At 68.1% G+C, this 111,353-nt stretch carries 104 protein-coding genes and 2 pseudogenes (1 of these 106 running past the window's edge); 51 read left to right on the top strand and 55 right to left on the bottom strand.

Features of this window, described 5'->3' with window-relative positions; all coding sequences use genetic code 11:
• Nucleotides 1-300, top strand: partial view of a M13 family metallopeptidase gene (locus AC1RUS_RS19395; protein ID WP_492918222.1) — the end only. Its footprint begins 1,821 nt before the window's first position; 300 of the gene's 2,121 nt are visible here — the last part of the coding sequence; its start codon lies off the left edge, out of view; its stop codon occupies nt 298-300.
• A 216-nt stretch (nt 301-516) separates the two neighbouring features.
• Complete coding sequence (locus AC1RUS_RS19390; RefSeq protein ID WP_492918221.1) at nt 517-765, top strand: DUF6894 family protein; 249 nt, start codon at nt 517-519, stop codon at nt 763-765.
• A gap of 5 nt (nt 766-770) precedes the next feature.
• Here the strand turns inward: AC1RUS_RS19390 and AC1RUS_RS19385 are convergent, their stop codons facing one another.
• From AC1RUS_RS19385 to hisS, 5 genes are all read right to left on the bottom strand, one after another.
• Nucleotides 771-1,238 (bottom strand): MarR family winged helix-turn-helix transcriptional regulator, encoded by a 468-nt coding sequence (locus AC1RUS_RS19385; RefSeq protein WP_492918220.1) that lies wholly within the window; start codon nt 1,236-1,238, stop codon nt 771-773.
• A 193-nt stretch (nt 1,239-1,431) separates the two neighbouring features.
• Nucleotides 1,432-1,701, bottom strand: coding sequence for a hypothetical protein (locus AC1RUS_RS19380; protein WP_492918219.1), 270 nt, complete (start codon nt 1,699-1,701; stop codon nt 1,432-1,434).
• A 653-nt stretch (nt 1,702-2,354) separates the two neighbouring features.
• Nucleotides 2,355-3,317, bottom strand: coding sequence for an ATP phosphoribosyltransferase (hisG, locus tag AC1RUS_RS19375; RefSeq protein ID WP_492918218.1), 963 nt, complete (start codon nt 3,315-3,317; stop codon nt 2,355-2,357).
• On the bottom strand, nt 3,314-4,441 hold the full coding sequence (locus AC1RUS_RS19370) for an ATP phosphoribosyltransferase regulatory subunit (RefSeq protein ID WP_492918217.1): 1,128 nt from the start codon (nt 4,439-4,441) through the stop codon (nt 3,314-3,316). The genes hisG and AC1RUS_RS19370 overlap by 4 nt, the downstream gene beginning before the upstream one ends.
• Nucleotides 4,438-5,931, bottom strand: coding sequence for a histidine--tRNA ligase (gene hisS / locus AC1RUS_RS19365; RefSeq protein WP_492918216.1), 1,494 nt, complete (start codon nt 5,929-5,931; stop codon nt 4,438-4,440). The genes AC1RUS_RS19370 and hisS overlap by 4 nt, the downstream gene beginning before the upstream one ends.
• A 303-nt stretch (nt 5,932-6,234) precedes the next feature.
• On the opposite strand from hisS, the gene AC1RUS_RS19360 reads away from it, so the two are divergent.
• The 5 genes from AC1RUS_RS19360 to AC1RUS_RS19340 all read left to right on the top strand — a co-directional run bounded on the left by AC1RUS_RS19360 (nt 6,235) and on the right by AC1RUS_RS19340 (nt 12,041).
• The gene (locus tag AC1RUS_RS19360) at nt 6,235-7,353 is read left to right on the top strand and encodes a caspase family protein (RefSeq protein ID WP_492918215.1); all 1,119 of its coding nucleotides are present in this window, start codon (nt 6,235-6,237) and stop codon (nt 7,351-7,353) included.
• A 562-nt stretch (nt 7,354-7,915) separates the two neighbouring features.
• On the top strand, nt 7,916-8,293 hold the full coding sequence (locus AC1RUS_RS19355) for a DUF2188 domain-containing protein (protein ID WP_492918214.1): 378 nt from the start codon (nt 7,916-7,918) through the stop codon (nt 8,291-8,293).
• Nucleotides 8,294-8,349: 56 nt separating this feature from the next.
• The gene (locus tag AC1RUS_RS19350) at nt 8,350-8,877 is read left to right on the top strand and encodes a Fic/DOC family protein (protein ID WP_492918213.1); all 528 of its coding nucleotides are present in this window, start codon (nt 8,350-8,352) and stop codon (nt 8,875-8,877) included.
• Between the two features lie 610 nt (nt 8,878-9,487).
• Nucleotides 9,488-9,739 (top strand): hypothetical protein, encoded by a 252-nt coding sequence (locus AC1RUS_RS19345; protein WP_492918212.1) that lies wholly within the window; start codon nt 9,488-9,490, stop codon nt 9,737-9,739.
• A gap of 259 nt (nt 9,740-9,998) precedes the next feature.
• Nucleotides 9,999-12,041, top strand: coding sequence for a TonB-dependent receptor plug domain-containing protein (locus AC1RUS_RS19340; protein WP_492918211.1), 2,043 nt, complete (start codon nt 9,999-10,001; stop codon nt 12,039-12,041).
• Between the two features lie 136 nt (nt 12,042-12,177).
• On the opposite strand, the gene pgi is transcribed toward AC1RUS_RS19340, so the two are convergent.
• On the bottom strand, nt 12,178-13,797 hold the full coding sequence (gene pgi / locus AC1RUS_RS19335) for a glucose-6-phosphate isomerase (RefSeq protein WP_492918210.1): 1,620 nt from the start codon (nt 13,795-13,797) through the stop codon (nt 12,178-12,180).
• Between the two features lie 113 nt (nt 13,798-13,910).
• On the opposite strand from pgi, the gene AC1RUS_RS19330 reads away from it, so the two are divergent.
• Nucleotides 13,911-14,390 (top strand): hypothetical protein, encoded by a 480-nt coding sequence (locus AC1RUS_RS19330; RefSeq protein ID WP_492918209.1) that lies wholly within the window; start codon nt 13,911-13,913, stop codon nt 14,388-14,390.
• A gap of 118 nt (nt 14,391-14,508) precedes the next feature.
• Here the strand turns inward: AC1RUS_RS19330 and AC1RUS_RS19325 are convergent, their stop codons facing one another.
• Nucleotides 14,509-15,120 (bottom strand): redoxin domain-containing protein, encoded by a 612-nt coding sequence (locus AC1RUS_RS19325; RefSeq protein ID WP_492918208.1) that lies wholly within the window; start codon nt 15,118-15,120, stop codon nt 14,509-14,511.
• A gap of 72 nt (nt 15,121-15,192) precedes the next feature.
• Nucleotides 15,193-17,349: a protein-disulfide reductase DsbD family protein gene (locus tag AC1RUS_RS19320; RefSeq protein ID WP_492918207.1), complete on the bottom strand. Its 2,157-nt coding sequence runs from the start codon at nt 17,347-17,349 to the stop codon at nt 15,193-15,195.
• Between the two features lie 111 nt (nt 17,350-17,460).
• Here AC1RUS_RS19320 and AC1RUS_RS19315 point away from each other — a divergent pair, with 111 nt between their 5' ends.
• On the top strand, nt 17,461-17,853 hold the full coding sequence (locus AC1RUS_RS19315; protein ID WP_492918206.1) for an acyl dehydratase: 393 nt from the start codon (nt 17,461-17,463) through the stop codon (nt 17,851-17,853).
• A gap of 72 nt (nt 17,854-17,925) precedes the next feature.
• On the opposite strand, the gene AC1RUS_RS19310 is transcribed toward AC1RUS_RS19315, so the two are convergent.
• Entirely contained in the window at nt 17,926-18,714 is a 789-nt protein-coding gene (locus tag AC1RUS_RS19310; protein WP_492918205.1) for a SapC family protein, read from the bottom strand.
• Nucleotides 18,715-18,878: 164 nt separating this feature from the next.
• Nucleotides 18,879-20,939 (bottom strand): TonB-dependent receptor, encoded by a 2,061-nt coding sequence (locus tag AC1RUS_RS19305; RefSeq protein WP_492918204.1) that lies wholly within the window; start codon nt 20,937-20,939, stop codon nt 18,879-18,881.
• Nucleotides 20,940-21,080: 141 nt separating this feature from the next.
• On the opposite strand from AC1RUS_RS19305, the gene AC1RUS_RS19300 reads away from it, so the two are divergent.
• A complete protein-coding gene (locus AC1RUS_RS19300; RefSeq protein ID WP_492918203.1) occupies nt 21,081-21,893 on the top strand; it encodes an acid phosphatase in 813 nt (270 codons plus the stop codon).
• A gap of 125 nt (nt 21,894-22,018) precedes the next feature.
• Here the strand turns inward: AC1RUS_RS19300 and aguB are convergent, their stop codons facing one another.
• From aguB to AC1RUS_RS19285, 3 genes are all read right to left on the bottom strand, one after another.
• Nucleotides 22,019-22,897 (bottom strand): N-carbamoylputrescine amidase, encoded by an 879-nt coding sequence (gene aguB, locus AC1RUS_RS19295; protein ID WP_492918202.1) that lies wholly within the window; start codon nt 22,895-22,897, stop codon nt 22,019-22,021.
• 2 nt (nt 22,898-22,899) lie between these two features.
• Nucleotides 22,900-23,901, bottom strand: coding sequence for an agmatine deiminase family protein (locus AC1RUS_RS19290; RefSeq protein WP_492918201.1), 1,002 nt, complete (start codon nt 23,899-23,901; stop codon nt 22,900-22,902).
• A gap of 150 nt (nt 23,902-24,051) precedes the next feature.
• Entirely contained in the window at nt 24,052-27,438 is a 3,387-nt protein-coding gene (locus AC1RUS_RS19285; protein WP_492918200.1) for a TonB-dependent receptor, read from the bottom strand.
• A gap of 190 nt (nt 27,439-27,628) precedes the next feature.
• On the opposite strand from AC1RUS_RS19285, the gene AC1RUS_RS19280 reads away from it, so the two are divergent.
• Nucleotides 27,629-29,197 (top strand): ArnT family glycosyltransferase, encoded by a 1,569-nt coding sequence (locus tag AC1RUS_RS19280; protein WP_492918199.1) that lies wholly within the window; start codon nt 27,629-27,631, stop codon nt 29,195-29,197.
• 118 nt (nt 29,198-29,315) lie between these two features.
• On the opposite strand, the gene AC1RUS_RS19275 is transcribed toward AC1RUS_RS19280, so the two are convergent.
• Both AC1RUS_RS19275 and AC1RUS_RS19270 read right to left on the bottom strand, forming a co-directional pair.
• Nucleotides 29,316-29,957: a 3-oxoacid CoA-transferase subunit B gene (locus tag AC1RUS_RS19275; protein ID WP_492918198.1), complete on the bottom strand. Its 642-nt coding sequence runs from the start codon at nt 29,955-29,957 to the stop codon at nt 29,316-29,318.
• Entirely contained in the window at nt 29,957-30,697 is a 741-nt protein-coding gene (locus AC1RUS_RS19270; protein WP_492918197.1) for a CoA transferase subunit A, read from the bottom strand. Before AC1RUS_RS19270 ends, AC1RUS_RS19275 begins: the two co-directional genes overlap by 1 nt.
• A 111-nt stretch (nt 30,698-30,808) precedes the next feature.
• Between AC1RUS_RS19270 and kefF the strand changes: the two genes are divergently transcribed.
• Both kefF and AC1RUS_RS19260 read left to right on the top strand, forming a co-directional pair.
• A complete protein-coding gene (gene kefF, locus AC1RUS_RS19265; protein WP_492918196.1) occupies nt 30,809-31,393 on the top strand; it encodes a glutathione-regulated potassium-efflux system oxidoreductase KefF in 585 nt (194 codons plus the stop codon).
• A 3-nt stretch (nt 31,394-31,396) separates the two neighbouring features.
• Nucleotides 31,397-33,298, top strand: a complete 1,902-nt coding sequence (locus AC1RUS_RS19260) for a monovalent cation:proton antiporter-2 (CPA2) family protein (protein WP_492918195.1) — start codon at nt 31,397-31,399, stop codon at nt 33,296-33,298.
• Between the two features lie 143 nt (nt 33,299-33,441).
• On the opposite strand, the gene AC1RUS_RS19255 is transcribed toward AC1RUS_RS19260, so the two are convergent.
• Entirely contained in the window at nt 33,442-34,473 is a 1,032-nt protein-coding gene (locus tag AC1RUS_RS19255; RefSeq protein ID WP_492918194.1) for a sterol desaturase family protein, read from the bottom strand.
• An 83-nt stretch (nt 34,474-34,556) separates the two neighbouring features.
• Entirely contained in the window at nt 34,557-35,231 is a 675-nt protein-coding gene (locus tag AC1RUS_RS19250; RefSeq protein WP_492918193.1) for a YiaD family glycine zipper/OmpA-like lipoprotein, read from the bottom strand.
• 178 nt (nt 35,232-35,409) lie between these two features.
• Here AC1RUS_RS19250 and AC1RUS_RS19245 point away from each other — a divergent pair, with 178 nt between their 5' ends.
• Nucleotides 35,410-36,345, top strand: a complete 936-nt coding sequence (locus tag AC1RUS_RS19245; RefSeq protein ID WP_492918192.1) for an isopenicillin N synthase family dioxygenase — start codon at nt 35,410-35,412, stop codon at nt 36,343-36,345.
• A 58-nt stretch (nt 36,346-36,403) separates the two neighbouring features.
• Here the strand turns inward: AC1RUS_RS19245 and AC1RUS_RS19240 are convergent, their stop codons facing one another.
• The gene (locus AC1RUS_RS19240; RefSeq protein WP_492918191.1) at nt 36,404-38,050 is read right to left on the bottom strand and encodes a TadE/TadG family type IV pilus assembly protein; all 1,647 of its coding nucleotides are present in this window, start codon (nt 38,048-38,050) and stop codon (nt 36,404-36,406) included.
• 157 nt (nt 38,051-38,207) lie between these two features.
• Here AC1RUS_RS19240 and trmD point away from each other — a divergent pair, with 157 nt between their 5' ends.
• Nucleotides 38,208-38,945, top strand: coding sequence for a tRNA (guanosine(37)-N1)-methyltransferase TrmD (gene trmD, locus AC1RUS_RS19235; protein WP_492918190.1), 738 nt, complete (start codon nt 38,208-38,210; stop codon nt 38,943-38,945).
• 4 nt (nt 38,946-38,949) lie between these two features.
• Nucleotides 38,950-39,345: a 50S ribosomal protein L19 gene (gene rplS / locus AC1RUS_RS19230; RefSeq protein ID WP_492918189.1), complete on the top strand. Its 396-nt coding sequence runs from the start codon at nt 38,950-38,952 to the stop codon at nt 39,343-39,345.
• A 200-nt stretch (nt 39,346-39,545) separates the two neighbouring features.
• Here the strand turns inward: rplS and AC1RUS_RS19225 are convergent, their stop codons facing one another.
• Nucleotides 39,546-39,677: a hypothetical protein gene (locus tag AC1RUS_RS19225; RefSeq protein WP_492918188.1), complete on the bottom strand. Its 132-nt coding sequence runs from the start codon at nt 39,675-39,677 to the stop codon at nt 39,546-39,548.
• A gap of 93 nt (nt 39,678-39,770) precedes the next feature.
• Here AC1RUS_RS19225 and AC1RUS_RS19220 point away from each other — a divergent pair, with 93 nt between their 5' ends.
• Complete coding sequence (locus AC1RUS_RS19220) at nt 39,771-40,736, top strand: LysR substrate-binding domain-containing protein (RefSeq protein ID WP_492918187.1); 966 nt, start codon at nt 39,771-39,773, stop codon at nt 40,734-40,736.
• 199 nt (nt 40,737-40,935) lie between these two features.
• Here AC1RUS_RS19220 and AC1RUS_RS19215 read toward each other — a convergent pair whose 3' ends face one another.
• The gene (locus AC1RUS_RS19215; protein ID WP_492918186.1) at nt 40,936-42,498 is read right to left on the bottom strand and encodes an MFS transporter; all 1,563 of its coding nucleotides are present in this window, start codon (nt 42,496-42,498) and stop codon (nt 40,936-40,938) included.
• Nucleotides 42,499-42,623: 125 nt separating this feature from the next.
• On the opposite strand from AC1RUS_RS19215, the gene leuC reads away from it, so the two are divergent.
• The 4 genes from leuC to leuB all read left to right on the top strand — a co-directional run bounded on the left by leuC (nt 42,624) and on the right by leuB (nt 46,190).
• Complete coding sequence (gene leuC / locus AC1RUS_RS19210; RefSeq protein ID WP_492918185.1) at nt 42,624-44,066, top strand: 3-isopropylmalate dehydratase large subunit; 1,443 nt, start codon at nt 42,624-42,626, stop codon at nt 44,064-44,066.
• Nucleotides 44,066-44,674: a 3-isopropylmalate dehydratase small subunit gene (gene leuD / locus AC1RUS_RS19205; protein WP_492918184.1), complete on the top strand. Its 609-nt coding sequence runs from the start codon at nt 44,066-44,068 to the stop codon at nt 44,672-44,674. Before leuC ends, leuD begins: the two co-directional genes overlap by 1 nt.
• A gap of 147 nt (nt 44,675-44,821) precedes the next feature.
• Nucleotides 44,822-45,124, top strand: coding sequence for a putative quinol monooxygenase (locus tag AC1RUS_RS19200; protein ID WP_421739663.1), 303 nt, complete (start codon nt 44,822-44,824; stop codon nt 45,122-45,124).
• 13 nt (nt 45,125-45,137) lie between these two features.
• Nucleotides 45,138-46,190: a 3-isopropylmalate dehydrogenase gene (leuB, locus tag AC1RUS_RS19195; protein WP_492918183.1), complete on the top strand. Its 1,053-nt coding sequence runs from the start codon at nt 45,138-45,140 to the stop codon at nt 46,188-46,190.
• A gap of 116 nt (nt 46,191-46,306) precedes the next feature.
• Here the strand turns inward: leuB and AC1RUS_RS19190 are convergent, their stop codons facing one another.
• Complete coding sequence (locus AC1RUS_RS19190) at nt 46,307-46,840, bottom strand: hypothetical protein (protein WP_492918182.1); 534 nt, start codon at nt 46,838-46,840, stop codon at nt 46,307-46,309.
• Nucleotides 46,841-47,621: 781 nt separating this feature from the next.
• On the opposite strand from AC1RUS_RS19190, the gene AC1RUS_RS19185 reads away from it, so the two are divergent.
• A complete protein-coding gene (locus AC1RUS_RS19185) occupies nt 47,622-49,241 on the top strand; it encodes a long-chain fatty acid--CoA ligase (RefSeq protein WP_492918181.1) in 1,620 nt (539 codons plus the stop codon).
• A gap of 26 nt (nt 49,242-49,267) precedes the next feature.
• Here the strand turns inward: AC1RUS_RS19185 and AC1RUS_RS19180 are convergent.
• The 4 genes and pseudogenes from AC1RUS_RS19180 to AC1RUS_RS19165 form a co-directional block, all read right to left on the bottom strand.
• Nucleotides 49,268-49,344, bottom strand: a pseudogene (locus AC1RUS_RS19180) (hypothetical protein); the annotation flags it as partial.
• Nucleotides 49,345-49,350: 6 nt separating this feature from the next.
• Nucleotides 49,351-51,450 carry a catalase gene (locus tag AC1RUS_RS19175; protein WP_492918180.1) on the bottom strand — a complete coding sequence of 700 codons (2,100 nt, stop codon included), beginning with the start codon at nt 51,448-51,450 and terminating at the stop codon, nt 49,351-49,353.
• Nucleotides 51,451-51,533: 83 nt separating this feature from the next.
• Complete coding sequence (locus tag AC1RUS_RS19170; protein ID WP_492918179.1) at nt 51,534-51,932, bottom strand: SRPBCC family protein; 399 nt, start codon at nt 51,930-51,932, stop codon at nt 51,534-51,536.
• 60 nt (nt 51,933-51,992) lie between these two features.
• Nucleotides 51,993-52,988: an aldo/keto reductase gene (locus AC1RUS_RS19165; RefSeq protein WP_492918178.1), complete on the bottom strand. Its 996-nt coding sequence runs from the start codon at nt 52,986-52,988 to the stop codon at nt 51,993-51,995.
• Between the two features lie 95 nt (nt 52,989-53,083).
• Here AC1RUS_RS19165 and AC1RUS_RS19160 point away from each other — a divergent pair, with 95 nt between their 5' ends.
• The 3 genes from AC1RUS_RS19160 (at nt 53,084) to rarD (ending at nt 56,161) form a co-directional block, all read left to right on the top strand.
• Nucleotides 53,084-54,001, top strand: a complete 918-nt coding sequence (locus AC1RUS_RS19160) for a LysR family transcriptional regulator (RefSeq protein WP_492918177.1) — start codon at nt 53,084-53,086, stop codon at nt 53,999-54,001.
• Between the two features lie 126 nt (nt 54,002-54,127).
• Nucleotides 54,128-55,156: an aspartate-semialdehyde dehydrogenase gene (locus AC1RUS_RS19155; protein ID WP_492918176.1), complete on the top strand. Its 1,029-nt coding sequence runs from the start codon at nt 54,128-54,130 to the stop codon at nt 55,154-55,156.
• Nucleotides 55,157-55,264: 108 nt separating this feature from the next.
• The gene (rarD, locus tag AC1RUS_RS19150; protein ID WP_492918352.1) at nt 55,265-56,161 is read left to right on the top strand and encodes an EamA family transporter RarD; all 897 of its coding nucleotides are present in this window, start codon (nt 55,265-55,267) and stop codon (nt 56,159-56,161) included.
• A 161-nt stretch (nt 56,162-56,322) separates the two neighbouring features.
• Here rarD and AC1RUS_RS19145 read toward each other — a convergent pair whose 3' ends face one another.
• The 4 genes from AC1RUS_RS19145 to AC1RUS_RS19130 form a co-directional block, all read right to left on the bottom strand.
• Nucleotides 56,323-57,447 carry a serine hydrolase domain-containing protein gene (locus AC1RUS_RS19145; RefSeq protein ID WP_492918175.1) on the bottom strand — a complete coding sequence of 375 codons (1,125 nt, stop codon included), beginning with the start codon at nt 57,445-57,447 and terminating at the stop codon, nt 56,323-56,325.
• A 155-nt stretch (nt 57,448-57,602) separates the two neighbouring features.
• Nucleotides 57,603-58,451, bottom strand: coding sequence for a pyridoxal kinase (locus AC1RUS_RS19140; RefSeq protein ID WP_492918174.1), 849 nt, complete (start codon nt 58,449-58,451; stop codon nt 57,603-57,605).
• A gap of 155 nt (nt 58,452-58,606) precedes the next feature.
• Complete coding sequence (ahcY, locus tag AC1RUS_RS19135) at nt 58,607-59,998, bottom strand: adenosylhomocysteinase (protein WP_492918173.1); 1,392 nt, start codon at nt 59,996-59,998, stop codon at nt 58,607-58,609.
• A gap of 100 nt (nt 59,999-60,098) precedes the next feature.
• On the bottom strand, nt 60,099-61,607 hold the full coding sequence (locus AC1RUS_RS19130) for a CYTH and CHAD domain-containing protein (protein WP_492918172.1): 1,509 nt from the start codon (nt 61,605-61,607) through the stop codon (nt 60,099-60,101).
• Between the two features lie 90 nt (nt 61,608-61,697).
• Here AC1RUS_RS19130 and bioB point away from each other — a divergent pair, with 90 nt between their 5' ends.
• From bioB to AC1RUS_RS19110, 4 genes are all read left to right on the top strand, one after another.
• On the top strand, nt 61,698-62,714 hold the full coding sequence (gene bioB / locus AC1RUS_RS19125) for a biotin synthase BioB (protein ID WP_492918171.1): 1,017 nt from the start codon (nt 61,698-61,700) through the stop codon (nt 62,712-62,714).
• Between the two features lie 115 nt (nt 62,715-62,829).
• Nucleotides 62,830-65,580: a M16 family metallopeptidase gene (locus AC1RUS_RS19120; protein WP_492918170.1), complete on the top strand. Its 2,751-nt coding sequence runs from the start codon at nt 62,830-62,832 to the stop codon at nt 65,578-65,580.
• 100 nt (nt 65,581-65,680) lie between these two features.
• Nucleotides 65,681-66,025 carry a hypothetical protein gene (locus tag AC1RUS_RS19115; RefSeq protein WP_492918169.1) on the top strand — a complete coding sequence of 115 codons (345 nt, stop codon included), beginning with the start codon at nt 65,681-65,683 and terminating at the stop codon, nt 66,023-66,025.
• A 45-nt stretch (nt 66,026-66,070) separates the two neighbouring features.
• Nucleotides 66,071-66,823, top strand: coding sequence for a hypothetical protein (locus AC1RUS_RS19110; protein WP_492918168.1), 753 nt, complete (start codon nt 66,071-66,073; stop codon nt 66,821-66,823).
• A 161-nt stretch (nt 66,824-66,984) separates the two neighbouring features.
• On the opposite strand, the gene AC1RUS_RS19105 is transcribed toward AC1RUS_RS19110, so the two are convergent.
• The 5 genes from AC1RUS_RS19105 to chvI form a co-directional block, all read right to left on the bottom strand.
• The gene (locus AC1RUS_RS19105; RefSeq protein ID WP_492918167.1) at nt 66,985-67,263 is read right to left on the bottom strand and encodes an HPr family phosphocarrier protein; all 279 of its coding nucleotides are present in this window, start codon (nt 67,261-67,263) and stop codon (nt 66,985-66,987) included.
• Nucleotides 67,260-67,664 carry a PTS sugar transporter subunit IIA gene (locus AC1RUS_RS19100; RefSeq protein WP_035046027.1) on the bottom strand — a complete coding sequence of 135 codons (405 nt, stop codon included), beginning with the start codon at nt 67,662-67,664 and terminating at the stop codon, nt 67,260-67,262. The genes AC1RUS_RS19105 and AC1RUS_RS19100 overlap by 4 nt, the downstream gene beginning before the upstream one ends.
• Nucleotides 67,665-67,739: 75 nt before the next feature.
• Nucleotides 67,740-68,174, bottom strand: a complete 435-nt coding sequence (locus AC1RUS_RS19095; RefSeq protein ID WP_492918166.1) for an HPr kinase/phosphorylase — start codon at nt 68,172-68,174, stop codon at nt 67,740-67,742.
• Nucleotides 68,171-69,787, bottom strand: a complete 1,617-nt coding sequence (gene chvG / locus AC1RUS_RS19090; RefSeq protein WP_492918165.1) for a two-component sensor histidine kinase ChvG — start codon at nt 69,785-69,787, stop codon at nt 68,171-68,173. Before chvG ends, AC1RUS_RS19095 begins: the two co-directional genes overlap by 4 nt.
• Complete coding sequence (chvI, locus tag AC1RUS_RS19085; RefSeq protein ID WP_492918164.1) at nt 69,756-70,469, bottom strand: two-component response regulator ChvI; 714 nt, start codon at nt 70,467-70,469, stop codon at nt 69,756-69,758. The genes chvG and chvI overlap by 32 nt, the downstream gene beginning before the upstream one ends.
• A 227-nt stretch (nt 70,470-70,696) precedes the next feature.
• Here chvI and AC1RUS_RS19080 point away from each other — a divergent pair, with 227 nt between their 5' ends.
• Nucleotides 70,697-72,403, top strand: a complete 1,707-nt coding sequence (locus tag AC1RUS_RS19080) for a hypothetical protein (protein ID WP_492918163.1) — start codon at nt 70,697-70,699, stop codon at nt 72,401-72,403.
• A 70-nt stretch (nt 72,404-72,473) separates the two neighbouring features.
• Nucleotides 72,474-72,785, top strand: a complete 312-nt coding sequence (locus AC1RUS_RS19075; RefSeq protein ID WP_492918162.1) for an EthD family reductase — start codon at nt 72,474-72,476, stop codon at nt 72,783-72,785.
• 156 nt (nt 72,786-72,941) lie between these two features.
• On the opposite strand, the gene pseC is transcribed toward AC1RUS_RS19075, so the two are convergent.
• Both pseC and pseB read right to left on the bottom strand, forming a co-directional pair.
• Nucleotides 72,942-74,102: a UDP-4-amino-4,6-dideoxy-N-acetyl-beta-L-altrosamine transaminase gene (gene pseC, locus AC1RUS_RS19070; protein WP_492918161.1), complete on the bottom strand. Its 1,161-nt coding sequence runs from the start codon at nt 74,100-74,102 to the stop codon at nt 72,942-72,944.
• Entirely contained in the window at nt 74,102-75,139 is a 1,038-nt protein-coding gene (gene pseB, locus AC1RUS_RS19065; RefSeq protein ID WP_492918160.1) for a UDP-N-acetylglucosamine 4,6-dehydratase (inverting), read from the bottom strand. The genes pseC and pseB overlap by 1 nt, the downstream gene beginning before the upstream one ends.
• Nucleotides 75,140-75,258: 119 nt before the next feature.
• Here pseB and AC1RUS_RS19060 point away from each other — a divergent pair, with 119 nt between their 5' ends.
• Nucleotides 75,259-75,669: a hypothetical protein gene (locus AC1RUS_RS19060; RefSeq protein ID WP_492918159.1), complete on the top strand. Its 411-nt coding sequence runs from the start codon at nt 75,259-75,261 to the stop codon at nt 75,667-75,669.
• A 135-nt stretch (nt 75,670-75,804) separates the two neighbouring features.
• Here the strand turns inward: AC1RUS_RS19060 and tadA are convergent, their stop codons facing one another.
• The gene (gene tadA, locus AC1RUS_RS19055; RefSeq protein ID WP_492918158.1) at nt 75,805-76,314 is read right to left on the bottom strand and encodes a tRNA adenosine(34) deaminase TadA; all 510 of its coding nucleotides are present in this window, start codon (nt 76,312-76,314) and stop codon (nt 75,805-75,807) included.
• Nucleotides 76,315-76,364: 50 nt separating this feature from the next.
• Here tadA and AC1RUS_RS19050 point away from each other — a divergent pair, with 50 nt between their 5' ends.
• Nucleotides 76,365-77,780 (top strand): pseudouridine synthase, encoded by a 1,416-nt coding sequence (locus AC1RUS_RS19050; protein WP_492918157.1) that lies wholly within the window; start codon nt 76,365-76,367, stop codon nt 77,778-77,780.
• Nucleotides 77,781-77,896: 116 nt separating this feature from the next.
• On the opposite strand, the gene AC1RUS_RS19045 is transcribed toward AC1RUS_RS19050, so the two are convergent.
• On the bottom strand, nt 77,897-78,565 hold the full coding sequence (locus AC1RUS_RS19045) for a CDP-alcohol phosphatidyltransferase family protein (RefSeq protein WP_492918156.1): 669 nt from the start codon (nt 78,563-78,565) through the stop codon (nt 77,897-77,899).
• A 67-nt stretch (nt 78,566-78,632) separates the two neighbouring features.
• On the opposite strand from AC1RUS_RS19045, the gene AC1RUS_RS19040 reads away from it, so the two are divergent.
• Both AC1RUS_RS19040 and AC1RUS_RS19035 read left to right on the top strand, forming a co-directional pair.
• Nucleotides 78,633-79,607: a phosphatidate cytidylyltransferase gene (locus AC1RUS_RS19040; RefSeq protein WP_492918155.1), complete on the top strand. Its 975-nt coding sequence runs from the start codon at nt 78,633-78,635 to the stop codon at nt 79,605-79,607.
• A gap of 1 nt (nt 79,608) precedes the next feature.
• On the top strand, nt 79,609-80,253 hold the full coding sequence (locus AC1RUS_RS19035; RefSeq protein ID WP_492918154.1) for a lysophospholipid acyltransferase family protein: 645 nt from the start codon (nt 79,609-79,611) through the stop codon (nt 80,251-80,253).
• On the opposite strand, the gene AC1RUS_RS19030 is transcribed toward AC1RUS_RS19035, so the two are convergent.
• Nucleotides 80,250-81,221, bottom strand: a complete 972-nt coding sequence (locus AC1RUS_RS19030; protein WP_492918351.1) for a CPBP family intramembrane glutamic endopeptidase — start codon at nt 81,219-81,221, stop codon at nt 80,250-80,252. The two genes, AC1RUS_RS19035 and AC1RUS_RS19030, sit on opposite strands and share 4 nt — an antisense overlap.
• A gap of 130 nt (nt 81,222-81,351) precedes the next feature.
• Here AC1RUS_RS19030 and AC1RUS_RS19025 point away from each other — a divergent pair, with 130 nt between their 5' ends.
• Nucleotides 81,352-81,981: a TMEM175 family protein gene (locus AC1RUS_RS19025; RefSeq protein WP_492918153.1), complete on the top strand. Its 630-nt coding sequence runs from the start codon at nt 81,352-81,354 to the stop codon at nt 81,979-81,981.
• Nucleotides 81,981-82,547: a 16S rRNA (guanine(966)-N(2))-methyltransferase RsmD gene (gene rsmD, locus AC1RUS_RS19020; protein ID WP_492918152.1), complete on the top strand. Its 567-nt coding sequence runs from the start codon at nt 81,981-81,983 to the stop codon at nt 82,545-82,547. Before AC1RUS_RS19025 ends, rsmD begins: the two co-directional genes overlap by 1 nt.
• On the opposite strand, the gene AC1RUS_RS19015 is transcribed toward rsmD, so the two are convergent.
• The 4 genes from AC1RUS_RS19015 to AC1RUS_RS19000 all read right to left on the bottom strand — a co-directional run bounded on the left by AC1RUS_RS19015 (nt 82,548) and on the right by AC1RUS_RS19000 (nt 85,979).
• Entirely contained in the window at nt 82,548-82,823 is a 276-nt protein-coding gene (locus tag AC1RUS_RS19015; RefSeq protein WP_492918151.1) for a YjhX family toxin, read from the bottom strand.
• Between the two features lie 345 nt (nt 82,824-83,168).
• A complete protein-coding gene (locus AC1RUS_RS19010; protein WP_492918150.1) occupies nt 83,169-85,181 on the bottom strand; it encodes an AsmA family protein in 2,013 nt (670 codons plus the stop codon).
• A gap of 145 nt (nt 85,182-85,326) precedes the next feature.
• Nucleotides 85,327-85,431: a hypothetical protein gene (locus AC1RUS_RS19005; RefSeq protein ID WP_425994404.1), complete on the bottom strand. Its 105-nt coding sequence runs from the start codon at nt 85,429-85,431 to the stop codon at nt 85,327-85,329.
• A gap of 77 nt (nt 85,432-85,508) precedes the next feature.
• On the bottom strand, nt 85,509-85,979 hold the full coding sequence (locus AC1RUS_RS19000; RefSeq protein WP_492918149.1) for a hypothetical protein: 471 nt from the start codon (nt 85,977-85,979) through the stop codon (nt 85,509-85,511).
• 160 nt (nt 85,980-86,139) lie between these two features.
• On the opposite strand from AC1RUS_RS19000, the gene AC1RUS_RS18995 reads away from it, so the two are divergent.
• From AC1RUS_RS18995 to AC1RUS_RS18985, 3 genes are all read left to right on the top strand, one after another.
• Nucleotides 86,140-86,784: an HAD-IA family hydrolase gene (locus AC1RUS_RS18995; protein WP_492918148.1), complete on the top strand. Its 645-nt coding sequence runs from the start codon at nt 86,140-86,142 to the stop codon at nt 86,782-86,784.
• A gap of 27 nt (nt 86,785-86,811) precedes the next feature.
• Complete coding sequence (locus tag AC1RUS_RS18990; protein WP_492918147.1) at nt 86,812-87,102, top strand: 4a-hydroxytetrahydrobiopterin dehydratase; 291 nt, start codon at nt 86,812-86,814, stop codon at nt 87,100-87,102.
• Nucleotides 87,103-87,294: 192 nt separating this feature from the next.
• Nucleotides 87,295-88,080: an SDR family oxidoreductase gene (locus tag AC1RUS_RS18985; protein WP_492918146.1), complete on the top strand. Its 786-nt coding sequence runs from the start codon at nt 87,295-87,297 to the stop codon at nt 88,078-88,080.
• A gap of 142 nt (nt 88,081-88,222) precedes the next feature.
• Here the strand turns inward: AC1RUS_RS18985 and AC1RUS_RS18980 are convergent, their stop codons facing one another.
• Both AC1RUS_RS18980 and AC1RUS_RS18975 read right to left on the bottom strand, forming a co-directional pair.
• Nucleotides 88,223-88,780 (bottom strand): ActR/PrrA/RegA family redox response regulator transcription factor, encoded by a 558-nt coding sequence (locus tag AC1RUS_RS18980; RefSeq protein ID WP_492918145.1) that lies wholly within the window; start codon nt 88,778-88,780, stop codon nt 88,223-88,225.
• 74 nt (nt 88,781-88,854) lie between these two features.
• A complete protein-coding gene (locus tag AC1RUS_RS18975; protein WP_492918144.1) occupies nt 88,855-90,255 on the bottom strand; it encodes an ActS/PrrB/RegB family redox-sensitive histidine kinase in 1,401 nt (466 codons plus the stop codon).
• Nucleotides 90,256-90,310: 55 nt separating this feature from the next.
• Here AC1RUS_RS18975 and AC1RUS_RS18970 point away from each other — a divergent pair, with 55 nt between their 5' ends.
• The 3 genes from AC1RUS_RS18970 to AC1RUS_RS18960 all read left to right on the top strand — a co-directional run bounded on the left by AC1RUS_RS18970 (nt 90,311) and on the right by AC1RUS_RS18960 (nt 93,202).
• Nucleotides 90,311-90,904 carry an SCO family protein gene (locus AC1RUS_RS18970; protein ID WP_492918143.1) on the top strand — a complete coding sequence of 198 codons (594 nt, stop codon included), beginning with the start codon at nt 90,311-90,313 and terminating at the stop codon, nt 90,902-90,904.
• 90 nt (nt 90,905-90,994) lie between these two features.
• Nucleotides 90,995-92,257 (top strand): polyhydroxyalkanoate depolymerase, encoded by a 1,263-nt coding sequence (locus tag AC1RUS_RS18965; RefSeq protein WP_492918142.1) that lies wholly within the window; start codon nt 90,995-90,997, stop codon nt 92,255-92,257.
• A gap of 225 nt (nt 92,258-92,482) precedes the next feature.
• Nucleotides 92,483-93,202, top strand: coding sequence for a M48 family metallopeptidase (locus AC1RUS_RS18960; RefSeq protein WP_492918141.1), 720 nt, complete (start codon nt 92,483-92,485; stop codon nt 93,200-93,202).
• 704 nt (nt 93,203-93,906) lie between these two features.
• Here AC1RUS_RS18960 and AC1RUS_RS18955 read toward each other — a convergent pair.
• Both AC1RUS_RS18955 and AC1RUS_RS18950 read right to left on the bottom strand, forming a co-directional pair.
• A pseudogene (locus AC1RUS_RS18955) lies at nt 93,907-94,010 on the bottom strand (hypothetical protein); the annotation flags it as partial.
• A gap of 58 nt (nt 94,011-94,068) precedes the next feature.
• Nucleotides 94,069-96,030, bottom strand: a complete 1,962-nt coding sequence (locus AC1RUS_RS18950) for a transglycosylase domain-containing protein (RefSeq protein WP_492918140.1) — start codon at nt 96,028-96,030, stop codon at nt 94,069-94,071.
• Between the two features lie 242 nt (nt 96,031-96,272).
• Between AC1RUS_RS18950 and recQ the strand changes: the two genes are divergently transcribed.
• Complete coding sequence (gene recQ, locus AC1RUS_RS18945; RefSeq protein WP_492918139.1) at nt 96,273-98,114, top strand: DNA helicase RecQ; 1,842 nt, start codon at nt 96,273-96,275, stop codon at nt 98,112-98,114.
• Here the strand turns inward: recQ and mmcB are convergent.
• Nucleotides 98,111-98,563, bottom strand: a complete 453-nt coding sequence (mmcB, locus tag AC1RUS_RS18940) for a DNA repair putative endonuclease MmcB (protein WP_492918350.1) — start codon at nt 98,561-98,563, stop codon at nt 98,111-98,113. The genes recQ and mmcB overlap by 4 nt on opposite strands.
• Before the next feature lie 144 nt (nt 98,564-98,707).
• Between mmcB and AC1RUS_RS18935 the strand changes: the two genes are divergently transcribed.
• Complete coding sequence (locus tag AC1RUS_RS18935) at nt 98,708-99,742, top strand: hypothetical protein (RefSeq protein ID WP_492918138.1); 1,035 nt, start codon at nt 98,708-98,710, stop codon at nt 99,740-99,742.
• Here AC1RUS_RS18935 and AC1RUS_RS18930 read toward each other — a convergent pair.
• The 3 genes from AC1RUS_RS18930 to AC1RUS_RS18920 form a co-directional block, all read right to left on the bottom strand.
• Complete coding sequence (locus tag AC1RUS_RS18930; protein ID WP_492918137.1) at nt 99,739-100,278, bottom strand: lipocalin family protein; 540 nt, start codon at nt 100,276-100,278, stop codon at nt 99,739-99,741. The two genes, AC1RUS_RS18935 and AC1RUS_RS18930, sit on opposite strands and share 4 nt — an antisense overlap.
• Nucleotides 100,275-100,805: a lipocalin family protein gene (locus tag AC1RUS_RS18925; RefSeq protein ID WP_492918136.1), complete on the bottom strand. Its 531-nt coding sequence runs from the start codon at nt 100,803-100,805 to the stop codon at nt 100,275-100,277. Before AC1RUS_RS18925 ends, AC1RUS_RS18930 begins: the two co-directional genes overlap by 4 nt.
• 86 nt (nt 100,806-100,891) lie before the next feature.
• Nucleotides 100,892-102,019 (bottom strand): ferritin-like domain-containing protein, encoded by a 1,128-nt coding sequence (locus AC1RUS_RS18920; protein ID WP_492918135.1) that lies wholly within the window; start codon nt 102,017-102,019, stop codon nt 100,892-100,894.
• A 135-nt stretch (nt 102,020-102,154) separates the two neighbouring features.
• On the opposite strand from AC1RUS_RS18920, the gene AC1RUS_RS18915 reads away from it, so the two are divergent.
• The 4 genes from AC1RUS_RS18915 (at nt 102,155) to AC1RUS_RS18900 (ending at nt 104,653) form a co-directional block, all read left to right on the top strand.
• On the top strand, nt 102,155-102,892 hold the full coding sequence (locus tag AC1RUS_RS18915; RefSeq protein WP_492918134.1) for an NAD-dependent deacylase: 738 nt from the start codon (nt 102,155-102,157) through the stop codon (nt 102,890-102,892).
• A gap of 680 nt (nt 102,893-103,572) precedes the next feature.
• A complete protein-coding gene (locus AC1RUS_RS18910) occupies nt 103,573-104,091 on the top strand; it encodes a GFA family protein (protein ID WP_492918133.1) in 519 nt (172 codons plus the stop codon).
• A 2-nt stretch (nt 104,092-104,093) separates the two neighbouring features.
• The gene (locus AC1RUS_RS18905; protein WP_492918349.1) at nt 104,094-104,234 is read left to right on the top strand and encodes a hypothetical protein; all 141 of its coding nucleotides are present in this window, start codon (nt 104,094-104,096) and stop codon (nt 104,232-104,234) included.
• Between the two features lie 89 nt (nt 104,235-104,323).
• The gene (locus tag AC1RUS_RS18900) at nt 104,324-104,653 is read left to right on the top strand and encodes a hypothetical protein (protein WP_492918132.1); all 330 of its coding nucleotides are present in this window, start codon (nt 104,324-104,326) and stop codon (nt 104,651-104,653) included.
• Nucleotides 104,654-104,658: 5 nt separating this feature from the next.
• Here the strand turns inward: AC1RUS_RS18900 and AC1RUS_RS18895 are convergent, their stop codons facing one another.
• Both AC1RUS_RS18895 and AC1RUS_RS18890 read right to left on the bottom strand, forming a co-directional pair.
• Nucleotides 104,659-105,078, bottom strand: coding sequence for an SWIM zinc finger family protein (locus AC1RUS_RS18895; RefSeq protein WP_492918131.1), 420 nt, complete (start codon nt 105,076-105,078; stop codon nt 104,659-104,661).
• On the bottom strand, nt 105,078-105,488 hold the full coding sequence (locus AC1RUS_RS18890; RefSeq protein WP_492918130.1) for a metallopeptidase family protein: 411 nt from the start codon (nt 105,486-105,488) through the stop codon (nt 105,078-105,080). Before AC1RUS_RS18890 ends, AC1RUS_RS18895 begins: the two co-directional genes overlap by 1 nt.
• Before the next feature lie 167 nt (nt 105,489-105,655).
• On the opposite strand from AC1RUS_RS18890, the gene divL reads away from it, so the two are divergent.
• Nucleotides 105,656-107,962, top strand: coding sequence for a cell cycle protein kinase DivL (divL, locus tag AC1RUS_RS18885; RefSeq protein ID WP_492918129.1), 2,307 nt, complete (start codon nt 105,656-105,658; stop codon nt 107,960-107,962).
• 22 nt (nt 107,963-107,984) lie between these two features.
• Here divL and AC1RUS_RS18880 read toward each other — a convergent pair whose 3' ends face one another.
• Complete coding sequence (locus AC1RUS_RS18880) at nt 107,985-108,680, bottom strand: YoaK family protein (protein WP_492918128.1); 696 nt, start codon at nt 108,678-108,680, stop codon at nt 107,985-107,987.
• A 115-nt stretch (nt 108,681-108,795) separates the two neighbouring features.
• Complete coding sequence (locus AC1RUS_RS18875; RefSeq protein WP_492918127.1) at nt 108,796-110,643, bottom strand: amidohydrolase; 1,848 nt, start codon at nt 110,641-110,643, stop codon at nt 108,796-108,798.
• A gap of 341 nt (nt 110,644-110,984) precedes the next feature.
• Between AC1RUS_RS18875 and AC1RUS_RS18870 the strand changes: the two genes are divergently transcribed.
• Nucleotides 110,985-111,311 carry a hypothetical protein gene (locus AC1RUS_RS18870; protein ID WP_492918126.1) on the top strand — a complete coding sequence of 109 codons (327 nt, stop codon included), beginning with the start codon at nt 110,985-110,987 and terminating at the stop codon, nt 111,309-111,311.
• Nucleotides 111,312-111,353 lie beyond the last annotated feature (42 nt).

Raw genomic sequence — 111,353 nt, 5'->3', positions numbered from 1 at the left:
GACATGTCGGGCCTGGGCTTCGGCCTGGACGCCTACCACGTCTCGCTGAAGGGCCAGCCGGCCCCGGTGCTGGACGGCTTCACCGGCGACCAGCGCGTCTATCTGGGCTGGGCCCAGGTGTGGCGCCAGAAGTCGCGCGACGACGCCCTGAAGCAGCAGATCGCCAGCGACCCGCACTCGCCGGCCCTCTATCGCGTCAACGGCACCGTCCGCAATCAGCCGGGCTGGTACAGCGCGTTCGACATCAAGCCGGGCGACAAGCTGTACGTCGCGCCCGCCGATCGCGTGAAGATCTGGTAGCGTAGAGAGATCAGGAGCGGCTCGCCGCTCTTGGAACACGAAGGGCCGGCGCGAGAGCGTCGGCCCTTTTTGTTGGGCGTTTGTCGGTCCTCCGGACCGTCACCCAACCCCAGCGCGAGTTCGCTTGCATCCAAAACGAGAAATCCGACGTTCCTCTCTTCGGGCTGGCGCCGTCTTCGCATCCACGCGGGGGGACGCGGAAACTGGCGAGGGAGGATGCCCCGCTTTCATTTCGAGGTTCGGGGAGCCGACAGCTTTCCCGACGATGAGGGCATGGTCCTGAGGGATCGCTCGGCCGCGCGCCGCGAAGCGGTGCGTCTGTCGGCGGCGCTGAAACGCGACTATCCCGACGTCTTCTGCCCCGGGCGCAGCTTCCGCATGCACATTCTCGACGACGAGGGTGAGACCCTCGAAACCCTCGACATCCCGGTCGATCCGACCGGGTCGCCCCGCCTCGACAGCTGAAGCGCTCAGCGGCCCACCGCGTCTACGGGCCTGGCCGTCTTGCGCCCCCCCGAGGGCAGGGCCGACAGGATCTTCTCCAGACCGGCCGACAGGCAGCCCTGCTCGTCGTCGGTCAGGCCCACCAGCCACTGGCTTTCCAGCGCCTCGAGCTCGGCGCCGATCACCTCGGCCAGCTTGCGGCCCTTGGCGGTGGCCTCGACCATCACCGTGCGGCGATCGCTCGGCGGCGTGTAGCGCGCCACCAGGCCCCTGGGGATCAGGTTATCGACGGTGCGCGTCAGCGAGGTGCGGTCCAGCGCGCTGGCGTTGGCCAGGTCGGTCATGCTGCTGGCGCCGTCCCGCGTCAGCGTGCACAGCGCGATCCATTGCGACAGGGTGAGGTTCTTGTTCGACAGAGCGTCGGCGACCAGCATCCTGCGATGCTGCTCGACGCGGTAGAGCCGCTCGGTGAACTGGGAGGCGGAAGCCTTCACGATCTTGGTCTCGCTCCTTCGTCGGGCCGCAACGTGGTCAAGCTGCGGCGGTTTCGGAAACGCCGCTTCGAAGACCCATGTTCCGTGAACGCCCGGCCCGCCGGAAGGATTCACCTGACACGTGTTGTTTTCGCGCGACGGCTGCCGGCGACGCCCAGATCACATGCAGAGAGCGGCTCAAAAGTGGCCGCGGTCAGGACACCGCGCCGATTCGCGCCGCGTAATGATCGGCCAGCTTGCTGCTGGCCAGGAGGAACAGGTCCTCCATGTCGGTCGCCAGGCGGCGCGCGCCGGCCGCGACATTGGCGATCGACCGGCCGCCGACCACGACCACCTTCAGGATCGCCACTTCCCGAGGCGTCAGCGCCGCCTGGGCGGCGTTCAGCGCGTCCTGGGCCGCCTGGCGACTGGCCGGGCTGCCGCTCCGGGCCGCGGCCTCGACGTCCTGGGCGTAGAGCCTCACGGCTGAAACCTGACGCGGAGAAAGCGTTCGGGCGCTGGTCACTTCAATTCCTCATCTGGACCCACCTTCGCGCGGCGGAGATCGCGCGACAGCTATAGCGTCACCTCGGTCCGGATCGAAGACGTCCTCATCTATTGCGCGAACGCGGTTTCCTCAAGCCGCGCCATCAGGACGCCGCCCACGCCGCATTCTGGGCGGCATGGCCGAAGAGACCGTGCGGATAGCCGGCCGGAAGCCCCCGCGCCCGCCCGGCACCGGACGGTCCTGGGTCCACGGACCGAACTTGGCGGAGGGATGTCGACCGACAATCGGCCGCTGCAGAGCGATGGAACTATTTTTGACAATTCCGTCAAATCTGGGAACCGGGGCCCAGATACACCAAACCCGCCGCGGGGGATAATCGCGACGGGCTGGCTATTTTCTCGATCATTCGATCTAGGCGGGCGTTTCCTCCCCGAAACGCCGAAGGAAGGGAGCTCTCTGTTGGGGCTCTGTTCTTCCTTGCAAGGTGTAGAAACGTCAAAATCGTGACGGCGTCAACGACCAAATCGGCTTTCTGTAACGGGTTCAGCGCTTTTTTGACGAAAAGGCCGTAGTTTGGACGCACGGGTCAAACTTATCACCGTTCTCTCAGCGTATTTTTGACATAACAGTCAAATATTACCTTTCAGGCGAGCAGCCAGCTGGTCCAGCACCTTGGACCGGGACTCGAAAACATAGTCCGGGCGCGAAACGGTGACCGGCTCGACTCCCGCATCCGCCAGGGCGGCGGCGGCGTCGAACAGGTCGGCGGTCGCCAGCAGGGCGCCATTGGCCCGGCGCGAGCCGCCCTTGGCGACGAACGCGGCGACGGCGGCCTGGGCCAGGTCGTCCTGCTCGGTCGGCCAGACCAGGGCGGCCAGCTTGGCCGCGCGGCCCTTGGCCTCGACCACCGACAGCAGCCGGCGCAGGGCGTCCAGCTGGTCCTCCGACCAGTCGGCGATCAGCGAGGCGGTCAGCTGGGCCTGGCTCTTCAGGATCACGCCGTCCGACAGGATTTTCAGGCCGTTGGCCGCCAGGGTCGCGCCGGTGGTGGTGATGTCGACGACCAGCTCCGCCGCGCCGGCGGCCGGGGCCCCCTCGGTGGCGCCGCTGCTCTCGACGATGCGGTAGTCGGCCACGCCGTGGCGGGCGAAGAAGGCCCGGGTCTGAGTGACGTACTTGGTCGCCACCCGCAGGCGGCGGCCGGTGCGGGCCAGATGGGCGTGCCCGACCTCGTCGATGTCGGCCATGGTGTCGACGTCCAGCCAGCTCTTGGGCGCGGTCACCACCAGGTCGGCGCGGCCAAAGCCCAGGGCGCGTAACAGCATCACCCGGCTGTCCATGTCGTCGCCGCGCTCGCGCAGCAGGTCCTCGCCCGTGACGCCCAGGTGCAGCTCGCCGGCGTCCAGGCCCGCGGCGATGTCGCCGGCCGACAGCAGACGCACCGACACACCGGGCAGGCCCGACAGCTCGGCCGAATAGCCGCGCGCGCCGCCGGTCATCTCCAGCTTGAAGCCGCACTCGGCCAGCCAGGCCTCGACCTGCTCCTTCAGGCGGCCCTTCGAGGGAATGGCGAAGATCATAGGGGCGCTCATTCGCCGCCTCCCGCATAGGCTCGGGCGGGACGGACCATGCAGCCCACCGCGCCGGTTTTCGTCTCGGCGCCCAGTCGCGCGGGCAGGCCGTCATAGCGGCCGCCGGCCGCCACGGGCCGCTCGTCGCCGAGGGCGGCGCTGCGCACCTCGAACAGAAAGCCGTCGTAGTAGCCGAAGGCCCGCCCGAAGGCGGCGGCCAGGGTCATGCGATCCTCCGGCGCGCCGCGAGCGACCATGCCGGCCAGGCGCTGGCGCCAGCCGTCGATCGCCGCGTCAAGCGCCGCGCGCTGCGGACCGGCCAGGGCGGCGATGGCGTCCAGGGCCGCGCCCGGACGATCGCTGACCGCCAGGAAGGCCCGGACCGCATCGGCCTGCTCCGGCGACAGACGACCGGCCTTGGCGGCCTCGGCGCGCTCGACCAGGCGATGGGCGATCTCGGCCGGACGACGACCGCCGACCGGCTCGATGCCGGCCAGGGACCACAGCTCCTGCAGCACCGCCGAGGCCTCGCCCTCGGGCAGGCCGGCCAGGAGCGCCGCGATCTTGCTCTGCTCGCCGGTGACCTCGACGCCACCGTCCAGCTCGGCCTTCAGCTGACGGGGCCGGGTGAAGGCGCGCTTCAGCCGCGCCGCCAGGGGACCGGCCAGGTCCAGGCTGTCGACGAAGGCGGCGAACAGCCCGACGTCGCCCAGCAGCAGCGACAGGTCCGAGCGGCCGCCGGCGGCGGACGAGGCCCAGGCCAGGGCGGCGATCTCGGCGTCGGCGGCGATCGGGTCGCCGGCCTCGAAGGCCTCGACGCCCAGCTGCAGGAACTCCTCGGCCCGGTCGCTGCCGCGCGGCGCGACGCGGAAGGCCTTGCCCTCATAGAAGTAGCGACCCGAGGCCGCGCCGGCCTCCAGGTGCTCGCGAGCGATGGCGACGGTGAAGTCGGGGCGCAGGCAGGCCTCCTCGCCCCCGTCGCCGGACACCACGAAGAGCCGCGAGCGCATCGACTCGCCGGCCAGGTCCAGCAGCAGGCCCAGGGGCTGCAGCACCGGCGCGTCGGTCGGCGCGGCGCCGGCGGCGACGAACGGCGCGCGGACGGCGTCCAGCGCCGCCGTCGGGATGGCGCGTTCCAGCCTCACTGATCACCCCCGGCGATGATGCGACGCACGGCGGCCACCAGCTCGCCGCGCGGTATGGTCTGCTGGCCCGGACGCTCGGCCTTCCAGGCGGCGTTGTCGGCCACGCCCGAGGCCAGCTCGCGGCCCAGGTCGAGGTCCTTGATCGTCACCGTGCCAGCGGCGATCTCGTCGCCGCCCAGCATGATGGCGGCCGGGGCCATGCGGCGGTCGGCGTATTTCATCTGCGGCCGCATGCCCGACGAGCCCAGATAGACCTCGGCCGGGATTCCGGCGTTGCGCAGTTCGGTGGCCACCGAGAAGTACTCGCCCATGTGGGCCTGGTCGAAGACGATGACCACGACGGGCCCGCGCGCCTCGCCCGCCGCGTCGCGACCGGCCGCCTTCAGCGCCGAGGCCAGTCGCGAGACGCCGAACGAGAAGCCCGTGGCCGGGGTCTGCTGGCCGGTGAACCGCGCCACCAGGTCGTCATAGCGCCCGCCGCCGCCGATCGAGCCGAACGAGACCTTGTTCCCCTTCTCGTCGGTGGTGGACAGCAGCAGCTCGGCCTCGAACACCGCGCCGGTGTAATACTCAAGCCCCCGCACGATCGAGGGCTCAAACAGCGCCTGGTCGTCGGCGACGCCCAGGCTCTTCAGGGCCGCGTCGATCAGGGCCAGCTCATTGAGCCCCTCGTCGCCCTCGGCCGAACCGCCGATGACATTGGCAATCTTGGCCAGGGTCTCCGACCGGCCACCCGACCCCGCCTGGACAAAGTCCAGCACCGAGTCGATCGCCTTGCCCACCAGGCCCGCGCCCTTGGTGAAGGCGCCGCTCTCGTCCAGCCGCCCCTCGCCCAGCAGCAGGCGCACGCCCTCGACGCCCAGGCGATCCAGCTTGTCGACGGCGCGCAACACGCCCAGCTTCTGGCCGTTGGTCTCGACCCCGGCGGCGGTCAGCAGGCCATTCAACAGCTTGCGATTATTGATCTTCACCACCGCCGAGCCGCGCGGCAGGCCGGCGGCCTCCAGGCCCGACACAGCCATGGCGATGATCTCGGCGTCGGCCTCGGGCCGGGCCGAGCCCACGGTGTCGGCGTCGCACTGGATGAACTCGCGGAAGCGGCCGGGGCCGGGCTTCTCGTTGCGCCACACCGGCCCGTAGGCGTAGCGGCGGAACGGCTTGGCCAGGGTCTCCCAGTTCTGGGCGGCGAAGCGGGCCAGGGGCGCGGTCAGGTCGTAGCGCAGCGCCATCCACTGCTCGTCGTCGTCCTGCAAGGCGAACACGCCCTCATTGGGACGGTCGGCGTCGGGCAGGAACTTGCCCAGCGCGTCGGCATATTCGAAGGCCCCGGTGTCCAGCGCCTCGAAGCCATGCCGCTCATAGACCTTGGACACCGCCTCCAGGATGGCCCGCTCGGCGCGCAGGTCGCGCGCGCGCTTGTCGGCGAAGCCGCGCGGATTGCGGGCCTCGGGGCGGAAGGTCTCTTCGGTCTTGGCGGGGGAGTCGGTCATCGTCGTCCTTAGAACTTCAAGGCTTCGACGGATGGCGCTTGCGCTCAAGCCCCATCCGCTAGGCGGGGCTCAGGCAGGGGGCTTGCTTCTAGAGCGAGCGGACCCGGCCGATCCCGCGAGGCGAGGTCGGATGGTGGTGGCGGCCGTGATGGTGCGGCGTGCGGGTCATCGGGGGGCGCTATAGCCTAGCGGGGGGCGTGGGGGAAGTAATCAAAGATAAGAGCTGTGAGAATCGTAGAACGTGGCCGACCAGGAAACATCGGCACGTATAGGCTGCGCTTTCAGGTAAAGCGGGGGTTGTGTTTGCGCGCCCACGCTCGCAACCTAAGCAGCATGGCAAACCTAGCAATTTTGATCGGAAATAGCAGCTACAAGCATCAAGCTCCGCTGCCTTGCTGTGAAAGCGACGTTGAAGCAATTCGCGAGCTGCTGAGTGCAACTGGGCGATATGATGTAATAAAGACGCTTCTCAACATCTCATCAGATATTCTCAAGGATGAGATACGCGACATTGTCGATAAAAACACGCCTTCAGGCGATATATTTTTGTTTTTTAGCGGCCATGGCCACCAACATGAATCAGAATTCTATTATTGCGCGACCAATTTTGACTCAAAAAGACCGAACGAAACCGGATTATCAAACTCTGACTTACACGATCTATTGCGCCCGGCATCGCCTAATCTATTAGTTAAGGTTATTGATGCCTGTCATTCTGGAACATTACTTATAAAGAGAGATCATGCGCTTCCATCAATCGATAAGTCGGCGTTTCAAAACGTAATTCAAATTTCATCCTGCCTGGATAACCAAGTATCTCTTACTGGCGACCCGCTTAGCGAGTTTACAAAAAATTTCTGCAAGGCAGCTATAAGAAAACAAGACGGTCAAATATTCTATACGGATTTGATAGCGGCACTTCGAGACGCCTATATCGAGAATGACAATCAAACACCGCACTTCGTTTCGCAAAGCGCTGGCCGAGAGTTATTTGCCGAAGATGCGCGGAAATTGGATTCCTTCAGAGGCTCTTTCCCAAGCAAATGGGCAGGTGAGAACGAAGAGGACGAGATCGAGCACGTTGAAGAAACACTTCCCACCAACGAAGCAGCTCCATCACTGCTTGAAGCGCTGCAAGCTGTCGAGAAGAAGCTCGCTGCGCCAGGAGATATGGAAAGCCTCACAGGGAAACTATTCGACGATATAAAATCCCGATTTGAACAAGGCGAGTTTTCTTCCCTGTTCGATATTGAAACAATTGAGCACTCCGGCTTTGAGGAGCCCACCACCCGGTGGCTTTATAATTCGCTCAATGCACAAGGAAGATCGCCCCGACGATTTCGTTACCGCCGATATAGTTCGAAGCAAGAAAAAGCGAAAACCTTGGGATATGGGATATTCTGCCCTATCTGCATTTTATAGTGATGACGATTTTGATGAGACATGGACCCTTCGCCTTAACTGCAAGCTATCTCGAGCACAACTCAAAATAAGCTTTCTGCCAAAATTTAAAGCACTTCAAAAACTGACACTTGTGGTCACTTGCGCACCGAGCCTTGAGAGGTGCTATGTGTTTGAAATTCTCACAAGTCACAAAAGAACGGACTTTGATAGTTTCGAAGAATATGGATCAGAACTAGTTAGAAGATGGTACAAGCAAGATTGGAAACACGACATTTCTTGGCTTGTTGACGGAATCTTCGAACGATTTGAGGAAGCTTTAAATACTCACGTTAGCCGCACAGCTGGAAAGTTGTAGCTTTTCTTACATCTCACGGCGAGACGATCGCTGGTCTGGGCAGGTCACTCCGCCGACACGACGCGCACGCGTCGCCGCGCCGCGGCGGCCCGGAGGGCCGTCCTTGACTGACCTGACCAGACCAGCACGCTGCAGCCTCCAAGAGATGTAAGGATCGCGCCGACCTGGGGCGGTCGGGCTAAAATCTACAGATAGCCACAGCATCTCGTGGTACATTTTGTACCCATGTCTCGCTCGAACACGCCCAAAACCTCGACCACGTCCGTTCAGCGCGTTCATGTCGCGCCCGCTCGGGGCGGCTGGCAGGTCAAGCGCGACGGATCCAGCCGCGCAACCACTGTCCACGAAAGCCAGAACGAGGCTCTGGAAGCCGCCCAATCCACGCTGCGGAAAGCCGGCGGTGAGCTGAAAGTGCACGGCCGTGACGGCCGCATCCACGAAACCCTGACGCTCGGGCGCGACGCCATGGCCCGCATCGCCGCCGTCGAAGGCATCAGCCTGTCGAGCGATCTCGAGCGCCTGCTGGGCGATCTCGACCGCGCGGGTGCGTCCAGCGAGGATCGCCGCCGCGCGGTCGCGCTGCAGTTCGGCAAGAAACGCTGAGCCTCGACTTCTACGACGCGGAGGCCGACCGGTACTGTTACGCCGGCACGACGGTGTTGAAGAACCGGCTGGCCTTACGCCAGCAGGACGACCTGAGCGCCTTTGAGGCTGTCAGCGTGGCGCTGCGGGCCGAAGAGCCGTTGCCCGCTGGGCGCTTCTCACCCGCACACTATCGCGCGATCCACCGGCATCTGTTTCAGGACGTCTATCCGTGGGCAGGGCGCTATCGCACGGTGCGGATGGCCAAGGATCGCAGCCCGTTCTGCTATCCAGAATACATCGCGCCCGAGATGGACACGCTGTTCGCCAGGCTGAGCGCGGCCGATGTGCTGCAGGGCTTGGACGCCGCCGCCTTCGCCGAACAGGCGGCGGGGTTTCTAACGTCTCTGAACGCGATCCATCCGTTCCGGGAAGGCAATGGCCGGACCCAGCTGACCTTCATGACGCTGCTGGCGGCGAGGGCGGACCACCCCCTCGATCTGGCGCGGCTGGAGCCCGAGGGCTTTCTGCAAGCGATGATCGCCGGCTTCTTCGGCGATGAGGCGCCGTTGCGGGCTCATATTCACGATCTCGTTCTGCCGTAGCCGGCCCCTATCCCCGCCCTCGCACGAGCATAACCCCACCCCGACCTCAACAAATTCAACGCCCTGGCGCCCGCACGCACCGTCACGCTTCCAAACTTGTCCAACCCCTCCGAAACCGCCCGCATACTCTTCCTCGCCCCACCACCGGGGAGGACGTCCAGCTGGCGATCCGACGGGTGGCGGGGGCGGTCGAGCGGGTAGCGCCCGTCGGCCGTCGTGGCAGGGCCCGGCGGGGTCTGGCGGAGCCGAACGGCTCCAGGCCAGGCCCGGACCGCCGGGAACTCCCCTCGGCGACGCCCGGACGACGCGCGCCAGGCGCGGGCTGAAATCGCCCGCGCGGTCCGGATCGGGGGTCGCCTCCCGCTCCGCCCGCCGGAGGCCTCTTTCGGGAGCGGGTTAAGACCCCGCGCCCCGAGGGCTTTCGTCCACCGGCCGCGCGGAGCGCCCGTACGTGTCGAAACGGTACTCCCTACCCACAGATCCGGGCGCGCCCGGACGCTCCGCCGCCTCCCCAAGTTTCCGGGGCCAGCCTCGCCGGCGCTTCGCCGGCGGACGGCGCCGGCCCGCGCCCGTCACCCCGCCTTCCCGTCCCTCGATCCGGAGATCCGTCATGAGCAAGTTCAGACCGCCGCAACCGCCGCCGCCTCCCCCGCCGTCCGCCCCGCGCCCCAGCCCCCTGCACAAGAGCCTCGACGAGCTGTCCGACGCCGCTGACCTGGAAGCCTTCAGCCGCGCGGCCGGCGGCGAGATGCTGCGGCGCGCCAAGTACCAGGTGCTGCTGGGCATTCTGGCGGTGATCGACAGCCTGGAGGCCGTGCCCGACGACGACTGGCGCGCCAAGCTGGCCCTGTTCAGCGACTAGACCCAAGCGGCGGCCTCGGCGCGAAGATCTCGCGAGATCTCGCGCCGATGCTTCCTGTGTTTCCCGCGCCGGAAACCTAAGTACAAACACGATAGACAGCGCTATCCTGTGTAAATGTTCAGGCCCGCCGGGTTTCCAGGTGCGTGCGACAAACATGAACGCCCTGTAATGATGACTTGAACTTAATCTACCTTTCCCCCTTGTAACTTGAGATGAACGCCCCGGGTGGCCACAGCTCTCCTCACTGAGGGGAACATTGATGACCAAGACCATTCTTCTGGCCACGGCCGCCACCTTTCTCATCTCCGGCGCCGCCTTGGCCGCCGAGGCCCAGCAGGCGCCGCCCGGGTCGGTGACCGCCGAGGCCGCCCAGACCGGGGTGCTGGTCTTCAATCCCGACTTCTTCGCCGCCCAGCGGCCCAACACCGCCCTGGACATGGTCAACCGCGTGCCGGGCTTCTCGGTCAATGACGGCTCGGGCGCGCGAGGCTTCGAGGGCGCGGTCGGCAACATCCTGATCAACGGCAATCGCCCGGCCTCCAAGAACGACACGGGCAGCAACGTGCTGTCGCGCACCCCGGCCGGCGAGGTGGCCCGCATCGAGCTGATCCGCGGCGGCGCGGCCGGCATCGACATGCAGGGCTATTCGGTGATCGTGAACGTGATCCTGAAGACCACCAGCAGCCGCCAGTCGATCGCGACCTGGAACGCGATGTTCTTCGACGGCGGCCACGACATCTATGGCGGCTCCTACCAGTTCACGGCCCGCGAGGGCGACCACAGCTGGGGCGTGACCCTGTCGGACGGCATGGGCTCCAGCGACTCCAACGGCGAGGGCCGCACGGTCCGCCGCGACGGCGCCGGCAATGTGCTGCGCGACGAGGCCTTCACCAATGACGGCTGGGGCGGCAGCAACAGCATCCGCGGCAACTACACCGGCCCCGTGCTGGGCGGGAAGATCGAGGCCACGGCGCGCTATGGCGTCAGCGACTGGCAGGACTGGCAGCAGAACCAGTCGCCGGTGGCCCTGCGCCGCAGCGCCTATGCCGAGGACGAGACATTCGGCGAACTGGGCCTGACCTACACCCGCCCCCTGGCGCCCCAGTGGACGCTGGAAACCCGGGCGATGCACGAGTTCAACAGCTTCGACAACGTCTCCACCGGCAACGAGACCCTGAGCGGCGCGGTCAAGCCCGAGCAGCGGTTCACCGCGAAGGGCGACTCGTCGGAATCGATCTTCCGCGCCCTGGTCCGCAACGAGCGCTCCAAGGCCCTGACCCTCGAGGCCGGCGGCGAGGTGGCCTACAACATGCTGGACGTGAAGCAGGCCTACAGCGTCGGCGGAACGGCCGTGCCCCTGCCGTCGGCCTCGGTGAAGGTGGAGGAGACCCGGGGCGAGGCCTTCGCCAAGGCCACCTGGCGCGTCGACCCCAAGCTGACCCTGGAGGGCGGCCTGCGGCTGGAGACCTCGACGATCAAGCAGTCGGGCGACGCCGACAACGAAAAGAGCTTCTTCTTCGCCAAGCCGCGCTTCCTGGCCACCTGGACGCCGATGGCCAACAACCAGCTGCGCTTCCGCTTCGAGCGCGAGCTGGGCCAGCTGGACTTCGGCGACTTCGCCGCCTCGTCGGACCTCGACGACAGCAATGTCTATGGCGGCAATGTCGATCTGGAGCCCGAACAGCGCTGGATCTCGGAACTGACCTATGAGCGCCGGTTCTGGGGCGAGGGCATCGTCTCGATCGGCTATCGCCACGACAAGATCGTCGACGCCATCGACCGCCTGCCCCTGCCCGGCGGCCTGTCGGCGACGGGCAATATCGGCAATGGCACGCTGGACCGGCTCTCGGTCAACATCGTGGTGCCGCTGGACAAGGCCCACATCCCGGGCGGCCGCTTCACCTTCAAGAACGACTGGAACGAGACCAGCGTCACCGATCCGACGACGGGCAAGAAGCGTCCGATCTCGGGCGTGCGGGCCAGCCAGGCCAATGTCGGCTTCCAGCAGGACCTGACCCGCTACAAGCTGCAGTGGGGGATCAACTGGCTGCCGCGTCTGGGCCAGCCCACCTATGATCCGGACCAGACCAACATCTGGCGCGGCACGGGCTATTACGAGAGCTTCGTCGAGTACAAGCCCACCCCGACCCTGGCGATCCGCGCCCAGCTGAACATCTGGGACGACTTCACCATCCGCCGCACGGTCTATGCCGACCGCACGACTCGCGCCGTGGCCTTCGTCGAAGACCGCGCCATCGACCCGCGGACGTTCGTCTCGCTGCGCGTGCGGCGGACGTTCTAGGGACTTGAAACGACGTGCGTCCTTCGAGGCTCGCCATAGGCTCGCACCTCAGGATGAGGACATCAGTACGAAGTTCCTCATCCTGAGGCGCCCGCGCAAGCGGGCCTCGAAGGACGCACCGAGCTTAAGGTGAGCGCTACTTCTTCAACCGCTCGACCAGCGCCGTGGTCGACGGATCGTGGCTGCCCGCCGCGCCGCTTTCCAGCTCCGGCAGGATGCGGCCGGCCATCACCTTGCCCAGTTCCACGCCCCACTGGTCGAAGCTGTTGATCCCCCAGATCACGCCCTCGACGAAGGTCTTGTGCTCATAGAGGGCGATCAGGGCGCCGAAGGTCTGGGGCGTCAGGCGCTCCAGCAGCAGCAGGGTCGAGGGGCGGTTGCCGGCGAAGGTGCGTTGCGGGGCCAGGGTGGCGATCTCGGCCTCGGACACGCCCTTGGCGGTCAGCTCGGCGACGACGTCCGCCGTCGTGCGCCCCACCATGAACGCTTCGGCCTGGGCCAGCAGGTTGGACAGCAGCTTCTCGTGCATGCCGGCCGGACCCTCGTCGGATTGGGCGAGACCGATCAGCTCCATGGGCGTGATGTCCGTGCCCTGGTGCATGCACTGGAAATAGGCGTGCTGGACGTTGGTGCCCTCGTCGCCGAACACGACGGTGGCGGTGCCGCGCCGGGCCGGTTGGCCGTCGGGGCCGACCGACTTGCCGTTGCTCTCCATCTCCAACTGCTGGAGGAACGAGGCCAGGCGGCGCAGGCGGTGCGAGTACGGGACCACCGAGCGGGCCCGGCGGTCCAGGCCGTTGCGGTTGAAGATTTGGGCCAGGGCCACCAGCACCGGGGCGTTCTTTTCCAGCGGCGCGCTGGCGAAGTGGGCGTCCATGGCCGCGCCGCCGTCCAGGAAGCCCTGGAAGGCGTCCCAGCCGGCCGCGACAGCCACCGACAGGCTGACCGACGACCACAGCGAATAGCGGCCGCCTACCCAGTCCCAGAAGCCGAACACCCGCTCGTCCGCGACGCCGAAGGCGGCGGTCTTGTCCAGCGCCGTGGAGATGGCGGCCAGGTGCTGGCCCACGCCCGCCTCGCCGACCGCCTCGACCAGCCAGGCCCGCGCCGCGCCGGCGTTGGTCATGGTCTCCTGGGTGGTGAAGGTCTTGGAGACCACCATCACCAGGGTTTCCTCGGGATCCATGTCGGCCGTGGTCAGGGCGAACTCCGCGCCGTCGACATTGGCCACGAAGCGCAGGTCGATCTGCGGCTTGATCGGGCGCAGGGCGTCCCACAGCAGGCGTGGCCCAAGGTCGCTGCCGCCGATGCCGATGTGCAGGATCGACTTGAACGGCTTGCCGGTGGCGCCCTTGATTTCGCCGGACCGCACGGCCTCGGCGAAGGCCTTCATCCGCACGCGGACCGCCTCGACCTCGGCCATGACGGGAACCCCGCCGGCCTTGATGTCGGCGCCGGCCGGAGCGCGCAGTGCCGTGTGCAGCACCGCGCGGCCTTCGGAGGAATTGATCGCCTCGCCGCCCAGCATCCGGGCCCGCGCGCCCTCGACGTCGGCCGCATGGGCGAGATCGAGGGCGGCTTCCAGACCGGCCTCGTCCCAGGCCTGCTTGGACAGATCCAGGTGCAGGCCGGCGACATCCAAGGTGAGCACTTCGAGCCGTCCAGGCTCGCTGTCGAAGAACTCGACGATGCGCTTGTCACCGGCGGCCTTGGCGGCGTCTTCCAGGCGGGTCCAGGCGGCGTCGAGATCGGCCATGCGGGCGGTCCTTGATTTTGAACGTGGTAAATCGGCGTTTACCGAAGCGGGCTTATCAAACGGTTGTCGCCGCGTCATGGCGGACCAATCACGTTTTTTGCGCGAGCCCCCGTATGTCCTGCGATGCCGTCGCTTTTTCCGCCATGCTGTGGTTCGCCTCGGCCAGCCCCGCCTCGATGCCGACCACCGTCCCGGCCGTCAGCGCCCCGGCCTCGGTGGCCGCCGAGCCGCTGTTCGCCGACATCGTCCGCCGCGCCGGCGGGCTGAAGCTGCAGGTCGAGACCTATCGCAAGTCGCTGGGCGCCGACCCTGCCGCCCCGGCTGTCGCCCTGAAGGGCTTCGATGCGTTCAGCGGCAGGATCGGCGAGCTGTCGGCCCTCGACATGAAGGGCCACATCACCCTGAAGGAGCGCGGCGCGGTCGACGACCTCAAGTGCATCCTGCGCGGCATCAGCCAGGACCTGCCCGAGAAGCTCTCGGCCATGAGCGCGGCCAAGACCGTCAAGGACCAGGACCTGGCCCTGCGCGACATGGTCTATCTGCTCAACGACAACGTTGAGGTCATCACCGCCCCACCCCAGCCGGCGGCTTAGGGCGCCCAATCACTGTCATCCCGGCCAAGTGCGAAGCACGCCGAGCCGGGACCGCCACAAGCTCCGAGCCTACCGCGGTCCCGGGTCTTCGCTGCGCTACGCCCGGGATGACAGCCTTTTACGCGTCCTTGTACTTCACCGCGCAGCCGTACGGCTGGCTGTACGCGACAGCCACCTTGCGCCCCGCCTTCACGTCGGCCAGCGCGGCGGCGACCAGGTTCCTGGCGGTCTTGAGGTCCTCGACCTTGGCGCTGGGCGTGTCGTCGATGGCGCCCTCGTAGACCACGGCCCCGCCCTTATCGATGACGAACATGTGCGGCGTGGTCTTGGCCTTGTAGGCCGTGGCGATGACCCCGTCGGAGTCGAGCAGCAAGGTCGTCGGCTTGGCGCCCTTGGCCGCCATCCAGCTCTTGGCCGTCGCGCCGTCGGGGAAGTAGCCCTGCTTGCCAGGCGCCGACGAGGCGATCGACAGCCAGACCACGCCGTCGGCCGTGGCGGCCTGCTGCAGGCCCTGCATGTTCCCCGAATAGTGCTTCTTCACATAGGGGCAGCCCTCGTTGACCCATTCGAGGACGACGGTCCGGCCGCGAAATTCGGACAGCGACCGGATCTTGCCGTCCACGTCCTTGGCCGTGAAGGCCGGGGCCGGGGCGGCGAGGACCAGGCTTGGCGCGGCGACCGCGATCAGCGGCAGGCCGACGGTGACGAGACGACGTGTGACGTTGGACATGGCGAGCTCCAGATGGACAGAGTTCCCCCTCGCCCCGCCAGCCTCTCACATCCTGGCGTTACGCGAAACCGGTCAGGACGCCGCCTTCTCGATCGCCTCGACCACCATACCCTCGGTCAGCAGCTGGGGCAGGATGACCGGCGCGCCGCCCTTGGCCGGATAGACCAGATAGAGCGGCACCCCGGCGCGGCCGTGCTCGGCCAGGGCGGCGGCGATCGTGGCGTCGCGGTTGGTCCAGTCGGCGCGCAGCAGCACGGCGTTCTTGTCCTTGAACACCTTGGTCACCCCCGCGCCGGACATGGCGACCTTCTCGTTGACCTGGCAGGTCACGCACCAGGCGGCGGTGAAGTCGACCAGCACCGGGCGGCCCTCGGCCTGCAGGGCGGCGACCTTTTCCGGCGACCAGGGCTCGGAGGCCAGGCCCTCGCCCGCCGGGGCCGCGACCGCGTCGGCGGAGGCGGTCGTCGCCGGCGGCGCGGCCTTGGCCGTCAGGGCGACCAGGGCGATCGCGCCGGCCAGGGCCAGCAGGGCGACGATCAGGCTGACGGCGTTGGGCTTGCCCTTCGAGCGCAGCTGCTGGGCATGACCCCACAGCCAGCCGGCGAAGGCGACCAGCACCGCCGCGCCCAGCAACTGGCCCAAACCGATCGAGCCGGCCTGCTGGCTGAACACCCAGACCAGCCAGGCGGCGGCGGCGTACATCGGGAAGGCCAGGCCCTTCTTCAGGGTGTCCATCCAGGCGCCGGGGCGCGGCAGGCGGCGCAGCAGGGCCGGAGCGAAGGCCAGCAGCACGAACGGCGCGGCGAAACCCAGGGCCAGGGCCAGGAACACGGCCAGCGAGATCAGCGGCGGTTGGGTCAGGGCGAAGCCGAGGGCACCGGCCATGAACGGCGCGGTGCAGGGGGCGGCCACCACCACGGCCAGGGCTCCGGTGAAGAAGGCGCCGGTCACGCCGCCGCGCGCCGAGACGCTGGAGCCAACGCCTTGCACCGAGGTCCCGAACTCAAAGACGCCCGACATGTTCAGCGCCACCAGCAGCATGACCAGGGCCAGGGAGCCGACCACGACGGGCGACTGCAGCTGGAAGCCCCAGCCCACGGCCGCGCCGCCGGCCCGCACCGCGATCAGAAGCCCGGCCAGCGCCAGGAAGGTGGCGACGACGCCGACTAGGAAGGCCAGGCCCTGCAGGCGGGTCTTGCCCGGATCGTGGGCGTGGCCGGCCAGGCTGGCGGCCTTCATCGACAGCACCGGGAAGACGCACGGCATCAGGTTGAGGATCAGACCGCCCAGGACGGCGAAGACCAGGGCGGCCAGCAGGCTGGTCCCGCCCGCCGGAGCCGCGCCAGTCTTGGCCGAGGCCGGCGGCGCGCCGAGGCCCGAAGCGCCGGCCGGGGCCTCGCCCGCCGTGGCGGTGACCTCGAACGACCCGCTCTTCAGCGCCAGCACGCCCGACAGCTCGGTCGGGGCCGTGCCCGAGACGAAGTCGTAGCCGGGCTTCAGGCCCAGGGTCAGGCCCTCGGGGCCGCGCTCGATCGTCTGGTCGGCGGCGTGCTCGATGACCTTGCCGGAATAGGGATAGAAATAGGCGTCGGCCATGTCGGCGCCCTTCAGCGGGCCGCCGGTGACGGCCAGCTTCAGCACCCCGCCGTCCAGCTTGAAGACAGCCTTCAGGCCGGCGGGCTTGGGCGCCTTGGCCAGGGTTTCGGCGACCGCCTTGCCCCACTTGGCGTCCGGCGACGGCGTTCCGGCGACGATCGGCAGGTCCAGGGTGACCACGGCGTCTTCCGGAACGCAGATCTGCTCGCAGACCAGGAAGGCGGCGGCGGCCTTCAGGGTGACGGTCGAGCCCGGCTTGGCGTCGGCCGGCACGCTGATCGGCACGGGCAGCAGGACCTCGCCGGTATAGGCATAGTCGAGCAGCGGCCCGACCCGGCTCTTCTCGGGCGTCGGCCAGACGATGTCGCCGGCGGTCCATCCCGCAGGCAGGGTCCAGACGATCTTGGTGGAGTCGCCCGCGTCGCCCGGATTGCGCCAATAGGTGTGCCAGCCCGGCTGGATCTTCTGGCGCAGGGCGACATAGATCGTCGATCCCGGCACGGCGGCGGCGTCCTGGGCGACCAGCTCGGCCTGCAGATGTCCGGTGTCGACCGGCGCGGCGGTCGCCTGGCCCGCAAGCAGGCCGGCCAGGAGCACGCCCTGAAGGGCCGCGAGGAGTTTCCGGATCAACATGCGGCACTGCTTCCGTGCAAAGACTTGACCGCACACATGGCCCGCCCGCGCGCTCTCGACAATGGCCAACCGACCGGTGACAGTCCAAAGCGATTCACAGGAAGACCGCCCATGCCCGCCGCCTTCGACGATATCGAGATTGGTCAGGTCGTTTCGCTGGGCACGCGCGCCGTCGACGGCAAGGCGCTGGAGGCCTTCACCACCGCCTTCACGCCGGGCTGGCCGGCCGAGAACGGCGCGCCGGACGCCATGGTGTTCTCGATCTGGGCGCGGCTGGACAGCGAGTCCAGCGCCGCCTGGCCGCAGACCAAGCGCCTGGGTGTCGACGCGCTGCGCTGGATGCGCAACCCGCCGGTGGGCGAGCTGCTACGCGGCCGCATGACGGTGATGGGCAAGGACCCGGTCGGCGAAGGCAAGGGCATCGTCATCGCCCAGCACGACCTGCTCGACGAGGCCGGCCGCCTGGTCTTCTCCTGCCTGACCCGCAGCATCTTCGCGCGGTAGGGCCAAGGCCAAAGAAAAAGGCGGCGGAGCCGAAGCCCCGCCGCCCTTGAATTCCGACTTTCCGAGGAAAGCCTAGATCGCGACGCCCGAGGTCGCGGCCTGGCGAACCATGGCCACGGCGATCAGCTTGTCCCAACCGACCAGCGACACCAGGTGCGCATAGATCTGGGCCAGGGCGCCGTTGGTCTGCAGCTCGCGCAGCTTCTCGATCGGCAGGGCGTTCAGCTTTTCTTCCGACACGCCGTAGTATTCGGCGACCGTCTGGGGCTGGCCGGGTTGGCCGTTCTCGTCGGTCGGGGTGAAGACGGCGGTCTTCAGTTCGAACAGGTCGTTGTCCTTCAGCAGCTGCACGAACGAGTCGGTGCGGCGGCGTTCGGCTTCGAAGTCGTCGCAGAACTTGATGCAGTTCTGGGTGTATTCGGTCGGCTCGCCCTTTTCGTCGAACAGGGCGGTCTGGCCGCTTTCCGACAGCAGGGCCGAGCCCTTGTCGATGCAGACGATCAGACGGTCTTGCGTCTCGTCATTGGCCAGCACGAACGGATAGCGGCGGATATAGGCGGGGATATAGACGCCCGGCTCGATCGAACCGTCGGCGTTGACGAACAGGTTCTCGCCGTTGTTCAGACCCATGACGGCCAGCGGCACGCGGTCCTCGCCGGCGAAGATCACCGGGAACGACAGGGCGGCCGGGGCGAACTCGGTCACGGTCAGCGGCACGGCGCTGCCCTTGGCGGCGAAGCTGTAGGGCTTGTCGTTGTGCACGAGGGCGAGCTTGGCGTGCTGCTCGCGGTTCAGCGGCTCGGGCGAGATGTAGAAGAGAACGTTGCCGGTGATGCCGCCGGCGGACTGGGTCGATTCCATTGATAGCTCTACAAAAAGCTGAAAGGGCGGACCGCGCGAGACGCCCCGCCGGCCGTTAAAGGCTTGGCGCTTCTAGCCGATCCAGAACATCGCGGCAATCGACCCGTCTCCCCTGGGGTTAACGGGTCCGCCCTTTCCACTCACAAGCGAACGGTGATCAACGATCAGAAGCGATAGGCCACGCCCGCGCGGATCGAACGGCCCGGAGACGGGGCCACGTCCTTGAGGAACGAGACGTGTTCGCGGATCTCCTCGTTGGTCAGGTTGCGCCCGTCGACGAAGACGCGCAGGGCCGGATTGGCGAACGGCTTGACCGTGACCATGGCGTCCACCGAGGTGTAGCCGTCGGTCGAGGTCTCGAACTCGGCCACGCGGCTCTGGTCGCCCACGCGGCGGACTTCCAGATGGGCCTCGGCGCGCGGGGCGGTCCAGATCACCCGGCCGGTCAGCGACCACGGCGGGATGCGGGCCGGCACGCCCAGGTCGGTCTCGCCGCGCACCCAGTCATAGACGCCTTCCAGCTTCAGCGAATGGCCCACGGCGCGCCAGGCGGTGTAGCTGGTCTCCAGCTCCGCGCCGTGGAAGTCGGCGCCGGTCTGGAAGTACTGGAAGACCGGCAGGTTGTCTTCCTGGGCGCCCGTCGGAGCCTCCTCGATGAAGCCGTCATAGTGCGCGGCCCACAGGTGCCCCTCGACCCGTAGGTCGTCGCTGGTCCAGCGGCCGGTGGCCTCCAGCGAGGTGACCTTCTCGGACTTGAGACTGGCGTCGCCGACCTCGTAGCCGCCGGTGCCCGGGTGCGGACCGTCGGCGAACAGCTCGAACTCGGTCGGGGCCCGGCCGTTGCGCGACAGGGTCAGGGCGTAGAACTGGTGCTCGGCCGGCTTGATGAACAGGCCCAGCGAGGCCGAGACGTTGGTGAAGTCGCGCTTGGCCACGGCGGTGTCCAGCGTGCGGCGGTCCAGGCGCAGGCCGGCGTCCAGGCCCCAGCTGTCCTTGTCCAGGCGCTGCAGGGCGAAGACGCCCAGTTCCTTGACGGTGGTCGAGGGCACGAAGGCCTCGTCGCCGATGGCCTGGAAGTCGCGCTTCAGGGCCTGGAAGCCGATCGCCCCCTGCCAGCCGTCACGCTCCTTCTGCACCAGCTCCAGCCGGCCCTCGGTGCCGTCCGACAGGAAGCGGGTGCCGACCTCGCCGGTGTCGACCGAAACCTCGGCGTGCTCGTACTTGGCGTGACCGACGGACAGGCGGACCTTCTCGAACGGACCGGCGTCGATCTCCTGCTCGCCGCGCAGGTCGTAGCGGGTCTGCTGCAGGTGGATCGAGACCGGGCCTTCGGCGTCCGGATCGACCGGGGCCAGGATCTGCTCGTACGGCACGCCATAGGTGGTGTCGGTGCGCTTGACCGACACGCCGAAGAAGCCGGTGTCATGGACGTAGGAGACGCCCGCCCCGTAGGCGTCCATCTCGACATCGGTGTTCTTGACGGTCTTGTCCGGGTCGATGGTCAGGCCGTCGCGATTGGCCAGGCGGCTGGAGACCGCCGGGGTCGGGATCTTGTAGTCGTCGCTCTGGCGATGGGCGCCGTCGAAGGCGAAGACCAGCGGACCGGCGTTCAGCTTGACCGCACCGCTGATGGCGCGGCCGTCGTCGACCGACGAGGCCGAGGCGGCCACCCGGCCTTCGACGCCGTTGTCGGCGCGGGCCGAGGGCACGCGGTCGTCGATCATGTTGACCACGCCGCCGATGCCCGAGCCGCCATAGGCCAGGGTGGACGGCCCGCGCAGCACCTCGATGCGCGAGGACTCGCCGGGATCCGACGCCACCGCGTGGTCGGGCGACAGGGCGCTGGCGTCCACCTGACCGACGCCGTTCTGCAGCACCATCACCCGGGGGCCCGACAGGCCGCGGATCACCGGCCGCGAGGCGCCGGGGCCGTAGAAGGTGGAGCGCAGGCCCGGCAGGCCGTTCAGGGCGTCGCCCAGGCCGACGGCAGGGGCCACGTCCAGCTGGTCGCGGGTCAGGACGTTGACGCTGCTGGTGATGGTGTCCAGCGACACCGCATAGGGCGCGGCCGTGACGACGACGCGGGAGACCTCGGCGTCATCGCTCGAAGCGGCGGAGGCCGGGGCGGTGACGGCGTGATCGGCGGCGGCGGTTTCGGCCTGGGCCGACAGGGCGGCGCCGAGCGCCAGCAGGCTCACGGCGGAGAAGATAACGCGACGCGACATGGGAAAATCCTGAACCTTGGCCGGGGGAGCGGCCTGGAGCGCAACTGTTATGAAATAACATATCGAGTCGTCAACACGCTTCTCGCTTGACGCGCCGGGTCGCTATCGTTCTGTGGGCGATTGATCGAATGGAGTGCATCCATGCCACGCGCCCTGCTCCCCGCCCTGGCTGTCGCCGGCGTTTTCATCACCGGATGCTCGGCGCTGGAGCCCGTGCGGGACGTGTTCTCAAAGCCCGCCGCCCCGCAGATGGCGGCCGGGACCTCCAGCTGGACCAAGCCGCCGGCTGGCTATCTGGGCGCGGACGCAGGTCTCGACGGCGCCCTGGTGGTCGGCCCGCCGCCCACCCCGGACTCGCCGCGCGGCAAGGCCGACCGGGCGCGGTTCAACGAGACGCGCAAGCTGGTCAACACGCCCGCCTGGACGCAGGCCATCGCCGACGCCGACCTCACGGGGCGCGAGGGTTTCAAGAGCTTCTCCTGCGCCGCCGGTGTGACCATCGGGCCCGAGGCGACCCCGACCCTGGCGCGGATGCTGCTGCGGATGACCAGTGACGCCAGCACGATCTATCAGCCCGCGAAGGCCGCCTATCAACGCGCCCGGCCGCCGGTGGGCAACAAGAAGCCGATCTGCGTGCCGCGCGAGGCCTGGATCGACACCGACGGCTCCTATCCGTCGGGCCACGGCATGATCGGCTGGTCGTGGGCGCTGGTGATCTCGGAGGTCGCGCCCCAGCAGACCAGCAAGATCCTGGCGCGCGGCCGGGCGTTCGGCGACAGCCGCATCGTCTGCGGCGTCCACTTCCAGAGCGACATCGAGGCCGGCCGCTATCTGGGCTCGGCCATGGTCTCGCGCCTGCACAACGACGCGGCGTTCCAGGCGGACCTGGCCACGGCCAAGGCCGAGGTGGCGGCGTCACGGGCGACGGGCGCGCCGGCGGGGTGTGGCGGCTGACTCGCCCCCTCCTGACCGCTTCGCGGTCGTCCTCCCCCATAGGGGGAAGATAAAGGTCGGCGCGACTCATCTTCCCCCTATGGGGGAGGAGGATGCGCAGCATCCGGAGGGGGCGAGCGCCCGCCTTAAGCCGGCCGCCCGCTCGCCAGCGCCCCGTACAGCTCCGGCCGGCGATCGCGGAAGAAGCCCCAGGCCGCGCGGTGGGTCTGCAGGAAGTCCAGGTCGAAGGTCGAGGCCACCAGGCCCTCGTCGTCGCGGCCCAGTTCGCTGACCAGGTCGCCGCGATGGTCGGCGATGAAGGACGAGCCGTAGAACCGCTGGCCGCCGTTGGGATAGCCTTCCCACGGCTCGAAGCCGATGCGGTTGGCGCCCACGACGGGGATCACGTTGCTGACGGCGTGGCCCTGCATGGCCCGCCGCCACGGCAGAGCCGTGTCGAGGCTGGCGTCATGCGGCTCGCTGCCGATGGCGGTGGGATAGAACAGGGCCTCGGCGCCCATCAGGGCCATGGCGCGGGCGGCCTCGGGGTACCACTGGTCCCAGCAGATGCCGACGCCCAGGCGGCCGAAACGGGTGTCCCAGACCTTGAAGCCCGTGTCGCCGGGCCGGAAATAGTACTTCTCCATGTAGCCTGGGCCGTCGGGGATGTGGCTCTTGCGATAGAGGCCCAGCAACGAGCCGTCGGCGTCGGCCATCACCAGACTGTTGAAATAGTGCGGGCCTTCCTTCTCGAAGATCGAGATCGGGATCACCACGCCCAGCTCGCCGGCCAGGGGCGCGATGGCCTTGACCACCGGATGTTCGCGCCACGGATGGGCCTCGGCGAACCAGCGCTCTTCCTGCGCCACGCAGAAATACGGCCCCTGGAACAGCTCGGACGGCAGGATCACCTGCGCGCCGCCGGCGGCGGCCTCGCGGATGAAGCCTTCGGTCTTCTTGATGTTGGCCTGCAGATCCATGCCGTACGAGGTCTGGATCGCGGCGACGCTGAGCGTGCGGGCCATGTTTACGCGGGCTCCTGCTGGCTGATGCAGTGGAACGAACCACCGCCCGTGAGGATCGCGGTGGACGGCAGGCCGATGACCTCGCGCTCGGGGAACAGGCCGCTGATCACTTCGACCGCGAAGGCGCCCGACTCCTCGGCGTAGATCGGCACGATCACCGCCTCGTTGGCGATCAGGAAGTTCATGTGCGAGGCCGGGATCGGCTCGCCGTCCTCGTCGAGGATCTTGCCCGGCGAGGGGATGCGCACGACCTGCAGCGGCGAGCCACGGCTGTCGGTCATGCCGGCCAGCAGGCGGGCGGTGTCGGCATAGACCTCGGCGTTGGGGTCGTCGGCCCCGAAGGCCATCGGGCAGGCCACCACGCCCGGCGCGACGAAGCGGGCCAGGTTGTCGACATGGCCGTCGGTGTGGTCGTTCAGCAGGCCGTCACCCAGCCACAGCACCTTCTTGGCGCCCAGGGCCTTGGCGAGGGCCGCCGAGGCCTTGGCCTCGTCCCAGTCGCCGTTGCGGTTCTCGTTGAGCAGGCACTGGCGCGTGGTCAGGATGGTGCCCAGGCCGTCGTGGTCCAGGGCGCCGCCCTCCAGCACGAAGCCGTTGCGGGCCAGGGCCACGCCGGACGCCGCCGCGATCTGCTCGGCGACGATGTCGTCGCCCTCCAGGTCGTACTTGCCGCCCCAGCCGTTGAACTCGAAGCCGGCCGCCGAGGCGCCGTTCGGGGTCTCCACGAAGATCGGCCCGGTGTCGCGCAGCCAGATGTCGCCGAACTGACCGCGGACGATCTCGACGCTGGTGTCGCCCAGCAGGGCTTTGGCGGCGGCCTCGGCCTCGTCGCCGACCACCATCAGGCGCACGCGCTCGGCCCCGGGGCCGGCCAGGGCGCGGGCCAGGTCGGCCACTTCCTTCTGGGCGACCTCGAGGTCTTCCTGCCAGAGCTCGGCGTGGCTGGGAAAGCCCACCCACATCGCGCGGTGCGGCGCCCACTCGGCGGGAACGGTCGGGGTCATGGTTCTTAAAAGCCTGATCAAAAACGGACGGCGCAGATGGCCCCTGGAGGACCGGGGGTCAAGCATCGGTTCTAGCAAATGCGTACGACAAAAGAAAAAGGGCGGCCCTTGCGGGGCCGCCCTTCCTTCCAACGCCAGTCTGGACTGGGTTTAGAAGCTGTACTTCAGGCCGAACTTCACCTGCCACAGCGAACGGTTCGGAGCATCCGAGTTCGAGATGGTCTTCTGGTTCGTCTGGTAGTTGGTGCCCGAGTAGACGTACTTGTTGCCGACGATCGAGGTCGAGACGACCGGCGAGGTGTACGGGAAGTCGACTTGCTCGACCACGCCCCACTTGTCGTTGAGCATGTTGCCGAAGTTGATGATGTCGACATAGGCCTGGAGCTTGGCGGCGTTCGGGAAGAAGGCCGGCAGTTCCTGGGTGAAGCGCAGGTCGACGCGGGTGACGTCGCGCGACTTGAAGCCGTTACGCGGCGAGATCTTGCCGGCGTACTTGATCAGGCCCGTCTGCTTGAGGAAGTCGTTGAACTTCACCAGGTCCACGGCCGACAGGTCGACCTTGGAGTCGCTGGTCGCCGTCACGTTGCCCGACGAGTCGGTGGCCGGGACGTAGAACAGCTGACGGCCGCTGGCGGCGTCGCCGAAGGTGTTCAGGCTGTTGATCGCCGTCGTCGAGGACGTCAGGAACGTATAGCTGAACGGCAGGCCGGCGCGGCGTTCCATGAACACGTTGAAGCCGGTGTTGTTGTCGCCGAAGAAGGCGTGCTTCCAGCTCAGGCGACCCTTGTATGAGTACTTGATCTGGTAGTTCGAGGTGGCCAGCGCCGGGTTGTTCAGGTCGTAGGTCGCCACCTGGCCGAAGTTCGACGAAGCGGTCGAGCTGGTGCCCGAATTGACGTCCTTGGCGCGAACCCAGGTCGCCGAACCGCTGGCGTCGATGCCGAACGGGAAGCTCTTGGACAGGCTGATGGCCGCCGACTTCTGGTAGCCCTTCTTGGTGTTGGTCAGGACGTAGTCGGCGCCCGTGTCGGTGCCCGAACCGGCGACCAGCAGACCGCGTTCGGCCTGGCGGTTGTAGATCGGACGGCCGTCAGGCGCGAAGGCGACCGGGGTCAGGCCAGCGCGGTAATCCTTCCAGAGGATGGCGTTGTTGACGTCCGAGTAGATGGCGTCGACGCCCAGGCGGTAGCCGTCGCCCAAGATGCCCAGGTCCAGATCGGCGCCGAACGACAGCGTGGTCTTCCAGGTGGAGATCGGCTTGAAGTTCGGGTCCAGGGCGTTGACGTTGGCCGAGCGCTGGATGTTGACGATCGAGGCCTTGGTCGGGTCGAGGAGGTTCTCGACGGTCGACGGAATGTCGAAGCCCGAGGTGATCGAGTCCAGGACGACCGCGTCGGTGGTGCCGTTGGCCGCGCCGCAGCTGGTGCTGGTCGAGCCGCGGGTACAGGACACGGTCGCGCCCAGGACGCCGGTGTTCGAGTAGCTGTTGGACAGCCACACGGTCGACGAACCGCCCGAGAACAGGCCGAAGCCGCCGTTCAGGTTGACGCGGCTGACGTGCATCGCGTCGAATTCCGGTGTCCAGTTGAAGCTGACGCGCGGCAGGACGATGTTGCGGCCGTCCAGGTTCTCGCTGTTGGAGAACTTGTAGCGGTTGATGAAGTTCTGGTTGGCGAGCGGCTTATCGTTCTGGGTGTAGTACTGGTAGCGGAAGCCGGCCGCGATCGTCAGATCGGGCGTCACGCGCAGCGAGTCTTCGAAGTAGAGGTTGGTCGACTTGAAGTCGAACGCAGCCGCCAGGTCCTTCTCGTTGCGCACGCCGTCGCCGTTGGCGTCGACGATGGCGCCTTGGTAGGTCAGCGAGAAGATCGTCTTGCTGGCCAGGTCGGCGATCGAGTTGAAGGCGAAGGTGCCTTCGGTGTTCTGGCCGAACAGGTTGTAGACGCTGATGTCTTCGCGCTCGGCGCCGGCGATGAACGAGTTCTGACCCAGTTCGTAGAACACGCGGCCGCGATAGGTCTTGACCGTGTTGCTCAGCGAGTTGGCGTGACGCGAGGTGTCCGGACCGGCCAGGATGCGGGTCGCGGTGCCGGCGACGCCCGGGACGGCGCCGATGCCGAACTGGCCGAATTCGCAGGTCTCGTCACCCGCCGCCGAACCGTCGCCGGCGCAGCCGCCGAGCGGATCCTGGATGGTGTTGACTTCCTTCTTGGAGACCACCAGCTCGGTGCGCAGGTTGTCGGTCCACTGCGAGTTCAGCTGACCGGTGTAGACGCGCAGGTGGTCGCCCTTGGTGTAGTAGCCGCCGTACATCTGCAGCTGGGTGGTCGAGCTGCGGTTGCCTTCGATCTGGCGAGTGCCGTCGGTGTCCTGGATCGTGACCGCCAGACGATGCTTGTCGGTGATGTTCCAGTCGAACTTGGCGAGCTTCTTGACGTCCTCTTCCGGCAGGCTGCTCAGGTTGAGGATCGAGTTGTTCTTCTCGAAGTCATAGCCCCAGGTGGTGGCCAGGATGTCCTGGACCTGGGTCAGCTGGGCCGAGGTGATGTAGGTGCCCAGGGTCGGGTTGCCGGCGATGACCGGACGGCCCGAACCGATCGGACCCGATTGCACGGGACGGTCGGCTTCGAAGTTCTCGTACGACAGGAAGAAGAACAGCTTGTCCTTCCAGAGCGGGCCGCCGAGGGTCGCGCCGTAGGACTTTTCCTTGAAGTCGTTGGTGACCTTCGTGCCGCGCACGCTGTCGCCGATGTACTTGTCGTTCGAGTACTCGCCGAAGGCGGTGCCGTGGAACGTGTTCGTGCCCGACTTGGTCACGGCGTTCAGGTTGGCGCCCTGGAAGTCGTTATAGATGACCGAGAACGGAGCCAGGTTGACCGACAGGGCCTGAACGGCGTCGGTCGAGATCGGGCCGCGCTGGGTCGGGTAGCCGTTGTTGTTCAGACCGAAGTCGTCGTTCTGCTTAACGCCGTCGATGGTCAGGCTGTTGAACTTGCTGCTGGTGCCCGCGGCGATCACGGCGTCCAGGTTGGTCGGGTCCAGCGTGATGAACGGGTTCAGGCGCGCCGCGTCCTTCAGGTCGCGCTTCAGCGACGGCAGGGCGTCCAGGTCGGCGCGGGTGAAGCGGGTGGTCGGGCCGTTGTTCTTGGTCTTGTCGACCGAGCCGGCGGTGACCACGACTTCCGAAACGGCTTGGGCGTTGACTTCGACGTCGACGCCGACCGGGTCGCCAACGCCGACCGAGGCGATCTCGACCGTCATCGGGGCTTGGCCCGGCGCAGCTACGGCGATGGCGTACGGACCGCCAACGCGCAGGCCGCGCGCCAGATAGATGCCGTCCGAACCGGTCAGCGTCGTCGCGACCGTGCCGGTGGGCTTGTGGGTGATGGTGACGGTGGCGCCGGCGACAGGAACGCCGTTGTCCGTGACCTGACCGCGGATCGCGGAGGTCGTTTCCTGCGCGTAGACCGCGCTGGTGGCGGCCATGGCCAGCACCGTCAGGGCCGCCCCGCCGGCAAGCCTTTTCATCGAAATCATTGCAATCCCCTCATTCTTGGCACGCTCTCGACGCACAAGAGACACATCGCACCACAAGTTTTGCCGATCCTTAGCGATTCATTTCGAAGGTTTGGTGACGGAAAGGCCACGATCGCCCCGAAACCGTCACAAATGAGATCGCCTGCGGAAGAATTAGTCAGTTTTCCCTTACTTGGATAAGGAGGGGGCCATGACATCCTCCCGCGAAATCGCCGCCTCTCCTGGCCGCGCCTGGCGCCTGACCCTGGGTCTGATCGGCGTGCTGACGATCCTTCGGCTGGTCGCCCTGTTCGCCACGCCGTTCGAGCTTTATCCGGACGAAGCCCAGTACTGGCTGTGGTCGCGCGAGCTGGCGTTCGGCTATTTCTCCAAGCCGCCGATGATCGCCTGGCTGATCTGGGCGACCACCGGGATCGGCGGCGACGCCGAGCCTTGGGTGCGGCTGGCCGCGCCGCTGCTGCACGCCTGCACCGCCCTGGTGATCTGCCGCATCGCCCGGCGGCTCTATGACGAATGGACGGGTCTCGCCGCCGCGGCCTTCTACGCCCTGATGCCGGGCATCCAGCTGTCGTCGGGCGTGATCACCACCGACGCGCCTCTGCTGTTCTTCCTGTCCCTGACGATCTGGGCCTATGTCGAGCTGCCCTTGGCCGAAGTCCGCCGGAAGCTGCCGCTGGCCGCCGGCCTGGGCGCGGCCCTGGGCCTGGCCTTCCTGTCGAAATACGCCGCCGTCTACGTGCTGGCCGGTCTGGCCGCCCACCTGGCCGCCTCGAAGGAGGCCCGCCAGGTCTGGACGATCCCGATGGCCGCCGCCGCCCTGGCCGCCCTGGCATTGGTCTTTACGCCCAACCTAGTCTGGAACCTGACCCACCATTTCGCGACGCTGGAGCACACGGCCTCGAACGCCAACTGGAACGCCAAGTCGCTGTTCAACATCCGTGAACTGATCGAATTCATCGGCTCGCAGTTCGGCGTCTTCGGCCCCGTGCCGTTCGCGGTCCTGCTGGGCGGAACCATCGGCCTTGGCCTGCGCCGCAGGCTGGAGCCGGCCGACAAGCTGATGCTGTGCCTGGTCCTGCCGCCGCTGCTGACCGTGGGCGCCCAGGCCTTCGTCTCGCGCGCCAACGCCAACTGGGCCGGCGTGGCCTATATCGCCGGCTCGATCCTGGCGGCGGCCTGGCTGTTGCGCTGGAACGCCCGCCGCTGGCTGATCGCCGGGGTCGCGATCCAGGCGGTTTTCTGCGCGGTGTTCATGGTGATCATGATCAAGCCCCGCGTCGGCGACAGCCTGGGCGCGGCCAACAGCTTCAAGCGCGTGCGCGGCTGGGAGCAGAGCGTCCAGGCCATCGTCGAGCGCGCTCGCGAGGAGCAGGCCCATGGCGGCCTCACCGCCGTGGCCATGGACGACCGCTTCGTGTTCAACGCCACCGCCTATTACGGCCGCGACTATTTCGGCAAGCCGGGCGCGCCGCCGCTGAAGATGTGGGTGCACGAGGCCCGGCCGCAGAACCAGGCCGAGACCGAGGCGCCGCTGAACGCCGCCTTCGGCCGCCGGGCCCTGATCGCCAGCTTCGAGGGCGGCTACCGGCCCGAGATCGAGCAGGACTTCGCGAAAAGCTCGGGCCTGCAGATCGTCCGCATCGGCCTGGACCGCAAGCACACCCGCCGCACCGACCTCTTCGTGGCCGAGGGCTTCCAGCCGCTGCCGCGGGATCCGGTGACGGGGCTGCCGCCGGAGCCTAAGCGAGCGGCGCACTAGCCCCCTCCGGGCCGCTTCGCGCCCCTCCTCCCCCATAGGGGGAAGAAGAGCCGCGCCGACCTTCTCTTCCCCCTATGGGGGAGGAGCGCGTCAGCGCGGAGGGGGCAACTCCGCCAAGCTAGACCGCCACCTCGAACGCGGCCTCGGTCTTGGCCTTGACCTCATCCACGGTCACGCCGGGCGCCAGCTCGATCAGCTTCACCGGCGTCTTGCCGCGATTGATCTCGAACACGCCCAGCTCGGTGATCAGCAGATCCACCACGCCCGCGCCGGTCAGCGGCAGCGAGCAGCGCTTGAGCAGCTTGGGCGCGCCGGACTTCTCGCAGTGGTCCATGACCACCACCACGCGCTTGACGCCGGCGACCAGGTCCATGGCCCCGCCCATGCCTTTGACCATCTTGCCAGGCACCATCCAGTTGGCCAGGTCTCCGTTCTCCGCCACCTGCATGCCGCCCAGGATCGACAGGGCGATGTGCCCGCCGCGGATCATCGCGAAGCTGTCGGCCGACGAGAAGTACGAGCTCGAATCCAGCTCGGTGATCGTCTGCTTGCCGGCGTTGATCAGGTCGGCGTCCTCTTCGCCCTCATAGGGGAAGGGACCCATGCCCAGCATGCCGTTCTCGCTCTGCAGCGTCACCGACATGCCCTCGGGAATGTGGTTGGCCACCAGGGTCGGGATGCCGATGCCCAGGTTCACATAGAAGCCGTCGCGCAGCTCCTTGGCCGCGCGGGCGGCGACGTCGTCGCGGGTCCAGGCCATCAGACGGTCTCCCCAGCGGTTTCCTGGCCGGCTTTTTCTTCCCTCGGTCGGGTGGTGACCCGCTCGATGCGCTTTTCGAATTTCGCGCCCTTCAACACGCGGTCGACATAGATGCCGGGCGTGTGGATGTTGTCCTTGTCGAGCGCGCCGATGGCGACGATCTCCTCGACCTCGACGACCGTGACCTTGCCGGCCGTGGCCATCATCGGATTGAAGTTCCGGGCCGTCTTTCGATAGATCAGGTTGCCCTCGGCGTCGGCCTTCCAGGCCTTGACGATGGCCAGGTCCGCGACCAGACCGCGCTCCATCACATAGAGCTCGCCGTCGAAGTCGCGCACTTCCTTGCCCTCGGCTACCAGGGTGCCGACGCCGGTGCGCGTGAAGAAGGCCGGGATGCCCGCCCCGCCGGCGCGGATGCGTTCGGCCAGGGTTCCCTGCGGATTGAACTCCAACTCGAGCTCGCCGCTGAGGTAGAGCTGTTCGAACAGCTTGTTCTCCCCCACATAGGACGAGACCATCTTCTTGATTTGCCGGTTCTCCAGCAGGATGCCCAAGCCGAAACCGTCGACGCCGCAATTGTTGGAGACGACCGTGAGGTCCTTGACGCCCGTCTCGCGGATCGCCGCGATCAGGTTTTCCGGAATGCCGCAGAGACCAAAGCCCCCCGCCATGATGGTCATGCCGTCGAACAACAGCCCCGACAGGGCCGAGGCGGCGTCCTTGCTTATCTTGTCGACCATGGGTCCTCCGTGTCCGGTATCTGGCGTCCCGGTGTTCGGCGAAGGGTTTCGCCCGGGCGCTGAGGAAATTCAACCTTTGATGAATAAATTTTCGACCCTCGGAGAGTCCGCGTGACACCTGACGCTAACACCGGCTCCGCGACGCCCGCCACCTCCGGGGTGCTGCTGGTCCTGGCCCATCCGGCGCTTGAACGGTCTCGCGCCAATCGGACCCTGGCCAAGGCGGCCAAGAGCCTTTCGTGCGTCACTTTCCGCGACCTCTACGAGACCTATCCGGACTTCGCGATCGACATCGAGGCCGAGCAGGCCTCGCTGGTCGCCCACGACGTCATCGCCCTGCAGTTCCCGCTCTACTGGTACTCGACCCCGGCCCTGATGAAGGAGTGGCTGGACCTGGTCTGGCTGCACGGCTTCGCCTACGGCCATGACGGGGTCGCCCTGCAGGGCAAGCGCCTGTTCGTGGCCTGCACCACCGGGGCCAGCGCCAAGGCCTATCACTCGCACGGCTACAATCGCTTCAGCATGGACGAGTTCCTGCGCCCGCTGGAGCAGACCGCCCATCTGTGCGGCATGGTCTGGGAGACGCCGTTCGTGGTCCACGGCGCAGCCGTGAAGGACGACATCGCCCTGAAGGCCGAGGCCGAGCGCTACAAGGCGCGGGTCATGTCTCTGCTGCCCGCCAAGACGGAGGTCTGATCGATGGAATCCTTCCTCACCCAGACCCTCTGCTATCTCGGCGCGGCCGTGATCTCGGTGCCGATCGCCAAGCGCCTGGGACTGGGCTCGGTGCTCGGCTACCTGATCGCCGGCGTTCTGATCGGCCCCCACGCCCTGTCGCTGATCGGCGCCCAGGCCGACGTGATGAAGTTCGCCGAGTTCGGCGTCGTCATCCTGCTGTTCCTGATCGGGCTGGAGGTCCAGCCCTCGACCCTGTGGGACATGCGCAAGGCGATCTTCGGCTTCGGCGGCGCGCAGGTGGTCGGCACGACGGTGGCCATCGCCGGCGCCGCGATGCTGCTGGACCTGCCCTGGCAGACGGCCCTGGCCGTCGGCATGGTCCTGGCCATGTCTTCGACGGCCATCGTGCTGCAGACCCTCGACGAGAAGGGCCTGCGGCAAGGCCCCGTCGGCCGCGCCGCGTTCGGCATCCTGCTGCTGCAGGACCTGGCGGTGATCCCGATGTTCGCCCTGCTGCCGCTGCTGGCCACCGTCGCCCCGCCGGCCCACGCCGCGGCGGCCGGTCACGGCGTTAGCCTGGTCGCTCACCTGCCGATCTGGGCCCAGGGCCTTTCGGTGTTCGGAGCCGTGGCGGCCGTGGTCGGCGGCGGCCGCTATCTGGTGCGCCCCCTCTTCCGCTTCATCGCCAAGGCCCGCCTGCGCGAGATCTTCACCGCCTCGGCCCTGCTGATCGTGGTGGCGGTGGCCAGCCTGATGCAGATGGTCGGCCTGTCGCCCGCCCTCGGGGCCTTCCTGGCCGGGGTCGTGCTGGCCGAAAGCGAGTTCCGCCGCGAGCTGGAAACGGACATCGAGCCCTTCCGCGGCCTCTTGCTGGGCCTCTTCTTCATCACCGTCGGCGCCGGCGTCGACCTGCCCCTGATCGCCAGCCAGCCCTTGACCCTGATCGGGTTGGTGCTGGGCCTGATGATCCTGAAATTCCTCGTGCTGCTGGGCCTGGCCCGCCTGTTCGGCGCGCCCCTGCGCGGGGCCGCCGCCGTGGCCACGGCCCTGGCCCAGGGCGGCGAATTCGCCTTCGTGCTGCTGACCTTCACGGTTGGGGCCGGCGTGATCGGGGCCACCCTGGCGGCCCTGCTGACCGCCGCCGTCGCGGTGTCGATGGCCCTGACGCCGCTGGCCATGATCCTCTACGAGCGGGTCGCGGCCCTGATGGACGCGGCCATCCCCGACAAGGTCCCCGACACCGGCGACTTCGAGGACGGCGAGCCCGACATCATCATCGCCGGCTTCGGCCGCTTCGGTCAGATCACCGGCCGCCTGCTGACCGCCAACGGCTTCCGCTCGACGGTGCTGGACAGCGACATCGAGCAGATCGACCTGCTGCGCCGCTTCGGCCGCCGGGTGCACTATGGCGACGCCACGCGGATGGACCTGCTGCGCGCCGCCGGCATCGAGCGGGCCCGGATGCTGATCGTCGCCCTGGACGACCGGGAAAAGACCGTCGAGCTGGTCGAGACCGCCCGCAAGGCCTTCCCGGACCTGGTGATCCTAGCCCGGGCCTGGGACCGCCGCCACGCCTACGACCTGCTGGCCAACGGCGCCGACGCGGTCGAGCGCGAGACCTTCGAGGCGGCCCTGTCGCTGGGCACCACCGCCCTGCAGAAGCTGGGCTTCCGCGCCCACCGCGCGCACCGGGCCGGCGCGATCTTCCGCCGCCACGACCTGCACAGCTTCGAGGAGCTGCGGCCGATGTGGGGGCAGGAGGAGGCCTATATCCTGGCCTCGCGCGACGCGGCCAAGACCATGGACCGCCTGCTGGCCGCCGACCTTCAGCGCATGCGCCCCGGCGACGGCGGCGGGGCCTGGGACACCGCCAGCCTGGAGCAGGAACTGCGCGAACGCGCCGAGCGCGAGGGAGCGGACTAGAGCGCGGTCTGCAATCAGCCGGAACGCATTTCACGCCCCGCCGAGCTCAACCCATAAATCCCGTCATTCCGGGCCTTGTGCCCGGAATGACGGTGCTGGTTGGACAGCGCAGAGATCTTGGATCAGCTGAAAGCTGATCCGCACTAGCCCTCGAGTGTCGCGGTCTGGCCTGCCGTATCGCTCGCCGACGGCAGGGCCGCGCGGATCGCCGCCAGGCTCTCGACAAAGGGCGTGATCAGGCAACCGGTGACGGTGTGCGGGGCCTCCGCCACCGCGCCGAAGGTCAGGCCGGGCGGCGGCGTCTCGCCGGGCGTGTGGAGCGTGCCGAACACCCGGTCCCACAGCGTCAGGCAGCTGCCCAGGTTGCGGCCGAAATGCTCGGGATTGGCCGAGTGGTGGATCTGATGGTGGGCCGGGCTGATGATCCAGCGGCCCAGCGGCCCGCTAAAGGTCATCCACACGTGCGAGTGCTGCAGGTGAATCACCGCGAACACGAAGACGATCAGGATGGCGTTCTGGCCGAACACCAGCAGTTCGTGCGCCCCGGGACCGAACAGATAGGCGCCGAGACCGCCGGTCGCGCCGACGGTCAGCGCCACGATGTTGTGGAACTTCAGGCTCTCCATCGGATGCACCCGAAACACCGTCAGCGGCGTCATCACCTCGGCGGTGTGGTGCACCTTGTGAAAGGCCCACAGGGCCGGGACCTTGTGGCTGAGATAGTGGTCGATCCAGTAGCCCAGCTCATAGGCCAGATAGGCCGCGACCGTGCCGATCGGCAGGACAACCCACGCCGGCGTCCCGCGAAGGGGCGAAGCGCCCAGGAGGTCGGTCAGTCCGCCCGCGACGGCGCGACTGATCCAGGCGGCGGAGAACAGCGCCCCGGCCAGCAGCACGCCGGCCACCCAGATGTTGAACAGGAAGAAGCCGAAGTCGGCGCGGCTGGAGGGGCTGAGCCACAGCGACCGCGGGAACAGCGTCCGGCGCAGCAGCTTCAGGCTCCAACCCCGCCCCTTGGCAAGTCTGCGGCCCACGATCTGGCCCGCCGCGATCAGCAGGGCGACCGTCAGCGAGGCCAGCGAAAAGGTCGAGCCCAGCCCCAGCAGGGACTGGGTCAGCGGATGGACGAGCCGCGCCGCGATCGCCGTCAGGTCGGAAAGGTGGATCGCGTCCATGGCCGTGACGATCGTCGCCCCACTCGAGAACCGAGGAGGGCGACCTTATCGACCGGCCGTGAATCCGCGTTTAACCGCGGGACCTACTGGGTGACGGGACGCAGGATGATCTCGACCCGGCGGTTCTGCGAGCGGCCCTCGGCGGTGTTGTTGTCGGCGATCGGCTGGCGCTCGCCCATGCCGGCCACGAAGATGCGGTCCTGCAGCACCCGGCCCGGACCGGTCAGGTAGCCGGCCACGGCGCTGGCGCGACGCTCCGACAGGGTCTGGTTGTAGGCGTCCGGACCGCTCGAGTCGGCGTGGCCGACCACGTCGATGGTGGTCTGCGGATAGGCGTTCAGCGTGCGGGCCACGTCGTCGAGCACGCGGGTGAACTGCGGCTGCACGTCGGACTTGTCGACCGCGAAGGTCACGTCGCTGGGCATGACCAGCACGATCTGGTCGCCGTTGCGGCGGATCATGACCCCCGAGCCTTCCAGCGAGCGGCGGAAGTCGGCCTGCTGGCGGTCCATGTAGTTGCCGACCGCGCCGCCGGCCAGCGCGCCGATGCCCGCCCCGATCAGCGCGTTCTTGCGGCCCTGTTCGCCCTTGTTGGTGTTGGTCAGATAACCCAGCACCGCGCCGACGCCCGCGCCGCTCAGGGCGCCCGTGGCGGTGTTGTTGCGGACCGGCATGCCCGTATAGGGGTCGGTGGTGGTGCAAGCGGTGAGAGCGGCGGCGCCCATCAAGAGAGCTGCGATCGCGGTCTTCTTCATCATGGCCGTCGTCTTTCGTATTTTCGGGCGTATGGTCACGCCAGGATCATCGACAGGGCAAACGCCCGCTCAATGGTCAAGTTCCATCGCGCGACATGACCCCGGCATGAACGGGTCTTCGCTCGGCTCCCATCCCGGTGTAGTAAGTCTCGACTTACTAATTTTGAAGGCATCCGCTCCCGTGTCCACGTCCGCGATCGAACCGGTCTCTTTCACGCTGTACAGCAAGGATTTCGCCGGCTTCGCCCAGGCGCTCGGCGCCTCGTTCGAGCGCTACGGCTTCGCCGTCCTGTCGGAATACGACCTGCCGCAGGACCGCATCGACGCGGCCATCGCCGACACCAAGGCCTTCTTCGCCCTGCCGGTCGAGACCAAGAAGCAATATGCCGGCGTCAAGGGCGGCGCGCGCGGCTATATCCCGTTCGGCGTCGAGACCGCCAAGGGCGCGACCCACCACGACCTGAAGGAATTCTGGCACATGGGCCGCGACCTGCCGCCCGGCCACCGCTTCCGCGCCACCATGGCCGACAATGTCTGGCCGGCCGAGATCCCGGCCTTCAAGCATGACGTGTCGTGGCTCTACAACGCACTCGACGCCATGGGCGGCAAGGTGCTGGAGGCCATCGCCACCTACCTGAAGCTGGACCGCGACTTCTTCAAGCCGACCATCGAGAACGGCAACAGCGTGCTGCGCCTGCTGCACTATCCGCCGATCCCGATCGACGCCACGGGCGTCCGCGCCGGCGCCCACGGCGACATCAACACCATCACCCTGCTGCTCGGCGCCGAAGAAGGCGGCCTGGAGCTGCTGGACAAGAACGGCGACTGGCTGCCGATCAACCCGCCGCCGGGCTGCATCGTCGTCAACATCGGCGACATGCTGGAGCGCCTGACCAACCACGTCCTGCCCTCGACCCAGCACCGGGTGGTCAATCCGCCGCCGGAACGCCGGGGCGTGGCCCGCTATTCGACGCCGTTCTTCCTGCACTTCGCGTCGGACTACGAGATCAAGACCCTGCCGGGCTGCGTGACGCCGGAGAACCCGGACCGCTATCCGGAGTCGATCACCGCCGACGAGTTCCTCCAGCAGCGCCTGCGCGAGATCAAGCTGGCCTAACGGCCGGCGCGCCGCCTGAAAGATCGAAGGCCCCGCCGATCGCCGGCGGGGCCTTTTGTTATTTCGCGATCCGCAGGTTCTGGATCGAGCCGGCGATGGCGTCGAACACCGCCGCCAGTTCGTCGGAGTCGGTGACGTCGTAATACTTGTCGGTGGTCGAGGCGCAGGTCTGCAGGATCGACTTGGAGTGGGACGAAACGCCCACGCCGATCGAATAGATGATCACGCCCTTGGCCTTGGCGTTGGCGCAGGTCTTGGCCTGGCGGCTGTCGATGGCGTCGCGGCGCTCGGTGCCGGTCGAGCCGGTCGTCAGGGCCACGTTGCTGGCGTTCTTCAGGCGCTGCTGCCAGATGTAGCCGTATCCCGTGTAGATCGAGTCATTGGGGTTATCTTCTTCGTCATTGGTGTTGTCGCCGTCGGTCAGCAGCACGATGACCTTGCTGACATTGGCCGTGCCGTAGGCCGAGCCGTCCGAGAACGGCGCGTTGGGCGACACAGCGTGCCAACCCCACATCATGCCCATGGCGACGTTGGTGTTGCCCGAGGCGATCATGTCGTCGAGCTTGTCCTTGACCGTGGTGGCGCCGGCGCTGGTGCGCACATTGGTCATGCGCAGCACGCTGGTGATGCCGCAGCCGGCGTTGGGGCCGATGCTTGTGCCGGTCTTGGCGCTGCTGCTGACCTTGCTGTTATTGCTGGTCGCGTACTTGCTGACATTGCCCTGGCGCGTGAACCAGTCGGTCGAGCTGGTGCCGTCCGAGCTGATCCAGTTGTTGTTGGACGAATAATAGTAGGTCCAGCCGCGGCTGGTGTAGCTGACCGAGTTGCTGTCGGGCTCGTCGGGCGCGAAGAACGGCACGAACATCGAGGCCGGCGTGCTGGACGAGGGCCCCGTGTCGGTGATGTCGTAAGGATCCGGCCGGCTCTCGACGCAGCCCGCCCAGCTGGTGCCGGTCTGGGTGTGCAGGGTGAAGCGGTTCTGCGAGGTCGCGAACACGTCCGAGCCATAGGCCGACGGCAGCGTGCCGGTGATCCAGTTGGCCGACGCATAGCTGGAGCCGACATTGACGGTCATCGAGAACGGCACGACGGCGATCTTCACCGCGTCGGTCTCCGAGGCGCGGGCGGCGGCGGCGTAGAGCGTGTCGACCAGCGACTTGGACGCGCTGATCAGGGCGGTGATCTTCTTGCCGCCCGAGCCCAGCTTGCTGTCCATCGAGCCGGTGTTGTCCAGCACCAGGGCCACTTCCAGCTTGTTGACCGAACGCACCACCTCCGACGTGGCGGTGACGGTCGGGTCGGTGCTGCTCCACAGGTTGGAGATGATCGGCTTGATCGTCACCGAGACCGAGCCGATGACGCGGTTGCCCGTGCCGGCCTTGAAGGTGGAGTTGCTGGCCGTCAGCGTCAGGCCCAGGCCGTTCATCTCGGCCAGGAAGGCGGCGTCGCCCACCGTGTCGAGGGCGGTGTCGGTGGTGGCGGTCGAGCGGGCGGCCATCAGGGTGGCCGCGTCCAGGGCGTCCTGCAGCTGGCGGCGCTGGACGCTGATGCGGTTCATGTCGACCAGGCCGAAGGCCAGGACGGTGATCGGCAGCACCAGGAAGGCGAACTGCACGGCGATCGCGCCTCGCTCGTCGCGACGCAGCCGACGCAGCACGCCGGACAGGCGGTCGCGCAGGCGTTGGAGGGGGCGATGAGCGGTCATGACCAGGTCCGGACGAATTTCGAGCCCTCACCCTGCCGCAAGAGGGTGAACAAGCCGCCAATGACGATGGTGAACGGACCGCGACCCGTTGACCGGCCTCGACAATCGCCGTCGCCGGGCGCTTTCGCCCGACCCGCTCTGCCGCTAAACAGCGCCCATGCCGTTCACCGCCACCGTCATGACCATGTTCCCCGAGGCCTTCCCCGGCCCTCTCGGCGTCTCGATGATCGGGACCGCCTGGAAGGAGCAGGACCTGTGGCGATTGGAAACACTGGACATTCGGCCCTTTTCCAAGGATAAGCGCGGCTTCCTCGACGACACCCCCGCGGGTGGCGGCGCGGGAGCGGTACTCAAAGCGGACGTCATCGCCGCCGCGCTTGATAGCGTGGACGTCGGTGGGCGGCCGCTTTTGTACATGAGCGCCCGGGGTCGGCCCCTGACCCAGGCGCGTGTTCGAGAGTGGAGCAAGACGCCCGGGATCATCGTCCTGTGCGGCCGCTTCGAGGGGGTGGACCAGCGGGTGCTCGACGCCCGGGGGTTCGAGGAGGTCTCGGTCGGAGACGCGGTGCTCGCCGGTGGCGAGGCGGCGGCGATGGTCGTGATCGAGGCGTGCGTTCGACTTGCCCCGGGGGTTCTGGGGAACATCGAGAGCACGCTGGAAGAAAGCTTCGAGGACGGCCTCCTGGAGCATCCGCAGTACACGAGACCGCGGACGTTCGAAGGACTGGATATCCCCGAGGTGCTGCTGTCGGGCGACCACAAGCGGGTGGCCCAGTGGCGCAACAGTATGCGTGAAGAAACGACACGCGAGCGGCGGCCCGATCTCTGGGAAGCGCATCTCGCCAATCAACAGGCAAAAGGCGGCCCGAAAACGGGTAAGCCCAAAGGAGATTGAGACCATGGCGATCAACATCATCAAGCAACTCGAGCAGGAAGAATCCTCGCGTCTGCTGGCCGTCCGGGCGATCCCGGAATTCCAGCCGGGCGACACCCTGCGCGTCAACGTGAAGATCAAGGAAGGCGAGCGCGAGCGCGTTCAGGCCTATGAGGGCGTCTGCATCGCCCGCGCCGGCAGCGGCATCCACGAGAACTTCACGGTCCGCAAGATCTCGTTCGGCGAAGGCGTGGAGCGTCTGTTCCCGCTGCTGTCGCCGAACATCGAAAGCATCGAAGTCAAGCGTCGCGGCGTCGTCCGTCGCGCCAAGCTCTACTACCTGCGCGACCGTCGCGGTAAGTCGGCCCGTATCGCCGAGCGCCAGACCGTCCGTAAGGAAAAGGGCGACGCCGCCGAATAAGGCGCGTCTCTCCGGAGATATGAAGAAGGCCCCGGTGGAAACGCCGGGGCCTTTTTTCTTGGTCCTCGTGGAGGTCGGTTCCGCTGCAGCCTTATCGAGCCCCCATTCTTGTCATCCCGGCCGTAGCGAAGCGCAGAGCCGGGACCCAGGGGCGACCGCGATGCGGCGCGCCAATTGAGCAGGAACATGACTGCGAACGCTCAGCGGAGTGTCACCAGATGGCGAACGCGCTCGGGCGTCGGCCGGGCCTTGAGCGCCGCCGCGATCCATTGGATCGCCAGCACCCAGCCGAACGGGGTTTCCTTATGGGTCTTGAAGGCCGTGTCGATCATCGCCGTCTCCTCGGGCTTTTAGTGACGGGGAATTTCGGCCTCCAGGCGCGGGATGACAAACGGGGCCTCCTTGGGCATCCATAAGGCCGACTTATGGCAGATATCCTTTCCACCACGCCCCTGGCGGCCCTGCGCGTCTTCGAGGCGGCCGCGCGCCTGCGCAGCTTCACCCGCGCCGCCGACGAGCTGGGCGTCAGCCAGGCGGCGGTCAGCTGGCAGGTGAAGGCGCTGGAGGCGCGGCTGGGCCAGCCGCTTTTCATCCGCCTGCCGCGCGAAGTCGCCCCCACCCCAGCCGGCGAGCGGCTGTCGCGGGCCGCGACCGAGGCCCTGTCGATCCTGCGCTCGGCCGTCTCCGACCTCGTGGAGACCGAAGAGGGCGTGCTGGCGGTGACCACCGTCCAGAGCTTGGGCGGCCAGTGGCTGGCGCCGCGCCTGGGCGGCTTCCAGATCGCCCATCCCAGGATCGCCGTGCGGCTGGACGCCACCAGCCGTGTCATCGACCTGGGCCGTGAGCCGGTCGACGTGGCCCTGCGCGGCGGCAAGGGCCAGTGGCCGGGCCTGACCTCGCATCTGCTGATCCCCGCCGTCCAGACGCCGCTGTGCGCGCCCGACCTCGCCGCCAGGCTGGACCTGAAGACGCCGGCCGACCTGGTCGGGGCGCCGCGCATCGGCAGCGAGGGCGAGTGGCGCGAATGGTTCGAGGCCGCCGACGTCGCGGTCGAGCGCGATCCCGTCCCCCTTCGCCTCGCGGCCGACGCACAGGCCCTGGAAGTGGCCAGCGCCCTGGCCGGCCAGGGCGTGGCGCTGGGCTCGCCGATCTTCTTCGCCCAGGAGATCGCCCAGGGCCGGCTGGTCATGCCGTTCGACATCGTCACGCGCTACAACGGCGGCTACTGGCTGGCCTATCCGACCGAGCGGGCGCGCGTGCGCAAGATCGTCGCCTTTCGCGACTGGATCCTGGCCCAGGCCGCCGCCGATCCGCTGGTCGCGCGCTACGCGGCGTTGGAGCCCCGCCAAGGCGTCGACCTGCCCTCGCCTCTGCAACGACCGAAGATCTGACTCCACGACCAAGCTTGAGTGCAACAGCACCCTTCTTGACAGAACGCCGGTTTGGGAGGACCGTCCTCCTCGCCCCCGCCGCCTTGCGACGGGCTACCTGACCGCTCCCTCTCAGGGGGTGGCCCGCTTCAGCTGACGCACCGCGCCACTGGACTCAAAAGCGATACAGGGCGCGCTCAAGGGCGCGCCCTCAATCGGTTCAGGACGCCGCTCGACGTCGTCGGGGCGCTCCACGCGTCTTCTTGCGGGCGTCGCGTTCGGCCTGGCTCTCGCGGGCCCGGCGCAGGCGACGCTGCACCCGTTCGTCCCGCAGGATCGCGGCCGGCACGTCCGTCAGCAGCTTCAGGCCGGCGATCGGCGAGAGGTTGCGCACGTCGCGGCGGGCCTGGGCCAGCACCTCGCCGACCATGGCCTTGCTGTCGACCTCGCCGGCCTCGGTGACCAGCGACAGACGGTGCAGGGCGTAGAGGCCCAGAACGAAGGCGATCAGGAAATAGAAGTCCCAGCTCGAGACCCTCAGCGGCATCAGGGTCAGGACGTCGCCGGGGCTGGTCCAGCGCAGCAGGATCTCCAGCCGACGCGCGGCGAAGAAGTCGGCGAACATGCCGCCCAGCACCGGCGCGAGACCCGCGGCGGCCGAGCTGATCAGGGCGTTGGCGGCGATATAGGCGGTGGCCGAGCCGCGCGGCGACAGCTTCATGGCGATATTGCCCGACGACAGGGTCACGCCGGCCGTGGCCAGGCCCATCAGGGCGTGCAGGGCCACCAGATAGGCCATCACCCAGACCCGGTCGGTGATCTGCGAGGCGCCGACCATGCCGGCGATGCACAGGATGAACAGCGGCGCGGCCACCGCCAGCACAGATTTGTTGGCGAAGCGGTCCGACAGCAGGCCCCAGCTGCGCAGGGCCAGGACGTTGGTGGCCTGGCTGACCATGCCCAGGATCACCACGAAGGTGATGTTCAGCCCCAGCTGCTTGACGAAGAACACCGTGAAGAAGGGCGTGGCCAGGTTCACCGCGAACTGCCAACTGGCCAGGAAGACGATCAGCCGCCGGAAGTTCAGGTCCTTCAGCGGCGCGCGCAGCAGCGGCAGCAGCTTCACCCGCTCGGCCGGGGCCGGCATCTGCGGCTCGGGGGTCAGGGCCAGCTCGCGGCAGCTGAGCAGGGCGCCGAGGAAGCCCAGCACATAGAGCCCGGCGAAGGCCATCGGCCGCCAGGACGAGCCCTCCGGCGCGCGGTCCAGGGCGAAGGCGGCGGCCAGGCTGGCGACCAGGCCGACCAGGGTGGCGTTGATGGTCCGCTTGGCGAAGATCTGCCCCATCCGCGCCTCGGGGGCCAGGTCCCGCACCCAGGCGTTCCAGGCGCAGCCGCCGAAGGTGGCCACCGCGCCGTAGAACACCTGAAGGGCCACCAGCGCCGCCAGGGTGAAGCTCCCGCCGCGGGGCGCGATGGCCAGCAGGGCCATGCCCAGCAGCGCGCAGCGGCTGATCAGGCTGGCCAGCACCGAGATGCGCTTGCGGGTGCGGAACTTCTCGACCAGCAGCACGCCCGGCGCCTGCAGCAGCTGCACCCAGAAGGCGGCCGCCGCCAGCAGGCCGATGGTGGTGTTGGACGCCCCCAGATGCAGGGCGAAGGCGGTCAGGATCACCCCGCTGGTCACCGCCGTGACGGCGTTGGAGTAGCCGGCCTCGAGGACCAGATGTCGCAGGCCGCGCTCGCGGTCCTCCTCGGTGAGGTTCGGTGACGGGGCAAGAAACATGCGCTGCAAAGCCTTTGCATGTAGCCGATGGGGCACGAACGACCGCTCGCTGTACGAACAGCCGTCGATTTTTGGCGCTTCCTCGCTTTACGAGCCCGTCCTCAAGGCCTAGATGCCCGGGTATCATGGCCCACGCACCCAAGACCCTCTACGACAAGATCTGGGACGCTCACGTCGTCAACGAACAGGACGGCGAAGCGATCCTCTATATCGACCTGCACCTCATCCATGAGGTCACGACCCCGCAGGCCTTCGCAGGCCTTCGCGCGGCCGGTCGCAAGGTGCGCCGGCCCGACCGCACGCTCGCCGTCGCCGACCACAACATCCCGACCGAGGGCCAGGCCCTGGGCGTCGACGCCGTGGCCGACGAAGAGGCGCGCCTGCAGCTCCAGACCCTGGGCCGCAACGTCAAGGACAACGGCATCGAGTTCTTCCCGATGGGCGACATCCGCAACGGGATCGTCCACGTCGTGGGACCCGAGCAGGGCCGCACCCAGCCGGGCATGACCATCGTCTGCGGCGACAGCCACACCTCGACCCACGGCGCCTTCGGGGCCCTGGCCCACGGCATCGGCACGTCCGAGGTCGAGCACGTCCTGGCCACCCAGACCCTGCGCCAGAAGAAGGCCAGGAACATGCTGGTCCGCGTCGACGGCCAGCTGGGCCCGGGCGTGACCGGCAAGGACATCGCCCTGGCCGTCATCGGCGAGATCGGCACCGCCGGCGGCACCGGCTATGTCATCGAATACGCCGGCGAGGCCGTCAAAAGCCTGTCGATGGAGGGCCGCATGACCCTCTGCAACCTGACCATCGAGGGCGGCGCCAAGGCCGGCCTTATCGCACCGGACGAGAAGACCTTCGCCTATATCCAGGGCAAGCCCGCCGCCCCCAAGGGCGCGGCCTGGGACATGGCCCTGAACCACTGGAAGAGCTTCTTCACCGACGAAGACGCCGTGTACGACCGCACCGTCGTCATCGACGGCGCGGCCCTGGTCCCGATGGTCACCTGGGGCACCTCGCCCGAGGACGTCATCCCGGTGACCGGCAACGTGCCCGATCCCGAGAGCTTCTCGACGCCCGACAAACGGTCCGCCGCCCACCGGGCGCTGGACTATATGGGCCTGACCGCCGGCCAGCCGATCTCCGAGGCCCGCATCGACCGCGTCTTCATCGGCTCGTGCACCAACAGCCGGATCGAGGACATGCGCGCGGCCGCCGCCGTGGTGCAGGACGCCTTCGCGCACGGCCGCCTGGTGGCCCCGCACGTCAAGGCGATGGTCGTGCCGGGCTCGGGCCTGGTGAAGGAGCAAGCGGAAGAGGAAGGCCTGGACGCCATCTTCAAGGCCGCTGGCTTCGACTGGCGCGAGCCGGGCTGCTCGATGTGCCTGGCCATGAACCCCGACAAGCTGCAGCCGGGCGAGCGCTGCGCGGCGACCAGCAACCGCAACTTCGAAGGCCGTCAGGGCCGCGGCGGCCGCACCCACCTCGTCTCCCCCGCCATGGCGGCGGCGGCGGCGATCGCCGGCCATCTGGTTGACGTGCGCAGCTTCCTCGAGGAGACCGTCTGATGCAGGCCTTCACCCGTCTCGACGGCCGCGCGGCCCCGCTTTCGCTGGCCAATATCGACACCGACCAGATCATCCCCAAGCAGTTCCTCAAGACCGTGGAGCGCGAAGGGCTGGCCAAGGGCCTGTTTTACGACTTCCGTTTCGACGCGGCCGGGAACGAGATCACCGACTTCGTGCTCAACCGCCCGGAGTACAAGGGCTCGTCGGTGCTGATCGCCGGCGACAATTTCGGCTGCGGTTCGTCGCGCGAGCACGCCCCCTGGGCCCTGATGGACTTCGGGATCATGTGCGTGATCTCGACCGGCTTCGCCGACATCTTCAACAACAACTGCTTCAACAACGGCCTGCTGCCGGTGGTGCTGCGGCCCGAGGAGGTCTCGGTCCTGATGGACGAGGCCAAGGGCGGCAACCACATGGTCAGCATCGACCTCGAAGCCCAGACCGTGATCTCGCCGTCGGGCAAGACCTTCAATTTCCAGATCGATCCCGTGCGGAAAGAAAAGATGCTCAAGGGCCTGGACGCCATCGGCGAGACGATGATGCACGGCGCGGACATCGACCTGTACGAAAGCAAGCGGGCGATTGGGCAGCCTTGGTTGGAACACTGAACCTCTTCCCTCCCCCTTGGATGGGGGAGGGGCAGGGGTGGGGGTGACACCGCCAGCGGACTTGAACGCGGCCGAGCCACATCCTGAACCGCTTTCACCCCCATCCCCGCCCTTCCCCCATCAAGGGGGAAGGGAGAGAGTGCTGAGATGACCATCATCCTCGCCGGCACCGTCCGCCTGCCGCCCGAACGCCTGGCCGACCTGCGTCCGCACCTCCGCGCCCAGGTCGAGGGCAGCCGCGCCGAGCCGGGGTGCCTGGACTACGCCCTGACCGAGGATCCGCTCGATCCGGGCCTGATCCGGGTCTATGAGCACTTCGTCGACGAGGACGCCCTGGCCTTCCATCGCGCCAGCCCGCACATGGCCGCTTGGCGCGCGTGCTGGCCCGAACTAGGCATGGGCGAGCGCCGCATGTCGTCGTTCGACGTCTCCGCCTACCGCGAAATCTGAAGAGAGCCTCCCGATGTCCACGCTCCTCCTCCTGCCCGGCGACGGGATCGGCCCCGAAGTCACCGCCCAGGTCCGCCGCGTGGCCGCCGCCCTGACCCCGGACCTCAAGGTCGAGGAGGCCATCTATGGCGGCGCCAGCTATGACGCCCACGGCGCGCCGCTGACCGACGAGGTCCGCGACCGGGCCCTGGCCAGCGACGCGGTGCTGATGGGCGCCGTCGGTGGTCCGCAATGGGCCGACGCCCCGCGCCACCTGCGCCCGGAGGCCGGCCTGCTGGCCCTGCGCAAGGCGATGGACGTCTACGCCAACCTGCGCCCGGCCTATTGCTTCGAAGCCCTGGCCGGCGCTTCCAGCCTGAAGACCGAGCTGGTCTCGGGCCTGGACGTCATGTTCGTCCGCGAACTGGTCGGCGGCGTCTATTTCGGCCAGCCGCGCGGCATCGAGGACCTGCCCGACGGCCAGAAGAAGGGCTTCGACACCGCCGTCTACACCACCAGCGAGATCGAGCGCGTCGGCCGCGTGGCCTTCGAGCTGGCGCGCGGCCGCACCAACAAGGTCCACTCGGCCGAGAAGTCGAACGTGATGGAATCGGGCCTGCTGTGGAAGCAGGTGATCACCGAACTGCACGCTCGCGAATATCCGGATGTCCAGCTGGAGCACATCCTGGCCGACAACTGCGCCATGCAGCTGGTGCGCGCGCCCAAGCAGTTTGACGTCATCGTCACCGACAACCTGTTCGGCGACATTCTGTCGGACGCCGCGGCCATGCTGACCGGCTCGCTGGGCATGCTGCCCTCGGCCGCCATCGGCGATCCCGGCAAGCCGGGCCTGTACGAGCCCATCCACGGCTCGGCCCCCGACATCGCCGGCAAGGGCCTGGCCAATCCGCTGGCCGCCATCCTGTCGTTCGAGATGGCCCTGCGCTGGTCGCTGAAGCAGACCGAAGCCGCCGACACGCTGCTGGGCGCGGTCAAGGCGGCGCTGGACGGCGGCGCCCGCACCCGCGACCTGGGCGGTTCGCTGTCGACGGTGGAAATGGGCGACGCGGTGCTGGCCAAGCTGTAGGCGACACCCTGCATGGCCTCGCCCTTCGACAAGCTCCGGGTGAGGGCCATTTCAAAAGCCGTTCCGTAGAAAACCTCGTCCTGAGCTTGTCGAAGGGCGAGGTTTCGTTTGCTCCCCTACTCCTCCCGCAGCTCCAGCGCCGTGAACGGGGCCTGGCCGCGCTCGATGCGGACCAGGTCCAGCACGCTGACAATCTGACGCGAGCGCCAGTGGCTCATCAGATAGGCCAGCGGGCCCAGGGTGGCCGTCGCCGCCAGTTGGATGGTCCCGAGCATGTTGGCGCGCACGAAGCTCATGACGCTGTCGCCGGCCAACTCGGCCAGCAGCGCCAGGATCGACAGCGGAATGGTCAGGTAGCCGATGATCACCGCCCGCAGCATCTGGTCCTGCCGGCGTGCGTTCAGGCTGGCCAGGGCCGACACGGCGTCGAACAGGGCGTCGTCGACGCCGTCCAGCAGCGCGAAGGCCTGGATGGTCGAGCGATTGCGCCGAAAGCCGCTGACGAAATCCACGCCCATATAGCCCCAGGCGCCCGGGGTGTAGAGCGTCGACGGCAACAGGCTCCAGACCGGGAACAGGCGCTTGAGGCCGCGCCACAGGCTCCACAGGTCGGCGCGCGGCGCCTCGGCCCCAGGCTTGTGGTCTTGCATGCGCCCCTCGTTCCAATCCGGCCCTTTCGACCAGTGCCCATCCGAACGGTCCCGGATCAAGCAAAACCCGCCCGTCCTGCGCGATCTCCGCAACCCCTGGAGGACCCTGCACGGGGATTGGCGGCGTTCCATCCCGGGCGTTGGCGGGATCGAACCCAGCGATTTCAACACCTTGAAACTTTCTCGCATCGCGCTTTCGGAGGCGTCGAACGCGGACCTCATACTGTCTTCACCTGACAGCACGGGAAGGGCGTCCGGCCGGCGACCAGCGACGGCTGTCAGGGGTGATCGCGCGGGAGCGAGGATGGGGGACGTAAACCCATCCATCGGGGGAACGCTAAAGCCCCCGCCCGTCCGAAGGTCCGCTCCGGATCCCTCCGGAATCGGCGTGGCTTGCAGCTTTCGAGCTGGGTCCGTCGCGAGGAGGATAAATCCGGGTGGGGCAAAGGGTTGAACCAGACCCGCGCGCCCCGGCCAGAGGGAAAACGGTCACGCGGAGCGGACGGCTTCGTCGAAACGGTACTTATCAAACTCCCATCCGGACGTCGTCCGGACGCTCCGCGACCCTTCCCACACCTTCGCAGCCAACGGCGCGAGGTTGTCGACACTCGCCCCCACCTGACCTGCTACGCAGGTCGTCCGCCCCCATAGGGGGCGGATCGGATCATCTTCCCCCTATGGGGGAGGAGCGCCGCAGGCGCGGAGGGGGCAAGGTAGCCCCCTCCCCAAACCCCGCCATCCGCCCTACCCTCGACCCAACGATAAAAGGGAGGCGCCGCGCATGATCTCGGGCCTGATGCAGACCACGCCGCTGCTGATCAGCGGCATCCTGACCTATGCCGCCCAGGCCCATGGCGAACGCGAGATCGTGTCCAGGCTGATCGACGAGCCTGTCTGGCGCTACGACTATGCGGGTCTGGCTAGGCGCGCCGCCCAGCTGGCCCACGCCCTCAAGCGCCTGGGCGTCCAGCCTGGCGATCGGGTGACCTCCCTGGCCTGGAACACCCACCGGCACCTGGAGCTGTTCTACGCCGTCCCGGGCCTCGGCGCGGTGCTGCACACCGCCAATCCCCGATTGTTCGACGAGCAGATCGTCTACACGATCAACCACGCGGAAAGCCGCGTCCTCTTCTTCGACCGCAGCTTCGCCGCCCTGGTGGATCGCATCGCCCCGCTGCTGACCACGGTGAAGACCTTCGTCATGCTGTCCGACCGCGAGCGGACCCTTCCCGGCGCGGTCGGCGCGACCAGTTACGAGGCCCTGATCGCCGGCGAGGCCGAGACGATGGATTGGCCGTCCTTCGACGAGAACGCCGGCGCCTTCCTTTGCTACACCTCGGGGACGACGGGCGATCCCAAGGGCGTGCTCTATTCGCATCGGGCCGTGGTGCTGCACGCCATGGCCGGGGGCCTCAACAGCGCGTTCGGCTTCACCGCCTTCGACGTGGTGATGCCCTGTTCCAGCCTCTACCACGCCACCGCCTGGGGCCTGCCGTTCAGCGCCCCGATCTGCGGGACCAAACTGGTCCTGCCCGCCGACAAGATGGATGGCGCGTCGCTGCACGCCTTGATCCAGGACGAGGGCGTCACCTTCACCGGCGGCGTGCCGACCATCTGGACGATGTACCTGGCCTGGCTGGAGCAGAACGGCGAAAGCCCGACCACGCTGAAGCGGGTGGTCATCGGCGGCAGCGCCGTGCCGCGCGCCATGGCCGAGGCCTTCAAGCGGCTTTATGGCGTCGCGGTGCTGCAGATCTGGGGCATGACCGAGACCTGCCCGATCGGCGTGGTCGCCACCCCAACGCCCGCCCTCGCGGCCCTCGGCGAAGAGGCGATGGACGAGGCGATCTGGACCCGCCAGGGCCGGCTGCAGTTCGGCATCGAACTGAAGGTCGAGACCGAGGACGGAACCGAGGCGCCCCGCGACGGCGAGACCTCCGGCGCCCTGCTGGTGCGCGGCCCGTGGGTGGTGCGCCGCTATTTCCGCCAGGACCAGGACGCCGCCCGCACCGACGGCTGGTTCGACACCGGCGACATCGCCACGCTGGACGAGCATGGCTTCATGCGCATCACCGACCGCCAGAAGGACGTCATCAAGTCCGGCGGCGAGTGGATCAGCTCGATTGACCTGGAGAACGTCGCCGCCGGCTGTCCGGGCGTGAAGATCGCCGCCGTGATCGGCGTGCCGCATCCCAAGTGGGAGGAGCGACCGTTGCTGGTGATCGAGGCGCATGACGGCGTCGAGGTCAGCAAGGCCGCCGTGCTCGACTATCTGGCCCCGCGCATCGTCAAATGGTGGACGCCCGACGACGTGGTCTTCGCGGCCGTGCCGCTGACGGCGACGGGCAAGATCGACAAGAAGGTGCTGCGCGAGGCGTGGCGGGGGCATCTGGGCGGATAGGCCTTGCGTCCTTCGAGGCCGCTGCGCGGCGCCTCAGGATGAGGAAGATTGCAATGAATTCCTCATCCTGAGGTGCTCGCCTTAGGCGAGCCTCGAAGGACGCACAGCCTTAAGCCAGCATGCGCACCTTCGGCTCGCGGTCCCAGAACCGCAGCGCCGCCGCCGCGATGAAGTCCGAACCCAGGCCCACCACGCCCTCGTCCGGTTCGACCCCGGCCTTGTCCAGCAACGGCTTGGCGGCGTCGGTGGCGCCGATGGCCTTCAGGTGGCCGAAGGCGTCCATCACGAACTGGACGGCGGCGGCTTCCTTCAGCAGCGCCGCGCAACCGGTGTCGGACAGGACCAGCGCGATGGCGTCCACCGTCACCGACGGCGTGCCGGCCAGCTGGCCGTCGGCCGGGATCAGCGTGCCGTCCGCGCCCTTGGCCCCGCCGATCTTCGGCGCGATCACCTTGGCCACGGCGCCGGCCTTCTTGATCGCCGCCTTGAGCTTATCGACCGCCGCCGCGTCGGAGCCGTCGGCCACCAGCACGCCGATGACATGACCCTTGATGTCGGTCGGCGCCAGCGGGCCGTTGACCACCCGCAGGGCCGGCGACAGGTCGAGATCCTGCACCGGAACCGCCGTCTTCGACGCCTTGGGCACGGGCATGTTCAGGCCCGCCCCGACCCGCTTGGCCAGCTCCGGATCGACATTGACCAGGTTGGACATCATCCGCGTCCGCACGGCCTCGATGCCCACCTTCGACAGCTCGAAGACGATGGCCGAGGCCAGGTGAGCCTGCTCATGCGGGTCCAGCGAGCGGAAGAAGAGACGCGCCTGGCTGTAATGGTCGGCAAAGCTCTCGGGCCGGATGCGCAGCTTGTCGCCTTGCTCGTCCGCGCCCTCGCCGGCCGCGAAGGTCTTGAAGCCGGTCACCGGACATTCGCGCGGCCCGCCCTCCTCGCCGGCGGTTTCCGGCAGGCTGTTGGGCTCGTAATTGGCGCGGCCCTTGGGCACCGCCATCTGCATCTGGCCGTCGCGCTGGAAGTTCATCACAGGGCACTTGGGCGCGTTGATCGGCAGCTGGTGGAAATTGGCCGTGCCCAGGCGGCTCTTCTGGGTGTCGAGATAGGAGAAGAGGCGGCCCTGAAGCAGGGGGTCATTGGTGAAGTCGACGCCCGGCGGCACGTTGGCCGGGCAGAACGCCACCTGCTCGGTCTCGGCGAAGAAATTGTCGGGATAGCGGTCCAGCACCATCCGGCCGACGATGCGGACGGGCAGCACCTCTTCCGGAATGATCTTGGTCGGGTCCAGCACGTCGAAGGGCAGGCTGTCGGCGAAGGCCTGGTCGAAGGCCTGGATGCCCAGTTCCCACTCGGGGAAGTCGCCGCGCTGGATCGCTTCGAACAGGTCGCGACGCTGGAAGTCCGGATCGGCGCCGGCCAGCTTGACCGCTTCGTCCCAGAGCGTCGAGGCCACGCCCTGCTTGGGCTTCCAGTGGAATTTGACGAAGGTCGACTTGCCCGCCGCGTTGACGAACCGGAACGTGTGGACGCCGAAGCCTTCCATGGTGCGCAAGCTGCGGGGAATGGTGCGGTCGCTCATCGCCCACATGATCATGTGGGTGCTTTCGGGCATCAGGCTGATGAAGTCCCAGAAGGTGTCGTGGGCGCTGGCGGCCTGCGGATAGCCGCGATCGGCCTCCATCTTCACCGAGTGGATCAGGTCGGGGAACTTGATGGCGTCCTGGATGAAGAACACCGGGATGTTGTTGCCGACCAGGTCCCAGTTGCCTTCCTTGGTATAGAACTTCACCGCGAAGCCGCGCACGTCGCGGGGCGTGTCGACGCTGCCCGCGCCGCCGGCCACGGTGGAGAAGCGGGTGAACAGCGGCGTCTTCTCGCCGGCCCGCTGGAAGAGGTCGGCCTTGGTCAGGTCCGACAGGGATTCATAGAGTTCGAAGAAGCCATGGGCGGCCGTGCCGCGGGCATGGACGATGCGCTCGGGAATGCGCTCGTGGTCGAAATGGAAGATCTTCTCGCGAAGGACGAAGTCCTCCAGCAGCACCGGGCCGCGCTCGCCGCTCTTCAGCTGGTTCTGGTTGTCGGAGATTCGGATGCCCTGATTGGTCGTCAGGTGCGCCTCGGCCTCATGCGGTCCCTTTGCTGGAACGTGCTGGTGGGTCTCGCCGCCATTACCGATATCGGTCGTGAATTCGCTCGCCATGTCCGCCACTCCTGATTGCGCCCGGGTTGACGGCCAAACCCTCGCCTGGAGTGATGGTTCCTATGTCGATGAGGTGACTCTGGTCACGTTTCGAGCAGCGCCTTCAGGGTCGAGAGGTCCTTGGCCACCATGCCGGCGTCGCGGGCGAACATGGCGTCGTCCATGCCGGGTTGGCGAAACAGCGTCAGGGTCACCTCGGCTCCGTCGCCATTGGCCACGACCCGAAGCGGGATGCTGATCTCGGTCCCGTCAGGGAGGGTGACCCAGTGATCCAGGACGCCGAAAGCGTTCTCCGGCGAGAACCGCACATGAACGTCGCCGTCCGGACCATGGGCGATCCAGCGGTCGCCGTCCGGGGTCAGGCCCGCGCCGAGACCGTGCGCCCACTTGGGAAAGTTCTGCGGCACATGGGCGAAGGCGTAGACGTCGTTGGCCGAACGGTCGACGCCGATGCTGATCGGGCGGGCTTCAAGGCAGGGCATGGCAAATCTCGCGAGGCGCGGCGGTCATTCGATCAGAACGACCACCGCCCCCGCGAAGTTTCAGCGCTCGCTGTCGAGATAGACCATCATCGCCTCGGCGTAGCGCGTGCCGGCGACGGCGTCCTTGGGCACGGCGGCCTCGATGGCGGCGAGGTCTTCGGCCGAGAACGTGACGTCCAGGGCGCCAAGGGCCTCGGTCAGGCGATCGCGGCGACGGGCGCCGATCAGCGGGATGATGTCCGGCCCCTGTGCGGCCACCCAGGCGATGGCGGCCTGGGCCGTGGTCACGCCCTTGGTCTCGGCGACGGCGCGCAGGGCCTCGACCAGGGCCAGGTTGGCGTCGAGATTATCGCCCTGGAAGCGCGGACTGTGGGCGCGGAAGTCGCGGCCGCCGAGGCCGCTGTCCTTGTTCCAGTGACCGCTGATCAAGCCGCGCGACAGCACGCCATAGGCGGTGACCCCGATGCCCAACTCTCGCAGGGTCGGCAGGATGTCGGCCTCAATGCCGCGCGAAACGAGCGAGTACTCGATCTGCAGGTCGACGATCGGCGCGACCTTGGCGGCCCGGCGGATGGTCTCCGAGCCCATCTCCGACAGGCCGATATGGCGGACGTAGCCGGCCTGGACCATTTCGGCGATGGCGCCGATGCTGTCCTCGATCGGCACCGACGGGTCCAGGCGCGAGGGGCGGTAGATGTCGATATAGTCGACGTTCAGGCGCTTGAGGCTGTAGGCGAGGAAGTTCTTCAGCGCGTTCGGGCGGCTGTCGAAACCCAGGAACTGGCCGTCGGGCCCGCGCAAGGCGCCGGTCTTGACGCTGAGCACCAGGTCCTCGCGCTTGTGGCGCTGCAGGGCCTCGCCGATCAGCATCTCGTTGTGGCCCATGCCATAGAAGTCGCCGGTGTCGATCAGGGTCATGCCCTGCTCCACGGCGGCGTCGAAGGTGGCCAGGCTCTCGGCCCGATCGGACGGGCCGTACATGTCCGACATGCCCATGCAGCCCAGGCCGAAGGCCGAAACGACGGGACCGGTCTTGCCGAGTTGATGCGTCTTCATGGTGGATCTCCAAATCTCGTGGAGAGGGTTATGCGCCCCGATACGCCGTGCGATAATCCGGGCATGGCCGCACGACCCGTTCGGAAATTCGTACAATGAAAAACCCTGGGGCCGACGCCGATTTCGCCGATCTCGACGCCTTCACCGCCGTGGCTCGGGCCCGCGGCTTTCGCGGCGCGGCCAGCCTGCGCGGCGTCTCGGCCTCGTCGCTCAGCGAGGCGGTGCGGCGGCTGGAGGCGCGGCTGGGCGTGCGGCTGCTCAACCGCACCACCCGCAGCGTCACCCCCACCGAGGCCGGCCAGAAGCTGCTGGAGCGCCTGACGCCCGCCCTGGCCGACGTCGCCCTGGCGCTGGACGAGGTCAACGCCTTCCGCGACAGCCCCACCGGCACCCTGCGCCTGAACGTGCCCGGCGTGGTGGCACGGGTGCATCTGCCGAAGATCCTGCCGCGCTTCCTGGCCGCCCATCCCGGCGTCAGCGTCGAGATCACCGCCGAGGACAGCTTCATCGACGTGCTGGCCGCCGGCTTCGACGCCGGGGTCCGCTATGACGAGCGGATGGAGAAGGACATGATCGCCGTCCCGATGGCGGGGCCTCAGCGGTTCGTGCTGGTCGGTACGCCGGCCTATTTCGCCGCCCGCGGCAAACCGGCCCATCCGCGCGATGTGCTCGACCACGCGTGCATCCGCCACCGCTTCGCCAGCGGCGTCACCCATCCGTGGGAGTTCGAAAAGGACGGCGAGGTCATCCGCATCAGCCCGAGCGGTCCGCTGACCTCGACCAGCATCGACCTGGAGCTGGAGGCCTGCCTGGCGGGCGTAGGCCTGATCGCCACCTTCGAGGACTTCGTCGCTACGCCCCTGGCCGACGGCCGGCTGGAAGCCGTGCTCGAGGACTGGCTGCCGCCATTCACCGGCCCCCTGCTCTACTATCCCAGCCGCAGGCACATGCCCGCGCCGCTGCGGGCCTTCGTCGACTTCATCAAGGCGGAGAGAGCCGGTCAGAACTGGTGAAAAATTGCCGCACCGACAGCGTTCTATGGGTCTTCATAGAAACCCTTGCCTTGCCTATATGCCCCCCGAGGCGTAACGGGTCGCTTCCTCCCAGATCGGGGCGGAAAAGTCAGATTGGAGACCGCTATGGGTTACCGGGTCGCCGTGGTCGGCGCCACGGGCAATGTTGGCCGTGAGATGTTCAACATCCTCGAGGAAGTGAAATTCCCCGTCGACAAGATGCACGCCATCGCCAGCCGGAAATCCATCGGCGTCGAGGTCTCGTTCGGCAATCAGATCCTGCGCTGCGAGGACCTGGAGCAGTTCGACTTCTCCACCGTCGACATCGTGCTGATGAGCGCCGGCGGGACGATCTCTAAGGAGTGGGGCGAGCGTATCGGCCGGGCCGGTCCGATCGTCATCGACAATTCCAGCCACTTCCGGATGGACCCGGACGTGCCGCTGGTGGTGCCGGAAGTGAATCCGAACGCCGTCGACAAGCTGCCCAAGAACATCATCGCCAACCCCAACTGCTCGACCGCCCAACTGGTGGTGGTGCTGGCTCCCCTGCACGCCGAGGCCAAGATCAAGCGGGTCGTCGTCTCGACCTACCAATCCGTGTCCGGCGCGGGCAAGGAAGGCATGGACGAGCTGTGGGAGCAGACCAAGGGCGTGTTCGTCCTGGGCGCCCCGCCGCCCAAGAAGTTCACCAAGCAGATCGCCTTCAACGTCATCCCGCACATCGATGTGTTCATGGAAGACGGCTACACGAAGGAAGAATGGAAGATGATGGCGGAGACCAAGAAGATCCTGGATCCGTCGATCAAGCTGACCGCCACCGCCGTGCGCGTGCCGGTCATGGTCGGCCACGCCGAGTCGGTGAACATCGAGTTCGAAACCCCGCTGGACGAGGACGACGTCCGCGAGATCCTGCGCGACGCCGACGGCGTGGAGGTGATCGATAAGCGCGAGGACGGCGGCTACATGACGCCGAAGGAAAGCGCCGGCGAGTTCCCGGTCTATGTCTCGCGCATTCGCACCGATCCGACCGTCGAGAACGGCATCGCGCTCTGGTGCGTCGCGGACAACCTGCGCAAGGGCGCGGCGCTGAACGCCGTGCAGATCGCGCAGCTGCTGCATGACAAGGGTTTGATCAAGCAGAAGCTCCCGGCCTAAACCGCCTCCCCGCAAAGATCGGGTGGACGATTTCAGGGCTCCCGGGACATCAGGTCCCGGGAGCCCTTTTCTTTTCTAGCCAACAGGAACGACGCCATGACGGCGGACATGACCAAGAGCCCGGACGAAGCCCGGACCGCGCTGATCGCAGGGGTGGGCTGCTACCTGCTGTGGGGCTTCCTGCCGCTCTATTTCCACCTGCTGTCGGTGCTGGGCGTCGGCTCGTGGGAGATGATCGCCCACCGCACCCTGTGGGCCGCGCCATGGGCGTTCATGGCCGTGCTGCTGGCCAAGCAGGGACCGCAGGTGGCCGCCGTGCTGCGCCAGCCCAGGACTCTGATGATGCTGGCCTTCTCGACGGCGGCGATCTTCACCAACTGGTCGATCTACGTGTTCGCGGTCAACGCCGGCCACGTGATCGAAACCTCGCTCGGCTACTACATCAACCCGCTGATGAACATGGCGGCCGGGGCCTTGCTGTTCCGCGAGCGGATCAGCCGCGAGGGCGCCATCGCCATCGGCCTGGCGGCGATCGGGGTGGCGATCCAGACGGCGGCCCTGGGCCACCTGCCGGTGATCTCTCTGGGCGTGGCGCTCAGCTTCTGCGCCTACGCCATCCTGCGCAAACAGGTGAAGGCCGACGCCCAGACGGGCCTGTTCATCGAATGCGCCTATCTGGCGGCTCCGGGCCTGCTCTACGTGCTGCACCTGCAGTCGACGGGCGCCGGACAATTCGGGACCGGCGCGGGCGTCACCACCCTGCTGCTGATCGCCGGCCCGGCCACGGTCGTGCCCCTGGCCCTCTTCGCCTGGTCGGCGCGCCGCATGCCGCTCAGCGCCATGGGCTTCCTGCAGTTCATCGCCCCGACCATCCAGTTCCTGATCGGCGTGGTGCTGGGCGAAGCCTTCACCCCGATGCGGGCGCTGTCGTTCGTGTTCATCTGGGCCGGGGTGGCGGTGTTCGCCTACGGGGCGTGGAAGCGGGCGCGGGTGGTGGCGGCCTAGGTCGGGACGCCCCCTCCGTCACGTCGCCTATCGGCGCCGCGCCACCTCCCCCGTACGCTTCGCTACGGGTGAGGAGAAGATGCACCCTCCTCCCCTGTGAAACGGGGGAGGTGGCGCGATGCGAATACGCATCGTGACGGAGGGGGCGTTCGGCGCTTGCCCTACAGGCTCGCGTAAGCCGCCTCGATCAGCCTCACCGCGCGCGGGTCGCCGATCAGGGCGTTGCCCTGCCTGTTCATCACATACGACCCCGACAGGCCCTTGGTCGGATCGGCGAAGGCGCAAGAGCCGCCCCAGCCGGAATGTCCGAACGCCTCGGCCGTGGGGCCGTAGAACAGGTTGGGCGTGTTGCGCATGAAACCCGCGCCCCAGCTGATCACGTAGGGCAACACCAGGTCCTGGCCCACGATGCGCTCGGCGGTCGCCGCCTTGATCCCGGCCGGGGTGATGATCGAGCGGCCGTCCAGCGTTCCGCCGCTGGCCAGAGCGCCCATCAGCCGGGCCAGGGCCGGAGCGGTGGCGTGGCCGTTGGCCGAGGGAATCTCCACGCGCCGCCACTCGGCCGCGCCCTTGCCGCCGGGCGACGACCAAGGCTTCAGGAAGGCGGCCTGAACGGCGACGTTGATCTCGCCGAACTTGGGCAGGGCGGTCGGGCGCATCAGCTCCGACACCCGGTCGTGCTCGCTGTCGGGCAGCCCGATCCACAGATCCAGGCCCAGCGGCGCGCAGATGTCCTGGCGCAAAGCGGTCCCCAGCGTGCGGCCGTCGACCCGGCGGAAGATCTCGCCGGCCAGATAGCCGAAGGTCACCGGGTGATAGCCGCTGGCCGAGCCGATCGGGAACAGCGGCGCCATGGCCGCCAGCTTGGCGCAGGTGGCGTCCCAGTCGAACCAGATCGCCGGATCGGTCTCGTCGGGAAAGCCCGACAGCCCCGCCTGGTGCGACAGGGCCTGCTCGACCGTGACCTCGCCCTTGCCGTTCTGGGCGAACTCCGGCCAGACGTCGGCGACGGGCTGATCATAGGCCAGGCGGCCCTCGTCGACGAGGCGGGCGACCATCAGGGCCGCGATGGCCTTGGTGGTCGAGAACAGGGCCGTCAGGGTGTCGGGACCGAACGGAACCTCGCGTTTGCGGTCGGCGAACCCGCCCATCAGGTCGACAACGATCTCGCCGTCGATTGCGAGCGCGAAGCGGGCGCCCAGCTCGCCACCGTCTTGGAAATTGGCGGTGAAGGCCTCGCGCACGGCGGAGAAGCGATCGGGGCAGAAGCCGGTGATGTCGGTCATGGGCAAGGGTCTAACGCAGGGCCGTTCCAGTTGTCATCCCGGCAGGCGACGCGAACCTCGCCCTTCGACAGGCTCAGGGTGAGGTCGAATGCAAAAGCCGTTCAGTCGAAAACCTCATCCTGAGCCTGTCGAAGGACGAGGTTTTCGGGTTCCCCTTAAGCCAACCGCTCGATGCGGACGGTCGGCGAGGTCTGCTTGATCCGCGCGCCCATGGCCACGATCGGCAGCTCCGGCGCGTTCCAGATGTTGGCCGCCGTCACCGTCTCGGCCACCCCGCCGACGGCGCGCGCCAGGCCGTAGGACAGGGTCTGGCCTTCCAGGATCGAGGCCGCGTAAAGGGCGGTCAGCAGGTCGCCGGTGCCGTTGGGCGAGCGCTCGACCTTGGCGTGGGCGGCCAGCCAGGCCTCCTTGCGGTCGGCCAGGACCACGCCGATCTCGGCGCCTCGGTGGACGGAGGAAACCAGGGTCGTCTTGTTCAGCAGGCGCGCGGCGCGCATGGCCGATTGCGGATCGCGGGCGTCGGCGCCGGTCAGCTTCTGCAGCTCCCAGGCGTTGCAGGCCACCACGTCGGCGCGCGGGATCAGGTCGGCGACGATGGCGTCGGCCACTTCCTGGGCCACGTAGAGCCCCTTGCCGGCGTCGCCCATGGTGGGATCAACGACGACGTGCGGCTTGCGGGTGGCGGCGCCTTCGCGCGGCGCCTCGCGCACGGCGTCGATGGCCCGGGCGGCCGCGCGCACCTGGGCGGCGTTGGCGAAATAGCCGGTGATCACCAGATCGACGAGACCCAGCAGGCCGTTGGCCTCGATGCCGTCCATCATGCCTTCCAGCACCTCGATCGGCACGGGCGCCCCACCGGGAATGCCCCAGCCGGGATGGCGGCCATAGAGCACCGTCGGCACGACCATGGAGTCGATCCGGAATTGCACGAAGGCCTGGGCCTGGGCGGACGCGCCGACCTGGCTGCCGGCGACGTGGCTGGAGATGATCAGGGCTAAAGGCATGGCAAAGCGATTAGCGGACGTTCGCGAACTTGAACAGGGCGTCAGCCAAATGTGACAGACTAAGTGACCGATGTTTTCCGGCGGCTTCGCGGCAAACGAAAAAGGCCCGTCGCTTGCGCGACGGGCCCTCTGTCCGATCTCGGAAGATCCGAAGCCTAGTAGCGGTAGTGGTCCGGCTTGAACGGGCCCTTTTCGGGGACACCGATATAGTCGGCCTGGTCCTTGCGCAGCGTCGACAGCTTGGCGCCCAGCTTCTCCAGGTGGAGGAAGGCGACCTTTTCGTCGAGGTGCTTGGGCAGGGTGTAGACTTGGTTCTGGTAGGCGGCCTTGTTGGTCCACAGTTCGATCTGGGCCAGGGTCTGGTTGGTGAACGAGGCCGACATCACGAACGAGGGGTGACCCGTCGCGTTGCCCAGGTTCACCAGGCGGCCTTCCGACAGCACGATCAGCTTCTTGCCGTCCGGGAATTCCACGTGGTGGACCTGCGGCTTGATCTCGTCCCACTTGAAGTTGCGCAGGCCGGCGATCTGAATTTCCGAGTCGAAGTGGCCGATGTTGCAGACGATGGCGTTGTTCTTCATCTGCCGCATGTCTTCGACGGTGATGACGTCCTTGTTGCCGGTCGCCGTGACGAAGATGTCGGCCTTGGAAGCGACGTCCTGCAGGGTCTGGACTTCATAGCCTTCCATCGCCGCCTGCAGGGCGCAGATCGGGTCGATTTCGGTGACGATCACGCGGGCGCCGCCTTGGCGCAGCGAGGCGGCCGAGCCCTTGCCCACGTCGCCGTAGCCGCAGACCACCGCGACCTTGCCCGACAGCATGACGTCGGTGCCGCGACGGATGGCGTCGACCAGCGATTCCCGGCAGCCGTACAGGTTGTCGAACTTGCTCTTGGTGACGCTGTCATTGACGTTGATGGCCGGGAACGGCAGGTCGCCCTTGGCGGCCATCTGATACAGGCGGTGCACGCCCGTGGTGGTTTCTTCCGACACGCCGCCGATGGCGTCGCGGATGGCGGTGTAGAAGCCCGGCTTCTCGGCCAGGTACTTCTTCATCACGGCGTAGAGGGCTTCTTCCTCTTCGTTCTGCGGGTTGTTGAGGATCGAGGGATCCTTCTCGGCCTTGGGGCCCAGCACGCAGAGCAGGGTGGCGTCGCCGCCGTCGTCGAGGATCAGGTTCGGATAGCCGCCGTCGTGCCACTCGAAGATCTTGTGGGCATATTCCCAGTACTCGACCAGGTTCTCGCCCTTGAAGGCGAACACCGGCACGCCCGAGGCGGCGATGGCGGCCGCGGCGTGATCCTGGGTCGAGAAGATGTTGCACGACGCCCAGCGGACTTCAGCGCCCAGGGCGGTGAGGGTCTCGATGAGAACGCCGGTCTGGATGGTCATGTGCAGGCTGCCGGCGATGCGGGCGCCCTTCAGGACCTGGGCCGGGCCGTATTCGGCGCGGGTGGCCATCAGGCCTGGCATTTCGGTCTCGGCGATGGCGAGTTCCTTGCGGCCGTAATCGGCGAGCGAGATGTCCTTGACGATGTAGTCGGCCACGGTCGGCTCCTGCGGTCGGTGAATGTCTTGGAGCCGCTTATATCGCGCCTGACCCTTCCGGGCAATTAACGCATAAAGATATCTTTATGTGACGCTCAGCCTACCAGAAGCGCTTGGCCTCGACGAAAGCGGCGTGGGCCGTCTTGGCCCCTTCCAGCAGCTCGGCCTCGCGCTCGGCCCCGCCGGCCGTAAGGCGGCCAGCGGCGAAGGCGGCTTCAGGCTCGCCGCTGGTCACAGCGACGCCACGCGCCAGGGCTTCGCGCACGGCCAGGTCGTTCAGCGCGCCCAAGCTGTCCTGCAGGTTCTTCGTGGCTGTGATGAAGCGGTCGGCGCGTTTGGGGCGCCGGGGAAACAACGACGCCAGATCCTCGGCGGCGTACCGCAGCATCTTTCCACGAATGCGCAGGTGATGGCGCGCCTCGGGCGTGAGCGCGGCCAGATCCCTGCCGTCCTTGCGAATCTTGCGGCGTCGCTTTTCGAGCGCTTCGATGGCGAAATCGGCGACGGGGCGGCGGCGGATCTTCTCCAGCCCCTTGTCCGTCGACCAGGCGCCCGCCTCCAGCCATGCGGCGGCCTCGAGGGTCAGGGCGCGGCAGCGCGCGGAATCGACCGCCTTGCCGGCCCAGCCATAGGCCGAGGCCTGGGCCGCCAGCAGCGCCTTGCCGAAGATGGTCAGGGCGCGCGCCTCGTCTTCCGCCGCCGGCTGGGTCTGGTTCTCGATGGCGGGCCGCCAGACCTCTGCGACGAAGACGTCCAGTTCGCGCGCCTGGCTCAGTGCGTCGGCGATCCACTTCAGCTCGGCCTTGACGTGAACGGCGGCGGGATCCCTGGCCAGCGGCTTGAACAGCGACAACAGGGCGCGGAAACGTCGGGCCGCGACGCGCAGCTTGTGGACCTTCTCGGGTCCCGGATGGGTCCGCAGAGCCTCGGCGGCGGCGCAGAGGCGATCCAACGCCGCCCGGCCCAGGGCCTGGAAAGCCTGCTCGGTGGTCGCCTCGGGATCCAGGGGCGGATCGGCGCGGGGCGCGTCGGCGTCGCCCAGGGCCAGGGCGTAGCCGCGCTCGGCCTTGCTGACCAACGACAGACGCAGGGGCGCGTGCATGGCCAGGTCGCGGGCCAGGTCGAACAGCACGCGCGGCGCGCCGGCCTTCAGTTCGAGTTCGAGCTCGCAGACGCCGGCCCGGTCTTCGCCGGCCAGCAGTTCGCCCTGGTCCAAGGCCGCCTCGATGGTGGCGCCGTCGCGCTCGATCATCCGGGTCACGCGCCGGACATTGGTGGCGAAGACCGGGGTCAGGGCGTCGCCGTTGATGACCTTGTGGGCGGGGGTCCGAGCCAGAAGTTCGCGATCGGGCTCGGGCCCCGCGACGGGGCTCTCCCATTCGCCACGCGCGAAGACGCCGCCCGACGAGGCCGACTTCAGGGTCTGTTTGCGGCCGCCTTCGCCGTCGCGCACCCGCAGGCCGAAACCCGCCTTGCGCAGGGCGTGGTCGGCGGTGTCGAAATAGGTGGCGTCGAGTTGCTTGACCGCTTCGCGCCCGTCGAGACGGGCCAGGATGTCGGCGGCCGACTGGGGCGCGATCAGGAACTTCAGTTCGATCTCGTGATCCATGATCCCGTCCGCGCGCCGATAGGCTCCGACGCCTATGAAGCCTGAGCCTTGACTTGCCAAGCACCATCCTCCGGTTCAAACGTTCGCGCCATGACTCAGATCAACGCCGCAGCGCCCCGCCACGATTGGACCCTGGCTCAGGTCGAGGCCCTGTTCGACCTGCCGTTCATGGAACTGGTGTTCCAGGCCGCCAACGTGCACCGGGCCTGGTTCGATCCCTCGGAGCTGCAGCTGTCGCAGCTGTTGTCGGTCAAGACCGGCGGCTGCGCGGAAAACTGCGGCTATTGCAGCCAAAGCGCCCACTTCAAGACCGGCCTGAAGGCCGAGAAGCTGATGGACGCCGACGTCGTCATCGCCAAGGCCCGCGAGGCCCGCGACGGCGGCGCCCAGCGCTTCTGCATGGGCGCGGCCTGGCGCGAACTGAAAGACCGCGACCTGCCCAAGCTGGCGGCCATGATCGGCGGCGTGAAGGCCCTGGGCCTGGAGACCTGCGCCACCCTGGGCATGCTGACGCCTGAGCAGGCCAAGTCGCTGAAGGACGCCGGCCTCGACTACTACAACCACAACCTCGACACCGGCCCGGAATACTACGGCGACGTGGTCACGACCCGCACCTACCAGGAGCGCCTCGACACCCTGGCCTATGTGCGCGACGCGGGCATGAGCACCTGCTGCGGCGGCATCGTCGGCATGGGCGAGACCCGTCGCGACCGCGCCAGCCTGCTGCGCCAGCTGGCCACCCTGCCGTCTCACCCCGACAGCCTGCCGATCAACGGCTTGGTGCCCGTCAGCGGCACGCCGCTGGGCGACAAGATCCTGAAGGACGGCGACAAGGCCATCGACTCCATCGAGTTCGTGCGCACCATCGCCGTGGCCCGCATCGTCTGTCCCAAGTCGATGGTTCGCCTGTCGGCTGGCCGCGACGAGATGAGCCGCGAGCTGCAGGCCCTTTGCTTCCTGGCCGGCGCCAATTCGATCTTCGTCGGCGGCAAGCTGCTGACCACGCCTCTGCCGGACATGGACGCCGACTCGAGGCTGTTGCACGACCTGGACCTGCGCCCCATGGGGTCGCGCCAGGCCAACGCCGAGACGATCGCCGCCGAATAGGCGCGATTCTGACGGAAATTTAATGCGGCCCATGACGGTCGCTCTTGCCCGCCACAGGTCACAACCTATGGTCTAGGTCTCCGCGCAGTCTGGCGCGGTCCTATCGGGGCTTTCCATGAAGTTGTTCGCTTCCGCCGCCGTCGCGGCTCTGCTGATCGCGTCGCCGACGCTTGTCCTCGCCCAGCCCAAGGCCAAGGTCACGGGACAGCTGGCGCAGCTGCCGGCGGTCGAGATCCCGCACACCACCTTCAAGCTGTCCAACGGCCTGACGGTGATCGTGCACGAGGATCACAAGGCCCCGATCGTCGCGGTGAACATCTGGTACCACGTCGGCTCCAAGAACGAGCCCGTCGGCAAGACCGGCTTCGCCCACCTGTTCGAACACCTGATGTTCAACGGCTCGGAGAACTTCAACGACGACTGGTTCAAGGCGCTGGAGAAGCTGGGCGCCACCGACATGAATGGCACCACCAACGAGGACCGCACCAACTATTTCCAGAACGTCCCGACCGCCGCGCTGGACCAGGTGCTGTGGCTGGAAAGCGACCGCATGGGCCACCTGGTCGGCGCGATCGACAAGGCCAAGCTCGATGAGCAGCGCGGCGTCGTCCAGAACGAGAAGCGCCAGGGCCAGAACCAGCCCTACGGCCAGGTCTGGGACGTCATCACCGAAAGCACCTACGACCGTGACCATCCCTATGGCCACACCGTCATCGGCTCGATGGAGGACCTCGACGCCGCCTCGCTGGACGACGTGAAGACCTGGTTCAAGACCTATTACGGCCCCGCCAACGCCACCCTGGTGCTGGCCGGCGACATCACCCCGGCCGAAGCCAAGGCCAAGGTCGAGAAGTATTTCGGCGACATCCCCTCGGGCCCGCCCCTCACCCGCCAGAAGGTCTGGGTCGCCAAGCGCAACGGCGAACAGCGCGCCGAGATGCAGGACCGCGTGCCCCAGACCCGCATTTACAAGGTCTGGAACGTGCCGGCCTTCGGCGACGCCGAGCTCGACTATCTGGACCTGCTCAGCGACGTGATGGTCTCCGACAAGACCTCGCGGTTCTACAAGCGCCTGGTCTACACCGACCAGACCGCGACCACGGTCGGCGCCTCGGTCTCGCCCAGCGAGCTGGGCAGCCAGTTCATGGTCACCCTCACCGTCAAGCCGGGCGGCGACGCGGCTAAGGTCGAGGCGGCCTTCGAGGAAGAGTTCCAGCGCCTGCTGAAGGACGGGCCCACGCCCGAGGAAGTGGCCAAGGTCCGCACCGGCAACCTGGCCGGCTTCGTGCGCGGCGCCGAGCGGATCGGCGGCTTCGGCGGCAAGTCCGACATCCTGGCGCAGAACCAGGTCTTCCTGGGCGATCCAGACGCCTACAAGGCCAAGCTGGATCGCGTGCGCAACGCCAAGGCCGGCGACCTGCTGGCGGCCGGCCGCAAGTGGCTGAGCGACGGGTCGTTCACCCTGACCGTATCGCCCTTCCCCAACTACACCGCGGCGACGACAGGCGCGGATCGCAAGACCATGCCGAGCGTCGGCGAGACCAAGGCCCCGGCCTTCGTGCCGCTCAAGCGCGCCACCCTGTCGAACGGCGTCAAGGTGATCCTGGCCGAGCGCCACGAGACGCCGATGGTGCAGTTCAACCTGCTGTTCGACGCCGGCGCGGCGGCCGAGGCCGGCGACAAGGCCGGGCTGATGGGCCTGACCATGGCCATGCTGACCGAAGGCACCGCCAACCGCGACGGCCTGACCATCAGCCGCGAACTGGCCCAGCTGGGCGCCGGGATCGGCGGCGGCGGGGCGCTGGACTATTCCAACCTGTCGCTGAACGCCCTGACCACCACGGTCGACCCGGCCCTGGCGATCTATGCCGACGTGCTGCGCAATCCGGCCTTCAAGCCCGAGGACCTGGAGCGCCAGAAGCGCCAGCGGATCGCCGCCGTGCAGCAGCAGAAGCAGAACCCCAACGCCATGGCCTCGCGCCTGCTGCCGGCCCTGGCCTATGGCGAGGGCTCGCCCTACGGCCAGCTGACCACGGAAGCCTCGCTGGCCTCGATCACCCGCGATGACCTGGTCCGCTTCCAGAAGACCTGGCTGCAGCCCAAGGGCGCGACCCTGGTCGTGGTTGGCGACACCACCCTCGAAGAGATCGTGCCAAAGCTGGAGGCCCAGCTGGGCGGCTGGTCGGGCGCGCCGTCCAAGACCAAGGCGCCGGTCGACGCCCCGGCGACAAAGGGCGCGGTCTATCTGATCGACAAGCCCGGCGCCCAGCAGTCGATGATCATGGCCGGCAACCTGCTGGCCCCGCGCGATCCCAAGGACGAGGCGGCGATCGACACCGTCAACGCCCTGCTGGGCGGCGACTTCGTCTCGCGCCTGAACATGAACCTGCGCGAGGACAAGCACTGGTCGTACGGCGCGGGCAGCTATGTCCGGGCTGGCCGCGGCACGCGCCTGTTCGTGGCCTACGCCCCGGTGCAGACCGACAAGACCGCCGAGTCCTTCACCGAAGCCCGCAAGGAGCTGACCGGCGTCATTGGCGACAAGCCGGTGACCGCCGCCGAACTGGCCAAGACCCAGAACGGCCTGATCCTGTCGATGCCGGGCGCATGGGAAACCTCGGGGGCCGTCAGCGGCTCGATCACCGAACTGGTCAACTACAACCTGCCGGACGGCTATTTCGACGCCTATCCGGGCCAGGTGCGCGCGGTGACCACAGACACGGCCACGGCGGCCGCCAAGAAGGCGGTGAAGCCCGGCGAGATGATCTGGCTCATCGTCGGCGACCGCGCCGTGATCGAGCCGAAGCTGAAAGGCCTGGGGCTGGATCTGAAGGTCGTCGACGCCGACGGCAAGCCGTTGAAATAGCGGGCTTACGGCGCAGCTTGGCTCTGTAAAAAGGACCGCGCGGCGCCGGAACCTTCCCTCTCCCAGAGGCTTCATTCCGGACCTCTGGGAGATCCACCACATGTTGAAACCAATGATGGGCGTCGCGCTCGCCGCGATGCTGATGGCTGCCTGCGGCCAGAAGAACGCCGACCACGAAAAGGTCGAAGGCCCGGCCGTTTCGACCGCCGAGGCGCCGGCCAATGTCGCGGTCGACACCGCGCCGACCACCGGTGAAAGCGGCCCGACGCCGGGCGCCAGCTCCTACACCGCCGACCAGGCCCGCGAAGCCATCGAAAAGGCCGGCTACACCGAGCTGGGCCCGCTGAACCAGAACGCCAACGGCGTCTGGCAGGGCAACGCCACCAAGGACGGCAAGAAGGTCAGCGTCTCGATCGACTACAAGGGCGCGATCACCGCGCTCTAGGTCTCCGACGTCCTCTCACATCATAAAAATCTCGGGAAACACGCCATGAGCAAGACGATCACCCGGCTGTTCGACAGCCACACCCAAGCCCTCGACGCCGTCTCCGACCTGGAAGCGCGCGGCATCGACCACGACAAGATCAGCATCGTCTCCAACAATGCCGACAACTGGCATGAAGGCCACAAGCACGCCGGCGGCGCGGCCAATACGGGTCCGCTGGGCGACCGCAATGGCGACGGCGAGAACGACGTCGCCGACGGCGCCGGCAAGGGCGCGGCCACGGGCGGCGTGATCGGCGGCGGCGCTGGTCTGCTGGCGGGCCTCGGCATGCTGGCCATCCCGGGCCTGGGTCCGGTGGTCGCCGCCGGTTGGCTGGCGGCCACGGCCGTCGGCGCGGTGGCCGGCGCGATCGCGGGCGGCGCCACGGGCGGCCTGCTGGGCGCGCTGAAGGAAGCCGGTCACAGCGATGAAGAGGCCAATGTCTATGCTGAGGGCGTACGCCGCGGCGGCACCCTGGTCAGCGTCAAGGCCAGCGGCGACGAGATCACCCTGGTCGAAACGATCCTGAACGACCGGCGCGGGGTGGACGCCCTGAGCCGCGGCGGCGCCTATCGCGAAACCGGCTGGACCGGCTTCGACCCGGCCGCCACGCCTTACAGCACCGAGCAGATCGGTCGCGAGCGCACGCTGTATGGCGAACAACGCGCCTTCTCGCCGACCGACGATGTGGCGATCACTGACGATGAACTGCGCCGCACCGATGGCCCGATCGTCTCGCCGACCGCTCGTCCGTACTGATGGAAAGCGCCGCATCTCCGGTTTGACTGGGGATGCGGCCGCATCAGGATGCGAAAACCTCGTCCTTCGACAAGCTCAGGATGAGGTTTTCGACCGCAAGACGTTCAGAGTGTTCCTCATCCTGAGCCTGTCGAAGGACGGGGAACACGCTGGGCGAGGAACTACCGCTCCTCGTCGAACCGGTTTGCCACCAGTTCGCTGAGCGCATCGACGGCGGCTTCCGCCTCGGGGCCGTCCGCCGCGATGTCGATGGTGGAGCCGATGCCGGCGGCCAGCATCATCAGGCCCATGATCGAGCGCGCGTCAACGCAGGAGCCGTCGCGGCTCACGGTGACCTCGGCGTCGAACCCTGCCGCCATCTTCACGAACTTGGCCGAGGCCCGGGCGTGCAAGCCCCGTTCGTTGACGATCTCGACCGTTCTCGCCGCCATGCGACTCATTTTTCTCCCGCGAGCACGTAGGAGGCCACGGAGATATATTTCCGTCCAGCCTCCTGGGCGTGGGCGACACAGGACTGCAGGTCCTCGCGCTGGCGCACGCTGGCCAGCTTGATCAGCATCGGCAGGTTCAACCCGGCGATGACCTCGGCGCGCGTCTGCTCCATCACCGAAATGGCGAGGTTGCTGGGCGTGCCGCCGAACATGTCGGTCAGCAGGATGACCCCGCCGCCGCTGTCCACGGTGGCGCAGGCCTTCAAAATGTCGGACCGGCGGCGTTCCATGTCGTCTTCCGGACCAATGCAGATCGCCTTCACGGCGGTCTGCGGTCCGACCACATGTTCCATGGCGGAGACGAACTCCTCCGCCAGACGCCCGTGCGTAACGATCACGAGCCCGATCATGCCTGATTTCTCAAACGGGATCCCCATAACCCGTGGCGGCCGGGAGAAGCCGCGCGGGCGCACTTGATACGCTCGTTAGAGAGCGACTCCAAGATGCTCCAGCATGCGTCTGATTTTCGCGGGCGCGGCGGGTTCCCGGGGCCACAGGTCGAAAACGGGAACGTCGACGCCCAGAATCGTCTCGAAACGCCGCTCCGGCAGGCGTTCCACGCCCGAAGGCGCGTCGACGCAGCGCACCAGCACCGACACTTCGCAGGTCGAACGAGCTGGCTGGGGAACCACACCGAGACCGCGAATCTCAAGCAGACCGGCCAGCGGCGGCGGGGCGACACCGTACAGGCGCCCTCCGGAAACGAAGACGGAGACGCGGTCGTCGGCGACCAGGGCGAAGCCTGATTCGATCGCCCGCAGCGCGAGGTCACTCTTGCCGACGCCCGACGCACCTTCGATCAGGGCTCCGCGCCACGCGCCGCCGACGCGACGCGCGACAAGGCCGGCGTGGCGGATCATTCCCTGGTTTCCGGCAGGTCGACGGTGAAGCGGGCGCCGATGACGTGACCGGAGGTGTCCAGGCGATTCTCGGCCTTCAGCTCGCCCCCATGGGCCTCGACGATCTGGCGAGCGATGGACAGGCCCAGCCCCGAATTGCCGCCGAACGCCCGGCCCTTCGGGCGCGAGGTGTAGAAGCGCTCGAAGATGGTCTCGATGTTCTCGGGCGGAATGCCGGGCCCGTCGTCGTCGATGGTCGAGACCAGCCGGCCGCGCGCCCGGGTCAGGGACACTCGCACCTCGCCGTCGGCGGGGCTGAACGAGCGGGCGTTGTCGATCAGGTTGCGGAACACCTGGCCGATCGGCGTCTCGCGCGCCATCAGCCGGGCGGGTCCCTGGGCGTCACCGGTCGAGACCGAGACCCTGACGCTGCCGGGCGCGTCGCCGGGGCGTAGCTGGGCCTCGTAGAGACTGGCGACCTCGGCCAGCAGCTTGGCCAGGTCCAGCGCGCGAGGCGCCTCGCGCGACAGCTCGGCGTCTAGTCGCGAGGCGTTGGAGATGTCGGTGACCAGACGATCCAGGCGGTTGACGTCGTTCTGCAGGATCGCCAGCAGCCGGGCCCGGGCGACCGGATCGGTGACCAGATCCAGGGTCTCGATCGCCGAGCGGATCGAGGTCAGCGGGTTCTTGATCTCGTGGGCCACGTCGGCGGCGAACCGCTCGATGCCGTCCATCCGCTCCGACAGCGAGTGGGTCATCTCCTCCAAGGCGCGGGAAAGGTCGCCGATCTCGTCCTGGCGCCTGGCGATGTCGGGCAGGGAGATGGCGCGCGCGCCTTCCAGTCGCACGCGGTCGGCGGCCCGCGACAGGCGCATGACCGGCTCGGCGATCAACCGGTGCAGCAGGATGCTGGAGATCAGGGTGGCGGTGATCGCCACCAGGATGAAGGGCAGCAGGGCGAAGCGCTCGGCGGCGATGATCTCGTCGACGTCGTTGGCTTCAAGGGTCAACACGCCCAGGACCGCCCGCACGTGCTGGATCGGGATGGAGACCGACACCACCCGCTCGCCGTTCTCGGAAATGCGCCGCCCCGACACGGGCTTGCCGCGCTGGGCCAGGGCGATCTCGTCGGCCAGGGCCTGACGGGCGCGTTCGGCCTTGGCCTCGGCCTTCGGGTCGACATGGGCGGACTCGTCGCTCTGGCCCGGTTTGCGGGCCGGCGGCAACACCTTCCACTCCACGCGATCGGCGACCACAAAGCTGTCGGCCAGCACATGGCCTTGGGCGTCGAACAGCCGGGCCCGCTGCGAGCGCGGGATGAACAGCAGCTGGAAAATCGTGCTGGCGGTCGGCGCGTCGAGCGCCGGCTCGGGCTCCCCCACCGTCGCCAGCTGATCGATGACGCGGGCGATCAGTTCGCCCTGGGTGGTCAGGCCGTCGATCCGCGCATTGACCAGGCCGCTGCGCAGCTCGTTGAGCACCAGCGCGCCGATCACCAGAATCGCCAGCGCCAGTACGTTGAGCCCGATGATCAGCCGGCCCAGGCGGGAGGCGCGCGGCCAGGACCAGCGACGCCTGGGCGCGCCGGTCTCGACCGCGCCCTCAGGCCTCGCGATAGCGATAACCGACGCCATACAGGGTTTCGATGGAATCGAACTCGGGATCGACCTGACGGAACTTCTTGCGCATCCGCTTGATGTGGCTGTCGATCGTGCGGTCGTCGACATAGACCTGATCGTCGTAGGCGGCGTCCATCAGGTTGTCGCGGCTCTTCACGAAGCCGGGGCGCTGGGCCAGCGACTGCAGCAGCAGGAACTCGGTGACGGTCAGCCGCACGGGGCGACCATCCCACAGGCTGTCGTGGCGGGCCGCGTCCAGGGTCAGCTTGCCACGCTTCATCACCTTGGAATTGGCGGCGCCGGCGGGACCGGCCGAGGCCGGCTCGTCCTCTTCCGGACGGGCGCGGCGCAGCACGGCCTTGACCCGCTCCAGCAGCAGACGCTGGCTGAACGGCTTGTGCATATAGTCGTCGGCGCCGAGGTTGAAGCCGAGGATCTCGTCGATCTCGTCGTCTTTCGAGGTCAGCATGATCACCGGGATCTCGGAGGTCTGACGCAGGCGGCGCAGCACCTCCATGCCGTCCATGCGTGGCATCTTCACGTCGAGAATGACGAGATCGGGGGTCTGGTTCTCGACCGCCTCGAGGCCCGAGGCGCCGTCGTAATAGGCCTTGACCGTGTGGCCGTGGCTTTCGAGGGCCAGCGAGACGGAAGCGACGATGTTCTCGTCGTCGTCAATGAGCGTGATAGCGGCCATGGAGCCCGTCTGATCCTTCACCTTCGTTCGTTGCGATCCTATCGACCGCCCGCCCAGTCATCAACGCGCTGAGCGGTAAAGCTTTCCGGAGCTTTCGCCGACCTTTGCGGCTCCAGCGTGGCGGCAATGCGGCTGCAAGGTCCGCAAAGCGCCAGCATTCGATACACGCCTCAACCTCGCTTTAAGGTGTTGTATCCCATAACCAACGCTCGGGGAGCGGATAGCCCATGAGTGATCAAGTCCATTACGAGCTGTTTGTGCGCCGAAAGGTCGGCGCGCAGTGGACACTCGACATGGCCACCGAAGTCCGCGCGACCGCCCTGGCCAACGCCGAAGAATGCCTCAACGCCGGCCGCGCCGTGGCCGTTCGCGTCAGCAAGGAAACCCTCGACGCCTCGACCGGCGAGTACAAATCCATCGCCATCTTCACCAAGGGCATGGTCGACGGCGGCAAGCCGAAGAAGGAAGTCGAGGATCTGGATCCGCTGTGCGTGCAGCCGGCGGACCTCTACACCGCTCACGCGCGCGACCGTATCGGCCGCCTGCTGGACGGCTGGCTGGCGCGTCACAACGCCACGCCGTTCGAGCTGCTGCACCGTCCTGACCTGGTCGAGAAGCTGGAAGCCTCCGGCACCGACCTGCAGCACGCCCTGCAGAAGATCGCCATTCCCGAGGCGGAAGCCCGCGGCGTTTCGGTCCACGAACTGATCCGCACCTTCCAGTCGCTGGTCGAGCGCTCGGTCGCCAACCTGATGAAGGCGTTCAAGAAGGGCCAGTTGCCCGACCTGGACAAGGAGGGCTTCTCCAAGGCCGCCACGCGCCTGGCCACCGATCCCGATCGCGCCTTCCTGCTGGGGGCCGGCGTCGCCGCCTCGATCGCGCCCGGCGTCAGCTGGTCCGACAAGATCGCCCGCCTGCTGGACCTGGCCGATGCGGCTCCGACCGAACCCGGGCCCCGCGCCGTGGCCCTGCACGCCATCGAACAGCCGCTGGCCGAGATCATCGGCTCGCGCGCCGGCATGGCCGACCTGCTGGGCACCAGCGACGACCTCGGCTCGACCCTGGCGGCCATGACCCGTCTGACGGGCGGCGCTCAGGTCGAGGCCCTGATCCGCATGCAGGCCCAGGTCCGCGCCTGCATGCCCGAGCTGTCGGGCACAGCCAAGCGCCTGTCCGAATGGCTCAGCGGCGACCATTTCGCGCCCGTGCGCGCCTCGATCGCCAAGCGGGTGCTCAAGGAACTGAACGGCGTGCGCCGGCTGAAGCCGAACGACGCCGAACAGGAAATCGAATTCCTGCGGGCCCTGGCCATGAGCCTGACCGCCGCCGCCGGCCGCATCTTGCCGGCCGAAGACATCCAGGCGGCCTTCACCACCCGCTCCAAGACCCTGCTGAACGGCGAGTTCATCGAGGCCCTGCTGGGTCGCGACCGCTCGGCCCGCGAAGAGGTCACCATCCTGATCCGCCTGGCGGAGAACGTCATGGGCGCGGTCAACAAGCGCCAGGCCGCCCGCTGGCTCAGCGCCAACATCACCGCCCTGCGGTTCGAGAAGGAATTGCGCCAGGGTCCGGATTCGCCGGTGTCGAAACTGGCGTCGCTCGCCTTGCTGCAACGCACCGTGTCGCGCTCGGGTCTGGTTCGCGAAGACTACGAGCCGCTGTGCGCCAAGCTGGGCGAACTCGGCGCCCAGGTCGAGGCCGACGCCCGCCTGGTGACGATGCTGGTCCGCGCGCCCGCGCCGCTGTCCCATCGCCTGGCCTTGCTGGTCAAGCTGGCCATGGGCGAGGCCGGTCCCACCGGTCCGGTGGCCGACAAGGCCCGCCTGGAAGCCCTGAAGCTGGCCCGCGCCCCGGAAGCCCGGGAAGAACTGGCCGCCTCGCCGGCGACCATGGACCTGCTCAAGAGCCTGACCCAGCATAAGGCGGCGGCGTAGCGTTTTTCCGCGCGCGTCCCTAAGTCTTCTCTACAACGGCGCCGCCAGGGCGACCGAAGGGGGAAGCGACATGATCATCTTCAGCGTTCTCTATCCGGCGTCGGAAGGCGCGCGCTTCGACGCGGCCTATTATGACGCGACCCACATTCCGCTGGTGAAGGAGGCCTTCGCCGACACCGGCCTGGTCGACGTGCAGGTGTTCCACGGCCTGTCGGCCGGCGACGGCGGGGCCGCGCCCTACGTCGCCATGGCGCATCTGAAGTTCCGCGACGCCGGAGCCTTGCAGGCCTCGATGGGCGGACCCCGCGCGCCGGCGGTGCTGGCGGACGTCGCGATGTTCACCGACATCCAGCCGGTCGCGCAGGTCAGCGCGCTGGCTTAGCCGCTCCGACCCAAGTCGATCTTAAACTGCCTTGTCATCCCGGAAGCCTCGCAGAGGCTGTCCGGGACCCAGGAGCACTGCGGTGCCCCTGGGTCCCGGCTCTCCGCTTCGCTGCGGCCGGGATGACAAGCTATTGGTATCCGGAAAAGGCGATTTCTAACGCGCCAACACTTTGGCCAAAGCGTCGACCACCCGGTCGACGTCGCTGTCGGCCATGGTGGGATAGAGCGGCAGGGTCAGGCAGCGGTCGTACCAGGCATTGGCGCCGGGCAGGTCGAGCACGCCGTAGCGCTTCACGTAATAGGGCTGGCGGTGCACCGGGATGTAGTGGACCTGCGTACCGACCCCTTGCGCCTTCAGCCCGTCGACCACCGTCCGGCGCGAGGCCCCCAGGGCCTCGAAGTCGATCAGCACGGTCAGCAGGTGCAGGGCCGGGTTCGACCAGGCCGGGCTGTCGGCCAGCTTCACGCCCTTGAAGTCGGCCAGCCGCTCCACATAGCGCGCGGTCAGGACGCGGCGGCGGGCCACGAAGCGGTCGAGCTTGGCCAGCTGTGAGATCCCCAGGGCGCACAGCACGTCGGGGATGCGGTAGTTGAAGCCGATCTCCGGCATCTCGTACCACCACGGGTCCGAGCCCGGCGGCCGCACCATGCCATGGCCGCGCAAGCTGCGGGCCCGCGCCGCCAGTTCGGGGTCGTTGGTTGTCAGCATGCCGCCCTCGCCGGTGGCGAGCGTCTTGACCGGGTGGAACGAGAAGCTGGCGAAGGCCGAATAGGCCCCGTCGCCGACCGGATGCGCGACGCCGTCGAAGGTCCCGATCGAGCCCAACGCATGCGGCGCGTCCTCGACCAGCACCGCCCCGGCCGCGCTGGCCATGGCCCGCAGCGCCGGCAGGTCGCAGACGTCGCCACGCAAGTGCACGGGCAGCACGGCCTTCACGCGGCGATCGCCCGCTCGCTGCAGCGCATCGGCCAGCGTATCGGGCGTCATCAGGCCCGAGGCCGGGTCGACATCAGCGAACACCACCTCGGCTCCGACATAGCGGGCGCAGTTGGCGGTGGCCAAGAAGGTGACGGACGGCGCGATGCAGACATCGCCCTCGCCCACGCCCAGCGCTATCATGGCGAGATGCAGAGTGGCGGTGCCGTTGGCCACGGCGATGGCGTGGCCGGCGCCAACCTTCTGCTTGAAGGCGGTCTCGAAGGCCTCGACGGTCGGCCCCGTGGTCAGGAAGTCGGCGCGCAGGGCGGCCGCCACAGCGGCGACGTCGTCGTCCTCGATGGTCTGGCGACCGTAGGGCAGAAAGGGAAGGGCCATCAGCCCGCCTTCTCCTCCAGCATGGCCAGCAGGCCGGGGGCCGACAGCCAGTCGTCGTTGTTGTCGCTGCTGTAGCAGAAGCCTTCCGCGACCGGCCTGGCGCCGTCGTCGGCCCCAAAGCGCTTGCGGGGATATTCGACGAAGGTCGGCTCGATCACGTAGCGATCCTCGAGCTCGATGGTCGCGCGGGCGTCATCTGCGCTGATCATCATCTCGTGCAGCTTCTCGCCCGGACGGATGCCGATGACCTTGATCCCGGCGTCTGGCGACATCGCCTTGACCAGGTCCGGCATGGTCATCGACGGGATCTTCGGCACGAAGATCTCGCCGCCGCGCATCAGGTCCAGCGACGAGAGCACGAAATCGACGCCCTCGTTCAGGGTGATCCAGAAGCGGGTCATGCGCTCGTCGGTGATCGGCAGCTCGGTCGCGCCGTTGGCCAGCAGACGCTTGTAAAGCGGCACGACGCTGCCGCGAGACCCTACGACGTTACCGTAGCGGACCACAGCGAAACGGGTGCCGATGTCGCCCGACAGGTTGTTGGCGGCCACGAAGGTCTTGTCCGAGGCCAGCTTGGTCGCGCCATAGAGGTTGATCGGGTTGCAGGCCTTGTCGGTCGACAGGGCGACCACCTGCTTCACATGATTGGTCAGGCTGGCCCAGACCACGTTCTCGGCGCCCAGCACGTTGGTGTGGATGCACTCCGAGGGATTATACTCGGCGGCCGGCACCTGTTTCAGAGCGGCGGCGTGGATGACGATGTCGACCCCGCGCAGGGCCAGGGTCAGGCGCTCGCGATCGCGCACATCGCCCAGGAAGAAGCGCATCTTGGCGTAGGTGGCCTCGTCGAACTGCTCGCGCAGCTCCAGCTGCATGTCGCTCTGCTTCAATTCGTCGCGGGAGTAGACGATCACCTTGCGCGGCTTGGAGAGCTTCAGGACGGTCTCGATGAAGCGGCGGCCGAACGAGCCCGTGCCGCCGGTGACCAGGATCACCTTGCCGTCGAGATCGAGGGATTTCGGAGAAAAACGGCCCACTTAAGCCTCCCCAAGACGCCCGCCGCGAAGATCCGCGAGGGTGCGATTCGTGGTTAACGCTCCTTTGTCGCGCGGAGGCGTAAAGAGGACGTCAATCCCGTCGCGTTAAACGATACCCCATGCGCCGCGCTCTCGCCCCTCTTTCGCTCGTTCTCGCCTGCGCCGTCTCGATCGCGCCGGCCCCCGCCTTCGCCGGTCACGGCGCCAAGGAGGAGAAGGCCGCGCCGGTCACCTACTTCGCGCTGCAGCCCCTGACCGCCGTGGCCCTGCGCCGCGACGGCCGCCGGGGCGTGCTGACGCTGGAGGCCGGCATCGAGGCCAAGGACCCCAAGCTGATGGAGCGGGCCCAGCAGTCGACGCCCCGCCTGCGCGCCGCCTTCGCCCAGGTGCTGATGACCTACGCCGCCGGCATGCGTCGCGGCGACCCGCCGGACGTCGAATATCTGGGCCGTGAACTGCAGAAGACCTGCGACAAGGTGCTGGGCAAGCCGGGTGGCAAGGTGCTGCTGGGCTCGGCGTTGCTGAACTAGGAGCGGCGCTCAATAGATGCTCCCCCTTTGGGGGAGCTGTCGCAGAGGGACTGAGGGGGTCCTCAACGGCACAGACCGGAGAGGACCCCCTCCGACCCTCCGGGCCACCTCCCCCAAAGGGGGAGGATCTGCGTTCTACCCCTTCTTCCCCCGCCGCTCCCGGAAAAACCCCCGCAGCAGGTCCGCGCTTTCCTGCGCCATCACCCCGCCCGTCACCTCGGGGCGCCAGTGGCAGGTCGGCTGGGCGAAGAACTTCGGGCCGTGGACCACCGCCCCGCCCTTGGGGTCTTCGGCGCCGAACACCACCCGGCCGATGCGCGCGTGGCTGATCGCCCCGGCGCACATGGCGCAGGGTTCCAGCGTCACCACCAGGGTCAGGTCGGTCAGGCGATAGTTCTCGAGCTTGGCCGCCACCTGCCGCATCACCGCGATCTCGGCGTGGGCGGTCGGGTCGTGGGCGGCGATCGGGCCGTTGCCGGCCACGCCCAGCACCTCGCCCGTCTTCGGATCGAGGATGACCGCGCCCACCGGCGTCTCGCCCCGAGCGGCGGCCGCGCGGGCTTCGTCCAGCGCCAGCCGCATCATCGCCTGATCCCGGGCTTGATCCCGGGCGTGATCTTGATCGTCAGGCGGATCGGTGCGCATTTGCGGAAAAGCCCATCGTGAGATGCGCCCAGCCCCTCGAAGGAACGAGAATGACCAGCACGCCCCACGACCCCCTATACGATCCCGGCCTGGACGGCGACCTCGACGATCCCGCCGCCGGCGAACGGGTCGCCAAGGCCCTGGCCCGCGCGGGCGTGGCCTCGCGCCGCGAAGTCGAGCGGCTGATCGAGGCCGGACGCGTCGCCATCAACGGCAAGGTGCTGACCACCCCGGCCGTGAAGATCGCTCCGGGCGACTTCCTGACCGTCGACGGCAAGCTGGTGGCAGAGCGCGAGCCGACCCGCCTGTTCCGCTATCACAAGCCCACCGGGCTGATGACCACCCACAACGACCCCAAGGAACGCCCGACGGTGTTCCAGGCCCTGCCGCGCGAACTGCCGCGGCTGATTTCGGTGGGTCGTCTGGATTTGAACTCCGAAGGCCTGCTGCTGCTGACCAATGACGGCGAGCTGTCGCGCAAGCTTGAGGCCCCCAACAACGGCTGGCTGCGCCGCTATCGCGTCCGCGCCTTCGGCAATACCGACCAGGCTCGGCTCGACCGCCTGAAGGACGGCGTCACCATCGAGGGCGTCCGCTACGGCTCGATCGAAGCCAAGCTGGACAAGGCCCAGGACAAGGTCGGCGGCAAGAACATCTGGATCACCATCACCCTGACCGAGGGCAAGAACCGCGAAATCCGTCGCGTGCTCGAGCACCTGGACCTGAAGGTCAACCGGCTGATCCGCCTGTCCTACGGTCCGTTCGCCCTGGCGACGCTGCTGCCGGGCCAGGTGGAAGAAGTCGGCCCCCGGGTGATCCGCGAGCTGCTGACCGGGCTGGTGGCCGAAGAAGACATGCCCAAGGGCGACAAGCCGCAGTTCATCGGCATCGCCGATCCGCTGCACGCGCCCGGCACCGCCAAGGGCGGCGAGCTGCAGCGCCGGGCAATCAAGTCCGCGCCTCTCCCCAAGGCCCCGGTCGAAGGCGAGCGCTCCGAGGAAAAGCCGGTCTACAAGCCCGGCTGGGCCAAGCCGAAGAAGAAGGTTGTCCACGCCGGGACCAAGGCCCTGAAGCGTGGACCCAAGTCGATCGAGACCAAGATCATCGGCCCCAAGTCCGATCCTCGCGCCGCGCGTGAAGCTCGGGTGGCGGGCGCCGGCGTCGGGACCAAGGGCGGGACGGTCAAGTCGTTCGGCGCCAAGGCCGCCGGCGGCGTGGCCCGGCCGTTCGACAAGGCGGGGGCCAAGCCCTTCGCCGGCAAGGCGGCCGCCGGCGGCGATGCGAAGCCGCTTTCGGCCAGACCGGCCGCGAAGCCTTTCACCGGCAAATCGAATGGTCCCGCCAAGGCGTTCGGCAAGCCCGGCGCGAAACCGGCGGCCGGCAAGCCCACCCGCACCGCCCCAGCCGCATTCGACGCCAAGCCCGGCGCGCCGCGTCCGTACAAGGGCCCCAAGAAGCCGCGCTGATTTAGATGCTCCCCCTTTGGGGGAGCTGTCGCGGAGCGACTGAGGGGGTCCTCAACGGCATGGACCGGAGAGGACCCCTCCGACCCTCTGGGCCACCTCCCCCAAAGGGGGAGGATCTAGGTCTGGCCATCGCTCAACGCGATCGCCAGCCGCCGCGTGCGCCGCACCACCGTGACCAGCGTCCCGATCGCGATTAGCGCCAACGCGATCATCATCACTTGGCCGCCGCCGCCCCAGATCGGCTCGAAGACCGACACGACGCACCCCGCCGTCAGCGCCGCCATGCGCTGCGGCTTGGCCATGGGTCCGGAAAAGTCGGCCGGCTGGCCCAGGCCCCGGCCCAGCTCGCGGACATAGGCCGTACCTACCGCCAGCACTGCCGCCATCCAACCCAGCGCCTCGGCTCCGTGCAGGCCCGCCGTGCGCGCGCCATAGCCGGCCCCGACCAGGAACAGGACGTCGGCGACCCGGTCGGGCAGCTCGTTCCAGATCGGACCGGCCGGGCTGCCCCGCCTGTGTTCCACCGCCACCAGGCCGTCCAGAAGGTTGCAGACCAGCCGCAGCTGGACGCACAGCGCCGCGACGATCAGGGCGACCGCGCGGGCGCCGGGTCCCAGGCCGCCGGCCAACATCAGCAAGGCCCCGCCCAGCACCGCGCAGCCGACGCTGGCGGCCGAGATCGCGTCGGGGCTGACGCCCTTGTGCGCCAGCCGCGCCGCTAGGGCGTGCGGCCAGCGGGCGGAGCGGACCTTCAACGGACGGCGGTTCTGGTCGGTGTCGGTCATGGCGGCTCCGGGCATGTCGCGGTCGGCGACAACTAGGCTATACCCTTGAAACGCGCATGGGACGGGCATGACGATCTTCGACGGCGTTCGCGATTTCCTGGCCAGCCAGCCGCCGGCCCTGCTGATGGGCCTGGCCGGCGTCGTGGCCCTGCTGGGCGTCGCCGCGATCATCGCCGCCGTCCTGCCGTTGCTGAAGCCCGGCAGGTCATACGAGGAGCTGCGCCTGCGCATCGGCAGCTGGTGGGTGATGGTGGCCATGCTGGCCGGCGCGCTGCTGGCGGGCCGGCAGGCGAGCGTGGCCATGTTCGCCCTGGTCTCGTTCATGGGCCTGCGCGAGTTCCTGTCCCTGGCCCCCACGCGACGCGAGGACCGGTTCGCGATCCTGGCGGCCTATCTGGTGCTGGTCGCCTCGTACGGCTTCATCGCTGCCGACCTCTACATGTTCTATCTCGTGTTCATCCCGGTCTGGGTGTTCCTGGGCATGCCGTTCCTGATGGCGATGCTGGGCCAGACGCGCGGCTATCTGGCCACGGCGGCGACCTTCCATTGGGGCTTGGTCACCTGCGTCTACAATCTGGGTTTCGCCGCCTTCCTGATGCGCACGCCCAAGACCGAGGCCCTGCCCGCCGGCGCGGCGGGGCTGGTGTTCTTCCTGCTGCTGGCCACCGAGTTCAACGACGTGGCGCAATATGTCTGGGGCAAGCTTCTGGGCCGCCACAAGATCATGCCGGCCATCAGCCCCAACAAGACCTGGGAGGGCTTCATCGGCGGCTGGATCAGCGCGGGCCTGCTGATCTGGTTCGCCGGGCCGATCTTCACCCCGTTGTCGGGTCACGGCCTGGCGATCATGGCCCTGGTGCTGCCGGTTGCGGGCTTCGCAGGCGACGTGACCATGAGCGCGGTCAAGCGCGACATCGGGGTCAAGGACACCAGCCACGCCATCCCCGGCCACGGCGGGGTGCTGGACCGCGCCGACAGCCTGACCTTCACCGCCCCGCTCTATTTCCACCTGCTGGCGCTCTACGCCCTGGACCGGTTCTGACTTGACCTTCCTGCGCTCCCTGCTGCTGATCCTGGTCGCCCGACCGATCGCGCTGTTCATGACTGGGGCCGACGTTTCGCACCGCGAACGCCTGCCGTTGAAGGGCCCGGCCATCGTCGCGGCCAACCATTCAAGCCATGTCGACACCCTGCTGCTGCTGGCGATCTTTCCGTCCAAGGCCCTGCGACGCGTGCGGCCGGCGGCGGCGGCCGACTATTTCCTGCGGGACCCCGTCATCGGCTGGTTCTCGCGCCGGGTGATCGGCATCGTGCCGGTGGCGCGGGCGAAAGCCGGAACCGGCGAGGACGTCCTGGCCCCCGCCCGCGAGGCCTTGGCGGCCGGCGACATCGTCGTGGTCTTCCCGGAAGGCACGCGCGGCGAGGGCGAGAGCGACGAGATGGGCCAGCTGAAGGGCGGCGTCGCCCGCCTGGCCGAGGCCTTCCCCGACGCGCCGGTGATCCCGGTCTGGATCCAGGGCGCGGGTCGGGTGCTGCCCAAGGGCGAGGTGGTGCCGGTGCCGCTGAACTGCGCCGTACTGGTGGGCGAGCCCCTGCGTTGGGAAGGCAGCCGTCCGGCCTTCATGGAGAGCCTGCGCCAGGCGCTGCTGGCCCTGAAGGCCGACGCCCCGCCGTTGCGCTGGCGCTAGACGGCGGCCGCTCGGCGGCGACCGGCGATCCAGCCCGTCACCATCGGCCAGCGGACCACCGCCTCGGCGACCGCCGCATAGCCGACGGCGATGGCCGTGGCGATGATCAGCGAGGTCGGCTGGAACGGGTGCGGCGTATCGGGTTGCAGCGACAGCGGCCGGATCAGCAACAGGATGACGATGTTGTTGGCTGCGTGGGCGCCGATCGACAGCTCGATGCCGCCGGTCCGCAGCACCATCCAGGTCAGGCCCGCGCCCATCGCCGCCCGCACCAGGAAGGCGTCCAGATTGGGGTCGAAGTGGATGGCGGCGAACACCAGACCGTTGACGGCCATCAGGATCGCCGGATGCCGTGTAAAGGCGCCGGTCTGTTTCAGCAGCCAGCCCCGGAACACCACCTCCTCGGCAGCGGCGGCCAGCACCAGCAGCACCACCGCGAAGGCGACATAGACTGCGCGGCCGAGGCTGGTCGAGGCCAAGCCCAGCACCGGCAGGGTCGGCGGTGTCGCGCCCAGCAACCAGGAGGCCAGGATGACCGTGCCCATCACGGCGCCGACCGTCAACAGGCCGGCGACGGTCAGACGGGTGCGATAGACGGCGTCGATCACGGCGTAGCGGCGGATGGCGCGATGCTCCAGTCCGCCCGCTACGGCGACGAACGCCACCGCCGCCGCGCCGTTGGCGCCGGCCAGCACCGACAGGACGAACAGCGACGACAGCCCCTCGGTCGTAGCGCGCCAGGGCTCGTCGAACACCGAGAACAGCGCCGCGGCGGCGGGCGCGCCGTCCAGGCCGCTGACCACCACCATCACGATCAGGCAGGCCGAGACCGCGCCCAGCAGGCCGGCGACCACCGCCGCGACCAGGCCGACGGGCACTGTCAGCGCGATCAGCCGGCCGTCGCGATCGCGCGGCGTGAGGTCCGCGAAGAATCGCGACTCCCGCATCTGCTCGAAGATCACGCCCATGGCCGTCACGTCGTCGACATTCCTTACCCCGCCACGACTAAGAGCGGTCGATCGGCGGCTTGTAAAGCCTTGCGCTTGCCGATCCGCGCGGAGCGCGTCACACATCCGCCGAAGGGTTCAGGGGATGAACATGAGCGACAAGGATACGGGCGCGGCGCACCTCCATCGGCTGGTTCTGTTCTCGGACGCCGTCTTCGCCATCGCCATCACCCTGCTGGCCATCGAGATCCATCCGCCCGAGCATTGGCATGGCGTGGCCCAGCTGTTCGAACTGATGCGCGAGAAGCTGCTGGCCTATGCGATCAGCTTCGCCGTGGTCGGCGTCTACTGGGTCAGCCACCGGCGGATCTTCGGCCGCCTGGCCCGGGCCGACGGGGTGCTGGACGTGCTGAACTTCGTGGTGCTGGGCCTGGTGGCCCTACTGCCGCTGGGCACCGAACTGCTGTGGGAGGCCACCGACGGCCACGCCTATCTGGTCTATCTTGGCCTGGTGACGTCGATCGGCCTGGCTCTGGCGGCTCTGTGGAGCTACGCGCTGTTCGTCGGCAAGATCGCCAGGCCCCAACCGCGCATCGAAGCGATCTACCTGCTGCTGCGGGTGGCCCTGCTGCCGGGCCTGATGTGCGGCCTGTCGTTCTTCAGCCTGGTCAAGCCCTGGGGCTGGGGCCTGATGGCCGCCGTGATCGTGGGCCTGTCGCTCGTCAGCCGCTGGGTGCGGTCGCGCACGCCGGCCCAGGTCGCCATCGAGGCGGAAGACTGATGCGCATCGTCTCGGGCCGGTATCGCGGCAAGGCCATCGTCGCCCCGCCCGGCGACGCCACGCGGCCGACCTCGGACCGCGCCCGCCAGGCGGTGTTCAACATCCTGGAACATGCCGCCTGGGCGCCGGAACTGCACGGCGCGCGGGTGATCGACGTCTTCGCCGGCTCGGGCGCCCTGGGCCTGGAAGCCCTGTCGCGCGGCGCCAGCTTCTGCCTGTTCGTCGAGACCGCCGATCCGGCCCGCGGCGCGATCCGCGAGAACATCGACGCCATGAGCCTGTTCGGCGTCACGCGCGTGCATCGCCGCGACGCCACCGACCTGGGGCCGCGTCCGTCCAGCGCCGGCGCGCCGTTCGACATCGCCTTCCTGGACCCGCCCTACGCCAAGGGCCTGGGCGAGAAAGCCCTGGCCGAGATGGTCGCCCACGGCTGGCTGGCTCCGGGCGCGATCGTGATGTTCGAGCGCGGCCGCGACGAGATCGACCCCGTCGTCCCCGGCTTCACGGTGTTGGACACGCGCGACTACGGCGCCGCGCGTGTCCTGTTCCTGAAATTGAACGACTAGCTACCAGGCTCTTTGGGTCACCCGGTTGTCGACCTGCGAGCGCAGGCTGACCGCCCCTTCCCGCGTGATGCGGTAGGGGCCGCCGCCCTTGCTGGCGATCATCCGCCGCTTCTTCAGCGCCTTGAAGACGTCGAGCGAGCAGTCGCTCAGACGCCAGCCCTCGCCGGTGATGCAGTCAGCTTCGACGATGCGGCCGTGGTCGTCGCGTACGAGTTCGATGCGGGCGCCCTGCGCCAGCGCGTGCAGCGTGCGTTGCTGCGCCTTGGAGATGTTCAAGAGAGTGAGTCCGGAGATCGAGGCGTGACATCGCAAATCCCCGCAGGAACTTGCGGACGGATCAGGGCCTGATCGACTTACGAACCGAGGGTTCGGAGCCTGTTAGGCCCGGGCCTCGCGCACAATCTCGGACATAAAACCACCGCTGGAGGTTGGAGAACGGCGTTATAGCGCGACGGTCGGCGCTGCTTCAAGCGCCTCCATCCTCCGTTTTCCCGGCGAAGGCCGGGACCCAGATTTTCATCCTGAGCGTCTGGGGATGCCGCGCCATCGAACGGGGCCAGGCGCCCATGGCGCTCCGGGTTCGATCTGGGCCCCGGCTTTCGCCGGGGAGACGGAGTGGGACTACTTCTTCTTCGCCGGTGTCGCAGTGGTCTGGGCCACCTTGACCGGCGCGCCCTGGCCGCGGGCGTCGGCGACCAGGCCTTCGCAGTCGGCGTTCTTGGCCTCGCCGGTGGTGACGAAGGGCAGGATCGCCGCCACCGGGTTGATCAGCGTGCCCAGGGCCGCGGCTATGCCGCCCTGGCCGATGGCCGCGCCGGGCTCGACCTTGAACTTCGGCGCCAGGAAGGGGCCCGAGATCGTGAACGGCACGAACAGGCGCACCAGGCGCGCCTTCTTGCTGTCCCCCTCGATGCGGAAGTTCATCCGCTCGGTCTCCAGATTGATCTCGCCCTTGCCCTTGGCCAGCACCACGCCGGTGTCGGCCACCAGGGTGTTGGTGGTCATCACGCCGTTCTTGACGGTGAAGTCGGCCACGGCGCAGCGGACGCTGGTCTCCTTGGCGTCCTTGGCCAGCAGAAGCAGCACGCCCTTGGACAGGTTGACGCCCAGCAGCTCGGCGAAGGCCTGGCGGATCTCACCGCGGGGCGAGACCAGGGTCACCGTGCCGTTGGCGCTGGAGGCGGCGCGGTGAATGCTGTTGCCCACGCCGGTCAGCTTGGCGCGCGCCATCACCGGGCCTTCGATGATCGGCTTGCCGCCGCTCTGCACGGTGATGAAGTCTTCCAGCTTGGCGTTGCTCAGACGCAGGTCCAGGTCGGTGCGCGGCACGTTCGGACGGGCGTCCAGCCGCACCTTGCCGGCCAGATCGCCGCGCGAGAAGGTGAAGGCGATGGGGTTCATCTCCAGCACGCCCTTGTCGAGCGTCAGGTCGAGACGGACCTTCTTCAGCGGGAAGCCCGGCGCGTTCACCGCCAGGGCGCGATACTTGACCTTGGCGTCCATGGCCCGCACGCGCTCGGTCTGCAGGGTGGCGTCCGGCAGCAGCAGCTTGGTCACGTCGCGCTCGGCGGCCTCGGCCTTCTGGCCGGCCGAGGCGGTCTCGCCCTTGCCGGTCGCCGGGGCCGCGCCGACTAGGCTGCCCAGGTCGTCGAAGTCCAGGCGGCGCGACTGCAGGTCGGCCTCAAGATGCGGCCGGTCGCGATCGGTCAGTACGAAGAGGTCGCCGCCGATGTCGCTGTCGCCGATCCGGCCGCTCATGCCGTTGAAGTCGAAGCGGCCGCCCTTGCGGGTCAGCTTGCCGCTGACCTTGTAGGGCGGGGTGTTGGGCAGGGTCAGGCCCGTCAGGGCGTAGAGGCGGTTCAGGTCCGAGCCCGACACCGTCAGATCGGTGACGAACCGGCCCAGATCGAACGGCTTGGTCACCGAGCCCTTGGCCATGATGCTGGTCGCGCCGGCCAGCACCTTGGCGTCGAACGGATAGGGCCGGTCGGGCGTGATGTTCAGCAGCGGACCGCCGGTGACCATGGCCGTGAACGGCGCGCGGTTCAGGCTGCCCTTGCCCTCCAGCACGAACCGGCCGCGTCCGTCGCCGGTGGCGTGCTCGTTGGAGCTGATCGTGCCCTCGAAGAACACGTCGCGCTGAAGGTCGTCGACCTTCAGCTGGCCGTCATTGATGATGAAATGCTGGATCGCCGGCAGCTTCAGAGGCTTGCTGGATTTCTTGTTGGGATCGCCGAATGTCCAGTTGGCCTGGCCCTTGGCGTCGCGCAGCAGGCGCACATCGGGCTTGTCGACCGCCAGCAGGGGCAGGATCACGTCGCCCTTGAACAGCGGCAGGATCTTGAACTGCACGGCCAGGCGCTGGACCTTGGCCATCGGCGGCAGCTTGGGATCGGCCTTTGTGGCCCAGGCGGGCTGGCCGATGCGCACGTCCAGCGCCTCGACCTTGGGCGAGAACGACCAGGGATGGACGCGCAGGTCGCCGACGATCTCGACCTTGCGGTTCAGTTGCGTCGAGGCGATGCGGCCGATCGGACCGCGCAGCCAGTTCCAGTCGAAGATGATCAGGAACACCACCACCGCCACGGTCAGCACGACGGCCGCGATGGCGCCGCGCCGCGCGGAGGGCGGCATCAGGCTCCAGCGGGCGCGAAGGCGCTCGCCTACGGGGCGGCGTGGCAGGCTTTGGGCGTGATCGGACAGTGTCTGGACCTCCGGTTGCCCATGCACAACGCGCGGGCGGGGCGGTCCTGTTCCATTCCGGCGCCAGACAGGGGCGCTAGTAGACGAGTCCGAGGCTGCTGACGGCGATCGCGGCCACCACGAAGGCGGCGATGGCGATCAGTTCGTAGCGCTTGAAGAAGGGCTTGGTTGGCGTGCGCATGGTCTTGAGGTCCCCGTCCCAAAATGGCTCATCTCGGGAAATCTCCCGCAAGCGACGCGCCAGACGGACGGTGGGTTTCAGGGGGTCTTGCCGGGCCAGACGAGATAGCCGTCGGCGTCGCGTCCCGCGTAGCGGTAGGTGGTCTGGATCGGCCCGCCGCCATAGCGGTCGTAAGGGTGCTCGCGCGAAGGTCCGTCATAGCCGCCGCCGAGATAGCGGTCGTCGGCATGGCGCTCGCCGGCGTATCGATCATCCGCATAACGCGAGGTCTCGACCTCGATCCGGCGTTGGCCGTAGCCCCAGCGGTCGTCGACCGATTGGGCGTCACACTCCACCCGGTCCCAGCGATAGGCGCCGCCGGGTCCGGTGACTCGGCGGGTGACGCAATCGCCCGGCGCGGTGTTGGGCGGCAGCAACTCCGGATCCAGCGGCAGGCCCGGACGCGACACGGCCACGCCCCCGGCAGGGCCGCGCTCACCGGCCAGGGCCGGGGCGGACAGGCCGACACCGACCAGGACGAGACACAGGGACAGCCGGGACAAGATCATGGGGAACGCTCCTAGAGGTTAACCAAATCATCCCCGTGACAGCATGGCTCGCCGGTTCACCCTGGACGCGAGCTTGGCCATGCAAGCTCGGCGTTCCGCGCCCGCTTGCCACGCGTCGACGGCCGCCCTACCGTCGATCAAACAACTGTTTGAGGGCGGAATGGCGATCGAGGCGGTGATCTGGGATTTCGGCGGCGTGTTCACCACCTCGCCGTTCGAGGCCTTCCGGCGCTACGAGACCGAGCGCGGCCTGCCCGCCGACTTTATCCGCACGGTCAATTCCACCGATCCCGACACCAACGCCTGGGCGCGTTTCGAGCGCGCCGAGATCGACGCTGCCGGCTTCGACGGCCTGTTCCTGGAGGAGGCCACGCGCCGGGGCCACGCCGTGCGCGGCGCCGAGGTGCTGCCCCTGCTCTATGGCGACCTGCGCCCCCGGGTGCTGGAGGCGCTGAAGGCCTGCAAGACGGCCGGCTTCCAGGTCGGCTGCATCACCAACAACGTCCCGACCGGCCACGGTCCCGGCATGGCCCAGAGCGCCGACAAGGCCGCCGCCGTGGGCGAGATCATGGGCCTGTTCGACGCCGTGATCGAAAGCTCCAAGGCCGGGGTGCGCAAGCCCGACCCGCGCATCTACCAGATGATGTGCGAGCTGCTGGCCGTCGAGCCCGGCGCCTGCGTCTATCTCGACGACCTGGGAATCAACTGCAAACCCGCCGCCGCCCTGGGCATGACCGCCATCAAGGTCTCCACCGAGGAGCAGCTTCTCGCCGACCTTGCGAAGGCGACCGGTTTGGCGTTCTGAAGAGGCGATCGTTTTCAGGAGTCGCCCATGTCCGCCCCCGTCAAGATCGGCGCCGCCGCCGCGCTGTCGCAGCTTCCGGACTGGAGCGCCGCGCCTGGCGGAAAGGACGCGATCGTCCGCACGTTCAAGTTCGCCGACTTCAACGAGGCCTTCGGCTTCATGGCTCGCGTGGCGCTGATGGCCGACAAGCTCGACCATCACCCGGAGTGGTTCAACGTCTACAACCGCGTCGAGGTGCTGCTGACCACGCACGACTGCGACGGGGTCAGCGAACGGGACGTGGCGATGGCGAAGTTCATGGATAGGGCGGCGGGCTGAGGCGCCGTGCGTCCTTCGAGGCCCGCTACGCGGGCGCCTCAGGATGAGGAATTCGAGGCAACCAAGCTCCTCATCCTGAGGTGCGCGCTCTGGGGCGCGCCTAGAAGCACGCGCCGCCTCAAAGCCGTTTCCCCCTTCCGCCCCCGCCCCTTCCGGTTCAAACTATCGTTTGAATAATCGGGAGAACGCCAAATGGCGCAGAACACGGGCCGGGTCGCCGGCAAGAAGGCCTTCATCACCGGCGGGGCCCAGGGCCTGGGCGCGGCGGCCGGACGGATGCTGGCCAGCGAAGGCGCCAAGGTCAGTCTGGCCGACATCAACCTGGCCGGTGCGCAGGCCGTCGCCGACGAGATCAACGCCGCCCACGGGGCCGGCACGGCCTTCGCCTATGAACTGGACGTCACCCAGGAAGACGAATGGATCGCGGTGCTGGAAAAGGCGTCTGAGGCCATGGGCGGCCTGTCGGTGCTGGTCAACAACGCCGGCATCGGCGGCGACGGCCCGATCGAGAACCTCGACTTCGGCCTCTGGAAGAAGGTGATGTCGGTCAATGTCGACTCGGTGTTCCTGGGCGCCAAGCACGCCCTGACCCACATGCGGGCCCACCAGCCCGGCTCGATCATCAATCTCTCGTCGATCGCCGGCCTGATCGCCAACGGTAACTCGCCCGCCTACAACGCCTCGAAGGCGGCGGTCTGGCTGCTCAGCAAGAACATCGCGCTCTATTGCGCCAAGCAGGGGCTGAACATCCGCTCCAACTCGATCCACCCAACCTTTATCGACACGCCGATCCTGGACGGCTTCTCGGCGCGGTTCGGCAAGGAGGAGGCCCACGCCAAACTGGCGCGGCAGGTGCCGCTGGGCCGGATCGGAGAGCCCAACGACATCGCCAACGCGGTGCTCTACCTGGCCAGCGACGAGAGCAAGTTCATGACGGGCTCGGAGATCAAGGTCGACGGCGGGATTTCGGCGATGTGATCGCCGACGTGAGCGAGATGCTCCCCCTTTGGGGGAGCTGTCGCGGAGCGACTGAGGGGGTCCTCAACGGCTTAGACCGGAGAGGACCCCCTCCGGCCCTCTGGGCCACCTCCCCCAATGGGGGAGGATCTGCCCTTTCCGCCTACCGCGGCGCGCGCTTCGCCAGAATCCGCTGCAGCGTCCGCCGGTGCATGTTCAGCCGGCGCGCCGTTTCCGACACGTTGTGGCCGCACATCTCGTAGACCCGCTGGATGTGCTCCCAGCGCACGCGATCGGCGCTCATCGGGTTTTCCGGCGGGGTCGGGGCGGCGTCCTTGGCGGCCAGCAGGGCCCGAGCCACGTCGTCGGCGTCGGCCGGCTTGGAGAGGTAGTCGACCACCCCCGCCTTCACCGCCGCCACGGCGGTGGCGATATTGCCGTAGCCGGTGAGCATGATGATCTTGGCGTCCGGTCGCGCGTCGCGCACCGCCTCGACCACCTTCAAGCCGGTGCCGTCCTCAAGCCGCATGTCGCAGACCGCGTGGGCCGGCGCGTGCGCTCGCAGCAAGGCCAGGGCCTCGGCGACCGAGGCGGCCAGCGTCACTTCGAAGCCCCGCTGCTCCAGGGCTCGTCCCAGACGCGTCCGCAGGGGCGCATCGTCGTCCAGCAGCAGAAGCGTCTTGTCGGGCAGGGCCGCGACCAGCTCACTAACATCCGCCATGAATTCAGCGCCTCCCCGCGCCCATAACTCAACCGCTAGTTAAAGTTCATCATGTCGCTCATGTGGCCCCCGCGTCAAACCCCCGTGTAACCGGGCGCTTCAAGCGCGGACCTAGGCCAGCGCGCCGAGACCACCGCCCCGCCTCGCCGTCCATTCCTGAAATCCACCGCCGCCCCCGTTCGTTCCAACAGGGTCTTGGCGATGAAGAAACCCAATCCCATGCCGATATGGCCCGTGCGCGAGCCTTCGGCCCCCGGACGGGTCGTGACATAGGGCTCGCCCAGCTTCGCCAGCACCTCGGGCGAGAAGCCCGGGCCGTCGTCGCGGACCTCGATGACCACCGACCGCTGGTCGAAGCGGGCGATGACCAGAACCTCGGCGCGGGCGAAGTCGACCGCGTTCTCGACGATCGACGTCATGGCGTGGATCACCTCGGGCCGGCGCCAGATGTCCGGCGCGGTCTCGCCCGAGGGGCCGTTGACCACCGCCTCAACCCGCACGCCGTGCACCAGATGGGGCTCGATGACGTCCTGGACCAGCTGCACCAGGCTCATGCGCTCGTGCACGGCGTCCTGGGCCTCGGGCATCTCGGTCAGGCGCTGCAGGATCTCGCGGCAGCGGGCGGCCTGGCCGATCAGCAGTTCGGCGTCTTCGCGGATCTCGTCGCTTTTGGCGTTGCGCGCCATCTCGCGGGACACCACCGAGATCGTCGCCAGCGGCGTGCCCAGTTCGTGCGCCGCCGCCGCCGCCAGGGCGCCCAGGGCCGAGAGGCGTTGCTCGCGGGCCAGCACGGTCTCGGTGACGTTCAGAGCCAGCTCCATCCGGGCCGACTCGCTGGCGGCCTGCCAGGCATAGGCGCCGGTGATGATGATCCCCAGGATCCGCGCCAGCACCATGGTGATCAGCGTCGCGCTGGACGCCGCCGCCGCGGCGGGCGCGCCGGCCGGCACCGGCACCGGCATGTGGAAGAAGGCCAACCCGATCTGGCAGGTTATCGCCAGCAGGCCCAGCCCCAGGGCGAAGCGCGCCGGCAGGGTGGCCGCCGCCAAGGTCACCGGCGCGATCAGCAGCAGGCAGAAGACGTTCTGCGCGCCGCCGGTCAGGTACAACAGGCCGGTCAGCTGCAGGATGTCGAAGGCGATCTGGGCGGTGGCCTCGCCCTCGCGGGCCAGGCGCTGCCCGGTCGAGGCCAGGCCCAGAAGCACGTTGAGCCAGGCCGACAGGGCGATCAGCGAGAAACACAGCGCCCACGGCACCTGCAGCTTCAGCACCAGGCCGACGACCAGCAAGGCCACGGTCTGGCCGGCGACCGCCAGCCAGCGCTGCGCGAGAAGCGAGCGAACGCGAAGACGTCCTCGACGAAGCCCGGGCGCGGCCCAGGACCAGTCATCGTCTTGCGCCGGGTCCGCACCCGGCTTATCGAGCCCTTTCGACTGATGGTCGTCGGGCGCTCTAGCGAACGAAACGTCAGCCATGAAGCAAGATTGTCCAGAATTACGCGTCTGGCGAGAGCCAAAGGTGAAAACGCACATGCCTCGTCATCGGATCATCCTGGTTCTGACCTGCGTCGCGGCCATGATCGTCACCGCCGGGCTGGCTTACCGGGCCGGAGTCTTCAAGCCCGCGCCCGCGCCGTCGGCCGTCGGCGGCCCCTTCGAGCTGGTCGACCAGAACGGCCGGCCGACCACCGAGAAGGTCCTGAAGGGCAACTGGAGCGCGGTGTTCTTCGGCTTCACCTACTGCCCCGACGTCTGCCCCGGCACCCTGCAGGGCCTGGCCGCGGCGACCGACATCCTTGGCCCCAAGGCCAAGGACCTGCAGATCGTCTTCATCTCGGTCGACCCCGAGCGCGACACCGTCAAGCAGATGAAGGACTATCTCTCGGCCGACTATGTGCCCAAGACCACCCTGGGCCTGACGGGCACGCCCGAGCAATCCGACGCCGCCGCCAAGGCCTATCGCGTCTATCACGCCAAGGTCGGCGACGGCCCGGGCTATACGGTCGACCACTCCACGGCGATCTACCTGATGGATCCCAAGGGGCGGTTCGTCACCGTGATCCCATACAACCTGCCGCCCGAGGATATCGCGCGCCGTATCGCGGATGCGATGCGCGGAAGCTGAATTCGACGCGAGACGCTCCGCCGCATGCTTGTGGGTGGACTTTCTTAGCTTTCGATATGCTATGCTGCGGCGCAACATATCGGATGCGCCATGCTCTACGCCCTTCATGAAGCGGCCTATTACGCCTCCTCCCCTCTGCGCGAAGCGGCCCGTGTCGCGCGCGACTTCTGGGGCTCGCCGCTGAACCCCGCCGCCAACACCGATCTTGGCCGCCGCCTGCACGCCGGCGCCGATCTGTTCACCAACATCACCCGCCGTTACGGCAAGCCGGCCTGGAACATCGACACCATCAAGGTGGGCCAGGTCGACGTTCGGGTGCGCCCCACCGTGGTGTGGGAAAGCCCCTGGGCGCGGCTGATCCAGTTCGATCGCGACATGGCCGACATGCGCCGCGCCGGGAAGTTCAGCCTCGATCCCGCCGTGCTGATCGTCGCGCCCCTTTCAGGTCACTATGCCACCCTGCTGCGCGGCACGGTCGAGGCCTTCCTGCCCGACCACGCGGTGTTCATCGTCGACTGGGTCAACGCCCGCGAAGTCTCGATGCTCGAGGGCCGCTTCGATTTCCACGACTATATCGACCACATCATCCAGATGCTGGCCGTGCTGGGCCCCCGTCCCAACGTCGTGGCCGTCTGCCAGCCCGGCCCGCCGGTCCTGGCCGCCGCCGCCCTGATGGCCGAGGAGAACCATCCCTCGCGTCCGGCCAGCATGACCTTCATGGGCTCGCCCATCGACGCGCGCCTGTCGCCGACGGTCACCAACCAGCTGGCCGAGGACAAGCCGTTCACCTGGTTCCAGTCCAACATGATCTACACCGTGCCGCCGCCCTATGTGGGCGCGGGCCGGCGCGTCTATCCGGGCTTCGTGCAACTGGCCAGCTTCATGAGCATGAACGCCCAGAAGCACCAGGACGCCCACCGCCGCTACTTTCAGGACCTGGTGAAGGGCGACGGCGACAGCGCCGACAAGCATCTGGAATTCTACGATGAGTACCTGTCGGTCCTGGACCTGACCGAGGAATTCTACCTGCAGACCATCGACATCGTCTTCCAGCAGCACTTGCTGCCCAAGGGCGAGCTGACGCACCGGGGCAGGCTGGTCCGTCCCGACCTGATCACCGACATCGGCCTGATGACGGTGGAGGGCGAGAACGACGACATCTCCGGCATCGGCCAGACCCAGGCGGCGCACGGCCTGTGCTCGAACCTGCCCGCCGAGATGAAGACCGACTACGTTCAGCCGGGCGTGGGCCACTATGGCGTGTTCAACGGCCGCCGGTTCCGCGAGGAGATCTATCCCCGCGTCCGCTCGTTCATCCGCAAAAGCGACCCGAACTTCTCCGACGAGGTCTAGAGCGAGCGATCGGGAACTTGGGGGCGCTCGAATTGAGAAGCTCCGTCATTCCCGCCCTTGCGGCGGGAACCCCTGGTTCAGCTGACACGTGAAGCGCCAGCGAAGTGCGCACGCATTTCGCCCCTCCCGCACCTGCGGCGGACAGAGGGGTTCCCGCCACAAGGGCGGGAATGACGACGAGCGGTCGGCCTTGCATCACAGTCATCCAAACGCGATGTAGGGACCATGGGTCTGTTCACCGCTCAGCGCTTCTCCGACGGCGACCGGCTGGACGTGGCCGGCTGCCCGGTGCGCCTGAAGGTCGACGGCCGCGCCCGCCGCATTTCGCTGCGGGTCGACCGCGCCAAGTCCGAGGTGGTGGCCCTGGCCCCCACCCCGCGCCGGCTGTCCGAAGCCGTCGCCTTCGCCCATGAGAAATCGGCCTGGATCGCCGGCCAGCTCGCCGCCCTGCCTGGCCGCATCCAGATCGCGCCCGGCGGAACCCTGCGCCTCTATGACGAGGCCTACCGTCTGGAGGTCGGACCTGGGCGACCACGCAAGGACGGCGACCGGCTGATCGCCCCCGATGACGCCAACTGGGGCCTGCGCATCCTGCGCTTGGCCAAGCGCGACGCCTTGGCGGTGCTGACCGAGCGCACGGCCGTCCACGCCGCCGCCCTGGGCCGCCCCATGCCCAGCGTCGCCGTCGCCGACCCCAAGGCCCGCTGGGGCTCGTGCCGCCCGGCCCGGCCGGGAAATCCGGCGGCCATCCGCTACAGCTGGCGGCTGATCCTGGCCCCGGCGGCGGTGGCCGACTATGTCGTCGCCCACGAGTGCGCCCACCTGATCGAAGCCAATCACGGCCCGAAGTTCTGGGCCCTGTGCGAGCGCCTGGTCGGCGATCCCGCCCCGCACCGCGCCTGGCTGCGGGCCCACGCCGCGGAGCTGCACGCGATTTCGGCGTGAGTTTCAGAAGACCGCGTCCAACTCAGCTTGTCATCCCGGCCGCAGCGCAGCGGAGAGCCGGGACCGCCGGAAGCGCGGCGCTTGCCGCGGTCCCGGATCGGCGCGCTGCGCGCTTGTCCGGGATGACAAGGTTTAGTGGGGCGAGGACGGGGACAGGCGGCTGTCTTTCCCAGGCGTTCGCGACATCGAACCAACGATTTCAACGCCATGCAACTTTCTCGGCCGCGCCAATCCACGGCGCTTCAACCCGCCCCATACTCATTGCTGTCCCCGTCGCAGGGGGAGGGCGCCTGGTACCGGCCCAAAGCGGCGATGGGGATGGAGCTGAGCGGGGCCGCGATGTCCTGGCCGGCGGGTCGAAGCGTGCGGGCTGTCTCAGAAGGACGGCGCAAGCGCCGAGTGGCTCGCAGGGCCGGAGCAAGCGCGGGAACGACAGGGCGGTGATCGTACAAGCCGCCTATCGGGGATAGTCGGGGTCGAGACGGACAGAGACCGATCGATCTTATCCCTGCCCGTCCGGGGGCTCTTGGGGACCCGAGCCGAAAAACGCTCACGCCTCCCATCCTCAGGTCAAGAACAGCGCCTGCGAAGCGGACGATCGAACCGAAACGCACACAACACATCACGGTCACCGGGTTCGTCCCGGCCGCTTCGCGCCTCCCCAACCCCTTCAGCGGCTCGTGCCGCGTGAGGCTGGAAAGCCGTGCGTCCTTCGAGGCCCGCTGCGCAGGCGCCTCAGGATGAGGAGATCAGATGCAAAAGGGTCCTCATCCTGAGGTGCGAGCCAGCGGCGAGCCTCGAAGGACGCACGAAGGACGCCGACCCCTCCGGCCGCTGCGCAGCCACCTCCCCCTTCAGGGGGAGGATCAGTACGGCAGGTTATCCGCGGGCGGGGTCGTCGAGGCCGGCACTTCGGCGTTGGGGCCTTCGGGCGTGGCCGAGGGGTCGATCAGGTCACCGATGGGGTCGGCGCCGCCGGGCGGGGGCGGTTCAACCGTGCCGCCGGGGATCGGGGTCGACTTCAGGCGCGGCAGGGCGGCGGTCATGAAGGTGCGCCAGATTTCGGCGGGCGCGCCGCCGCCGGTGACTTTCTTCATCGGCGTATTGTCGTCCTTGCCGGTCCACACGGCGGCGACGAAGCCGCCCGAATAGCCGACGAACCAGGCGTCGCGATAGTCGCTGGTGGTGCCGGTCTTGCCGGCGATATCGTAGCCGGCGACCTTGGCCCGCGTGCCGGTGCCCGAGGTGACGACCTGGCGCATCATCTGGTTCATGTACTGCAGGGCCGGCGAGCCGATCACGGCCGGTCGCGAGCTCTTCTCGACGCCGTGGTCGTACAGCACCTTGCCGCTGGCGGTTCGGATGCGTTCGATGCCGTAGCCCTTGGCCAGGAAGCCGCCGTTCGAGAACGGGGCGTAGGCCTGGGCCATTTCCATCGGCGACACCTCGACCGCGCCCAACGCCATCGACGGGTCCAGCTGGATCTTGCTGGTGATGCCCAGGCGCCGGGCGGTGGTGGCGACGTTGCTGGTGCCGACCTCGTTGGCCAGGCGCGCGGCGACCGTGTTGATCGACTGGGCCAGGGCCGTCTGCAGGGTCATCGGGCCCAGATACTTGTTGGTGTAGTTCTTGGGCTCCCAGTTGCCGATCTTCACCGGCTCGTCGACCACCATGACGTTGGGCGTGCGGCCCTGCTCCATGGCGGTGAGATAGACGAACGGCTTGAAGGCCGAGCCGGCCTGGCGGCGGGCCGTGGTGGCGCGGTCGAACTGGGTCTCGCCATAGTCGGCGCCGCCGACATAGGCGCGGATGCGGCCTTCGCCGTCGATGGCCACCAGGGCCGCCTGCTCGACGCCCTGCTTGATGTGGCCCTCGACGCCCAGCTTCACCGAGCGTTCGGCCGCGACCTGGATCGGCAGATCCAGCGTGGTCTCGACGACAAGGTCTTCGGTCGGTTCGCCGACCAGAGAGCGGACCTGAGCGTCGATATAGTCGGTGAAATACTGCGCCCGCTGGTTGGCGAGGGTGGCCGAGACCTGGACCGGGGTCTTGAAGGCCTCATCGCGCTGCTCGGGCGTGATGGCCTTGATGCGCACCATCTCGTCGAGCACGACGGTGGCGCGGCGGGCGGCGCGCTCGCTGGCGCTGACCGGCGAATAGCGGGCCGGGCCCTTCATCATGCCGGCCAGCAGCGCGGCCTCGCCGATGGTCAGCTGATTGGCGGGCTTGTTGAAATAGCGCTGCGAGGCGGCCTCGATGCCATAGGCCCCGGCCCCGAAATAGACCCGGTTCATGTAGAGGGCCAGGATCTGCTTCTTGCTGAACTTCAGCTCCAGCCAGACGGCCAGGATCAGCTCCTGGGCCTTGCGGCGATAGTTCTGGGCCGGGCTGAGGAACAGGTTGCGGGCCAGCTGCTGGGTGATGGTCGAACCGCCGCGCTGAGGCCCGTCATGGGTCATGTTCCAGGCCACCGAGCGGATGATGCCCCAGGGGTTGAACCCGAAGTGATGGTAGAACTGGCGGTCCTCGATGGCCACGAAGGCGGCCGGGACGTATTCGGGCAGGGCGTCGATATCGACCGGCGGCGCGTACTGGCTGCCGCGCACGGCCAGCAGGGCGCCCGAGCGGTCCAGATAGTTGATCGAGGGCTGGCGCTTGACGTCATAGAGCTTGGACGTGTCGGGCAGGTCGCTGGCGAACACGGCGAAGAAGGCGACGATGAAGATCAGGCCCCAGACGCCGACGACCGTGCCCCAATAGAGCGCGGCTTGCAGCGGCGTGCGTTGCGGCTTCGCCGGCCTGTTCCCGCCGAAGGTTCCGTTCGCCATGTCGTCCTTATCCCAGGGTCCGGTCGAGGGTGCGTCGAGGGCCGCGCGCCAGTGTCCCGTTTAGCCGAAGCCCACAAAACGCGCGACAAGATTGACGAGAGGTGAACGTGGAACACGGCGCTCTTGTGACGCGATAGGGCGGAAGGCCTATTGCCATTTTGAGTTGAGAAGTTTGTTCTTGATTTGATCACCAAGTCAGGAATGCCTTGGCGCTGCCTCCGCCCGCTGTCAAAAGTCCCGCCGTGCCCACGATCGTTGATTCACCCGACCTCGACACCGCTCGCGACGTGCTGCGCCGCACGTTCGGCCATGCCGACTTCCGGGGCCTGCAGGCCGGGGTGATCGGCGAGCTGCTGGCCGGGCGCAGCGCCATGGCCGTGCTGCCGACCGGCGGCGGCAAGAGCCTGTGCTACCAGATCCCCGCCCTGATCCGTCCGGGCCTGGGGCTGGTGGTCTCGCCGCTGATCGCTCTGATGGCCGACCAGGTGGCCGGACTGCAGCAAGCCGGCGTCGCGGCCGAGCGGCTGGACTCCAACACGCTGCCTGACGAGCGCGCCGACATCTGGCGGCGCATCGACGCGGGTCAGCTGGACCTACTGTACCTGTCGCCCGAAGGCCTGATGCAGCCGTCGATGCTAGACCGGCTGTCGCGGTTGAACCTGGCCCTGGTCGCCGTCGACGAGGCCCACTGCGTCAGCCAGTGGGGCCACGATTTCCGGCCTGAGTACCGGATGCTTGGGCGCATCGCCGAGGTGTTCCCCAACGTCCCGCGCCTGGCGGTGACCGCCACCGCCGACGCCCGGACCCGCGACGACATTCGCACCGAGCTGCGCCTGGACGGCGCGGCCGAGTTCGTCGACAGCTTCGCCCGTCCCGAACTGGCGCTCAACGCCGAACGCAAGCGCGGCAAGGGCCATGACCGGGTGGTCGAGCTCGTTCTGGAGCGTCCCAATCGCGCCGGCGTCGTCTATGCCGGCAGCCGCGACTCCACCGAAAAGCTGGCCGAGAAGCTGATCGCCGAGGGCGTACCGGCTCTGGCCTATCACGCCGGCCTCGACAAGACCGTCCGCGCCCGGCGGCTAGAGGAGTTTCTCGAGGCCGACGCCGCGGTGATGGTCGCGACCATCGCCTTCGGCATGGGCGTCGACAAGCCCGACGTCCGCTTCGTGATCCACGCAGATCCGCCCGCCGCCATCGAGGCCTACTGGCAGGAGATCGGCCGCGCCGGGCGCGACGGCCAGCCGGCCGAGGGCATCACGCTTTATGGCTCGGCGGATCTGGCCTGGGCCGGCAAGCGCATCGAGAGCCGCGAGGCGCCCGACGAGGTCAAGCAGGTCCAGAACCGCAAGCTGCGGCAGTTCTATGCGATGCTGGAGGGCGTCACCTGCCGCGCCGCCGCCGTACGCCGCTATTTCGGTGAGGAGGGCGTGGCCCGTTGCGGGGTCTGCGACATCTGCACCTCGCCGCCCAAGGGCATCGACGCCACCGAGGCGGCCCAGAAGGCGCTGTCGGCCGCTCACCGCCTGGGCGGACGGTTCGGGCGCGGCCGCCTGATCGATCACCTGCTGGGCAAGACCAAGGATGTCACGCCACAGGAGGCCCAGATGTCGACCTTCGGCATCGGCCGCGAGTTCAGCCCCGTCACCTGGCGCGACCTGCTCGACACGTTGGTGTTCGAGGGCCTGCTGCGCGAGGACCCCAATGACGGCCGGCCCCTGATCGGGCTGGGCGACGTCGAGGGCGTCAAGCAGGTCTATCGCGGCGAGCGGCGGGTCAGCCTTCGCCAGCAGCCGGAAGCCGCCGCCGACACCCGCTCCGGGGCGCCCCGCAAGCGTCGCGAGGGCAAGGCCCTGACCGTGCCGATCGAAAACCAGGCCCTGTTCGAGGCCCTGCGGTCCTGGCGCAAGGAGCAGGCGCAGGCCCAGCACGTGCCGCCCTACGTCATCTTCCACGACGCCACCCTGGCCGAGATCGCGGCGGCGCGTCCGGGCAACCTCCAGGCGCTCGCCAAGGCCGGCGGCGTGGGCCAGGGCAAGCTGGATCGCTACGGCGAGGCGGTGCTGAAGGTGGTGAAGGACAATTAGAGCCGGGTGGCCATGACGCCCGAGGCGCGCATCGCCCCCAGCCGGGCGAAGGCTAGGGTCAGGGCCTTGCGGCGGGCGGGCGCCAGCGGCGCGACCGGCGCCTCGCGGACCACGGCCCCGCCAAAGCCGTCGGCGACGATCATCCCCGGCTCGTCGGGCAGGACGCCTTCGGGAAAATGGGGAGCGACGGCGAAGTAGAAGGCGTCGCAATAGGGCGCGTATTCGGGCCACTTGCGATCGACGCGGAAGTCCTCGAGGCCCGACTTCACCTCGACGATGATGATGTCGCCCTTGGGTCCCAGCGCCATCAGATCGGCCCGCCGGCCGTTGGGCAGGGTCACCTCGGCCAGCGGCGCATAGCCCAGGTCGATCAGGAACCGCGCGGCCCCGCGGGTCACCGCATCGGTGGTCTCGGGCCGCGATGGGCGAAGGTCGATCACGACGTCCATGTTGCGATCTTGTTCCATCTTTGTTCGCCCCGCAAGTCCAAGATGGCATACTCTCGTAACCATGGGTCGAAACGGGATCACAACCTATCGACGCAATACTGAAGCTTGATCGTCGCAATGGGGTGCGACGCCGGGCGGGACAGAATGTCGAAACACGTTGCTCTAGCGACCATGGCCGCGGCCGTGGCGATAACCCCCGCCTTGGCCTTCGCCCAGCCTGCGAAGCCGGAGACCGAGACGGTCGCCTTCGGCACGCTGAAGCCCGCGCCTCTGGTCACCCGGTCGTCCGGGCGGTCGATCTTCATCGTCGGCGGCCTCGTCGGCGCGCTGGTGGACATGTCCGAAGGCAAGGACATCGCTCGGAAGAACGATATCCGCGATCCCGCCGTCGACATCTCGCGCTCTCTGGCCCGCACCCTGGCGGACCGTCGGGGCGGCGTCCTGCTGGAGACGCCGCTCGATTTTGGCGACATGAAGCCGCCCGAGGTCGCCAAGGCCGGCGGCCAGGCCCGCTACGTGGTCAACGTCGTCACCCGCCAACAGGACATGTGGTGGTATTCCACGAAGTGGAACCGGTACTTCATCACCTATCAGGCCCAGATGAACGTGCTGGACGGCCGGACCGGCGCGATCCTGGCCTACGATCACTGCAAGTGGAAGACGGCGAAGGCCTCGGCCCAAACCCGCGACGACCTGCTGAAGGACGGCGCGCGAGGGCTGAAGGGCGAGCTTGGGGTCGCCGGCGCGACCTGCCTGGCGCAGTTCGAGCGCAAGCTCGAGCCGCTCTGGCTGCGGGACCCGTTGACGGCCGAAGCCGCGCCCGCGCCGATCGCCGCGCCGTCGCCTGTCAAGGGCGTGTTCCAGGCGGCGCTGACCACGTTGGCGCCCCCCAGAGAGCCGGTTGAAGCCGTCGCAGCGCCGCCGCTCCCGCCGCCTCTGTCCAGGCCGACCGAACCGACGGTGGTTAGCAACGAGGCAACTCCGACTCCGCCTCGGATCGCGCCCGACACTCCGCCGGCGCGTGAGCCCATGACGCTGGACACAGGCCTGCCGGCCTATGTCGAATATCCCTATGCGCGTCCGGGGGAGGCGCCGCCGCCGAGGGTTCGGCGGCCCCTCTATCGCTATGCCGGCCGCGACGCCGACGGCTATCTGGTTTGGCCCGGCAAGCGTCCCTAGGGCGCGGGCTGTTTGGTCTGGCGGAGCATCGTGGTGTCGTAGCCCAGGGCCCGGGCGCGGGCGGTGAGGGCTTCGCGCTCCAGGTCCGACGGCGGCTTGCGGGTGAGCAGCCAGAGATACTTGCCCGAACCTTCGCCGACGATGCTCCAGCTGTAGTCGTCAGCGTGGTCGAGCACCCAGTAGTCGCCCCAGAACGGGCCAAAGAACGAGACCTTCAGCTTGGCGCCAGTCGCCGGATCGACGACCTTGGCCCTGCCTTCGCTGGTCTTGACCGGCCCGTCGACCGCGCCCTTGTGGCAGGTGTTGAGCACGCGGATCAGGCCGTCGGGACGCTTGGAATATTCGGCGGTGACGCCTTCGCAGCCCTTCTCGAACCGCATGTCGTAGCGGGCGACCTCGTACCATTTGCCGGCATAGCGCGCGAGATCGACCGCCTTGGCGGGCTGGGGCGGATGCGGATTGCCGCTGGGCTGGCTGGAACAGGCGGCCAGCAGGAGGACGGCGGCGATGGGGGCGAAGTGCTTCATCATGATCATGCCGGCGGCTGGGCGGGGAATTCGAGCTTGGCGTAGCCCAGCGCCTTGACCTTGGCCAAGGCGGCCTCCCGGGCGGAGGGGCTCATCACGGCCTCGCGCGATAGCAGCCAGACATAGTTGCCGCCCGGCGTGGCCATGATCGCCCAGGACTGGTCGTCGGCCCGGTCGAGGACCCAGTATTCCTGCTTCTTCAGCCCGCCCAGAAAGCTCATCGAGAACTTGGCGTTCTTGGGCTCGCTGGCGACGATCTTGCCGGTGGTGTTGAACGTCTTGGCCGCGCCCGAGGCCGAGCCCTTGCGGCAGACCTGGACGACCTTGAAGCCGTTGGCGCCGGTGCTGGTGAACTGGGTGGTGGCGGCCTGGCAGTCGCGCTGCCCCGAATTGGGCGTGCGGGCGATCTCGTACCATTTGCCGGAATAGAAGGCCTCGGACACCGGCTTGGCCGGAGGCTGAGCGGCGGCGAGGGCCGCGCCGGCGATGGATGCGCTCAGGGCCGCGCCGATGAGGATCGAGGTCGAGCTATGCATCTGGAGACCTTGCCAACGAGGGAACTCAAACGCAAACCACCCGCCGGTGTTCCGGCGGGTGGTCCGTTCCAAGGCCCTAACGCCGGCTATTCGGCGGCGATGCTCACACCGCCCACCGGACGATCCTTGAAGTTGATGGCCTGCAGGTGGCGGATGCCCTCCTCGGCGATGTCGTCTCCGACCATGCGGTCGCCCTCGCCCTTCAGCTCGTCGATATCGACGTACATGGCGTAGAAGGCCTTGGTGCGGTCGGTGATGATCCCGGCGTTCAACAGCGTCTTTACGAGCACCCGGAAGATGTTGGTCTGCTCCTTCATGTGCTCGCGACGCACGTCGTCGGTCATGATCTTCCCGTACTCCTCGACCACCTTGTCGGGATCCAGGCCAAATTCGGCGTAGAGATCCAGCTGCTGGTGCGGGGAAACCAGGTTGAACAGCAGGGTCTGGAAGCAGTGCGCCGCCCAGTCCTCGATGATCGCGTGCTCTTCCGGCGACAGCTTGGGCACCGTGCGGTCGGCCCAGATCTTCCCGAACTTGTGGTGGAAGGCCTCGTCGGTCATCACCAGCTGCAGCATCTTCTTGCCGACCGGATCGTGGATCTGGTTGTAGAAGGTGGCGAAGGCGCCCATGGCCAGGCCCTCGACCAGCATCTGCATGCCGATGATCTTCTTGTAGACCTCGGGCGCGCCGATGATCTCGACCAGCAGGGTCTTCAGGGCCGGGCCGCACTCGACCGGCTTGCCCCAGCGAGCCTTGATGTACTTGGCGAAGGCCGTGACGTGGCGGGCTTCCTCGCGGGTCTGGTTGGCGGCGTATTCCTGCGCGCCCTGGTCCTTGAGCACGTGGCACAGCGAGGCCGACAGGTTCAGCGCGCCCTGCTCGCCGTGCAGGATCGACGAGAAGCTGCGCAGCACCGACTGGTTGATGAAGCGGATGCGCTGCTTGGGGTCGCTGAGGTGATTGGAGACGTAATCGGTCGACAGGGCGATCACGAGATCCTCGGGCACCAGGGCCTGGTTCTCCATGTCGAACGGCTCGTCGAAATCGATATAGGTCTTGTCCAGCGGATCCCAGAAGTGGTCGTGGGTCGCCGAGATGATCTTGTCGAACGCCGAGGAGCGGTTGTTGTAGCGGTCGAGTTCGAGCATCGACTCGAAATCGTCCGGCGCAACCGCGTCGTACATGGCGTCCTTGGTGATGTTCTTGTCCGTCACGTAACCTCTCCTATCGGCCAGGCTCGGGGTCCGTCTGACGCGGACCTCCGGCGATCTAAACACTGTCAACTCAATCCCAGCGGCGGGTCAAATTAAAAATGACGGATGCGTCAAGTTCAGAGGGCGGACATTAGGATGGGCGAGCCGCTGAACATCTTCGTGCTGACCGGGGCCGGGATCTCGGCCGAGAGCGGCCTGTCGACCTTCCGCGACGCCGATGGCCTGTGGACCCAGAACGACCTGGCGCAGCTGGCCACGCCCGAGGGCTTCGCCAAGAACCCCGAGCGGGTGCGGGAGTTCTATTCGGTCCGCCGCAAGGCCCTGGAGATCGCCGCCCCCAACGCCGCCCACAAGGCGTTGGCCCGGCTGGAGGCCGAGATGACGGCGCGGGGCGGATGGGTGTTCCTGTGCACCCAGAACGTCGACGACCTGCACGAGAAGGCCGGCAGCCAGCGGGTCGTCCACATGCATGGCGAGCTGACCGTCACGCTGTGCACCCTGTGCGCCGGTCGCTGGACCGATCGCGGCCCGCTCAGCGCCCGCCAGGTCTGCCCCGAATGCGGCGCGATCGGCACGACACGGCCCCACGTCGTCTGGTTCGGCGAAATGCCCCTGCGCATGGACGAGGTCGAGCGGGCGCTGGAGGAGGCCGACCTGTTCGTCGCCATCGGCACCTCGGGCGCGGTCTATCCCGCGGCCGGCTTCGTGGCCGAGGCCCGGGCCCTGGGCATACCGACCTGCGAGATCAACGTCCGCCGCTCCGATAACGCCCACGCCTTCGACAAGCGATTGTACGGCCCGGCGACGCAGAAGGTGCCCGAATGGGTCAGCGAAGTGCTGGACGATGGTCGGCGCTCCTGGGACGTGCGATAGATCGGCAAACTCGCCCCCTCCGCGCTGCGCGCTCCTCCCCCATAGGGGGAAGATGATCCGATCCGCCCCCTATGGGGGCGGGCGACCTGCGAAGCAGGTCCGGTGGGGGCAAGTCTGGCGGACACGGCTTCGCCGCTTCACGCGGATCGCCGCTGAAGGTCGGGAAGGGTCGCGGAGCGCCCGGGCCTCGCCCGGAGGTGGGTTAGATGATTACCGTTTCGACGAAGACAGACGCTCCGCGTGACCGTTATCCCTCTGGCCGGGGCGCGCGGGTCTGGTTCAACCCTTTGCCCCACCCGGATTTGTCCTCCTCGCGACGGACCCAGCCCTGGGGCTGCAAGCCACGCCGATTCCGGAGGGACCCGGAGCGGACCTTCGGACGGGCGGGGTTTTTAGCTTTCCCCCGATGGATGGGTTTACGTCCCCCATCCTCGCTCCCGCGCGATCACCCCTGACAGCCGTCGCAGTCGCCGGCCGGACGCCCTTCCCGTGCTGTCAGGTGAGATCAGTATGCGGGTGGTTTCCGGCGCGTCTGACGGCACGGTGCGAGAAAATCGTAAGGCGTTGATTTCACGGCGTTCGATCCCGCGAACGCCGGGGACCGACGCCGCTCTATCCCCGCGCTGGACAGCGGTCGCCGATCCGCCTTCACTCGCCGCGTCGAGAGGATCAAGGTTTCCATGCGCAAGACGGCCACGCGTTCGAAGACCGGCAAGGCCTCGGCCGTCCAGGCGGCGGGCCAGTGCGCCTGCGGGACGGTGAAGCTGGAGATCGACGTCCCGGCGCGGTGGGCGTTCCACGACCATTCGGCCGCCAGCCGGCTGGCCCAGGGCTGCGCCTACGCCACCTATGTCGGCAGCTATCGCAGCCGCTTTCGCCTGCTCGAAGGGGCTGACAGCCTGACGCGGTTCGAGGATATCGAGGCTGGAACGGCGCGCAGCTTCTGCGCGCGCTGCGGCACGCCGGTGCTCTATGAGCGGCCGCGCGCGCCGACCATGATCAACATCCCGCGCGCCCTGTTCGCCGAGCGCACCGGCCGCGAGCCGCGCTACCACACCGCCCTCGACCAGGCGCCCGACTGGGCCTATTCGGGCGCGGAATTGGCCCCGCTGAAGGGCTATCCCGGCGTGATGTGGGAGCGCCCCAGGCGCAAGCCGAAGCCCAAGGCCCGCGCGCTGGAGGACTGGGATGATGTCTAGGGCTGGCTCTGGCCGACGCCAGACGCCCCCTCCGTCACGCTGCGTATTCGCAGCGCGCCACCTCCCCCGTTGCACAGGTGAGGAGGACGGTCGCTGATCTTCTCCTCCCCTGCGAAGCGGGGGAGGTGGCGCGGCGCCGATAGGCGACGTGACGGAGGGGGCGTTCTCGGCGCGGACGTCCTCAACACCGCACAGGGTGGCCTGAGCGCGCGCCGCGGGGTAACACCCTGGCATGGCACGAACCAAGCAAAGCGCTGATCTCGAGATCGAAGTCGATGGGGAGCCCTATGTCTGGCGGCTTCATCGCCAGCCGGGGTGGTCCAGCGACGCGCCCGTGCGACACGGCATGGCCATCGCCGTGCGTCACCAGGAAGGTCAGCGCGAAGCCGTGGTGGAGTTTCCACCCGGCCCCGAGCCCCGCTACGGCGCGCCGCTGCTGAAGCCTTCGCATATTGCGCCGCAACTGGTGAAGAACGCGATCGCGTCGGCCATCGCGGCCGGGTGGGACCCGCATTCCCGCGGCAAGACGGTCGCCATCGTCGTGGACGCCACCGGCTCTTGAGCCGCCTAGGGCTCGCGGTCACCTTCCAGCGTCGCCAGCACGGCCGGCTGCTTGCGCGCCAGCTCTGCCAGTCGCTCGACCAGGGCTTCGCGGGTGTCCAGCGCCAGGCCGTCGCGCAGGCGGGCCATGCGCTCGCGGACCTTCGAGAGATCCGCGGCGTTGGCGGCCACGGCCACCGCCGCCTGGTGCTTGCAGGCCCCGAACTTCTCGAAGCCCAGGCAGGTGCAGGCGCCCTCGCCGTCCGGCGCGCGCAGCTCCACCACATAGAGGTCGCCGACGCTGCCGGTGACATGGGCGGTGACGCGCTCGTCGTCGACGGCCACCAGATCGACCGCGCCTTTCTCGGCCATGGCTTCGCCGCTCTCGAACCAGCGCTCGTCCATGCGGCCGCGCCAGGCGTCGATATCGAAACAGGGCAGGCTCATCAGGCGTCCTCGATGCGGTGGATGTCGTCGTCGGACAGGCCGAAATGGTGGCCGATCTCGTGGACCAGGACGTGGGCGATCAGTTCGCCCAGGCCGACGTCGCCGCGCTCGCACCATTCGTCGAGGATCGGGCGACGGTACAGGAACACCATCGAGGGCTGCGGCGCGGGGTCCAGCACCGAGCGGCGGCCCAGGTCGACACCCTGGTAGAGGCCGGTCAGCTCGAAGGGATCGTCGATGCCCAGATCGTCCAGCACCTCGTCGCTGGCGAAGTCATCGACCCGCAGCACCACGTCGCCGCTGAGCGCGCGGAAGTTTCCCGGCAGGGCCTTGAAGGCGGCCTCGGCCAGGGCGGCGAAGTCATCCAGAGAAGGGGCCAGCGCGGGCGCGAGGCGATCGGTCCAGTCCATGCCCTCCCAATAGCCCGATTGGAGCGCTTGGCCAGCCCAGACGACGCCCGGCCCGCGACATCCCGCGACAGCGCAGCTGATCGCGCTCTGGTCACGGCCGGACTAATCTGTGATTCTGATTCGGACCCCGCCAGGGGGTTCCGCCTGGGGCTTGAGCGACCGGCCTGATGACTTCGTACGAATTGATCCTCGCGGCGGCGGCCGGCGCGGTCTGTCTCGCCATTTGCGCGACGTTGTGGGCGCTTGCCCAGCGTCGGGGTTTCGAGGCGCGGCTGGCGGTGTTGCAGAGCCGGCTTTCGGGCCTGGGAAGCGGCGTCCTGGCCGCCCAGGCCTCGGCCGAGGCCTTCGACAACGCCCTGATCTCCGTCGAGGACGGCCAGGCCGAGCTGGTCTCCGGCGCCGACAGCCTGGCGGCCTGCGCCCAGCTGCTGGGCGTCGCCGCCGACGCCCAGGACGTGGTCCAGGCCCTGATCCGGGTCGATCCCCATCACGCCGGCAAGCTGGCGGACCTGTTCGAGCGCGGCGAGCCCTGCGCCTTCGAGGCCCAGGGCAAGACAGGGTCTGTCTCGGTCGAGGGCCGCGCGGCCGGCGCCCTGGCCTGGCTGCGCCTGTCGGTCTCGGCCTCGGAGCAGGCCGGCCTGCCGTCGGCCAGCCGCTTCGCCGCCTTCCTCGACAGCCAGGTCGAGCCGGCCTGGATCGCCAGCGCCGACGGCGCGGCCGTCTGGGGCAACGCCGCCTTCCTGCGCGCCGTGGGCGCGACCTCGTCCTCGGCCCTGGCCGGCAAGAGCTTCGACCGCGCCGCCGACGCCCTGGCCACCGAGGCCGCCAACACCGGCGAACCGCGTGAAGCGGTGCGCTGGGTCAATATCGAGGGCCGCCGGCGGGCGTTCCGCATCGCCGCCCAGTCGCTCGAGGGCGGCGGCGTCGGGGTGTTCTGCAGCGACGTCACCGAGGTCGAGGACATGCGCGACGCGCTGAAGAAGCACGTCGAGGCCCACGACGAGACCCTCAACCACATCGCCGACGCGGTGGCGATCTTCAGCCAGACCCGCCGCCTGTCGTTCTACAACACCGCCTTCGCCGAGCTGTGGGGCCTGGAGCCGGCCTGGCTGGCTGACCGTCCGACCCATGGCGAGGTTCTGGATCGCCTGCGCCAGCGTCGTCGCCTGCCCGAGACCATCGACTACGCCAAGTGGAAGGCCGAAGAGCTGGCCCACTACGAGGACCTGGGGCCCCAGGCCGACGAGCTGTGGGACCTGCCCGACCGTCGCACCCTGAAGGTGATCCGCCAGCCGCACCCGATGGGCGGCATGCTGCTGCTCTATTCCGACATCACCGGCGAGCTGCGCCTGAAGGCCCAGTACAACGCCCTGATCCAGGTGCAGCAGGCCACGCTGGACAAGCTGAACGACGCCGTCGCGGTGTTCGGCTCGGACGGCCGCCTGCGCCTGCATAACGAGGCCTTCGAGAACTTCTGGAACGTCACGGCCTTCGCGCTGGAGGCGGCCGTCGACTTCGAAGGCGTGGTGGATCTGTGCGTGCCGCGCCTGCACGACCTGTCGTTCTGGCGCGAGCTGAAGGGTCGGGTCGCCGATCCGGATCCGCAGATGCGCTCGCCGACCTCGGGCGAGGTGCGCACCTCGGACGGCCGGATCGTGCTCTACCAGAGCCGGCCGCTGCCGGACGGCGCGACCCTGATCGCCTTCGCCGACGTCACCGACACCCGCGACCTGCAAAGCGCCCTGGCCGATCGCTCCGCCGCCCTGGCCGAGGCCGAGCGGCTGAAGCGCGACTTCGTCGGCAACGTCTCCTACGAGCTGCGCACGCCGCTCACCACGATCATCGGCTATTCGGAGCTGCTGGAGCGGGCCGACGGCCTGCACGAACGCGGCCGCAACCACGTGGCCGCCGTCCGCGCCGCCGCCACGCAGCTGGCCCGCTCGATCGACGACGTGCTGGACATGGCCCAGATCGACGCCGGCGAAATGGCGCTGGAGATCGAGGACATCCGCGTCGCCGACCTGCTGGTCGACGCCCGCGAGCGCGCCGCCAAGGACGCCCAGCTGGGCGGGGTGACCCTGGCCATCGAGTGCGACGACGACGTCGGCCTGATCCGCGGCGACCTCAAGCGCCTCTCCCAGACCCTGGACCACCTGGTCGAGAACGCCCTGCGCCAGACCCCGCCGGACGGCGTCGTCACCCTGACCGCCCGCCGGGCGCTGGGCGAGGTGCGGCTGGACGTCAAGGACACCGGCCGCGGCGTGCCCTTCCACGTCCAGGCCCACATCTTCGACCGCTTCGTCGGCCGCGATCGCGGCGGCCCGGGCCTGGGCCTGGCCCTGGTCAAGGCGCTGGTCGAGCTGCACGGCGGCTGGGTGGCGCTGGAGAGCGAGCCGGGCGCCGGGTCGACCTTCACCTGCCACCTGCCCGAGACCCAGCAGCCGGGCGCGATGCAGCCGGAGCTGTCCTTCTAGGCGTCGCGCTTCAGGGCCGCCGTCACGCGGCGGCCTCGGGCGCGTCGCGCACCAGCAGGATCGTCGCGCCCATCACGGCCACGGCGGCCGCGACCAGCGGCAGGGCCAGGCCGCCGAACCGAAGCATCACGGCCCCGGCGAAGGCGCCGGCCAGGATCGAGCCGATCGCCGACAGCCGCCGGACGAGGTTGGGATTGCCCCCGCCGGCCAGTTTGGAGTCTGCGGCGATGCCGGTCACCGTCAGGGTCAGCACCGTGGTGGTCAGGTCGGCGACCTTCAGCTGACGGACCGTGGCGTTGCGGCCGCCCATGGCCGCGGCGGTCAGGGCGATCATCGCCATCAACGCCCAGCCGGGCGCGGCCGAGATGGGGTCGTAGGCGATCGAGCAGGCGGCGGCGGTCAGCAGCATCACGGCCTCGAAGCCGGCCATGATCAGCAGCCACCGGCGGCGACCGCCGGGCCGGACGTGGCGCTCGATCCGTCCGGCGACGCCCGCGCCCAGGGCGAAGAACGCCAGGGCCGCCACATAGAGCCGCCACTTGAAGCCCGGAACCCCGGCCAGGGCGAAGGCCAGGAAGACGATGTTGCCGGTCATGTTGGCCGTGAACACCTTCGACAGCCCCAGGATGCTGACGGCGTCGATCAGGCCCGTGGTGAACGACAACAGCACCAGCAGGGGGACCATCGGGTCACGGGCGGTCGGTGAAGCGGCGGTCACGCCGTCGCCTCCGGCGGGCGGCGGACGAGGAAGACCGCGCCGCGCCAGTCGAGGACGGCGTCGACGAAGCGCGGGTCGGAACGGGTGGATGGCTGGCGCATGGTCATCCCTTCCCTCAGACGGCCCAGCAGCCGCAGCCGAGCGAACCCCAGAACGTCTGCATGTCGGCGGTCGGCGCCTCGGCTCCGAGGGCGGCGGCGTGGTCGTGGCCATGAACGTTGCAGGACGCGGCGCAGGCGCAGGCCGAGGCCAGCAGCGAGCGAGATTTCTCACCGCGCCAATAGCCGCCGAACGCGCGGACCGGCGCCCAGTCGGGCATCGGCGCGGGCAGGGCCGGCGCCAGGCTGGAATAGTCGCCGTCGCCGTGCACGATCTTGCCGCCCAGCAGGGTCAGCACCGAGCGCAGGTGGACGATCTCGTCCTCGGGCACGGTGAAATAGTCGCCCGACAGCACCGCCAGGTCGGCCAGTTCGCCGGCCTTGATCCGCCCCTTCTTGCCCTGCTCGTTGGAGAACCAGGTGTTGGCCTCGGTCCACAGGCGCAGGGCCGTTTCGCGGTCCAGGCGGTTGGCGGCGGGATAGAGCCGCAGGCCGCCCACCGTCCTGGAGGTGACCAGCCAGGACAGCGAGACCCAGGGGTTGTAGCTGGCCACGCGGGTGGCGTCGGTGCCGGCGCCGACGGGGATGCCGGCCTCCATCATCCTGCGGATCGGCGGCGTGGCCTCGGCGGCCTTGGCGCCGTAGCGGGCGACGAAGTCCTCGCCCTGATAGGCCATGCGGTGCTGCACGGCGACGCCCCCGCCCAGGGCCGCGATGCGGTCGATGTTGCGCGCGCTGATGGTCTCGGCGTGGTCGAAGAACCAGTTGAGGCCCTGCAGCGGGATGTCCTGGTTGACCTTCTCGAACACGTCCAGCGCCCGGCCGATCGTCTGGTCGTAGGTGGCGTGCATCCGCCAGGGCCAGCGGCGCTCGGCCAGCAGCCGGATCACCGGCTCCAGGTCGCTCTCCATGTTGGCCGGCATATCGGGACGCTCGACCCGGAAATCCTCAAAGTCGGCGGCCGAATAGACCAGCATCTCGCCCGCGCCGTTGTGGCGGTAGGTGTCGTCGCCATCGCCCGGCTTGACCTTGGTCGACCAGTTGGCGAAGTCGGCCAGCTCTTCCTTCGGCTTCTGGGTGAAGAGGTTGTAGGCGATGCGCAGGGTCAGCTCGCCGTCCTGGTGCAGCGTCTCGATGATGTCGTAGTCGTCGGGATAGTTCTGGAAGCCGCCGCCGGCGTCGATGACGCTGGTCACGCCCAGGCTGTTGAGCTCGCGCATGAACTGGCGCGTGGAGTTCAGCTGGTGTTCCGGCGGCAGTTTCGGGCCCTTGGCCAGGGTGGCGTAGAGGATCGTGGCGTTGGGCTGGGCCAGCAGCAGGCCGGTGGGATTGCCGGCCGCGTCGCGGACGATCTCGCCGCCCGGCGGGTTGGGCGTGTCCTTGGCGTAGCCGACGGCGCGCAGGGCGGCGGCGTTCAGCAGCGCGCGATCATAGAGATGCAGGATGAAGACCGGCGTGTCGGGCGCGGCGGCGTTGATCTCCGCGATGGTCGGCAGGCGCTTTTCGGCGAACTGGTGCTCGGTGAAGCCACCCACCACCCGCACCCACTGCGGGGTCGGGGTGTTCCGGGCCTGGGCCTTCAGCATGGCCATGGCGTCGGCCAGGGTCGGCACGCCGTCCCAGCGCAGCTCCAGGTTGTAGTTCAGCCCGCCGCGGATGACGTGGATGTGGCTGTCGATCAGGCCAGGGATCAGCCGCCGGCCCTTGGCGTCGATCACCCGGGCGTCCTTGGCGGCCGCTGCGCGAGCCTCGGTCTCGGACCCGACGACCAGGAACTTGCCGTCCCGAATGACGAGCGCCTCTGCCCGGGGGTTCTCGCGATCGAGGGTGGTGATCTTGGCGTTCACGACGAGCAGGTCGGACATGGCGGTTTCCCGGAGAAAGCTGGGCCTGGAACAGAGAGGGAGGAGAATGGCGGCGGGAAAGGCCTCAGCCCAGCGCCGCGTCGGCGGGCGGGCGGGCGATCTGCGGACGCAGCACGCTGGCGGCGCAGTCGGTGCGGACATGGTCCATCACTGGGCGTTTGGTCGTCAGCGCTTGATCACCGGCGCGGCCTGCTCGCCCAACAGCATGCCGATTGGGCCAGGAGGCCCCGGCGAGCGAAAACAGACAGGGCTTCATTGCGAAACTCCCGGAGGGACGAAGGGAGGGGCCGGCCCACGGGCCAACCCGACAGTCGCACCCCGGATAGCACCGGAAAGCCCGCATGAGCGACGACGACCTCGACAAGTGTGAAGCGCTCGAGCGCCGCGGCCGCGCGCGCCGGATGATGGCGCTGGTGGCTTCAGGCCCGATGAACAAGCGGCAGGCTGGCGCTCAGCGAGATCGCCGTGAAGGTCCATCGCGGATCGGCGATGAAGAAGATGGGCGCGAAATCTCCGGCCAACCTGATGCGCCTGGCCGAGATCCTGACCCTGAGCGCCACGAAGGCAGGGTCCAAACGCAGAAACGGCCCTCTTGGGGTTGCCAAGAGGGCCGCTGCTTGTCCCACCGGGACGGGTCTTGGGTGCGGGGACAGGATTTGAACCTGTGACCTTCAGGTTATGAGCCTGACGAGCTACCGGGCTGCTCCACC

Source organism: Caulobacter sp. GW821-FHT10F06, from assembly GCF_058809215.1.
This window is presented reverse-complemented; position numbering and strand designations above follow the sequence as displayed.

Excerpts from the sequence above, each read along its gene's own strand:
- AC1RUS_RS19390 (WP_492918221.1), top strand. The coding sequence starts at position 517 with ATGCCCCGCTTTCATTTCGAGGTTCGGGGAGCCGACAGCTTTCCCGAC.
- hisG (WP_492918218.1), bottom strand. The coding sequence starts at position 3,317 with ATGAGCGCCCCTATGATCTTCGCCATTCCCTCGAAGGGCCGCCTGAAG.
- hisS (WP_492918216.1), bottom strand. The coding sequence starts at position 5,931 with ATGACCGACTCCCCCGCCAAGACCGAAGAGACCTTCCGCCCCGAGGCC.
- AC1RUS_RS19355 (WP_492918214.1), top strand. The coding sequence starts at position 7,916 with ATGTCTCGCTCGAACACGCCCAAAACCTCGACCACGTCCGTTCAGCGC.
- AC1RUS_RS19345 (WP_492918212.1), top strand. The coding sequence starts at position 9,488 with ATGAGCAAGTTCAGACCGCCGCAACCGCCGCCGCCTCCCCCGCCGTCC.
- AC1RUS_RS19340 (WP_492918211.1), top strand. The coding sequence starts at position 9,999 with ATGACCAAGACCATTCTTCTGGCCACGGCCGCCACCTTTCTCATCTCC.
- pgi (WP_492918210.1), bottom strand. The coding sequence starts at position 13,797 with ATGGCCGATCTCGACGCCGCCTGGACCCGCCTGGAAGACGCCGCCAAG.
- AC1RUS_RS19330 (WP_492918209.1), top strand. The coding sequence starts at position 13,911 with ATGTCCTGCGATGCCGTCGCTTTTTCCGCCATGCTGTGGTTCGCCTCG.
- AC1RUS_RS19325 (WP_492918208.1), bottom strand. The coding sequence starts at position 15,120 with ATGTCCAACGTCACACGTCGTCTCGTCACCGTCGGCCTGCCGCTGATC.
- AC1RUS_RS19320 (WP_492918207.1), bottom strand. The coding sequence starts at position 17,349 with ATGTTGATCCGGAAACTCCTCGCGGCCCTTCAGGGCGTGCTCCTGGCC.
- AC1RUS_RS19315 (WP_492918206.1), top strand. The coding sequence starts at position 17,461 with ATGCCCGCCGCCTTCGACGATATCGAGATTGGTCAGGTCGTTTCGCTG.
- AC1RUS_RS19310 (WP_492918205.1), bottom strand. The coding sequence starts at position 18,714 with ATGGAATCGACCCAGTCCGCCGGCGGCATCACCGGCAACGTTCTCTTC.
- AC1RUS_RS19305 (WP_492918204.1), bottom strand. The coding sequence starts at position 20,939 with ATGTCGCGTCGCGTTATCTTCTCCGCCGTGAGCCTGCTGGCGCTCGGC.
- AC1RUS_RS19300 (WP_492918203.1), top strand. The coding sequence starts at position 21,081 with ATGCCACGCGCCCTGCTCCCCGCCCTGGCTGTCGCCGGCGTTTTCATC.
- aguB (WP_492918202.1), bottom strand. The coding sequence starts at position 22,897 with ATGGCCCGCACGCTCAGCGTCGCCGCGATCCAGACCTCGTACGGCATG.
- AC1RUS_RS19290 (WP_492918201.1), bottom strand. The coding sequence starts at position 23,901 with ATGACCCCGACCGTTCCCGCCGAGTGGGCGCCGCACCGCGCGATGTGG.
- AC1RUS_RS19285 (WP_492918200.1), bottom strand. The coding sequence starts at position 27,438 with ATGATTTCGATGAAAAGGCTTGCCGGCGGGGCGGCCCTGACGGTGCTG.
- AC1RUS_RS19280 (WP_492918199.1), top strand. The coding sequence starts at position 27,629 with ATGACATCCTCCCGCGAAATCGCCGCCTCTCCTGGCCGCGCCTGGCGC.
- AC1RUS_RS19275 (WP_492918198.1), bottom strand. The coding sequence starts at position 29,957 with ATGGCCTGGACCCGCGACGACGTCGCCGCCCGCGCGGCCAAGGAGCTG.
- AC1RUS_RS19270 (WP_492918197.1), bottom strand. The coding sequence starts at position 30,697 with ATGGTCGACAAGATAAGCAAGGACGCCGCCTCGGCCCTGTCGGGGCTG.
- AC1RUS_RS19260 (WP_492918195.1), top strand. The coding sequence starts at position 31,397 with ATGGAATCCTTCCTCACCCAGACCCTCTGCTATCTCGGCGCGGCCGTG.
- AC1RUS_RS19255 (WP_492918194.1), bottom strand. The coding sequence starts at position 34,473 with ATGGACGCGATCCACCTTTCCGACCTGACGGCGATCGCGGCGCGGCTC.
- AC1RUS_RS19250 (WP_492918193.1), bottom strand. The coding sequence starts at position 35,231 with ATGATGAAGAAGACCGCGATCGCAGCTCTCTTGATGGGCGCCGCCGCT.
- AC1RUS_RS19240 (WP_492918191.1), bottom strand. The coding sequence starts at position 38,050 with ATGACCGCTCATCGCCCCCTCCAACGCCTGCGCGACCGCCTGTCCGGC.
- trmD (WP_492918190.1), top strand. The coding sequence starts at position 38,208 with ATGCCGTTCACCGCCACCGTCATGACCATGTTCCCCGAGGCCTTCCCC.
- rplS (WP_492918189.1), top strand. The coding sequence starts at position 38,950 with ATGGCGATCAACATCATCAAGCAACTCGAGCAGGAAGAATCCTCGCGT.
- AC1RUS_RS19225 (WP_492918188.1), bottom strand. The coding sequence starts at position 39,677 with ATGATCGACACGGCCTTCAAGACCCATAAGGAAACCCCGTTCGGCTGG.
- AC1RUS_RS19220 (WP_492918187.1), top strand. The coding sequence starts at position 39,771 with ATGGCAGATATCCTTTCCACCACGCCCCTGGCGGCCCTGCGCGTCTTC.
- AC1RUS_RS19215 (WP_492918186.1), bottom strand. The coding sequence starts at position 42,498 with ATGTTTCTTGCCCCGTCACCGAACCTCACCGAGGAGGACCGCGAGCGC.
- leuC (WP_492918185.1), top strand. The coding sequence starts at position 42,624 with ATGGCCCACGCACCCAAGACCCTCTACGACAAGATCTGGGACGCTCAC.
- leuD (WP_492918184.1), top strand. The coding sequence starts at position 44,066 with ATGCAGGCCTTCACCCGTCTCGACGGCCGCGCGGCCCCGCTTTCGCTG.
- AC1RUS_RS19200 (WP_421739663.1), top strand. The coding sequence starts at position 44,822 with ATGACCATCATCCTCGCCGGCACCGTCCGCCTGCCGCCCGAACGCCTG.
- leuB (WP_492918183.1), top strand. The coding sequence starts at position 45,138 with ATGTCCACGCTCCTCCTCCTGCCCGGCGACGGGATCGGCCCCGAAGTC.
- AC1RUS_RS19190 (WP_492918182.1), bottom strand. The coding sequence starts at position 46,840 with ATGCAAGACCACAAGCCTGGGGCCGAGGCGCCGCGCGCCGACCTGTGG.
- AC1RUS_RS19185 (WP_492918181.1), top strand. The coding sequence starts at position 47,622 with ATGATCTCGGGCCTGATGCAGACCACGCCGCTGCTGATCAGCGGCATC.
- AC1RUS_RS19175 (WP_492918180.1), bottom strand. The coding sequence starts at position 51,450 with ATGGCGAGCGAATTCACGACCGATATCGGTAATGGCGGCGAGACCCAC.
- AC1RUS_RS19170 (WP_492918179.1), bottom strand. The coding sequence starts at position 51,932 with ATGCCCTGCCTTGAAGCCCGCCCGATCAGCATCGGCGTCGACCGTTCG.
- AC1RUS_RS19165 (WP_492918178.1), bottom strand. The coding sequence starts at position 52,988 with ATGAAGACGCATCAACTCGGCAAGACCGGTCCCGTCGTTTCGGCCTTC.
- AC1RUS_RS19160 (WP_492918177.1), top strand. The coding sequence starts at position 53,084 with ATGAAAAACCCTGGGGCCGACGCCGATTTCGCCGATCTCGACGCCTTC.
- AC1RUS_RS19155 (WP_492918176.1), top strand. The coding sequence starts at position 54,128 with ATGGGTTACCGGGTCGCCGTGGTCGGCGCCACGGGCAATGTTGGCCGT.
- rarD (WP_492918352.1), top strand. The coding sequence starts at position 55,265 with ATGACCAAGAGCCCGGACGAAGCCCGGACCGCGCTGATCGCAGGGGTG.
- AC1RUS_RS19145 (WP_492918175.1), bottom strand. The coding sequence starts at position 57,447 with ATGACCGACATCACCGGCTTCTGCCCCGATCGCTTCTCCGCCGTGCGC.
- AC1RUS_RS19140 (WP_492918174.1), bottom strand. The coding sequence starts at position 58,451 with ATGCCTTTAGCCCTGATCATCTCCAGCCACGTCGCCGGCAGCCAGGTC.
- AC1RUS_RS19130 (WP_492918172.1), bottom strand. The coding sequence starts at position 61,607 with ATGGATCACGAGATCGAACTGAAGTTCCTGATCGCGCCCCAGTCGGCC.
- bioB (WP_492918171.1), top strand. The coding sequence starts at position 61,698 with ATGACTCAGATCAACGCCGCAGCGCCCCGCCACGATTGGACCCTGGCT.
- AC1RUS_RS19120 (WP_492918170.1), top strand. The coding sequence starts at position 62,830 with ATGAAGTTGTTCGCTTCCGCCGCCGTCGCGGCTCTGCTGATCGCGTCG.
- AC1RUS_RS19115 (WP_492918169.1), top strand. The coding sequence starts at position 65,681 with ATGTTGAAACCAATGATGGGCGTCGCGCTCGCCGCGATGCTGATGGCT.
- AC1RUS_RS19110 (WP_492918168.1), top strand. The coding sequence starts at position 66,071 with ATGAGCAAGACGATCACCCGGCTGTTCGACAGCCACACCCAAGCCCTC.
- AC1RUS_RS19105 (WP_492918167.1), bottom strand. The coding sequence starts at position 67,263 with ATGAGTCGCATGGCGGCGAGAACGGTCGAGATCGTCAACGAACGGGGC.
- AC1RUS_RS19100 (WP_035046027.1), bottom strand. The coding sequence starts at position 67,664 with ATGATCGGGCTCGTGATCGTTACGCACGGGCGTCTGGCGGAGGAGTTC.
- AC1RUS_RS19095 (WP_492918166.1), bottom strand. The coding sequence starts at position 68,174 with ATGATCCGCCACGCCGGCCTTGTCGCGCGTCGCGTCGGCGGCGCGTGG.
- chvG (WP_492918165.1), bottom strand. The coding sequence starts at position 69,787 with ATGGCGTCGGTTATCGCTATCGCGAGGCCTGAGGGCGCGGTCGAGACC.
- chvI (WP_492918164.1), bottom strand. The coding sequence starts at position 70,469 with ATGGCCGCTATCACGCTCATTGACGACGACGAGAACATCGTCGCTTCC.
- AC1RUS_RS19080 (WP_492918163.1), top strand. The coding sequence starts at position 70,697 with ATGAGTGATCAAGTCCATTACGAGCTGTTTGTGCGCCGAAAGGTCGGC.
- AC1RUS_RS19075 (WP_492918162.1), top strand. The coding sequence starts at position 72,474 with ATGATCATCTTCAGCGTTCTCTATCCGGCGTCGGAAGGCGCGCGCTTC.
- pseC (WP_492918161.1), bottom strand. The coding sequence starts at position 74,102 with ATGGCCCTTCCCTTTCTGCCCTACGGTCGCCAGACCATCGAGGACGAC.
- AC1RUS_RS19060 (WP_492918159.1), top strand. The coding sequence starts at position 75,259 with ATGCGCCGCGCTCTCGCCCCTCTTTCGCTCGTTCTCGCCTGCGCCGTC.
- tadA (WP_492918158.1), bottom strand. The coding sequence starts at position 76,314 with ATGCGCACCGATCCGCCTGACGATCAAGATCACGCCCGGGATCAAGCC.
- AC1RUS_RS19050 (WP_492918157.1), top strand. The coding sequence starts at position 76,365 with ATGACCAGCACGCCCCACGACCCCCTATACGATCCCGGCCTGGACGGC.
- AC1RUS_RS19045 (WP_492918156.1), bottom strand. The coding sequence starts at position 78,565 with ATGACCGACACCGACCAGAACCGCCGTCCGTTGAAGGTCCGCTCCGCC.
- AC1RUS_RS19040 (WP_492918155.1), top strand. The coding sequence starts at position 78,633 with ATGACGATCTTCGACGGCGTTCGCGATTTCCTGGCCAGCCAGCCGCCG.
- AC1RUS_RS19030 (WP_492918351.1), bottom strand. The coding sequence starts at position 81,221 with ATGGGCGTGATCTTCGAGCAGATGCGGGAGTCGCGATTCTTCGCGGAC.
- AC1RUS_RS19025 (WP_492918153.1), top strand. The coding sequence starts at position 81,352 with ATGAGCGACAAGGATACGGGCGCGGCGCACCTCCATCGGCTGGTTCTG.
- rsmD (WP_492918152.1), top strand. The coding sequence starts at position 81,981 with ATGCGCATCGTCTCGGGCCGGTATCGCGGCAAGGCCATCGTCGCCCCG.
- AC1RUS_RS19010 (WP_492918150.1), bottom strand. The coding sequence starts at position 85,181 with ATGCCGCCCTCCGCGCGGCGCGGCGCCATCGCGGCCGTCGTGCTGACC.
- AC1RUS_RS19005 (WP_425994404.1), bottom strand. The coding sequence starts at position 85,431 with ATGCGCACGCCAACCAAGCCCTTCTTCAAGCGCTACGAACTGATCGCC.
- AC1RUS_RS19000 (WP_492918149.1), bottom strand. The coding sequence starts at position 85,979 with ATGATCTTGTCCCGGCTGTCCCTGTGTCTCGTCCTGGTCGGTGTCGGC.
- AC1RUS_RS18995 (WP_492918148.1), top strand. The coding sequence starts at position 86,140 with ATGGCGATCGAGGCGGTGATCTGGGATTTCGGCGGCGTGTTCACCACC.
- AC1RUS_RS18990 (WP_492918147.1), top strand. The coding sequence starts at position 86,812 with ATGTCCGCCCCCGTCAAGATCGGCGCCGCCGCCGCGCTGTCGCAGCTT.
- AC1RUS_RS18985 (WP_492918146.1), top strand. The coding sequence starts at position 87,295 with ATGGCGCAGAACACGGGCCGGGTCGCCGGCAAGAAGGCCTTCATCACC.
- AC1RUS_RS18980 (WP_492918145.1), bottom strand. The coding sequence starts at position 88,780 with ATGGCGGATGTTAGTGAGCTGGTCGCGGCCCTGCCCGACAAGACGCTT.
- AC1RUS_RS18975 (WP_492918144.1), bottom strand. The coding sequence starts at position 90,255 with ATGGCTGACGTTTCGTTCGCTAGAGCGCCCGACGACCATCAGTCGAAA.
- AC1RUS_RS18970 (WP_492918143.1), top strand. The coding sequence starts at position 90,311 with ATGCCTCGTCATCGGATCATCCTGGTTCTGACCTGCGTCGCGGCCATG.
- AC1RUS_RS18965 (WP_492918142.1), top strand. The coding sequence starts at position 90,995 with ATGCTCTACGCCCTTCATGAAGCGGCCTATTACGCCTCCTCCCCTCTG.
- AC1RUS_RS18960 (WP_492918141.1), top strand. The coding sequence starts at position 92,483 with ATGGGTCTGTTCACCGCTCAGCGCTTCTCCGACGGCGACCGGCTGGAC.
- AC1RUS_RS18950 (WP_492918140.1), bottom strand. The coding sequence starts at position 96,030 with ATGGCGAACGGAACCTTCGGCGGGAACAGGCCGGCGAAGCCGCAACGC.
- mmcB (WP_492918350.1), bottom strand. The coding sequence starts at position 98,563 with ATGGACGTCGTGATCGACCTTCGCCCATCGCGGCCCGAGACCACCGAT.
- AC1RUS_RS18935 (WP_492918138.1), top strand. The coding sequence starts at position 98,708 with ATGTCGAAACACGTTGCTCTAGCGACCATGGCCGCGGCCGTGGCGATA.
- AC1RUS_RS18930 (WP_492918137.1), bottom strand. The coding sequence starts at position 100,278 with ATGATCATGATGAAGCACTTCGCCCCCATCGCCGCCGTCCTCCTGCTG.
- AC1RUS_RS18925 (WP_492918136.1), bottom strand. The coding sequence starts at position 100,805 with ATGCATAGCTCGACCTCGATCCTCATCGGCGCGGCCCTGAGCGCATCC.
- AC1RUS_RS18915 (WP_492918134.1), top strand. The coding sequence starts at position 102,155 with ATGGGCGAGCCGCTGAACATCTTCGTGCTGACCGGGGCCGGGATCTCG.
- AC1RUS_RS18910 (WP_492918133.1), top strand. The coding sequence starts at position 103,573 with ATGCGCAAGACGGCCACGCGTTCGAAGACCGGCAAGGCCTCGGCCGTC.
- AC1RUS_RS18900 (WP_492918132.1), top strand. The coding sequence starts at position 104,324 with ATGGCACGAACCAAGCAAAGCGCTGATCTCGAGATCGAAGTCGATGGG.
- AC1RUS_RS18895 (WP_492918131.1), bottom strand. The coding sequence starts at position 105,078 with ATGAGCCTGCCCTGTTTCGATATCGACGCCTGGCGCGGCCGCATGGAC.
- AC1RUS_RS18890 (WP_492918130.1), bottom strand. The coding sequence starts at position 105,488 with ATGGACTGGACCGATCGCCTCGCGCCCGCGCTGGCCCCTTCTCTGGAT.
- divL (WP_492918129.1), top strand. The coding sequence starts at position 105,656 with ATGACTTCGTACGAATTGATCCTCGCGGCGGCGGCCGGCGCGGTCTGT.
- AC1RUS_RS18875 (WP_492918127.1), bottom strand. The coding sequence starts at position 110,643 with ATGTCCGACCTGCTCGTCGTGAACGCCAAGATCACCACCCTCGATCGC.
- AC1RUS_RS18870 (WP_492918126.1), top strand. The coding sequence starts at position 110,985 with ATGAGCGACGACGACCTCGACAAGTGTGAAGCGCTCGAGCGCCGCGGC.